101 protein-coding genes, 7 tRNA genes and 1 pseudogene are annotated in these 115343 nt (G+C 52.0%); 60 read left to right on the forward strand and 49 right to left on the reverse strand.

Annotated features, from left to right (window positions below; genetic code table 11):
* Window positions 1–186 precede the first annotated feature (186 nt).
* From ABD035_RS10710 to ABD035_RS10720, 3 genes and pseudogenes are all read left to right on the forward strand, one after another.
* Window positions 187–261 (forward strand) — tRNA-Arg (locus tag ABD035_RS10710).
* 159 nt (window positions 262–420) lie between these two features.
* A pseudogene (locus tag ABD035_RS10715) lies at window positions 421–578 on the forward strand (Arm DNA-binding domain-containing protein); the annotation flags it as partial.
* A 965-nt stretch (window positions 579–1543) separates the two neighbouring features.
* Window positions 1544–2995 carry a sugar porter family MFS transporter gene (locus tag ABD035_RS10720; RefSeq protein WP_343870062.1) on the forward strand — a complete coding sequence of 484 codons (1452 nt, stop codon included), beginning with the start codon at window positions 1544–1546 and terminating at the stop codon, window positions 2993–2995.
* 401 nt (window positions 2996–3396) lie between these two features.
* On the opposite strand, the gene ABD035_RS10725 is transcribed toward ABD035_RS10720, so the two are convergent.
* Window positions 3397–3828 carry an organic hydroperoxide resistance protein gene (locus ABD035_RS10725; RefSeq protein WP_343870064.1) on the reverse strand — a complete coding sequence of 144 codons (432 nt, stop codon included), beginning with the start codon at window positions 3826–3828 and terminating at the stop codon, window positions 3397–3399.
* 144 nt (window positions 3829–3972) lie between these two features.
* On the opposite strand from ABD035_RS10725, the gene ABD035_RS10730 reads away from it, so the two are divergent.
* The 6 genes from ABD035_RS10730 (at window position 3973) to ABD035_RS10755 (ending at window position 9033) form a co-directional block, all read left to right on the forward strand.
* Window positions 3973–4449, forward strand: a complete 477-nt coding sequence (locus ABD035_RS10730) for a MarR family winged helix-turn-helix transcriptional regulator (protein WP_343870066.1) — start codon at window positions 3973–3975, stop codon at window positions 4447–4449.
* Window positions 4450–4516: 67 nt separating this feature from the next.
* Window positions 4517–4648: a thioredoxin domain-containing protein gene (locus ABD035_RS10735; protein ID WP_256437070.1), complete on the forward strand. Its 132-nt coding sequence runs from the start codon at window positions 4517–4519 to the stop codon at window positions 4646–4648.
* A gap of 725 nt (window positions 4649–5373) precedes the next feature.
* Entirely contained in the window at window positions 5374–5523 is a 150-nt protein-coding gene (locus tag ABD035_RS10740; protein WP_212713372.1) for a DUF3289 family protein, read from the forward strand.
* Window positions 5524–6552: 1029 nt separating this feature from the next.
* Window positions 6553–7704 carry an MFS transporter gene (locus ABD035_RS10745; RefSeq protein WP_343870070.1) on the forward strand — a complete coding sequence of 384 codons (1152 nt, stop codon included), beginning with the start codon at window positions 6553–6555 and terminating at the stop codon, window positions 7702–7704.
* 285 nt (window positions 7705–7989) lie between these two features.
* Window positions 7990–8415, forward strand: a complete 426-nt coding sequence (locus ABD035_RS10750) for a VOC family protein (protein WP_343870072.1) — start codon at window positions 7990–7992, stop codon at window positions 8413–8415.
* A gap of 315 nt (window positions 8416–8730) precedes the next feature.
* The gene (locus ABD035_RS10755; RefSeq protein WP_343870075.1) at window positions 8731–9033 is read left to right on the forward strand and encodes a hypothetical protein; all 303 of its coding nucleotides are present in this window, start codon (window positions 8731–8733) and stop codon (window positions 9031–9033) included.
* A 126-nt stretch (window positions 9034–9159) separates the two neighbouring features.
* Here the strand turns inward: ABD035_RS10755 and cydC are convergent, their stop codons facing one another.
* The 4 genes from cydC to ABD035_RS10775 are packed head-to-tail and all read right to left on the reverse strand — an operon-like array spanning window position 9160 to window position 15067.
* Window positions 9160–10797 (reverse strand): thiol reductant ABC exporter subunit CydC, encoded by a 1638-nt coding sequence (gene cydC / locus ABD035_RS10760; RefSeq protein ID WP_212713363.1) that lies wholly within the window; start codon window positions 10795–10797, stop codon window positions 9160–9162.
* Window positions 10794–12554 (reverse strand): thiol reductant ABC exporter subunit CydD, encoded by a 1761-nt coding sequence (cydD, locus tag ABD035_RS10765; protein WP_343870078.1) that lies wholly within the window; start codon window positions 12552–12554, stop codon window positions 10794–10796. Before cydD ends, cydC begins: the two co-directional genes overlap by 4 nt.
* A 7-nt stretch (window positions 12555–12561) precedes the next feature.
* A complete protein-coding gene (locus tag ABD035_RS10770; RefSeq protein ID WP_343870080.1) occupies window positions 12562–13608 on the reverse strand; it encodes a cytochrome d ubiquinol oxidase subunit II in 1047 nt (348 codons plus the stop codon).
* A 16-nt stretch (window positions 13609–13624) separates the two neighbouring features.
* Window positions 13625–15067 (reverse strand): cytochrome ubiquinol oxidase subunit I, encoded by a 1443-nt coding sequence (locus ABD035_RS10775; protein ID WP_343870082.1) that lies wholly within the window; start codon window positions 15065–15067, stop codon window positions 13625–13627.
* A 1122-nt stretch (window positions 15068–16189) separates the two neighbouring features.
* Between ABD035_RS10775 and ABD035_RS10780 the strand changes: the two genes are divergently transcribed.
* A complete protein-coding gene (locus ABD035_RS10780) occupies window positions 16190–16405 on the forward strand; it encodes a hypothetical protein (RefSeq protein ID WP_343870084.1) in 216 nt (71 codons plus the stop codon).
* A 744-nt stretch (window positions 16406–17149) separates the two neighbouring features.
* Here ABD035_RS10780 and cho read toward each other — a convergent pair.
* Complete coding sequence (cho, locus tag ABD035_RS10785; protein WP_343870086.1) at window positions 17150–17992, reverse strand: excinuclease Cho; 843 nt, start codon at window positions 17990–17992, stop codon at window positions 17150–17152.
* A 179-nt stretch (window positions 17993–18171) separates the two neighbouring features.
* On the opposite strand from cho, the gene def reads away from it, so the two are divergent.
* Together def and ABD035_RS10795 are read left to right on the forward strand one after the other, a co-directional pair.
* On the forward strand, window positions 18172–18675 hold the full coding sequence (gene def, locus ABD035_RS10790; RefSeq protein WP_343870088.1) for a peptide deformylase: 504 nt from the start codon (window positions 18172–18174) through the stop codon (window positions 18673–18675).
* Window positions 18676–19322: 647 nt separating this feature from the next.
* Window positions 19323–19571, forward strand: a complete 249-nt coding sequence (locus tag ABD035_RS10795) for a DUF2534 family protein (RefSeq protein WP_212713357.1) — start codon at window positions 19323–19325, stop codon at window positions 19569–19571.
* Window positions 19572–19596: 25 nt separating this feature from the next.
* Here the strand turns inward: ABD035_RS10795 and ABD035_RS10800 are convergent, their stop codons facing one another.
* Window positions 19597–20469: a helix-turn-helix transcriptional regulator gene (locus ABD035_RS10800; RefSeq protein ID WP_343870091.1), complete on the reverse strand. Its 873-nt coding sequence runs from the start codon at window positions 20467–20469 to the stop codon at window positions 19597–19599.
* A 190-nt stretch (window positions 20470–20659) separates the two neighbouring features.
* Here ABD035_RS10800 and ABD035_RS10805 point away from each other — a divergent pair, with 190 nt between their 5' ends.
* Together ABD035_RS10805 and ABD035_RS10810 are read left to right on the forward strand one after the other, a co-directional pair.
* Complete coding sequence (locus ABD035_RS10805) at window positions 20660–21559, forward strand: DMT family transporter (protein WP_343870094.1); 900 nt, start codon at window positions 20660–20662, stop codon at window positions 21557–21559.
* Window positions 21560–21725: 166 nt separating this feature from the next.
* Entirely contained in the window at window positions 21726–22940 is a 1215-nt protein-coding gene (locus ABD035_RS10810; protein WP_343870096.1) for an L-lactate MFS transporter, read from the forward strand.
* 1115 nt (window positions 22941–24055) lie between these two features.
* Here ABD035_RS10810 and ABD035_RS10815 read toward each other — a convergent pair.
* On the reverse strand, window positions 24056–24859 hold the full coding sequence (locus ABD035_RS10815; RefSeq protein ID WP_343870098.1) for a hypothetical protein: 804 nt from the start codon (window positions 24857–24859) through the stop codon (window positions 24056–24058).
* Window positions 24856–25326, reverse strand: a complete 471-nt coding sequence (locus ABD035_RS10820) for a universal stress protein (protein WP_212713352.1) — start codon at window positions 25324–25326, stop codon at window positions 24856–24858. Before ABD035_RS10820 ends, ABD035_RS10815 begins: the two co-directional genes overlap by 4 nt.
* Before the next feature lie 441 nt (window positions 25327–25767).
* Between ABD035_RS10820 and ABD035_RS10825 the strand changes: the two genes are divergently transcribed.
* Complete coding sequence (locus tag ABD035_RS10825) at window positions 25768–27486, forward strand: LytS/YhcK type 5TM receptor domain-containing protein (protein ID WP_343870103.1); 1719 nt, start codon at window positions 25768–25770, stop codon at window positions 27484–27486.
* Window positions 27483–28214, forward strand: a complete 732-nt coding sequence (locus ABD035_RS10830; protein WP_343870106.1) for a LytR/AlgR family response regulator transcription factor — start codon at window positions 27483–27485, stop codon at window positions 28212–28214. The genes ABD035_RS10825 and ABD035_RS10830 overlap by 4 nt, the downstream gene beginning before the upstream one ends.
* A gap of 49 nt (window positions 28215–28263) precedes the next feature.
* On the opposite strand, the gene glk is transcribed toward ABD035_RS10830, so the two are convergent.
* The gene (gene glk / locus ABD035_RS10835) at window positions 28264–29226 is read right to left on the reverse strand and encodes a glucokinase (protein WP_212713349.1); all 963 of its coding nucleotides are present in this window, start codon (window positions 29224–29226) and stop codon (window positions 28264–28266) included.
* Window positions 29227–29501: 275 nt separating this feature from the next.
* Window positions 29502–30740 carry an Nramp family divalent metal transporter gene (locus ABD035_RS10840; protein WP_343870108.1) on the reverse strand — a complete coding sequence of 413 codons (1239 nt, stop codon included), beginning with the start codon at window positions 30738–30740 and terminating at the stop codon, window positions 29502–29504.
* 384 nt (window positions 30741–31124) lie between these two features.
* Here ABD035_RS10840 and ABD035_RS10845 point away from each other — a divergent pair, with 384 nt between their 5' ends.
* The gene (locus tag ABD035_RS10845; RefSeq protein WP_343870110.1) at window positions 31125–32312 is read left to right on the forward strand and encodes a NupC/NupG family nucleoside CNT transporter; all 1188 of its coding nucleotides are present in this window, start codon (window positions 31125–31127) and stop codon (window positions 32310–32312) included.
* A 46-nt stretch (window positions 32313–32358) separates the two neighbouring features.
* Here the strand turns inward: ABD035_RS10845 and ABD035_RS10850 are convergent, their stop codons facing one another.
* The 4 genes from ABD035_RS10850 to ABD035_RS10865 form a co-directional block, all read right to left on the reverse strand.
* Window positions 32359–33402, reverse strand: a complete 1044-nt coding sequence (locus ABD035_RS10850) for a glycosyltransferase family 9 protein (RefSeq protein ID WP_343870113.1) — start codon at window positions 33400–33402, stop codon at window positions 32359–32361.
* Window positions 33403–33725: 323 nt separating this feature from the next.
* Window positions 33726–34862, reverse strand: a complete 1137-nt coding sequence (locus tag ABD035_RS10855; protein WP_343870115.1) for an AI-2E family transporter — start codon at window positions 34860–34862, stop codon at window positions 33726–33728.
* Between the two features lie 1037 nt (window positions 34863–35899).
* Window positions 35900–35975 (reverse strand) — tRNA-Ala (locus ABD035_RS10860).
* Window positions 35976–36016: 41 nt separating this feature from the next.
* Window positions 36017–36092, reverse strand: a tRNA-Ala gene (locus ABD035_RS10865).
* 284 nt (window positions 36093–36376) lie between these two features.
* Here ABD035_RS10865 and ABD035_RS10870 point away from each other — a divergent pair.
* Entirely contained in the window at window positions 36377–36733 is a 357-nt protein-coding gene (locus ABD035_RS10870; RefSeq protein ID WP_212713344.1) for a YfeC-like transcriptional regulator, read from the forward strand.
* A 42-nt stretch (window positions 36734–36775) separates the two neighbouring features.
* Here ABD035_RS10870 and gltX read toward each other — a convergent pair whose 3' ends face one another.
* A complete protein-coding gene (gene gltX, locus ABD035_RS10875) occupies window positions 36776–38191 on the reverse strand; it encodes a glutamate--tRNA ligase (RefSeq protein ID WP_343870118.1) in 1416 nt (471 codons plus the stop codon).
* A 271-nt stretch (window positions 38192–38462) separates the two neighbouring features.
* On the opposite strand from gltX, the gene ABD035_RS10880 reads away from it, so the two are divergent.
* The 4 genes from ABD035_RS10880 to ABD035_RS10895 all read left to right on the forward strand — a co-directional run bounded on the left by ABD035_RS10880 (window position 38463) and on the right by ABD035_RS10895 (window position 38849).
* Window positions 38463–38538 (forward strand) — tRNA-Val (locus ABD035_RS10880).
* A 46-nt stretch (window positions 38539–38584) separates the two neighbouring features.
* A tRNA-Val gene (locus ABD035_RS10885) sits at window positions 38585–38660 on the forward strand.
* A gap of 34 nt (window positions 38661–38694) precedes the next feature.
* Window positions 38695–38770: transfer RNA gene (locus tag ABD035_RS10890), tRNA-Val, on the forward strand.
* 3 nt (window positions 38771–38773) lie between these two features.
* Window positions 38774–38849: transfer RNA gene (locus tag ABD035_RS10895), tRNA-Lys, on the forward strand.
* 398 nt (window positions 38850–39247) lie between these two features.
* Here ABD035_RS10895 and nadS read toward each other — a convergent pair.
* The 3 genes from nadS to ABD035_RS10910 form a co-directional block, all read right to left on the reverse strand.
* Window positions 39248–39532: a NadS family protein gene (gene nadS, locus ABD035_RS10900; RefSeq protein WP_212713342.1), complete on the reverse strand. Its 285-nt coding sequence runs from the start codon at window positions 39530–39532 to the stop codon at window positions 39248–39250.
* 1 nt (window position 39533) lies between these two features.
* The gene (locus ABD035_RS10905; protein WP_212713341.1) at window positions 39534–39866 is read right to left on the reverse strand and encodes a type II toxin-antitoxin system RelE/ParE family toxin; all 333 of its coding nucleotides are present in this window, start codon (window positions 39864–39866) and stop codon (window positions 39534–39536) included.
* Window positions 39867–40409: 543 nt separating this feature from the next.
* A complete protein-coding gene (locus tag ABD035_RS10910; RefSeq protein ID WP_343870122.1) occupies window positions 40410–41330 on the reverse strand; it encodes a LysR family transcriptional regulator in 921 nt (306 codons plus the stop codon).
* Window positions 41331–41421: 91 nt separating this feature from the next.
* On the opposite strand from ABD035_RS10910, the gene ABD035_RS10915 reads away from it, so the two are divergent.
* The 4 genes from ABD035_RS10915 to ABD035_RS10930 all read left to right on the forward strand — a co-directional run bounded on the left by ABD035_RS10915 (window position 41422) and on the right by ABD035_RS10930 (window position 46931).
* Window positions 41422–42429 carry a bile acid:sodium symporter family protein gene (locus ABD035_RS10915; RefSeq protein ID WP_343870313.1) on the forward strand — a complete coding sequence of 336 codons (1008 nt, stop codon included), beginning with the start codon at window positions 41422–41424 and terminating at the stop codon, window positions 42427–42429.
* A gap of 242 nt (window positions 42430–42671) precedes the next feature.
* Entirely contained in the window at window positions 42672–43814 is a 1143-nt protein-coding gene (locus ABD035_RS10920) for an HlyD family secretion protein (RefSeq protein ID WP_343870124.1), read from the forward strand.
* Window positions 43811–45382 carry a DHA2 family efflux MFS transporter permease subunit gene (locus tag ABD035_RS10925; RefSeq protein WP_343870126.1) on the forward strand — a complete coding sequence of 524 codons (1572 nt, stop codon included), beginning with the start codon at window positions 43811–43813 and terminating at the stop codon, window positions 45380–45382. The genes ABD035_RS10920 and ABD035_RS10925 overlap by 4 nt, the downstream gene beginning before the upstream one ends.
* Before the next feature lies 1 nt (window position 45383).
* Entirely contained in the window at window positions 45384–46931 is a 1548-nt protein-coding gene (locus tag ABD035_RS10930) for an efflux transporter outer membrane subunit (protein ID WP_249213501.1), read from the forward strand.
* A gap of 18 nt (window positions 46932–46949) precedes the next feature.
* Here the strand turns inward: ABD035_RS10930 and ABD035_RS10935 are convergent, their stop codons facing one another.
* The 3 genes from ABD035_RS10935 to zipA are packed head-to-tail and all read right to left on the reverse strand — an operon-like array spanning window position 46950 to window position 50319.
* Window positions 46950–47174 (reverse strand): DUF3820 family protein, encoded by a 225-nt coding sequence (locus tag ABD035_RS10935; RefSeq protein ID WP_212713455.1) that lies wholly within the window; start codon window positions 47172–47174, stop codon window positions 46950–46952.
* A 2-nt stretch (window positions 47175–47176) separates the two neighbouring features.
* Entirely contained in the window at window positions 47177–49195 is a 2019-nt protein-coding gene (gene ligA, locus ABD035_RS10940; RefSeq protein WP_343870129.1) for an NAD-dependent DNA ligase LigA, read from the reverse strand.
* A 59-nt stretch (window positions 49196–49254) separates the two neighbouring features.
* Window positions 49255–50319: a cell division protein ZipA gene (zipA, locus tag ABD035_RS10945; protein ID WP_343870131.1), complete on the reverse strand. Its 1065-nt coding sequence runs from the start codon at window positions 50317–50319 to the stop codon at window positions 49255–49257.
* A gap of 211 nt (window positions 50320–50530) precedes the next feature.
* Here zipA and cysZ point away from each other — a divergent pair, with 211 nt between their 5' ends.
* The 12 genes from cysZ to arnF all read left to right on the forward strand — a co-directional run bounded on the left by cysZ (window position 50531) and on the right by arnF (window position 64275).
* Window positions 50531–51322, forward strand: a complete 792-nt coding sequence (cysZ, locus tag ABD035_RS10950; protein WP_343870133.1) for a sulfate transporter CysZ — start codon at window positions 50531–50533, stop codon at window positions 51320–51322.
* A gap of 117 nt (window positions 51323–51439) precedes the next feature.
* Complete coding sequence (cysK, locus tag ABD035_RS10955; protein ID WP_212713334.1) at window positions 51440–52408, forward strand: cysteine synthase A; 969 nt, start codon at window positions 51440–51442, stop codon at window positions 52406–52408.
* A 388-nt stretch (window positions 52409–52796) separates the two neighbouring features.
* Window positions 52797–53054 carry a phosphocarrier protein Hpr gene (ptsH, locus tag ABD035_RS10960; RefSeq protein ID WP_025903583.1) on the forward strand — a complete coding sequence of 86 codons (258 nt, stop codon included), beginning with the start codon at window positions 52797–52799 and terminating at the stop codon, window positions 53052–53054.
* A 157-nt stretch (window positions 53055–53211) separates the two neighbouring features.
* Window positions 53212–54939 carry a phosphoenolpyruvate-protein phosphotransferase PtsI gene (gene ptsI / locus ABD035_RS10965; protein WP_343870138.1) on the forward strand — a complete coding sequence of 576 codons (1728 nt, stop codon included), beginning with the start codon at window positions 53212–53214 and terminating at the stop codon, window positions 54937–54939.
* A 42-nt stretch (window positions 54940–54981) separates the two neighbouring features.
* Window positions 54982–55485: a PTS glucose transporter subunit IIA gene (gene crr, locus ABD035_RS10970; RefSeq protein ID WP_343870140.1), complete on the forward strand. Its 504-nt coding sequence runs from the start codon at window positions 54982–54984 to the stop codon at window positions 55483–55485.
* A 1430-nt stretch (window positions 55486–56915) separates the two neighbouring features.
* Window positions 56916–58055, forward strand: a complete 1140-nt coding sequence (gene arnB, locus ABD035_RS10975) for a UDP-4-amino-4-deoxy-L-arabinose aminotransferase (RefSeq protein ID WP_343870142.1) — start codon at window positions 56916–56918, stop codon at window positions 58053–58055.
* 1 nt (window position 58056) lies between these two features.
* Window positions 58057–59037 carry an undecaprenyl-phosphate 4-deoxy-4-formamido-L-arabinose transferase gene (gene arnC, locus ABD035_RS10980; RefSeq protein WP_212713330.1) on the forward strand — a complete coding sequence of 327 codons (981 nt, stop codon included), beginning with the start codon at window positions 58057–58059 and terminating at the stop codon, window positions 59035–59037.
* Complete coding sequence (gene arnA / locus ABD035_RS10985; RefSeq protein WP_343870145.1) at window positions 59037–61019, forward strand: bifunctional UDP-4-amino-4-deoxy-L-arabinose formyltransferase/UDP-glucuronic acid oxidase ArnA; 1983 nt, start codon at window positions 59037–59039, stop codon at window positions 61017–61019. The genes arnC and arnA overlap by 1 nt, the downstream gene beginning before the upstream one ends.
* Window positions 61016–61909, forward strand: a complete 894-nt coding sequence (gene arnD, locus ABD035_RS10990) for a 4-deoxy-4-formamido-L-arabinose-phosphoundecaprenol deformylase (protein ID WP_212713328.1) — start codon at window positions 61016–61018, stop codon at window positions 61907–61909. Before arnA ends, arnD begins: the two co-directional genes overlap by 4 nt.
* Window positions 61910–61919: 10 nt before the next feature.
* Window positions 61920–63560, forward strand: a complete 1641-nt coding sequence (gene arnT / locus ABD035_RS10995; protein WP_343870315.1) for a lipid IV(A) 4-amino-4-deoxy-L-arabinosyltransferase — start codon at window positions 61920–61922, stop codon at window positions 63558–63560.
* Window positions 63557–63892 carry a 4-amino-4-deoxy-L-arabinose-phosphoundecaprenol flippase subunit ArnE gene (gene arnE, locus ABD035_RS11000; protein ID WP_212713327.1) on the forward strand — a complete coding sequence of 112 codons (336 nt, stop codon included), beginning with the start codon at window positions 63557–63559 and terminating at the stop codon, window positions 63890–63892. Before arnT ends, arnE begins: the two co-directional genes overlap by 4 nt.
* Window positions 63889–64275, forward strand: coding sequence for a 4-amino-4-deoxy-L-arabinose-phosphoundecaprenol flippase subunit ArnF (gene arnF, locus ABD035_RS11005; RefSeq protein ID WP_343870317.1), 387 nt, complete (start codon window positions 63889–63891; stop codon window positions 64273–64275). The genes arnE and arnF overlap by 4 nt, the downstream gene beginning before the upstream one ends.
* A 25-nt stretch (window positions 64276–64300) precedes the next feature.
* Here arnF and ABD035_RS11010 read toward each other — a convergent pair whose 3' ends face one another.
* The 11 genes from ABD035_RS11010 to ABD035_RS11060 all read right to left on the reverse strand — a co-directional run bounded on the left by ABD035_RS11010 (window position 64301) and on the right by ABD035_RS11060 (window position 74286).
* Window positions 64301–65737 carry an ATP-binding protein gene (locus tag ABD035_RS11010; protein ID WP_343870148.1) on the reverse strand — a complete coding sequence of 479 codons (1437 nt, stop codon included), beginning with the start codon at window positions 65735–65737 and terminating at the stop codon, window positions 64301–64303.
* A complete protein-coding gene (locus ABD035_RS11015; RefSeq protein ID WP_212713325.1) occupies window positions 65734–66414 on the reverse strand; it encodes a response regulator transcription factor in 681 nt (226 codons plus the stop codon). The genes ABD035_RS11010 and ABD035_RS11015 overlap by 4 nt, the downstream gene beginning before the upstream one ends.
* A gap of 112 nt (window positions 66415–66526) precedes the next feature.
* Entirely contained in the window at window positions 66527–67417 is an 891-nt protein-coding gene (cysM, locus tag ABD035_RS11020; RefSeq protein ID WP_343870151.1) for a cysteine synthase CysM, read from the reverse strand.
* A gap of 82 nt (window positions 67418–67499) precedes the next feature.
* Window positions 67500–68588, reverse strand: a complete 1089-nt coding sequence (cysA, locus tag ABD035_RS11025; RefSeq protein ID WP_343870153.1) for a sulfate/thiosulfate ABC transporter ATP-binding protein CysA — start codon at window positions 68586–68588, stop codon at window positions 67500–67502.
* A complete protein-coding gene (gene cysW / locus ABD035_RS11030) occupies window positions 68578–69453 on the reverse strand; it encodes a sulfate/thiosulfate ABC transporter permease CysW (RefSeq protein WP_343870155.1) in 876 nt (291 codons plus the stop codon). The genes cysA and cysW overlap by 11 nt, the downstream gene beginning before the upstream one ends.
* Window positions 69453–70286, reverse strand: a complete 834-nt coding sequence (gene cysT, locus ABD035_RS11035; protein WP_212713321.1) for a sulfate/thiosulfate ABC transporter permease CysT — start codon at window positions 70284–70286, stop codon at window positions 69453–69455. The genes cysW and cysT overlap by 1 nt, the downstream gene beginning before the upstream one ends.
* Window positions 70286–71299, reverse strand: coding sequence for a thiosulfate ABC transporter substrate-binding protein CysP (cysP, locus tag ABD035_RS11040; RefSeq protein WP_343870157.1), 1014 nt, complete (start codon window positions 71297–71299; stop codon window positions 70286–70288). Before cysP ends, cysT begins: the two co-directional genes overlap by 1 nt.
* Before the next feature lie 369 nt (window positions 71300–71668).
* On the reverse strand, window positions 71669–72568 hold the full coding sequence (locus ABD035_RS11045) for a Dyp-type peroxidase (RefSeq protein ID WP_343870159.1): 900 nt from the start codon (window positions 72566–72568) through the stop codon (window positions 71669–71671).
* A 118-nt stretch (window positions 72569–72686) separates the two neighbouring features.
* Window positions 72687–73298 (reverse strand): RpoE-regulated lipoprotein, encoded by a 612-nt coding sequence (locus ABD035_RS11050; RefSeq protein WP_212713318.1) that lies wholly within the window; start codon window positions 73296–73298, stop codon window positions 72687–72689.
* A gap of 63 nt (window positions 73299–73361) precedes the next feature.
* A complete protein-coding gene (locus tag ABD035_RS11055; protein ID WP_425579722.1) occupies window positions 73362–73760 on the reverse strand; it encodes a DUF2919 domain-containing protein in 399 nt (132 codons plus the stop codon).
* 100 nt (window positions 73761–73860) lie between these two features.
* Complete coding sequence (locus ABD035_RS11060) at window positions 73861–74286, reverse strand: GNAT family acetyltransferase (RefSeq protein WP_212713316.1); 426 nt, start codon at window positions 74284–74286, stop codon at window positions 73861–73863.
* 209 nt (window positions 74287–74495) lie between these two features.
* On the opposite strand from ABD035_RS11060, the gene amiA reads away from it, so the two are divergent.
* The 5 genes from amiA (at window position 74496) to ampH (ending at window position 80803) form a co-directional block, all read left to right on the forward strand.
* A complete protein-coding gene (amiA, locus tag ABD035_RS11065; RefSeq protein WP_212713315.1) occupies window positions 74496–75374 on the forward strand; it encodes an N-acetylmuramoyl-L-alanine amidase AmiA in 879 nt (292 codons plus the stop codon).
* A gap of 37 nt (window positions 75375–75411) precedes the next feature.
* Window positions 75412–76320 carry an oxygen-dependent coproporphyrinogen oxidase gene (hemF, locus tag ABD035_RS11070; protein ID WP_212713314.1) on the forward strand — a complete coding sequence of 303 codons (909 nt, stop codon included), beginning with the start codon at window positions 75412–75414 and terminating at the stop codon, window positions 76318–76320.
* A gap of 188 nt (window positions 76321–76508) precedes the next feature.
* On the forward strand, window positions 76509–77459 hold the full coding sequence (tal, locus tag ABD035_RS11075) for a transaldolase (protein ID WP_343870165.1): 951 nt from the start codon (window positions 76509–76511) through the stop codon (window positions 77457–77459).
* Between the two features lie 43 nt (window positions 77460–77502).
* Window positions 77503–79494 (forward strand): transketolase, encoded by a 1992-nt coding sequence (gene tkt / locus ABD035_RS11080; protein WP_343870167.1) that lies wholly within the window; start codon window positions 77503–77505, stop codon window positions 79492–79494.
* Window positions 79495–79660: 166 nt separating this feature from the next.
* A complete protein-coding gene (gene ampH, locus ABD035_RS11085; RefSeq protein WP_212713311.1) occupies window positions 79661–80803 on the forward strand; it encodes a D-alanyl-D-alanine-carboxypeptidase/endopeptidase AmpH in 1143 nt (380 codons plus the stop codon).
* On the opposite strand, the gene ABD035_RS11090 is transcribed toward ampH, so the two are convergent.
* Complete coding sequence (locus tag ABD035_RS11090) at window positions 80800–81837, reverse strand: DUF1176 domain-containing protein (protein ID WP_343870170.1); 1038 nt, start codon at window positions 81835–81837, stop codon at window positions 80800–80802. The two genes, ampH and ABD035_RS11090, sit on opposite strands and share 4 nt — an antisense overlap.
* A 209-nt stretch (window positions 81838–82046) precedes the next feature.
* Window positions 82047–83522, reverse strand: a complete 1476-nt coding sequence (ansP, locus tag ABD035_RS11095) for an L-asparagine permease (protein ID WP_343870172.1) — start codon at window positions 83520–83522, stop codon at window positions 82047–82049.
* A gap of 572 nt (window positions 83523–84094) precedes the next feature.
* Here ansP and ABD035_RS11100 point away from each other — a divergent pair.
* Genes ABD035_RS11100 through ABD035_RS11110 form a run of 3 tightly spaced genes read left to right on the forward strand, consistent with a single transcriptional unit; the run spans window position 84095 to window position 85813 of the window.
* Window positions 84095–84478, forward strand: a complete 384-nt coding sequence (locus ABD035_RS11100; RefSeq protein WP_343870174.1) for an ArsC family reductase — start codon at window positions 84095–84097, stop codon at window positions 84476–84478.
* Window positions 84478–85605: a succinyl-diaminopimelate desuccinylase gene (gene dapE, locus ABD035_RS11105; protein ID WP_343870176.1), complete on the forward strand. Its 1128-nt coding sequence runs from the start codon at window positions 84478–84480 to the stop codon at window positions 85603–85605. The genes ABD035_RS11100 and dapE overlap by 1 nt, the downstream gene beginning before the upstream one ends.
* Window positions 85606–85624: 19 nt before the next feature.
* Window positions 85625–85813 (forward strand): YpfN family protein, encoded by a 189-nt coding sequence (locus tag ABD035_RS11110; RefSeq protein WP_212713306.1) that lies wholly within the window; start codon window positions 85625–85627, stop codon window positions 85811–85813.
* Window positions 85814–86004: 191 nt separating this feature from the next.
* Here the strand turns inward: ABD035_RS11110 and ABD035_RS11115 are convergent, their stop codons facing one another.
* The 5 genes from ABD035_RS11115 to dapA all read right to left on the reverse strand — a co-directional run bounded on the left by ABD035_RS11115 (window position 86005) and on the right by dapA (window position 91859).
* Window positions 86005–88008: a tRNA(Met) cytidine acetyltransferase TmcA gene (locus ABD035_RS11115; protein WP_343870178.1), complete on the reverse strand. Its 2004-nt coding sequence runs from the start codon at window positions 88006–88008 to the stop codon at window positions 86005–86007.
* Window positions 88005–88895, reverse strand: a complete 891-nt coding sequence (gene ypfJ / locus ABD035_RS11120) for a KPN_02809 family neutral zinc metallopeptidase (RefSeq protein ID WP_343870180.1) — start codon at window positions 88893–88895, stop codon at window positions 88005–88007. The genes ABD035_RS11115 and ypfJ overlap by 4 nt, the downstream gene beginning before the upstream one ends.
* A 186-nt stretch (window positions 88896–89081) precedes the next feature.
* Window positions 89082–89795, reverse strand: a complete 714-nt coding sequence (purC, locus tag ABD035_RS11125) for a phosphoribosylaminoimidazolesuccinocarboxamide synthase (RefSeq protein ID WP_212713304.1) — start codon at window positions 89793–89795, stop codon at window positions 89082–89084.
* Between the two features lie 142 nt (window positions 89796–89937).
* Entirely contained in the window at window positions 89938–90966 is a 1029-nt protein-coding gene (gene bamC / locus ABD035_RS11130; RefSeq protein ID WP_212713303.1) for an outer membrane protein assembly factor BamC, read from the reverse strand.
* A 14-nt stretch (window positions 90967–90980) separates the two neighbouring features.
* Window positions 90981–91859, reverse strand: a complete 879-nt coding sequence (gene dapA / locus ABD035_RS11135) for a 4-hydroxy-tetrahydrodipicolinate synthase (protein WP_343870184.1) — start codon at window positions 91857–91859, stop codon at window positions 90981–90983.
* A gap of 143 nt (window positions 91860–92002) precedes the next feature.
* On the opposite strand from dapA, the gene ABD035_RS11140 reads away from it, so the two are divergent.
* From ABD035_RS11140 to arsC, 4 genes are all read left to right on the forward strand, one after another.
* The gene (locus ABD035_RS11140; RefSeq protein ID WP_212713301.1) at window positions 92003–92581 is read left to right on the forward strand and encodes a glycine cleavage system transcriptional repressor; all 579 of its coding nucleotides are present in this window, start codon (window positions 92003–92005) and stop codon (window positions 92579–92581) included.
* A 148-nt stretch (window positions 92582–92729) separates the two neighbouring features.
* Complete coding sequence (gene bcp / locus ABD035_RS11145) at window positions 92730–93194, forward strand: thioredoxin-dependent thiol peroxidase (protein WP_343870186.1); 465 nt, start codon at window positions 92730–92732, stop codon at window positions 93192–93194.
* Window positions 93195–93414: 220 nt separating this feature from the next.
* Window positions 93415–94893 (forward strand): beta-barrel assembly-enhancing protease, encoded by a 1479-nt coding sequence (gene bepA, locus ABD035_RS11150; protein ID WP_343870188.1) that lies wholly within the window; start codon window positions 93415–93417, stop codon window positions 94891–94893.
* Between the two features lie 6 nt (window positions 94894–94899).
* Window positions 94900–95256 (forward strand): arsenate reductase (glutaredoxin), encoded by a 357-nt coding sequence (gene arsC / locus ABD035_RS11155; protein ID WP_343870191.1) that lies wholly within the window; start codon window positions 94900–94902, stop codon window positions 95254–95256.
* Here arsC and hda read toward each other — a convergent pair.
* The 4 genes from hda to upp form a co-directional block, all read right to left on the reverse strand.
* Window positions 95253–95954: a DnaA inactivator Hda gene (gene hda, locus ABD035_RS11160; RefSeq protein ID WP_212713451.1), complete on the reverse strand. Its 702-nt coding sequence runs from the start codon at window positions 95952–95954 to the stop codon at window positions 95253–95255. The genes arsC and hda overlap by 4 nt on opposite strands.
* Before the next feature lie 104 nt (window positions 95955–96058).
* Window positions 96059–97330 (reverse strand): uracil permease, encoded by a 1272-nt coding sequence (gene uraA, locus ABD035_RS11165; RefSeq protein WP_212713450.1) that lies wholly within the window; start codon window positions 97328–97330, stop codon window positions 96059–96061.
* Entirely contained in the window at window positions 97327–97467 is a 141-nt protein-coding gene (locus tag ABD035_RS11170; protein WP_343870195.1) for a hypothetical protein, read from the reverse strand. Before ABD035_RS11170 ends, uraA begins: the two co-directional genes overlap by 4 nt.
* 76 nt (window positions 97468–97543) lie before the next feature.
* Window positions 97544–98170, reverse strand: coding sequence for a uracil phosphoribosyltransferase (upp, locus tag ABD035_RS11175; RefSeq protein WP_212713298.1), 627 nt, complete (start codon window positions 98168–98170; stop codon window positions 97544–97546).
* Window positions 98171–98411: 241 nt separating this feature from the next.
* Here upp and purM point away from each other — a divergent pair, with 241 nt between their 5' ends.
* From purM to ABD035_RS11205, 6 genes are all read left to right on the forward strand, one after another.
* On the forward strand, window positions 98412–99452 hold the full coding sequence (purM, locus tag ABD035_RS11180) for a phosphoribosylformylglycinamidine cyclo-ligase (RefSeq protein ID WP_343870197.1): 1041 nt from the start codon (window positions 98412–98414) through the stop codon (window positions 99450–99452).
* Window positions 99452–100102: a phosphoribosylglycinamide formyltransferase gene (purN, locus tag ABD035_RS11185; RefSeq protein WP_343870199.1), complete on the forward strand. Its 651-nt coding sequence runs from the start codon at window positions 99452–99454 to the stop codon at window positions 100100–100102. The genes purM and purN overlap by 1 nt, the downstream gene beginning before the upstream one ends.
* A 162-nt stretch (window positions 100103–100264) precedes the next feature.
* Window positions 100265–102325 carry a polyphosphate kinase 1 gene (ppk1, locus tag ABD035_RS11190; RefSeq protein ID WP_212713295.1) on the forward strand — a complete coding sequence of 687 codons (2061 nt, stop codon included), beginning with the start codon at window positions 100265–100267 and terminating at the stop codon, window positions 102323–102325.
* A gap of 5 nt (window positions 102326–102330) precedes the next feature.
* Window positions 102331–103857, forward strand: coding sequence for an exopolyphosphatase (ppx, locus tag ABD035_RS11195; protein WP_343870201.1), 1527 nt, complete (start codon window positions 102331–102333; stop codon window positions 103855–103857).
* Between the two features lie 14 nt (window positions 103858–103871).
* Complete coding sequence (gene tehB, locus ABD035_RS11200) at window positions 103872–104495, forward strand: tellurite resistance methyltransferase TehB (protein ID WP_343870203.1); 624 nt, start codon at window positions 103872–103874, stop codon at window positions 104493–104495.
* Window positions 104496–104662: 167 nt separating this feature from the next.
* Window positions 104663–106096, forward strand: a complete 1434-nt coding sequence (locus ABD035_RS11205) for a magnesium transporter (RefSeq protein WP_343870205.1) — start codon at window positions 104663–104665, stop codon at window positions 106094–106096.
* Window positions 106097–106137: 41 nt separating this feature from the next.
* On the opposite strand, the gene ABD035_RS11210 is transcribed toward ABD035_RS11205, so the two are convergent.
* Window positions 106138–108576, reverse strand: coding sequence for a glucose/quinate/shikimate family membrane-bound PQQ-dependent dehydrogenase (locus ABD035_RS11210; RefSeq protein WP_343870320.1), 2439 nt, complete (start codon window positions 108574–108576; stop codon window positions 106138–106140).
* Between the two features lie 231 nt (window positions 108577–108807).
* On the opposite strand from ABD035_RS11210, the gene ABD035_RS11215 reads away from it, so the two are divergent.
* Complete coding sequence (locus ABD035_RS11215) at window positions 108808–109164, forward strand: hypothetical protein (RefSeq protein WP_343870207.1); 357 nt, start codon at window positions 108808–108810, stop codon at window positions 109162–109164.
* Window positions 109165–109444: 280 nt separating this feature from the next.
* On the opposite strand, the gene ABD035_RS11220 is transcribed toward ABD035_RS11215, so the two are convergent.
* Window positions 109445–110464: an FUSC family protein gene (locus tag ABD035_RS11220; protein WP_343870210.1), complete on the reverse strand. Its 1020-nt coding sequence runs from the start codon at window positions 110462–110464 to the stop codon at window positions 109445–109447.
* A 392-nt stretch (window positions 110465–110856) separates the two neighbouring features.
* Here ABD035_RS11220 and ycgZ point away from each other — a divergent pair, with 392 nt between their 5' ends.
* The 3 genes from ycgZ to ABD035_RS11235 all read left to right on the forward strand — a co-directional run bounded on the left by ycgZ (window position 110857) and on the right by ABD035_RS11235 (window position 111842).
* On the forward strand, window positions 110857–111090 hold the full coding sequence (gene ycgZ / locus ABD035_RS11225) for a regulatory protein YcgZ (RefSeq protein WP_212713289.1): 234 nt from the start codon (window positions 110857–110859) through the stop codon (window positions 111088–111090).
* Between the two features lie 107 nt (window positions 111091–111197).
* A complete protein-coding gene (locus tag ABD035_RS11230; protein ID WP_343870213.1) occupies window positions 111198–111461 on the forward strand; it encodes a hypothetical protein in 264 nt (87 codons plus the stop codon).
* Window positions 111462–111587: 126 nt separating this feature from the next.
* The gene (locus ABD035_RS11235) at window positions 111588–111842 is read left to right on the forward strand and encodes a biofilm development regulator YmgB/AriR family protein (RefSeq protein ID WP_343870216.1); all 255 of its coding nucleotides are present in this window, start codon (window positions 111588–111590) and stop codon (window positions 111840–111842) included.
* A 629-nt stretch (window positions 111843–112471) separates the two neighbouring features.
* Here ABD035_RS11235 and ABD035_RS11240 read toward each other — a convergent pair.
* From ABD035_RS11240 to ABD035_RS11250, 3 genes are all read right to left on the reverse strand, one after another.
* A complete protein-coding gene (locus tag ABD035_RS11240) occupies window positions 112472–112804 on the reverse strand; it encodes a putative T6SS immunity periplasmic lipoprotein (protein WP_343870218.1) in 333 nt (110 codons plus the stop codon).
* A gap of 881 nt (window positions 112805–113685) precedes the next feature.
* Window positions 113686–114015, reverse strand: coding sequence for an FAD-dependent monooxygenase (locus ABD035_RS11245; protein WP_343870220.1), 330 nt, complete (start codon window positions 114013–114015; stop codon window positions 113686–113688).
* Window positions 114016–114514: 499 nt separating this feature from the next.
* Window positions 114515–115165, reverse strand: a complete 651-nt coding sequence (locus ABD035_RS11250; RefSeq protein WP_343870222.1) for a hypothetical protein — start codon at window positions 115163–115165, stop codon at window positions 114515–114517.
* Window positions 115166–115343 lie beyond the last annotated feature (178 nt).

The raw sequence follows: 115343 nt of genomic DNA on the forward strand, positions 1-115343 counted from the left end.
GATGTACACAGGGATTTTTTTCATTATGTACTCAATCTGTACGCAATGGCAAATGAACAAAACGGAACCAATGCGGAACAACCAGAAACAAAGTGAGTACATTGACATCGGAAGTGCTTGATGAAACATGAGGAATTACGGTAGTATCGGAACACTCAGGAACAACCTGAAACACTAACGCGCAAAGTCTCCTTAGTTAAATGGATATAACGAGCCCCTCCTAAGGGCTAGTTGCAGGTTCGATTCCTGCAGGGGACACCAGTCATCAGTTCGCCACCCTCCGTTATAGTTCGCACTCCCCTCATAAATCAGTACTCATCAAAAACAACTGTTCGCTATAGTTCGTCAAAGTTCGTTGACAGCAGCAATCTAAAGCGGGAAAAAAACGGGTAAACATTTTTACCCACCGGAATTTTACCCATGCTCACCGTCAAACAGATCGATGCCGCCAAGCCAAAAGAGGAGTATTACCGGCTCCAGACCCGGGCGGCTTGTATCTGTTCGTGCCTCCGACCGGCAAAAAGGTCTGGCGACTCCGGTATCGTCACTCAGGAAAAGAGAAGACTCTGGTCATCGGCCCCTAACCTACCCCGGAACACCGGTTACACTCCTTTTCAGTAAATCCCCTGCTATCCTTTGTCTTCTCCCGGACACAGACGCGACCTGTCACGTGGCAGTCTTTACATCTGGCCCGGGCGTTGCCGCAGAATGTGACCATGATGCAAAAGTGCAAGTTGCGAATGTTTGCACCACTTTTCGCTTAATCCTGGTTTCAAAACTGCGTAAGGGTGCCACCTTGTCGCAGTGCTTATCCGTATTCTGTCAGTCACTGAATTGCCTTCCGTTTATCGTTCTTACTCAGATCCATTTCGCCGCTGAAAGCTGTGAATCCGGGTGAAGAGCAACTCTTAAACGAACTCATACCGATTCAGTCTTCCCCGGGGGAAAATCCAAAACGAAACATAAAGCAGAGAGCAACAGTGAGCAGGACCGGCACCGTTGAAGTTAGCGCACCTAATCAGGCGCATCATTCGGTGGAAAGCACCGCGCCTTAAAAATGAGGTTGTGATATCCACCCGATTATGGGGTGTATAATAGTCATTTTGAGGTTACCCCTGTCTTTACTTCCGTGTGCTTGCCGTGTCATGGCTGTCGCTGAACGCGTAACCCTTCTCTTCCGACCCTGAAAGTCTTTCCACCTGCCATTCATCCTTAATGACTGACTTCCTGCGGATATCCTCCTGAACCTGAAACTGCTGGCAAAGCGTGTCATTCGCCAGTCAGAGCAAACTGTCTTAGTAACAGTAAACTGCAGTACGCAGTGTCGAAGGCATCCTCAGGTGGGGATCCGCGCCATTTGGGAATCTTTACGCTGCAGAAATATCTGAAAGCGCTTCCATAAAACAAATTTATTAACCTGCCTAATTATTAGTATGTAATTATTAATGTGAGCCAGGTCTCATACCTGTGTCTGAGCGGCAAATGTATCAACCATTCGGTCGCCATCATGGCGTGGCAGTTTCCAGAACCAGGGATGAATAAAATGAAACACTCTCCACAAGCCGCTTCTGATGAAAGCGGTTCCAACAAGTTTACTGTGCAGCAACGCTTATTTTTTGTAGTACTGGTTGCGACGATGGGCGCACTGGCTTATGGCTATGATACAGGCATTATTTCCGGCGCATTACCTTACATGACCTTACCGGCAGACAGGGGCGGACTCAATCTGACCCCGTTTACCGAAGGATTAATCACCTCTTCACTGACCTTCGGTTCTGCTGTCGGAGCCTTTATCAGCGGATATGTTTCTGATCGATTCGGGCGCCGCATTACTCTGCGAAGCCTGGCACTGTTGTTTGTTGCCGGAGCATTGGGTACGACTCTGGCACCGAATATTGAAATAATGGTCGCCATGAGATTCATTCTTGGGATCGCTGTAGGCGGGGGATCCTCTACCGTCCCGGTATTTATCGCTGAAATCGCCGGCCCCAAGCGCCGGGCCCCGTTGGTCAGCCGCAATGAGCTGATGATTGTGTCAGGGCAGTTGCTGGCATATGTGGTGAGTGCTGCGATGAGCCTGCTGCTGCATGACGGAAGTATGTGGCGGTATATGCTGGCGTTAGCGATGATCCCAGGCGTAATGCTGTTTATCGGTACTTTCTTTGTGCCCGCCTCTCCTCACTGGATGGTTTCGGAAGGTCGCTTCAAAGAAGCACTGCGTATTATGCGAAAATTGCGTGAAAACCCTCGCGAAATAAAAAAAGAAATGGCTGAGATGCGACAGAATGCGCAGCAGGCCCGACAAGGCCCCGCGCCCCGTGAATTACTTAAAGAGAAATGGGTAATACGCTTATTACTGGTGGGTTTCGGTATGGGGATCGTGCTGCAGTTTACGGGGGTGAATGCCTTTATGTACTATACGCCGATTATACTGAAGAGTACCGGGCTGGGAACCAGTGCGGCTATCGCCGCGACCATTGGTAATGGTATTGTATCGGTGATTGCCACCTTTGCCGGTATTAAGGCTATCGGCCATTTTGGTCGTCGCCCGATTCTGCTGACCGGACTGACTATTGTGATCACTATGCAGCTCATGCTCGGTGCTGTCCTGGTGTTTATGCCTCATAACCTGACCCAGAGCCTGCTGGCATTGGCCTGTATTCTGGTTTTCCTGTTCTTTATGCAAATGTGTATTTCACCGGTCTACTGGTTACTCATGTCTGAACTGTTCCCGATGCAGTTACGTGGCGTTCTGACAGGGTCTGCCGTTTCATTTCAATGGGTCTGTAATGCGATTGTCGCGTTCGTCTTTCCCCCATTATTGTCGCTGGTCGGGAACAGTGCATTCTTCATTTTTGCGGCGATTAATGTGGGATCGTTTATCTTCGTCGCTTTGGCGTTACCGGAAACCCGCGGTAAGTCTCTGGAAGAGATCGAAGCGCACGTACGTGAGCACTTTGGTGAAAGTATTAAAACCACATCTGTAGCAGAGTAGTGGATATCAATCCGGACGTTATGTCCGGATAGTCCCGTGCCCGGTTCGCCGATACGCACCACGGGGGTGATAGCAAATGGCGCAATCGCACGCACTGGCGACACAATGCTTTCTGCTGAGTGGGGGCCATGCCCACTGTCGATAAATAATCAGTCAGACTCACTGGTTGCCAGTATTTCAGCAACATCTGCGGAAGGAAGTTCAAGTGCAACCCCTGATTGCAGCTTGCCGGCTTACACATTATTTTTCAAAAAGTCTTTACCATTGCCATGGTTTGATGATTCCGGTAAAGGTGCCTCCATGCAGCCAATATCAGGCAGGACTCTCCTGCCTGCCTTTCAGGCCTGATTCATGATAAATACAGTAAGCCGCACCCTGATCAGGTGATGTCCGGCGTGTCGTCAGATATCAAAGGTATCCACCAGACTGACGTGCAGACGAACATTGATGTTGCCCCGGGTGGCATCAGAGTAAGGGCACACGTCATGTCCCCTTTTCACCAGCTCAATTGCGGCAGATTTATCCAGACCACGGACTTCCACATCCAGATCAATATCCAGAGCAAAACCACCGTCATTTTTCTGGCCAATGCCTACCGCACAGGAGGTTTTGGTCGCTACACCTTGCAGCTTTTGCTGCTGGATAATGTGGATCAGCGCATTATCAAAACAGGCCGCATACCCCATGGCAAAAAGTTGTTCCGGGTTAGCCCCCTTTTTTCCGTTGTCATTGTTAAAACTGACCAGGTCCAGCCCAAAAGAACCATCATCTAAAGCAACGTGACCATCACGCCCACCGACGGATGTTGCGCGGGTTTTGTAAAAAATTTTCATATCAGGACTCCTTCGTGAGCATCAAACTAAATCGCATACGATTAAATATGAAGATAATAATAACCCAAAGGCATTACCGGTCAATCCATTTTGAAAGATAAATCGCATGCGATATAATGGGTGAAACCTTTGCAGGAATATGCGATGACGGATAACACCCATACAGCCCTGCCGATGCAGGATGAATTTCCAAAACTGGAAGATTTTCTCTGCTTTTCCACCTATTCGGCTAACCTCGCCTTTGGTAAGGCTTATAGTCCTTACCTGTCAGAACTGGGCTTAACCTATACCCAATGGATTACCCTGCTGGCATTGGGTGAGGAGGACGGACAGACTGTGAATCAGCTGGGGACAAAATTGTTCCTGGCCTCAAGCACACTCACGCCGCTGTTAAAAAATCTTGAAAAACAAGGCATCGTTCAGCGAAAACGTTCGACAAAAGATGAACGTAAGGTGCAGATTTTACTCACTGATAAGGGGCGGGAGTTGCGTAACGCCAGTCAGCGCTGCCTGGATGTTTTTTATTCCCTGGGCCTGACACCGGAAGAAACCCGGGTACTGCAAAAGGCCATGTCGCGGATACGCGATAATTTACTGAATTCACGACAGGAAAACGGCTGATCTTTAATCTTGCCAGGGTCTTCAGATGTCATTTGAAACAGAGCCCCTTTCTGACAGGAGTCTCTGCATGTTAACAGTGCATCATCCGGGAGTTTCCACGTCAGAACGTATCGTATGGCGATGCGGGGAACTCAATATTCCTTATACGCTGGTGAAATATCCCCGTGATCCTGCGACCGGGCGGGCACCTGAAGCCTGAAGCCTGAAGCCTGAGGCATGACCTCCCTATCATACCGTACCCGTGCTCACCGATGGCAAAATCACGCCGGGCGAGTCCGGGGCGATTATTCAGTACATTCCCGCACGCTACAGGAAAACCGGCGTGTCCCACCGGTCGCCGATGCGGAGTTTACAGACTACCTTTACCGGTTCCATTTTTCGGTGCATCGCAGGTTGCATGGCCGGAATGGCATTTTCGACGGTTCCGGGAAACGAAAATTATCCTGTGTGGGCGGTATTCAGCGACCGGACTGTACGCGCATTCGACACAATTTAGGAAAGGTTACAGCATCACCCTTATTTTGCGGGTAATAAGTTCACTGCCGCAGATATTATGATGTTATTCCCATGAACTACTCTACGGACCTTTATAGCTCGCGATATTTCAGGCTATCCGCCTCTGAAAGCCTGTCTTCAACACATCAGTGAACGAGTGGCCTGGAAAAAGGCAAAACAGGTCGCGGATCCGGACGTACACTTTAAACCGGACCCGTCGTGATGCGCAGGTGTGATATTCCCGAAAGCCTGAAAGAGGCTACATTATATTTTTGACGATGGGCTGAAAGCGTAAGGGATCCACTATGCACCAGCCCGGAATCTGAAAAAAATGACGGGAAGATAATGCAGGATTTACACTCTCGCCAGTCACCGCGTATTATTCCCTGTGAATACCTCAATGGACTATTACACAAGGAATGTATACCAATGGCTGCACTACAGTTTCCCGACACTCTATTCAAAACCCAAAAATGGATGGACGACTACGGCGCGAGTGATATGCACTGCGGTGATCTGACCGAAGCACAGTTGAAATCGCAATATCGACTGAACTACATCTCTGTATTCGGGTTTTAGCCGGATAAAAAAAAGTATACTCTTTAGGGTCCTGCAACTGACTGAACAGGATTGATGAGACCAGCACAATGCAGAAATTCTACTTCCGGATCCTGGCTGGCCGTTATCCGGCATTTGTAAAAAGGATCGCTTTCCGACTCGCCTTATGGGATGCCTACCGGCGTAAACGCTGATCTTTCGCAGTGATAAGCTCCTGAACTTTTATTCAGTGACGAAGCTTGCCAGTAACTAATGACAAAATGGGCGGCACCAAAATCCCCCCTCCCGTGAAGACCGGAACTGTAGAATGAGAAACCAGACTCGTAGACTCACCTGCCGGGAAACAGAGTAATCCCTGCCAGCTGACGGGCAGAGATGTCAGGACCATCTTTAGAAACAGATGAGAATAGAAATCTCTGCACACATCCATAACAGGTGCTTTCATCAACCCGGCCGTTTTTTCCGCATCTTTTTCCTGACAGACCTGTAGCATTTCCCGATGTTCCCTATCTGCTTCAATCAGTACGTCCGCTACCGACAGGTATAATCTCAGATAACATTCTATTTTATCGTGGATAGAGCGGGTCATATCTATAATTAATGGCTGTTTATCGTTCTCATGGAATGCGTCATTAATTTCTCCAGGCTAAATTCAGGTGAGCGTTAAAATAACACAAGGTATTTCTTATTTTAATCTTAACTCAGAAATTATCGGATTCTATCTTTCAACCTGAAATGATTTTATTATTACCGGGCATCATAAAATATACTGATATGTATCTCCTGATAATTATATTTTCAACACTCGTCATGAAACACCGTTAGCTACTGATATCGTTGAGTTTTTTCCTCTTTAAATGCAGTAAATTAACCAATAACGTCAGGGGTTCGGATGAATGACTCATTCCCGGATGAAGTCGCGTTTTTTTATTGGTCCTGATTTTGAAAATTCCGGGATAATGAGACTTGAGACAAAAATATTGTTATCGATAAGTTCAGCCTATATTATGCGCTTTACTTCGTGAATCTTATCTTTTTTGTGGAGAAGTCATGGCTGACACTCTGGTTGCCAATAATATTAATTCCATCGGTAAAAGGATTTCGACCCGCGCAGCATTTTTCATCGCAGGGTTTGCCATGGGTGCCTGGGCACCGCTTGTGCCTTATGCTCAGCACCGGCTGGATCTTGACTCTGCCTTACTGGGGTTGCTGCTGCTTTGTCTGGGGTGTGGCTCACTGATCACCATGATTTTTTCAGGAAAACTGGCCGGAAAGTTCGGATGCAGAACGATGATCCTTATCGGTGTCGCCAGTATTTGTCTTTCACTTCCTTTGCTGGCAACCGTCAGTACGTTATCCCTGATGGTTCCTTCCTTGTTGCTGTTTGGTGCCGGAGTCGGCCTCACCGATGTCACCGTCAATATTCAGGGAGCGCTGGTTGAGCAAAAATCCGATAAACCCCTGATGTCCGGGTTCCACGGATTATTCAGCGTAGGGGGAATTGCCGGTTCCGCAGGGGGGAGTCTGATTTTAAGTTCAGGGTTTTCGCCACTGCAGTTTTCATTGATTTCTATCCTGCTGATTTTGGTAATCATCATAAGTACCGCTAAAGAACTGTTGCCCTTCGCCTCTCACGAAGAACAAAACAATTCACGTTTGAAGGTTAATCTGCGCCTGATCGTTATCGCGGTGATGTGTATGATCTGTTTTCTCGCTGAAGGCTCGATGCTCGACTGGGGCGGGATCTGGCTGACGGCTCACCGGCACGTACAACTGGAACATGCCGGCTGGGGTTATGCCGTCTTCGGCACTGCCATGGCCATCATGCGTTTATCCGGGGACGTCATCGTCAACGCTCTGGGCCGGCAAAAAGTACTGATACTGAGCGGCGTATTTGCGATGGCCGGTTTTGCCATTGCCGTTTTCATCCCCGGATGGGTATTTTCGTTGCTTGGTTTTGCATTGATTGGTACCGGCGCGGCGAACGTTGCCCCTGTATTGACCACGCTGGCGGGAAAAGAGACCATTATGCCTTCCAATATGTCGGTTGCCTTTGTTTCCACTGTCGGTTACCTCGGCATCCTGATGGGGCCGGCACTTATCGGTTTTATGGCCAATATGACCAGCCTGCAGGTCGCCTTTCTCTGTATGTCTGCCTCGATGCTGTTTATTATCGGCGGTGCGTTCAGGCTCAGATTTTAACACTGGGCGGTATCCCTGCCAGCCATACCGTTCTGAGCGCAGAGAAATTCCTGAACAGAACAAGCGCAGTGATCGATCCGCTAAGCGGCGTAACGGTATTGCATCTCAACGCTTTCTGCCGCTGAAGCGGAATCTGTCCGGAATGTACGGAGATAGAAGAGTGGCAGGCTTCGTCAGGGGCTGGAGTCTTAATGTGAACGTCAGTGCGATCGGGGATCCGGAGGGATTGTTTTTCAGCAACCGTTAAGTGAAGCTCATTACTGATGACATCAGGGATGTAAAGCGGTGAAGATAACGAAGATCGACCACGTGCATGTATACGTTGAAAATATCGCGCTGGCAGAAGAATGGTACAAAGACGTCCTCGATTTTACCCGGGATGAATCGCTTTATTTCTGGTTTGAGCAGGGAGGACCATTGGTGATCAGCAATAACGATGTATCTCTTTCCCTCTTTCCCCGAAAACATCAGTCTCCCGGTCATACGATTGCTTTCGCTGTAGAAGCATCGGTATTTACGGAGTTGATACCCCCCCTTCGCCAGAAGGATATTCCTTTTACCCTATGCGACCATGATGTCTCTGTCTCGCTCTATCTGTGTGATCTCAGTGAGAACAGTATCGAATTCACCTGTTATGACTATGCTGAAGCAAAACTGACTCTGCAAACGCTTGCCTCACCCGATCACGACAGCGTGTCCACGGCGTATTGATGAAAATAGCCGGCAAACCCTGCCTGGTAAACATCATCGGCGGCAGGGTGATCCGCGAGGATTTACGATACGCCGGTGGATCAAAAGTGATCTGGATGATTTCAGATTAAATAAGGCTGGAAGCGCTGCAATATCTTCATTAAGCCTCTGGCGCATTTTATAAGGAGTGGCGCCGGAAGCCGGAAAGATAGTGCTGTACGACCTCAGGTTTGGAGCTGAGAGAATACTTCCACATAAAAAACGATACCTTACTCAATCAGATATCCAGCTCCCGGGGGCAGCCCGTTTTTTGGGGGGTTCGATGCCGCGGCTCAGATGCAAGGTATGATCGGGGTCAGCCGTAATCCTTCGGAAAAGTCAAAGCTGTGGGGAAGGTATGTCCGTGAACAGGCAAGAGGATCAGGGCGGTCAGGCAGCCTGACGGAAGCAGCGCCGCAGGCAACCACGGCAGTGAAAGTCTTAAAACTCTCAGTACTGACTACCCATACGGCCACTTATTCACTTTACCGTACTGACAGATTCAATGAATGGGCAATCGACAAGGATGCCTTATGTATTGATGACGCATTTTATGACGAAGACCTGATGCGAAAAGACCTGATCCGGGGGCCCCGCTGAGGAGGCTATGCCCGATTGGCGGATAACACCAGAGACCAGGAAAATAAAACAGGAAGGCCGGTATCGTCGAGAGGAAGAAAAAAGCCTGCACGGATAACCGGTTATCCGTGCAGGCCTTATCAGCGATTATTCCAGTATCAGTCGGCTGTCCGCCAGTACCAGTGGCTGAATCTGATGGGTTACCAGTAAAGTCGTTTTCCCCTTCACCAGCGTTTTCAGAGAGTTCAGTACCAGTCCGGTATTGGTCGCATCCAGTCCTTCTGTCGGCTCATCTAACAGGATGACAGGTGCCTGAGACAGGAATGCCCGGGCGATAGCAATTCTGCGCGCCTGGCCACCTGACAGCCTTGCCCCCAGCTCACCGACCAGAGTGTCCAGGCCGTGCGGAAACGCCCTGATTTCCTCTTCCAGCGATGCTTTCGCCAGTGCCTGCCATAACGCATCGTCATCGGCATCCGGAGCCACCAGACGCAGGTTGTCACGGATCGAGGCATTAAACAGATACGTTTTTTGCCCTACGACCGAAATTACCTGGCGCAGCACTTCATCAGACAACGTTCTGACCTCGTGGCCGCCAATGGTCACACTGCCTTCACACTCCCAGAAACCCTGAATCAGGTTAAGGATAGTCGTCTTACCGGCGCCGCTCGGCCCGAGCAGAGCAAGGCAATGCCCTTCAGACACAGAAAAACTCAGTGAATCCAGTACCGCAGGTTTGCCGGCCCCGTAACGCATCGTAACGCCGGAAAATGCCAGATCAAAGTGCTCAGGAGTAACACTGGTCTCCGGTAACGTAATGGCCGGTTTGAGTTCTGCCATCGAAAAAATACGACGTGCCGCTTCACGAGTCACTCCCAGCGCCGCAAACGCTGCAGGCAACGCAGCTACCGCTTCGGTACTGGCGAGCACAGCAAACACCAGCATGACAAAGTCATTACCGGCAATCTTCCCGGCTTGCACGGCACTTAACAGAAACAGAAAGGTGCAGAACATGCCCAGCTGACCTGCCAGCGCAGATAACGCACTGCCTAACGCACTGATCCAGGCCTGATGACGCTGCGCCGAGATCAGTTGCTGTGAGAGATCAGACAGATGACGGGTCTGACGACGAACCGCCCCCGCAACCTGTAATTCCCCCAGACCACGGATAAGATCCGTCGAGGCCACCTGCAACGATGCCCGTAAACCGGCCACGTCATTACCGCTTTTTTTGGTGCCTGCGGCCACAGCCACCGGTATCACTACCCCGGCCAGCAGCAGCATAACGACATCAATACCCGCAACACCTGGCGAGAACCAGAACAGAACACACAGAATAGCGATCGAAGAGATTAACCCTGCAATCGCTGGTGCCAGGATACGCAGATAGAAGTTATCCAGGCTATCGATATCTGCCCGCAGACGCGCAAGCAGGTCACCGTCACGGAAGTCCTGTAATCGTGCCGGAGCCAGTGGCTCCAGATGCTTATAGAACCAGACACGCAGTACAGACAGCAGGCGCAGTGTCGCATCATGGGTCACCAGACGTTCCAGGTAACGCGCAAACGTTCTCAGTACTGCCAGGCCACGGATAGCCGCTGCCGGTGTGAAAAACTCCAGCGTCAGCTTACCCACGCCTGCCAGTGCCATAGAGGCGATAAACCAGCCAGAGACTGACAGCAGAGTGACATTAGACAGGATAACCACAACAGACAGCGCAATCCCGACAGCCATACGCAATCGCCATGGTCGCGCCAGCTTTAACAAATGACGTAAGTCGTTCATTCTGTCGCTCCCTTTTGCAAGCGTTCCAGTTCAGCAAACACACCACCGCTTCGCGACAGGTCATCCGGATGACCGGACTCAATGACCCTGCCCTGAGCCAGTACCAATACCCGGTCTGCCATCGCCGCCACCGAGGTATCATGGGTGATCACCAGCCGGGCGGATTCCGGTAATGCCGTAACCAATGAGGCCATCATCTGCTGCGCTGTGTTACTGTCCAGCGCCGCTGTCGGCTCATCCAGAATCAATACCGGCGGAGCCGTCAGTACGGCACGCGCCATGGCCACACGCTGGATCTGTCCACCGGACAACCCCTGCCCCCCGTCACCCACCTGAGTCATATACCCTTCAGGCAGACGCTCGATGAAGGCTGCCGCCTGGGCCAGAGCCGCAGCTGCCTGCATTTGCTCAACGCTGGCCTCGGGATGTGCCAGGCAGATATTGTCCGCAATGGTCCCGGCAAACAGTGTCGGTCGCTGAGGTAACCAGCCAATCTGCTTTTGCCAGTCCCGGAGGTCAAGTTCAGACAGCTCGTGACCGTCCAGCAGGATTTTACCGGAGGCCGGGCTGATAAATCTCAGCAGTAACCGCGCCAGTGTCGTTTTACCGGCACCGCTGGACCCGACAATCGCCAGCGTTTCACCGCGGCGCAGCGTAAAGGAGATATCGTCTATTCCGCCGCCTTCCGGGTGATGGTAACCTAGCCCCTCCACATGGATTTCCTGTGGAGACTGTTCAGGTAATGGTTTTCCCTGCGGTTGTTCAGGCTGCTCTGCATTAAGAATGTCCAGCAGGCCTTCAGTGGCACCGATGGCATCCATACGCGCATGATAATGCGCACCGAGGTCACGTAGCGGACGGAAAAATTCCGGGGCCAGCAGCAGAGCAAACAAGCCTGGCAGAAACGCCAGATCACCGTAATAAAGACGAAAGCCTACATACACCGCTACCATCGCCGTACTGATCGTTGCAAAGAACTCCAGCACCAGAGAAGACAGAAATGCGACACGCAGCACTTTCATCGTTGTCTGACGATAATTATCAGAGATCACTTCAATGATCTTCGCTTGTCTGCGGGCGGCATTAGCCTGGCGTAAAGTTGTCAGGCCGGCAATCACATCAAAGAAATGGGCACTCATCAGACTCAGCTTACGCCATTGTCTGAGGTTCATTTTCTCTGCACCTTTCCCCACCAGAATCATAAACAGGGGGACCAGCGGCGCCGTAAACAGCATAATAAGCCCGGAAATCCAGTCGGCCGGGAATAAGGCGACCAGGATAGCCAGAGGGACAACACCGATGATGATTTTCTGAGGGAGGAAGGCGGAAAAATACGTTTCGATAGCTTCAACACTTTCGCCCAGCGTGCTGGCAATGCTGCCGGTCCGCTGCTGCTGGCTCCATGAGGGACCCAGTGCTGAAATTCGTTCAAGTAACGTCGCGCGTAATGTCTGACGGATACGGGCGGCGCTTTCAAAAGCAAAGCCCTGACGCAGCATGTCCAGCCCTGCGCGTAGGATCATGACGAGAGGTAACAACCAAATCGCCGGGAACAGGTCGGCTAATCCTTTGCCGCCAATGACAACCTTATCTATCAGCCATGCTAACAGCCAGCACTGGGCAATCATCATGATGGCACTGAGCGTGGCCATAGTGACAGACAAGGCAAAGAGCGCACCAGCCTGGCGGCGCTGACCCGAGAGCCAACGTTCCGCCAGGCGAGCTGCCGCTCCGCTAAGGGGGGGGCGAGACGACATAGTGTGATTAGTGTCCGTAGCCAACCAGTTTAGAGATACGGCCGCGGAATACCCAAATCTGATACCAGTTATACATCAGCATGACCGGTACGAACCCACCCATGGTCAGGGTGAAGGTGATCAGGGAAACCTGCGGGGTGGCTCCACTCCAGATAGTCCAGGTGCCTGGCACAATCCACGGGAACATGGTAATCAGCATACCAAAACCCAGGATCAGTGCAGCGGCGTTGAACCACAGGATTGCCGCAAAATCTTTATCTTTCAGGGTATCACGACGTACCATTTCGATGCAGATCAGTGCCAGCAGGGCAAAGATACCCCAAATCCAGAAGTGCGGACCAAACCATTTCGCACGTGCCCAGTCGAAGTTTGCTGCGCTCCAGATCCAGGTAATAACCACGGCGATAATCGCTAACCAGAAAACCACGGCCGTCCAGCGTGCAGCAATCTGACGCAGGGGTTCGGTTTTCTCAAAACGTGCACGGACAAACAGAACACCCGAGAACGTCATGGCGATACAGGAAGCAATACCGGTCCAGACAGAGAATGGGGTAATAAAGCTGAACGCCCCACCCGCATAGTGCGGTACACCCTGAGCAGGCGTATCCAGTGCAAAACCTTGCAGTACCGCACCGACACAAATACCACCAAAGAACGTTACTGTCAGGCTGGCAACACCGAATACACCGTCAGAGAAACGCTGCCAGAACGGGGACGCCAGGTGACGGAACTCCAGGGCCACCGCACGGGACATAATGCCCCACAGGACCAGAGCCATAGGTACCATCAGGTAACTGAACGCAGAGCCGTAAACGAACGGGAAAGTACCAAACATGATACCGCCCGCGACAATCAGCCAGGTCTCGTTAGCATCCCAGGTTCCGGCCATCGCTGCCATGATAGCGCCGCGCTCATCGTGATCTCTCACAAACAGAGAGAAGATCCCGGCACCGAGGTCTGCGCCATCAAGCGCGATGTATAATAGTACGCTGACGCCAAAGGCCAGCCACCAGGCAATTATCAAAAAATGCTGAGTATGATTAAGCATATCCATGATTTTCTTCTCCGTATCAAACCGGTCTTATGTATTCGGGATGGTCAGCATGCTCGCCTTCAGGCAGGTCAAGCTGCCCAAGGTGTTCATGACCTTCACCCGGGATGTTGCTGGTTAAATCAGGACCCTGGCGAACCACTTTCGCGAGGAACCAGATAGTACCGACAACGACCGCTGATTCGAAGATGGCAAAGCCAATCAGCCAGAAGATAGCCAGACCGGTGGTCATAGCACTCATTCCGTCTTCTGTACGCATCAGTCCGTAAACAATCCACGGCTGACGACCGATTTCACGTGTCCACCAGCCTGCGATAACCGCAAGATAAGGCAGAACCACCATCGCCACAGAAATCATCAGGAACAGCTTATTATCTGACGCTTTTTCCGCCGTCAGACGACGACGAGCCATCAGCCATACGCCCCACAGGCTAACCAGCAGGAGTGCACCACCCGCAGCTGCCATGATACGGAAGGTATAGAACGGGATGACAACCGGTGGCTGCTCATCTTTCGGGAAGCTGTTCAGTCCGCGTACCGGGCCATTCCAGGTTTTAGTTTCGATAAGGCTCAGTGCATGAGGGATAGAAATCGACCATGCCAGGCCTGTACCTTCTTTATTTGGCCAGCCGATGATGTTCCAGGCATTGTTAACATTGCCTTGCGCATCATAAGCATCATACTGACCTTCCATCGCTGCCAGCGCTGCAGGTTTGTTCTCGAGGGTATTTTCACCCAGAACATCCCCCATATACACCTGTGCTGCCGCGACAACTGCCAGCGCGACCAGACCATATTTAAACGGTTTCAGGAAGATATCCACATGACGGCGCTTCAGTACGAAGAAGGCACAGACTGAGACCACGAAAGTCAGCGACAGTTCAAAGCTCGCCAGCAGCATGTGCGGGAAAGCAGAACGGACGTTGGTATTAAACAGTGCCGCAATCCAGTCAGTGACCTCGAAGATACCATTTTTGTAGACAACACCGGTTGGCGTCTGCATCCAGGAGTTTGCGACCAGGATCCACATTGCCGACAGTGTTGAAGACAGCGCGACGTTAAAGGTTGCAAACAGGTGCATACCGCGACTGATTTTGCCCCAGCCAAAGATCATCAGACCGATGAATCCGGCTTCATACATAAAGGCTGTAATGGTTTCATACCCTAAGACCTGGCCGAAGAACGGACCGGCGGCCTGAGAGAAGCGACCATAAAGGATACCGAAAGCCATCTCCATCGTAACCCCGGTAGCAACACCCGCGCCGAAGTTGACAATGAACAGCTTTTCAAAAAAACGTGTTATGCGGTACCACTTATCATCTTTTTTCCTGACCCAAATCAGTTCAGAAATGAACAGAAGCAGAGCCAGACCAATGGTGAGCGGTGGATAAATTATATGAATTGATGAGATTAACGCGAAGTCGATACGCGTAATCAGCGATGTGAGATCATTACTTAACATGACTATCTTCTTTTGTATTAAGTGACCGTAGTAGCCCGCGACACCCACGAGCCAATTCCCTTACCAGGCAGGTAAAATGATAAGAGCAGAGACAGGGAGAAGTAGAATCAGGTGTCGCACCATCCTTTCCTCTAAACGCCAGAGCACTCCGATAGCACATTCCCCTGCAAAAAACAAAAACCACAGGATAAAACTTGCCCGACCGCCCTTATCTTGACAAACAGGGACGTAAACAATTCTTGCAACGAAGCGTTTACAGGCGAAGCTTATTGGATAAGCGCTATGCGGTACCCGACTATAAACAAATTACTGAACTGACTGACGCTGAATTTGCTTATAAGAGATGTACCCAGATTTTAGAGACGCATATATTGTCATAAGAGCACAATAACTGGTTCTGTGTAGTCCGAATGAGGCCCAGTATATTCCTCCACACCCGGATGTTGTCAAGAAAAATGTGGGAAAAACGACTTTTTGTTGCGGAGTGTATTATATTCATTCACAACCAAAAAAATTATTCCCCATTCAATGAACCAATTGTAACCAAAAGAAAATCAGCCCGTGATCTCTGAAGGAGAAAACAACTCACCCCGCCGGGTTCAGATATAATTTAAATATCAGAAATAAGATTTTACCCATTTAAATCATAAATTTAAAAACACAAGCTGCGAGAGGGCTCAGAAGAGAATTACCGCAAATAAAATTACGCTATCCTGAAAGAAATATTAATTGCCTATATTTATAATCACGTCTAGTTAATATAGTCATAGCCACCCGACGTAAATAAAGGCCATTTAATTTACTTTTAAATATACACAAATAAAACCTGAGGCTATATTTTATAACCAATATAACCTAATTATAACAACATGGTAATTGAGAATAAGAATCTTTCTTATTTAATACCATACATTTTGTTTTCAGGGATAGCAAACTTTACTGGCAGGCCAAAAGACACTCTGGTTTGACGATCCCGCAGAACCGGCGGATGCCGTCCGCCGCCTTTGGGTCATTACGGCACCCGGCAAAATAACCACCGGAAGCCGTCGATTGGTGGTCTGCGGCAAGGGCTCGCCCCCTCCCCTATTGGGATCGGAGTGGAGGTCACGAGGTCATTCGTCAATGCCGGGCAGGCAAAGTGATTATGCCCGGTTATCACGCTGTGCCTGTGCCTGTGCCTGTGCCTGTGCCTGTGCCTGTGCCTGTGCCTGTGCCTGTGCCTGTGCCTGTGCCTGTGCCTGTGCCTGTGCCTGTGCCTGTGCCTGTGCCTGTGCCTGTGCCTGTGCCTGTGCCTGTGAGCAGAGTTATATAGCCGCACAGACGGAGTGTGTCCCTTAGCCATCGATGATAGCCCTGCCGCGGAAGGTGATGCCGTAGACTCACGGGCACTGCAGACACATGGCTGCAGTGCAGGACAACCGGCAGCGCGGAGCGAAATCAGGAACTCCGGTCTCCGGTAAACCGCCAGTCCTCCCGACAGCGGCACAACCATCGCCAGGCCCTGCGGGTGACGAAGGGCCTGTCACAGCGCCTGGCCCTGCGGGTGACGAAGGGCCTGTCACAGCGCCTGGCCCTCTCTGTCGTGAAATGGCCGGCTTCCCTCTCCCGGGGGGTCTGACGAACATATCGGCAGGCACCGCCCCCTGGCCCCTCAATTCAGATGCGTCCGTGCTTCGGTTCCCGCGCGATAATGTCTGTGCGACAAATGAAAAAACGGCCACGTTATCCGCCGGAAATAAAGATAATCTCCCGTTTTTCTGAACGCCATATCCACCCGGAAAACCGGGTAGCCGGTATTTTCTTTTTTAGCAAGAAACACGATAAAATAAAAAAATCCTGCCGGAAAACGACCTCACCATTTATTTCGCGGAAAGCGGAATAACTATTACCGGATAAGCCGCACCCTGAAAACCGCTCCCGGAACCGCCGGTGACTGGCAGGATGACGCCCTTTGCCCGCCCGCCAGAACATCGCCTCCGGTCGCCACCGCACCGGTGAGGCGTGACCCGGGATCACTGGTGCCCGGTGGCAGATCCCGCAGTTCTGTCTCCTCCGGCTCCCGGGTAAAGCCGGTGCCCCTGCTCAGGAGAGCGGGATAATGCCGTAATTACCGGATAACAGAGGCTTACACAGGATTTTATAACTGTCGATATCATACCCGCCGGAGACCTGCGTCAGATCTCTCGCCTGCTCAAGGGTCTCTGCTTCTCCGAGCCATGCCCAATGGTCAATCACATGATATCTATCGCCTTCCTGCAACGCTACCCGGCCAGGCCACGGCCAGCAGACGACTTTAAGGGTCTGTAATGCTTCCAGTAATTGAGCATTATGCGCTTCGGTAGTGATAACGCCGCAGCAGGCACCGGAACATTTACGTAATGCATGGCGGAAACAGGCGCGGCCGGCGGAAATTTTTTCAATCCCCAGCAGTCCATAACAAAGCTGATGGCGATCGGCGATCTCCTTCAGCGCTTCCTGAGCGCTATAACGATTCCTGAATAATCCGTAGATATTTTCACTGTAGCCAATCTCCTGCTGGGTGAGGGAAACCACGCTGATCCCCGCCTCATCCATTTTCAAGGTATGCAACTGCCTGAGCTTCCTCAATCTTTTATTAAATAATGGCTTAAGCTGCTTAATCAATTGTGCCTCGAGCAGGAGCGCCCCTATCTCTCCGGATGTCTGCTGATAGCGGATATAGCGGGTCTGACGCAGCAGTTTCGCCTCATCAGGGTTACGTAAATGTGACAACAGGCGTGAACGGAGATTGACACTCTTGCCAATGTAAAGTGGCATCGTGTCGCTTTCACCATAAAAAAAATAGACACCGGTGACGGCAGGAACACTTTCTATATTCTCGCGCAGTGCCACCGGGTAGATAAACGGCACTTTTTCAGGCTGCCAGTGATAACTTTTGGCTCTCATTACGTCAGTATTACCTCTCTTTGAGTGACGTTATTTTAGCCGTTGCGCGGTGTTTCTGTACAATATCTTTTATACATCAGCCCCGTCCCCCGGTTTGCTGCAGTAAATCCGGACTTTTCCCTGGCCAGTGATCCGGCTATGCTGTTGAAACACGATGAATTCTCAACAACGGACACATTATGGACACCACGATCTTTTCCATTGTCCAGCCTGAAATGCAGCAACCCTGCCAGCCGGTGACACAGTTTGATGAACAGCTGGCCCGGGATATCGCAACGCTGCATGAGGCCATGAAAACCCACCAGGAATCGGCACTGGCAGCCATTCAATTGGGTATACCGAAACAAATCGTCGCGATTGATATCACCGATGAACAGACTCGCCGTCAGCAATTTGTGCTGATCAATCCGGTAATTGTCGGATACTCAGAGGATACTGCCCTCTTCAAAGAACAATGTCCTTCGTTGCCCGATGAAACGATAGAGACTACCCGTGCCGTAGCGGTGAAGGTGAAATATCAGGATCCGCAGGGCCGGCATCAGCAACTGGAAGCCAAAGGTTATCTGGCCGTTTTTCTGCAGCATACCCTCGACCATCTCCATGGACGCTCTCCCGCCAGTTATCTGTCCCCTTTAAAAAAACAACGGGTGCTCACCCGTCTGAAAAAGCAGCTGAAAAAATAGTCTGCGCTACAGGCTGCCTGCTGAGGGCACGATGCGGCAGCCGGCAATACTGTCGCGTAATTATGCGCGACAGACTGAGGCTTTATCCCCTTCCGGAAATGTCCGGCGGATCCGTTTCTGACCAGCCGCTCGTTTTACCAAAAAGTATTTCTGCGTTTAAACACGCTCAGATTCACGGACTTTTTCGCCGCAGTCAGAAATTCACTTCGTTTGATCGCCTACCGGCAAAGACACAAAATAATATTAATATCATTAATATTATTTTTAAATAACTCCCCCGGAGTTGAATTCCGGTTCACCGCTGGGAGAACTGCACGGCGCTTATTACGCTATATTCTGTAGCCATATTTAAGCCTGATAATAATTCTTATTATAAATACATTAGTGATTTTTCACCGTGAGCAGGGAATTACCCCATCGCCGCCAGGCATTAAAGTTAACCTTTTGTTAAATAAAAACAGGCGCTATGATAGTGGTCTGGCTGAGGTTCCGGCACAGTTCAGTGCCGGTTAGCTGCTGGCGACAAGTGTTAACCGCCAATCCGCAGCAGATCACGGACTCCGGTGACATAAACAGGTACCGTTTGATGAATACTGTCAGTATTCATGGGCATTCCGGGTCGCCGGACTGAACGAGGTAACGGAGAGATGTTAAACAAAAAAAGGCGTCATTTTTTATATGCGGTTATTACCGTTGCGGTGATCACCGCCTGTGTAATGAGCAGAGCGATAATCGGGGGCGTATTTGATGAGTATCATCTGCCACTGAACGAATGGCCTGCGGAACTTATCCTGACCCAGTGCATGATGATAGTCATTTATACTGCCGTGTTTACAGGAATTTTTTCGGTTCCTCTCTGGTATTTCTTCCTGGGTGAAAGCGACGCCCGTCACTGACCGCCCTGCCCTGAGTCCGGCACCGCTATCGGTGCCGGTCCTGACGGTATACTGAAGGGCTCATTCCGGACCAGCGGCGAAAACGGTGGCTGAAATGGCTCAGTGAATTAAACCCGCAGCTTACCGCGATATCTGTCAGTGGTATGCCCTGATATCTGAGCAACTCAGCCGCCTTTGCCATGCGTTTTTCCATCACATACTGATGTGGCGGCCGTCCGGTGCTTTGGCGAAACATCCTTGAAAAGTGGTATTCACTTAACGCAGCCTCCCCGGCCAGCGTGGACAACGTCAGCGAATCGCTGAGATGATGCTCAATAAATTCACACACCCGTCTGAGCGTGGCCGGTGCCAGGCCGCCCCGGACCACCGGCAAAGCCCAGTTAACCCGACTGTACTGCTGTACCAGACAGGTCAGCAGTAACGTACTGGCCGTGCTCAGTAACAGGTGGTTCGCCGGTTGCTGCCAGTCATAATTCAGCAGAAACTGCCGGTAAAGCTGAGTGATTTTTCCATCATCCGCAAAGATTTTTTCATCGGGTACGACATCAGACGGGCTGCGATCCCAGATTTTTTCTGCCAGTACGGATAAATGCTCCTCCGTACAATAGAGATGCACAAATGAGAGGCGGGCACGGACATCCCAGACCGAACCACTGCCGGCAGGCATCAGACAAAAACGATCCGGCCCGCCCCCGTTACGCCATCCGTGGGGCGTTTTATGCCAGGTGTCATAACCATCCGCAATATACAGACTCAGCGTGTGGTGGTTGCTCTGGTGGTGAACTCTGTCACACTGGTTAAACCACGAAGCCAGCTGAACCCCGCTGTCCAGTGCAACGCTGTCGAGCAGCCTGGCTTTATGGCGTTGCAGAATTTCCATCGTCTGATAATCAGGCATCTTCTCTCCGCCTTTTCCGGCTGTCAGACGCACAGTGTATTCTGCCGCTGTCCCCGTGCGCCACTAATACCTCACCCGGCACACATAAAAGCGCAGAAATACGCAAACCGGCAGCAGACTGGTACAAATGGTCGCTCTCTGTTTTGTGAATACTGAGGGCAGGAAGAAAAACACTGGCCGGAGGTTAATAATGACAATACTGCTCTATTTCGCTGTAGTTCTGATCTGGGGAACCACCTGGATTGCTATCTTTGTGCAGGAACATAATGCTGCAATTCCGGTCACGGTGGCTGTGTTCTGGCGTTTTGCGCTGGCGTCGGTGGTTTTATTGCTGGTACTGAAACTCAGCGGGCGGCTGAAGTCGTTGTCCCGGCAGACACATCTCTATTGTCTCCTTCAGGGATGTACGATTTTCGGGATAAATTTCGTCTGCTTTTATCACGCTGCCCAGTGGATCAATAGCGGTCTGGAATCCGTTATCTTTTCGATGGCGGTTTGCTATAACGCGGTTAACAGCTGGATTTTCTTCCGGCAGAAACCGCCCGCCCGCTTTTGGCCGGCCGTTGTGATCGGCATCGGGGGTATTGTCATCTTATTCTGGCCGCAGTTATCAGAAAACCACGTCTCACCGCAACTGCTGGCCGGCATCGGCTTATCGGCACTCGGTACACTTGGCTTTTCGCTGGGCAATATGATCAGTGTTCGCCACCAACGGCAGCAGCAGGATACACTGACCACAACCGGTTATGCCATGCTCTATGGCGCGTTAGTGATGGCGTTACTGAGCCTGGTGATGGGATATTCACTCGTTCCTCCGGGGAATATCCGCTGGCTGGGCGCGGTCTGTTACCTGGCCATTATCGGTTCCGTCTGCGGGTTCGGCGCTTACTTTATTTTACTGGGACGGATCGGTGCCGCTAAAGCCAGCTGGAGTACCCTGTTATTTCCTCTGGTTGCCCTGGCGTTTTCCGCAGAATATGAAGGTTTCGTCTGGGAACCCCATGCCATTATCGGGCTGGCAGCTATCTCCTGCGCTAACCTGTTAATGTTTATCCGCACTCCCCTGCGGCTTAACAACCACCGTTCATAACCCCTGGCAGCGGCCGGTTAACAGACAGGCCGCTGCCCATTACTCCGTTTATTCCCCCTCCCCTGCCATTCATTCCCTGAAAACTGCATTTCATGCCATTACCCACACACAAAAGCAGGGATTCATTATGCTCACCGCAGCAGATAACTTGCATGCGGAGCATGATATGAATACAAACTCACCTTTTTCACCCATGACCCGCTGGCTGACACTGGCCGGCACCATTATTACGCAGTTCGCCCTTGGCTCAGTCTATACCTGGAGCCTGTTTAATCAGCCCCTGTCAGAAAAACTTTCAGCCCCCATCAGTAAAGTTGCACTTTCTTTCGGCTTACTCAGTCTCGGACTGGCAATTGCCTCCTCTCTGGCCGGTAAACTGCAGGAGCGGTTCGGCGTGAAAAAAGTCACCGTCGGTGCCGGTGTGTTACTGGCGGTCGGTTTTTTCCTGACTTCCAACGCCTCATCATTGCCGATGCTGTATCTCAGTGCCGGAGTACTGGTCGGACTGGCCGATGGGGCCGGTTATCTGATGACATTGTCAAACTGCGTGAAATGGTTCCCGGAACGTAAGGGCGTTATCTCTGCCTGTGCTATTGGGGCATACGGTCTGGGCAGTCTGGGCTTTAAATTTATCTGCAGCTATCTGCTGGTTCACCAGGGGCTTGAACATACCTTTATGCTGTGGGGTTGTATTGCGCTGGTGATGGTGGCTATCGGTGCATCACTGATGAAAGAGGCCCCACGCAGAGAAGCGCAGCCCGGTGCTGTTTCGGTATGTGATTTCTCTCTGGCGGAGTCGATGAAACAACCGCAGTACTGGATGCTGGCACTGATGTTTCTTACCGCCTGTATGAGCGGCTTATATGTCATCGGGGTGGCTAAAGATATCGGTCAGAGCATGGTTCACCTGCCTGCGCTGAGCGCAGCTAACGCGGTCACCGTGATCGCGGTAGCCAACCTGGGCGGGCGCCTGGTTCTGGGAGTCTTATCCGATAAACTGCCACGCATTCGTGTCATCTCTCTGGCGCAGATTATCTCTCTGGCAGGGATGAGCCTGTTAATGTTCACGTCACTGAATGAAACCACGTTTTTCATGGCGGTGGCCAGTATCGCATTCAGTTTCGGCGGAACCATCACCGTCTTCCCCTCTCTGGTCAGTGATTTTTTTGGCCTGAATAATCTGACTAAAAATTATGGTGTGATTTATCTGGGCTTCGGTATCGGCAGTATTCTCGGTTCGCTGGTCGCTTCGCTGTCAGGCGGATTCACCGTCACTTTCGCCCTGATTATGGTTCTGCTGACAGTATCGCTGGTGTTATCACTAACCATTCGCCAGCCGGGCGTACGTTTTGTCTCTACCGCTCCGGCCCTGAATTCCTGACTGCCCGTTTCACCGCAATCACTGTGCCTGCTCACTGTAGCAGGCCTCCTGATCCCCCCGTCTTCCTGAACTGCCCCCTTACCCTCATTCTATCCTTGCCTCTTTGTTTGCTTTTACGTTCACAGCCCCCGACAGGAAAATCAGCACAGACCGCTTCATCACTCCACAGCATTGCCGTGAGCGCAAACGGCCTGACGGAACCGGGGGGCTGAAGCGTATGGAGTCCGCTGCGGAGACCGGGAAATAATAGTTCACTTACCCTGCAGCTCAGCCCCGGGGCAGGATCATGGCGGACGTATTAACGGTCATGCACAGTAGCTGAGCCGGGTCACCGGCAATCAGGGCTTTGATCCGCACTTCATCGGGTCAATATCTGCTAAACAAAGCGTGGTGATCGGATGGCCCGGCAGCATATCACCGGCAATGAATACTTTGGTCCACACTTCATCGGGTCAGTGCCTGCTAAATAAAACGTGGAAGCCGGATGGTCCGGCGGCACATCACCGGCAATGAGGGCTTTGATCCGCACTTCATCGGGTCAATATCTGCTAAACAAAGCGTGGTGATCGGATGGCCCGGCGGCACATTACCGGCAATGAATGCTTAAGTAGCACTTAACCGGATCAGTATCTGCTAAACAAAGCGTGGAGGCCGGATGGCCCGGCAGCACATCACCGGCAATGAATACTTTGGTCCACACTTCATCGGGTCAGTGCCTGCTAAATAAAACGTGGAAGCCGGATGGTCCGGCGGCACATTACCGGCAATGAATGCTTAAGTAGCACTTAACCGGATCAGTGCCTGCGAAGCAAAGCGTGGAGGCCGGATGGCCCGGCGGCACATCACCGGCAATGAATACTTTGGTCCACACTTCATCAGGTCAGTGCCTGCTAAATAAAACGTGGAGGCCGGATGGTCCGGCGGCACATCACCGGCAATGAATACTTTAGTCCACACTTCATCGGGTCAGTGCCTGCGAAGCAAAGCGTGGTGATCGGATGGCCCGGCGGCACACAAGAGGCCGCCGGCGATCGACCCGCAGCACAGCAGGATGACCCCGCCCCAATGCAGGACGGAATACTCCCGGCATTGAGCCACCTCTCGGGTACTGCTGGTTATTCGGCACTAAGCACCATCATCCGTAACAGGTTTACCGACTGAACCGGGGGTAAGCTGAGAATGGTCTGGTAGAAGTCGATTGTCATATGACAAAGCGCCTGATGATTCGAGGAAGTATCTCCGGGTTCATTCAGTTGTCTGAGCTGATCCCCCCAGCGCGGATACAGCGTACTGACCACTTCTTTCAGGGTTTCGGTCGCCAGTGTTTTATTCAATGGTTTATCCGGCCCCTGACTGGTCAGCAGCAGTGCCTCCATCGCCTGAGCATCTTCCGTGTTCAACGCCGGCGGAAGCAATTGCATCAGATTAACCCCGCCCTCGACCTGGGGATAAAGGAAACGAAAACAGGCGTCGGATGAGAGGTTATCCAGCGTCTTCATTTCATCTACCGACATCGAGACATAATGGATCACCGCATCGTCACTGGCCCGGCCAATCCGCTGATTAATCACATCCACCAGCATACCGCGCAACTGCCCCAGCGCGACAGGCACACTATTACCTTCGCGCACTGAGCGTAAAAACGCCGGCTGAAGCATACGCCAGAGCCCGGGTTCCTGAACTTTCAGTATCCGGTAGCCCGGCAGAGAGGCCATCTCAGCCAGCGCCTGTTGTTCCTGTTTCCGGGCATCCCGTTCAGGTTTACAGGCATAAAACCAATAGAGATTTCCGGCAATGACCGGTAACACGGTCAGCAGAAGTCCGCCGGCCAGTGACAACCGGCTTTTCCTGACAACCAGTGTCCAGAAAAGCCCCGATATAATCAGACCAGCAATAGAAGGGATAAGGGTGTCAGTCATACTGAAGGCGAAGGCTCTCGTGATACATCGACTAATACCGGACAGTGTGCCCTTTCCAGGACCGCCGCGCTGACTGAACCTTTCAGAATACGGTTGAACGAAGAAAGATGACGCCGCCCCATGATAATCATTGATACATTGAGCCGGTCAGCCTGTTCAACAATCGTGGTGGCCGGGTCACCGCTGCAAATCATTCCGCGGGCAGGAATACCGGCCTCCGCAAACGGGTTAAGCGCATAGCGCACTATCTGTTCAGCGGAATTACGGGAGTCCAGCGCATCCATCGACAGCGCGTTTTTTTCAGCGGTATCAATTTCAATCGGCTGGCTACAGGCAGCATCATCCGGCGCCACACAACATAAAATAATCACCGACGCCTGATGTGCTTTGGCCTGTTCCAGAGTCACGTTAATCACTTTTTCTGCCATGGTAGCCTGACGATCAATCGCCATTAACAGTGTTTTCATTCTATCAAGCTCACTTTCAGTGAAAGGCGGTTACCCGTTGTCGCATCAGTATATTTTCAGAAAGACATCACGTCGTCTGCGGGTAACTCAGTTTAACGAGCAACTACTGTAGCCTGATTATCTATATTTGTCAGAGGATTGATGCCGTCCGGCGATGAAAAAGGTCCGGAATTGCCGATTACCGCATCCCGGAGTGTAAAAGGAATACTGCGCGGCAGAAACGGGCTTTTAATATATTTTCAATCCTGAAAAATTTGATGTGATGAGGTAAGCAGCTATTTCCCGGTACCGTCAGCCAGACTGGCGGGCCGCCGGCAGGTTAAAAAATTGATCAGAATACCCATTCAGGTGGAATAACCGGGCCCGGTACTGGTGCACAGGGTGAGTTTTTTCTATCATACGCCGCAATTCCTGTCGCATTCTGATCTAAGGCCAGCCCCGATGTTCCTGCACCTTGATAAGCTACTGGCAGTTTTTGATCGGGCAGCCCTGATGCTGATTTGCCTGTTTTTTCTGACCCGGGCCGCCCCTTTCCGCCAGTTACTGCAAAAAGATGACTACACGCCGGCAGAAAAACTGACCGTCATCGTTATTTTTTCGTTATTTGCGCTGTTCAGTACCTGGACCGGGATCAATGTTGATGGGTCACTGCTGAACGTACGTATCATTGCCGTGATGTCCGGCGGGATCCTGTTTGGTCCCTGGGTCGGCATTTCTACGGGGATCATTGCCGGACTGCATCGCTATCTGATCGATATGCACGGGGTCAGCTCAATTCCCTGCCTGATCACCAGTATTCTGGCTGGCGTGATTTCAGGAATGATTTATCAGCGAGTCGATAAATCCAGACGCTGGAGCGCCGGCATCCTCTGCGGGATGTTATGTGAATCCCTGACCATGCTGCTGATTGTGCTCTTCGCCCGCCCTGCCGCCCTGGGCATCGAGATAGTCAGTGAAATTGCACTGCCAATGATCCTCGGGTCGATGAGTATCGGTCTGATTGTTTTACTGGTGCAGAGCGTGGAAGGTGAAAAAGAAGCCCAGGCCGCCCGCCAGGCCAAGCTGGCACTCGATATTGCAAACAAAACACTGCCCCTGTTCCGTCAGGTGAACAGCGAATCGTTACGCCAGGTATGTGAAATTATCCGCCATGATATCAACGCAGATGCCGTTGCCCTGACCAACTGCCGGGAGATTCTGGCTTATGTCGGATACGGCGAGGAACACTACCAGACGGGAAATATCAGCCTGAGCCCGACCACCACCCTGGCTATTACCAGCGGGAAAATCATCATCCGCAATAATGATGAAGCTTACCGTACCCGGGACATCCACTCTATTCTGGTGATCCCGCTGCGGGAAAAAGGTACGGTCGCCGGCACATTAAAAATCTATTATCGCCGGGCCCATAAAATAACCGGCTCGCTGAAAGAGATGGCGGTCGGTCTGTCACAGATCATATCGACCCAGCTGGAAGTTTCGCGGGCCGAGCAATTACGCGAGATGGCGAATAAAGCTGAACTCCGTGCGTTGCAGAGTAAAATTAACCCGCACTTCCTGTTTAATGCACTGAATGCCATTTCTTCCTCTATCCGGATGAACCCGGATACCGCACGACAACTGGTGATCAATCTTTCCCGCTACCTGCGCTATAACCTGGAGCTGAGTGATGACGAAACCATTGATATCAAAAAAGAGCTGTATCAGGTGATGGATTACATCGCTATCGAACAGGCGCGTTTCGGCGATAAGCTCTCGGTGATTTACGATATTGATGAAGATATTGCCTGCAAAATTCCCAGCCTGTTAATTCAGCCGTTGGTGGAAAATGCCATTGTGCACGGTATACAGCGGAGCCAGGGAAAAGGTGTGGTCACCATTACGGTCAGAAAGACAGAAACCTGCGGGGATGTGCATATTTCGGTGCGCGATACCGGTGACGGGATCAGCGAAGACGTTATTCGTCGGGTAGCCGGTAATGAGATGCCCGGGAACAAGATAGGACTGCTGAATGTTCATCATCGCGTCCGGTTGCTGTACGGTGAAGGGCTGTGTATCCGCCGGCTTTCACCCGGCACCGAAATCTCCTTTACCGTAACTAAAGACGTCGCGGCTAAGCCTCCCGACCAACGACAGTTCAGTCCGGAGAATATTACGTGAAGGCCATAATTGTGGAAGATGAGTACCTGGCGCAACAGGAACTCCGCTGGATGATACAGCATCACAGTCATATCAGTATTGAGGGCTGCTTTACCGACGGTGTGGATGTCCTCAAATATCTGCAAAATCATCAGGTGGATGTGATCTTTCTCGATATCAATATCCCGTCGCTGGACGGCATGCTGCTGGCAAAAAATATCAGTATGTTCGCCGTGCGCCCGTTAATTGTGTTTATTACGGCCTGGAAAGAGCACGCCGTGGAAGCCTTCGAATTAGAAGCCTTTGATTACATTCTTAAGCCCTACCAGGAATCCCGTATCGTGACGATGCTGAATAAGCTGGAAAGCAACTGGCAGGCGCAGCAACACCCTGTGGCTCCCCGGGCGGCGGAAAAGATCCAGCAGACTATCAATCTGGTAAAGGATGACCGGATTATCGTGACCAATATCCACGATATCTGTTATGCGGAAGCCCATGAGAAGCTGACCATCGTCTATACCCGGCGAGATCAGTTTATTATGTCGATGAGTATCAGTGAGTTTTGCCAGCGGGTTCCGGAGAGTCAGTTCTTCCGCTGTCACCGCTCTTTCTGCGTCAACCTGAACCGGATCCGCGAAATTGAGCCCTGGTTTAATAATACCTATATCCTGAAACTCCATGAGCTGGAATTTCAGATCCCGGTCAGCCGCAGTAAAGTGAAAGCGTTTCGCCAGCTGATGAAGCTGTAACCGTCCGGTCAGTACCGGTGCGGTTACAGCGAACTATCACAGGGTGTAGTTACAGCACCACACCCAGATACTGACGCATATGCGCACCGGCACCTAACAGCCCCGGCTGATCGTGGGTGATCAGGTAGACAGGAATATCCTGAACATAGGCACGGAAACGCCCCTTATCTTCAAAGGCGGCACGGAAACCGGAGGCTTTAAAGAATTCCAGGAAACGCGGCACAATCCCCCCGGCAATGTAAACACCGCCAAAGGTGCCAAGCGTCAGCGCGAGGTTGCCACCGAAACGGCCCATGATGACACAGAACAGGGACAGCGCACGGCGGCAATCGGTACACTCTCCGGAAAGCGCGCGTTCAGTCACATCCTGAGGCTGTAATACCTCCGGTTCACGGTTATCTGAAATCACAATCGCACGGTAAATATTTACCAGCCCTTTCCCGGACAGTACACGTTCAGCAGAAACACGGCCACGTTCTGCACGCAGCACGCTCATGATCATATCTTCTTCTTCGGTGCCACAGGTAAAATCGACATGACCACCTTCGCCCGGAAGACTGACCCAGCGTTTATCCACATGCACCAGATGACTCACGCCCAGCCCGGTCCCGGCACCGTAGATGGCAATAGGTTTACCGTTAACCGGTTCATTGCCGCCAAACTGAATAACATCCTCATCACTCAGACACGGAATAGCCATTGAGACGGCGGTAAAATCGTTGATCACTTCCAGATGTTCCAGACCAAGATTTTGCTTCATCTCTTCGATGGAAAATGCCCAGTGATGATTAGTCATCTCGATCCAGTCATCTTTGACCGGACAGGCTATCGCAATACAGGCAGCCTGCACTTCCGGCTGTTCCGAAAGATAGTGACGGATGACATCCTCCAGGCTCTGAAAATCAGAGGTAGAGAAGGTTTTGGTCTGTGAGATGTTACCGTTACTCACCTCACACAATGCAAGGCGGGCGTTAGTTCCGCCGACATCGCCGACCAAGGCATAGTTTGTCATTCTTATGCTACTCCGCTTGGGGGTAATTGATGGTGAAGACGCAGTGGCGTCTTCAAATTATTTCTTCACCGGGAATTCCGGTGAAATCACATTATAATTTTTACAGTCATCTACCATACCTTGCAGAATACCCCATGCACATAGGTAAGATGCTGAATAATACCAAAGAAAACTTTTTACCCTTGACAGTCACACCTGCCACTCCGGGAGTAACCCCGCCCTTTCAGAAGGCGTTCCGCCATCCGGCTGAGTTCAGACCGGAGATTTGCAGATTACTACAATAGTCCCGGAACTTCACCTACCAACAACCCGAGGTTAAGCATTATCACCAGGACAACTATCACACCGCCGGTGATACGTATTTTTTTACTGTTCACCAGTTCACCCATCAGACGGGGATTACCGGTAAAGACCAGTAAAGGGATCAGGGCTAATGCGATGCCAAAACTCAGTAACACCTGGCTCAGGACCAGTACCCGGGTCGGATCCATGCCGGCAATAATAACGATAAAGGACGGCAACATCGTCACGACACGGCGTACCCATAACGGGATGGTAAAATGAATAAACCCCTGCATAACCACCTGGCCGGCCAGTGTCCCCACCACCGTAGATGACAGACCGGCAGTGACCAGACTCAGACCAAATACCAGGGCGGCCGCATTTCCCAGCAGCGGTTTCAGGGTCACATAGGCCTGATCCAGTTCCGTTATACCGGTATGCCCATTAAAATGGAATACAGCCGCGGCCGTGGCCATCATAGCCAGATTAACAAAACCGGCAATCGTCATCGCCACGGCGACATCCATTTTTGTCGAACTATAACGCTGACTGCGGTTACCGCCGGTATCCCGCTGTGTCAGTGCCGAGTGCAGATAAATTACATGCGGCATAATGGTGGCACCCAGTACCCCGGCCGCCAGATACAGGGCATCCGTTTCCGGTAATGCAGGCACCACCATACCGCGCAGTAAGCCTGCAGGATTCGGCTGAGAAAAGAATAATTCAATGACATAGGCCACGGCGACAAACAGCAGCATTCCGCCGATCACCCATTCCAGAGGCTTCTGTCCGCGATTCTGTAACATCAGGATCAGGAACGTCGCGATGCCGGTGACTACCGCCCCTTCCAGCAATGAAATGCCGAACAGCAGTTTGAACCCTAATGCTGCACCGATAAATTCCGCAAGGTCGGTCGCCATCGCGATTATTTCGGCCTGCACCCAGTAGAACCAGACGACAGGGCGGGGAAAACGGTCACGGATATGCTCAGCCAGGTTTTTTCCGGTGGCAATCCCCAGTTTCGCAGAAAGCAACTGGATAAGCATCGCCATAATATTTGCCCAGACAACCACCCACAGCAACTGATAGCCATAACTGGCACCGGCCTGAATGTTAGTTGCGAAGTTTCCGGGGTCGATATAACCAATCGCCGCAATGAACGCAGGCCCCATCAGCGCCAGTTTCACTTTTCTCTGTTTGTTATTACGTTCAGTAATCTGACTGTCTGGCATCTGGGTTCCCCGGAGCTATGGTTGACCCCCACTCTACCTGTAAAGCATCAGGGGCGTTAAATCGATAATAATTATTACATCAATAGACGGAGCTAAAAAGTATAGCACTGGCTATACTTCGAACCCTCACGTTACCCGATTAGCAAAATTTGAGCAAAGGATTTTGTGAACAGTTTCGCCGGAGGAGAATGAGAAATTAACAGAAAAACGACAGATTATTTAATAATCCGATACATTCCATACAAAAGCACACACTGTCTGCGTCGGTTATTCAGAAAAAACAGCGAGATCTTTTGCTTATATTGGGTTTTGGATCTCGTTTTTATGCGGCGTGTTACATAGAATACACCACAAAATATAACTCTCCTCAGAACCGGAGCCCGCATGGCACACATTTTTCACTTTATTCTGGCAATGGTGGTTGTCGCAGTCCTTGCTTTACTGGCAAGTAAAAACCGCAAACAAATTCGTATCCGCTACGTTATTCAGCTATTGGTTATCGAAGTTCTGCTGGCATGGTTTTTCCTGAATTCAGAAGCCGGTCTCGGTTTTGTCAGAGCGTTCGCAGGTTTCTTCGATACTCTGCTGAAATACGCCGCCGAGGGAACCAACTTCGTCTTTGGCGGAATGAATGACAAAGGCATGGCTTTCTTCTTCCTGAACGTCCTTTGCCCTATCGTTTTCATCTCCGCGCTGATCGGTATTCTTCAGCATTTCCGGGTGCTGCCATTGGTCATCCGCGCCATCGGTACGGTACTGTCCAAAATCAATGGTATGGGCAAACTGGAATCGTTCAACGCGGTCAGTTCATTGATCCTTGGGCAGTCTGAAAACTTTATCGCTTATAAAGATATCCTCGGGAAGATGTCCCATAACCGTATGTACACCATGGCTGCCACGGCGATGTCTACGGTTTCCATGTCTATCGTCGGTGCCTATATGACGATGCTGCAGCCTAAATATGTGGTCGCCGCCCTGATCCTTAACATGTTTAGTACCTTTATTGTGCTGTCGATTATCAACCCTTACAAAGTCGAACAGGAAGATGATCTGCAACTGAAAAGCACCCATGAAGGACAAAGTTTCTTCGAAATGCTGGGTGAATACATCATTGCGGGTTTCCGTGTCGCTATCATTGTGGCGGCCATGCTGATTGGTTTTATTGCGCTGATCTCTGCTATCAATGCGCTGTTTACCAGCATTTTCGGTATCAGCTTCCAGGGTGTCCTGGGTTACCTGTTCTACCCGTTTGCCTGGATCATTGGTGTACCTGCTGACGAAGCGCTGAAAGTAGGTAGTGTCATGGCGACCAAGCTGGTGTCGAACGAGTTTGTCGCCATGATGGACCTGCAGAAAATGGCCAGCCAGCTGACTCCCCGCTCCGAAGGGATCCTGTCTGTCTTCCTGGTCTCTTTTGCTAACTTCTCCTCTATCGGTATCGTCGCGGGCGCTATCCGCGGTCTGAATGAAGAGCAGGGGAACATTGTCTCCCGTTTTGGTCTGAAATTACTTTACGGTTCAACGCTGGTCAGCCTGTTATCCGCAGCGGTTGCCGGACTGGTTCTTGCCTGATCCGACACACAGACAAAAAACGGGGCCTTCACAGGCCCCGTTTTTTTTAACGCTCAGCCACCACCGTGGCCTGATCCGCAGCGACGACCCGTTGACGTAACTGCATGAAGTGCTTCACCACCACCTCCACTTCCAGCCGGGAAACATCCTGCCCGGGGGCCTCCAGGATTTCTGAAGGTACCTTCCAGGGGCCCCAGAACCAGGCATCACTGTTACCGAACAGGGCCACGGTCGGCACCTGCACTCCGGCGGCGACGTGCAATGCCCCGCCATCACTGGTCAGTATCTGCTGGCAAAGAGACATGCCGGCAATCAGTTCTCTCAGGTTACGTGTCTGTGCCGGGATCAACGCAATATCCGGGCAGGCCTCAATAATCTGCCGGGCCTTATCATCATCCCCCGGATGACTCTTATTGTCCGCCGCGCCGGGTGACCAGAACAGCAGGAACTGACAAGGCTGCTGCGAGGCAATCTCATGCATCAGACGAATAAATTTCTCTGCCGGCCAGCGCTGTTCCGGCTTACGGGAGCTTATCTGAATACCAAACACCGGAAGTTCTTCCGACAGCGGCAGACGTTCACGCATGGTCAGGATCTCTTCACGGGTAGGGTACAATTCCAGTCCGGCCGGCGGCTCAGTGACCCCAAGGGGAGCAGCAAGGCGGGAGAATAACTCAACAATATGACACTGCTCACCGGACAGAGTCACCGGGTCACTCACCTCCGGCGGGGTATCATTACCAATGGCTATGATGCGCTTCGCACCGGAGAGTTTGGCCCATTTCAGCGGCCGCTCAGACCACTCCCCGCGGGCAATAATGGCGACGTCATATCCGGTATTGCGTACATTCAGGTAGCTTTTAACCCGCTGTAAAAGGACAGAAAACAATGACTGCCCCGGCTGCCGGTGGTGTAATTTACTGTAGGGATGAACCTTCCCCACATGAGGATTATTTTCCAGAACCTTTTGATTATAGGTATTTACCAGCAGGTCAACCTTGCCCCCCAGAGTACGTGATAAGGAGGAGATAAGCGGCGTAGTCAGTATCAGATCGCCGATGTTATCCCTCTGAATAATCAGTATTTTCATCTTTTGGTCAACTTTTTTGTTTTATTTGTACGCTCAGGCGGCCAGGCGCCTGACACTGTTTTACAGGCTTATCATCATGTTCAGAATCATCAGTCCGACGGCCTGAGTCCAGGATCCGCAGGAGTCTCCCAGTACGTGGGGCCGGAGACCTTCCTGTACCGGCGATACTTCTGATAAGACCCTCTGATGTATAGAAGGTTGCAGCCACAAGGCAGAAAATATGACCGCACGCAGAGATGAAAAAACCCCTGAGCCAGGGGTTTTTAGTGACGACGCGCTTAAAAGTGCCGCGACCGGGCTGACAGACACGCTTTTATCAGTGATTAGTCGGCTTTATCCGCCGTCACCTGCTGCACTTTATGACTCTCCTGCCCTTCGGCAATAACATCATCATCGATTCTATCGGTATTGGACTGGTTGTCACGACCGGATAATAAATTCCAGCAGGCGATGAACAACGCAGCAATCAGCGGTCCGATAACAAACCCGTTAAGGCCGAACAATTCCATTCCGCCCAGGGTGGAGATCAGCACCAGATAATCCGGCATACGTGTTTCTTTACCCACCAGTAACGGACGAAGGATATTGTCCACCAGCCCGATCACGACGACAAAGAAAACCACGAGGAAGACACCTTTCCACAGCGGTCCGGCGGCGAGGAAATAGATAGCCACCGGAAGCCAGATAATGGCTGACCCGACGGCAGGCACCAGTGAAAGGAACGCCATTAATGCCCCCCACAGCACACTGCCTTCCACACCCAGGAACCAGAAAGCCAGCCCCCCCAGCGCGCCCTGCACAATTGCCACGACTACCGTTCCTTTTACCGTGGCTTTGGAAACGGCGGCCAGTTTAGTGAACAGGTGATGTTTTACATCACGGCTCAGAGGCAGGGCATCCAGTACCAGGCTAATCAGATAGGCACCATCCTTCAGGAAGAAGAACAGCAGGTATAACATAATGATAAAACCGACCGTAAAGCTGAAGGTTCCCTGCCCTATCACCAGCGCGCTGCTGGCCAGTGTATGGCTCCCCTGCATCGCCAGGCCGGAAATTCTTTGCTGAAGCTGATCGACATTGGTCAGGTGATAACGATTCAGAAATTCCTGCACGAAGCCAGGCAGATGTTGAACCACAGTGCTGATGGAGGTGGATAAAAAATGGTTGTTCTGCTGGAGATTGTTGTAGACCTCATTGCCTTCATAAGCCAGAGAGCTCATCACAACCACACACGGAATAAAGACGATCAGACAGATGATCAGTAACGTCAGTAATGCCGCCAGACCATTTTTATCGCCAAGCCACGCCCTGATCCGTGTTTTAAGCGGATAAAACAGCAGTGCAAGAATCACTCCCCAGAATATGGACGAGTAATATGACTTGAGTACCATGCAAAACGCCAGGGTACTCAGCAATAAGAGCAGCACAAAAAATCCTTCATTAATGCCTTTGATTCTCATTTTTTATTCTCATTATCTCTGAATAAGTTACTGTTAAATGTAGTGAATAAAGTACAGAAAGCAACTTCCCGGCAACAGGATGCAGAAGAAATAGCCATCATTGACCCGGTAGTCACAGGAAAAACAGTTTATTCACTCGCCGGAAGACGATCTCCCCTGCGCATTCTTCTGCAGTCCCCTTTCACCATGCCTGGCAGCAAAAACACAGAGGCGCTGATCCCGGTGAAGGCCACGAATGAGTTGACTTACTGAAAGATAACAGGAAATTCGGGGGCCTTTGCAGTGAGACGCCCGGACCTCAGGATGCCCCGGCTCTGTTTCACGCGTATCACTGCCAGTATTCCACTGGCCGGAAAACACACTGTTCGGCCATTCGCCCTGATACGTCCCCCGCAAATGGCCTAAGAGCGGTCGCACAAACACGTAAGCTACTCCCCTGCAACAACATACGTCTGTCGCGTTGCCGGTATCACTGTCATTCTTTAATACACTGCCGGGTTTCTCTGAGCATCCCGGAGGATCCGCCTCTCCGGCACGACGCCGATTGCCGGTCACCTGCTGGCGGCAACGTCCCTGAACTATACTAAGCGTGTTAGAGTTTCGTCGCGATACAGACAGCAGGGGCAGTAAAAAGTATTTATCTGCCGACGGCGACAGCTAATGACAAAGATAAAAAACCTGAAAATAAGGTTATACATCATCACGTTACTTTAAATGATAACAGGATAACTATTTCGACCTGAGACCTGAGACCTGAGACCTGAGACCTGAGACCTGAGACTTGAGACTTGAGACCTGAGACCTGAGACCTGAGACCTGAGACTTGAGACTTGAGACTTGAGACCTGAGACCTGAGACCTGAGACCTGAGACCTGAGACTTTGCAGGGATAATGACCGATAGCCGACGAATAACAGCCTAACACTTTATTTAATAAGGCGTTAATCGGGACAAACTGAGATCAGGAAAGCAGTGCTAACGATGATAATGCTGAAGAATGAGGCTGAAAGAAAAACAGATCGGACGAGAAGAAAGAAGTGGTGGAGATAAGCGGGATCGAACCGCTGACCTCTTGCATGCCATGCAAGCGCTCTCCCAGCTGAGCTATACCCCCACATCTGGAATATTTTCGGTGCGTTACTTCTGTTGAAGTAATGGTGGAGATAAGCGGGATCGAACCGCTGACCTCTTGCATGCCATGCAAGCGCTCTCCCAGCTGAGCTATACCCCCAGACCGAAAATTGTCAGGGCTGACCTGACGGACGGCATAATATGAAACCGGCGCATGAGTGTCAACGGCAAATTTCTGATCTGTGTGCAACTGCTGAAAAAGCCGCCAGATTCAGGGGGTAACCTCATCTGCAGCTCCTCAGGATCGCAGTCCCCGGGGAGTTAAGGAAAATAAAAAGTGAATCCGTCCATAGGGATGATGACGAAATCTTTTCTTTTTTCAAAGTACACGTTACCTTTCATTGTAAAATGACATCGTTACATCAACCAGGAAAGGAAAACAGTGTGAAAAAGGAATGGATGACTCCGGAAGAACTGGCGCTGGAAACAGGGTATAGCCGCCAGACGATCAATAAGTGGATCAAGCGTGAAGGCTGGACAACCCTGCCAAAACCTGGTGTACAGGGAGGCAAAGCCCGGCTGATACATATTGATGAAGAAGTGAAGACGTTTCTGGATTCCATCAGGCATGTGTCTGAACCGAAAGGCAACTATTTTGCCGAAAAAGATCCACTGGCGACCCTGCTGTTGAGCAGTATCAGTCAGATGACACGTCATGAAAAAGAACAGTTAAGCGGGTTGTTACTTCGTGAAGGGATCCGCGGAATGCTGCAACGACTGGATATCCCGGACGGGGAATAATAAAGACCGGAAACCCGTCGGTTTCCGGTACATTGACCGCGTTTACGCCTGTGCTTCGCGCTCTGCAATAAAGCCTAAGGCTTTATGAATACGGGCGATACTGCGTTGCTGGCCAATTGCCGCAACGGTCACATCCAGGCCCGGAGACTGCCCGGCACCGGTTACCGCGACACGTAATGGCATGCCCACTTTACCCATACCCACTTCCAGTTCATCGGCCGTAGACTGAATTGCCTGATGAACATTCTCAGCCGTCCAGTCAGTGATCGCTGCCAGTTTCTCAGCCACACATTCTAATGGCTGACGCGCAACCGGACGCAGGTGCTTTTTCGCAGCATCTGCATCGAAGGCATCAAAGTCTTCATAGAAATAACGGCAGCTTTCCGCCATTTCTTTCAGTGTCTTGCAACGGTCGCCCAGGAGTTTAACCAGTGCAGGCAATTCCGGCCCGACAGCGGTATCGATGTTCTGCTGTTCAATATGCCATTGCAGCTGGGTTGCCACATATTCTGCCGGCAGCGTATTAATATAGTGGTGGTTCAGCCACAACAGCTTTTCAGTATTGAAAGCACTGGCAGATTTACTGACAGCATCCAGACGGAACAGCTCGGTCATCTCAGCCACAGAGAAGATTTCCTGATCACCGTGCGCCCAGCCCATACGAACCAGATAGTTCAGTAACGCTTCCGGTAAAAAGCCATCATCTCGGTACTGCATCACACCCACGGCACCATGACGTTTGGACAGTTTTTTACCGTCATCTCCCAGAATCATAGAAACGTGTGCATACAGCGGCACCTGCGCACCGATCGCTTTCAGGATGTTGATCTGACGTGGGGTATTATTGATATGGTCTTCACCACGGATCACGTGGGTGATTTCCATATCCCAGTCATCGATCACCACACAGAAGTTATAGGTCGGTGAACCGTCGGTACGACGAATGATCAGATCATCCAGTTCCTGGTTACTGAATTCAATCGGACCACGGATCTGATCGTCAAAGATCACCGAACCTTCCTGCGGGTTACGGAAGCGAACCACACAAGGCTCATCATCACTGTGATGCTCATGGCTATCACGGCAACGTCCGTCATAACGAGGTTTTTCGCCATTTTCCATCTGCGTTTCACGCAGTGTCTCCAGGCGTTCTTTAGAGCAGTAGCACTTATAGGCGGTTCCGGCCTCCAGCATCTCATCGATGACCTGGTTATAGCGGTCAAAACGTTTCGTCTGGTAATAAGGACCTTCATCCCAGTCCAGGCTTAGCCAGTTCATACCATCCATAATGGCTTCGATGGCTTCCGGTGTGGAGCGTTCAAGATCGGTGTCTTCTATACGCAGAACGAACTCACCTTTATTGTGGCGGGCGTATAACCAGGAATAAAGAGCGGTGCGGGCTCCACCCACATGTAAGTAGCCGGTAGGACTTGGCGCAAAACGAGTCTTAATTTTCATTAAACATTGCCTTAGGACGCGGTTTTATCATCACTGACGACAAAAACCAGAAATAAATGCGGAATTCAGTGGATTCATTTTAACACCTGGCAGTGAATCCTCAATCATTGCTCGCCCTCTGAAACTGTTTAATCTGCGTTTTGCGATAAAAAAAACACCGTTTTGTTTAAAACCCCCGCAGGGTGGCTATTTTTAAAACGAACGAACATTTTATTCAGAAAAAGCGTTGACTCATATTCAACTATCCCTATAATGCGACTCCACACAGCGGGGGTGATTAGCTCAGTTGGTAGAGCACCTCCCTTACAAGGAGGGGGTCGGCGGTTCGAACCCGTCATCACCCACCACTACTCAGGTAGGTAACCCGCTGGAACAGGTAAATAATTTGAATTTGGGTGATTAGCTCAGTTGGTAGAGCACCTCCCTTACAAGGAGGGGGTCGGCGGTTCGAACCCGTCATCACCCACCAAATTCAAGATAAAGAAAACCCTGTAAATTATTTCGGGTGATTAGCTCAGTTGGTAGAGCACCTCCCTTACAAGGAGGGGGTCGGCGGTTCGAACCCGTCATCACCCACCAAACGGGTCGTTAGCTCAGTTGGTAGAGCAGTTGACTTTTAATCAATTGGTCGCAGGTTCGAATCCTGCACGACCCACCAATTCAGAAAAAAGCTCCCTCAGGGAGCTTTTTTCGTTTCTGCGCTCTGATAAGCCCGCTCACCGTCTGCGCAGTGTCAGCCAGCTTCCAAACGTATTTCCTGCCCGTATCAGCATCAGCATCAGCATCAGCATCAGCATCAGCATCAGCATCAGCATCAGCAGTAAAAATTATACGGCCCTGCTGACTCACTAAAATCACTCACTGTGCGCATTTTTTATCTGCCCCCTGCTCTCTGAGAACCGGATGATGGGATGAAGCTCTGCGCAGTGTCCGCCCGGTTTCGGAAAGTTTTCATCGCCGCCCGCCAGTGGGCCGGGCATTCTCTTTTCTGCCGGCATTAACGTGACACGTAAAGCACCGCTTCTGACGGGTTACCTGCCACTTTCCCCGTCATTTTTAGTGGGCTGCCAGCACCTTAAAGTACTGCGGGTCGTCCTGAAGGGTCGCCAGAACCTTTGCGGCCAGCCCGGTCGGGTTACGCCGCTTCTGCTCCCAGCTTTTCACCGTATCAAGACTGGTACCCAGCGCTGCCGCCAACTCGGCCTGCGAAACGTTCAGTTTCGCCCGGATAGCTTTAACATCCGCTACGTTATAACGGGTTACCCGTGCCGGTAACGCGTCACCCTTTTTGATGGCGACGGCTTCTTCGAGAGAGGTTTTCAGTTCGTTAAAAATGCTCATGCTATACCTCATCTTTAAGTTGTCGGGTCAGTTTTTTCAGCGCCGCTTTTTCTGCCGCGCTCAGACTGTCCTTAGTATTTTTCGGATAGGCCATCACCAGCCAGATAACCTCACAGGTCGCCAGAAAGTAAATGACTCTGGCACTGCCGCTTTTCCCCTGATGGCCGGTCGCCATTCTGACTTTTCTCAGTCCGCCGGTTCCCTGAATTAAATCCCCCTTTTCCGGGGATTCAATCAGTTCACACTGCAATGCTTTCAGCTCATCGTCCGTGGCAATCATTCGGATTTGCCGGGTAAAAAGCGACGTCTCAATAAATTCAATTGAATGATCCATAAAGGACTCCCTTCCAGGGTGACATTGTACTCCGTTATCTGTACTTTACCAGCCCGTTGTTAATACTCATCCCCGGGCACCGGCACGTCCGGTGACGTAGCATCTTTCGGCCAGAGTCCTGTCCTCCGGCTTAATATGCCAAGCGACCGGCCAGCCCGTTCAGGTAAATGACCGGTTCTGTTCAGCGGAGCACTCTCAGCGGCTGAGGTCTGATTCGCCCGCCGTGTCATTTTTTGCCAGGTCTGCACTCTACTAACACTACCTGATAAAGTTTACTGCGGTGTCTCTGAGTCACGCGGTAAGATCTGTGAGACGCTGAGTCAGCGATTTTCAGTCCCCGTATGGCATTACACCGATCCTGTGTAATGCCACGGAATTAACGACAGGTATCGGTGGCGGGTAATAACCCCTCAGATAGAGGGCACTAAGACCCCGGATGACAAAGCTTTCCTTTATTACTGCGACGACAGGTATCACCGGGAGCACAGATCCCCTGCCTGCTTTTATTCACGGGTTGTCGTCCCGCCCCCGGCACACATTCCCTTAGCTTTCAGGAATAAAATCCCGGTGGCTGCTCAGATAATCCGCCTGTTCACAGACCAGTTGCCAGATAGCTTCTGCCGCCGGACTCAGTGAACGGTTTTTTCGCCGGATAAGCATCAGTGTCCGGTGATACTCAGGGTAGATCCGCCTGACGGCCAGCTGGCTGCCGGAGGGCAGTGGTAATGCCAGCGCCGGCAGAATACTAATGCCGATCCCGGCTTCTGCCATCGGATAGAGTGTTACCGGATGCCCGACCTGTTGGATCACGCGGGGTGTTATGTTTTGTTCGCGGAAAATGTTATCAATCAGCGCCCGGCTACCGGAAGCATAATCCTGCAGCACCAGATCGCGATCACGGAGATCCCCCCAGCTGACCGCGGGAGCTGTACTCAATGGATCGTCTGTCCGGTATAGCAACAAAAAAGGATCATTCAAAATGGGCTGAATCTCGAATTCATCACTATTTAAGGGATCGATAACGATACCAAAGTCGACCGTGGCGTTCAGTACACTCTGCAGTACCGACTGCTGAACACTGTCCTGCAGCAACAGCCGTATCTCCGGATAGCACTGCCTTGCCTGTGCCAGGCAGGCGGGCATTAAACGCGCGGAAATCGTCTGACTGGCAGCCAGCCTGACCGTGCCGCTGCGCTGCCCCCCATAACGCCGTAGCTCCAGTAACGTCGTGTTCAGCTCCTCCAGTTGCACACCCAGCTTCGAGGCCAGTTGCTGACCGGCATGGGTCAGCCGGACTTCCCGGGTTGTCCGGTCCAGTAATTTGACACCAATCTCGGCCTCCAGCGCTTTGATACTATGGCTGACCGCAGACTGGCTCAGGCCTACTCCCTGCCCTGCCAGACTGAAACTGCCTTCGGTGGCGACAGCCACAAATACTTTCAACTGCCTGAGGGTATAATTCATGCATTACATTCATATATAGGTTCGATAAATTAATTTTATTTCTAAGCTGCATTACCGCACAATATTTTTTATTTCAGATCGGAAAATGACGATGGGATTTCTGCGCCTTGACCCGATGATGATAAAACTCATCATTACCGTATTACTTGCCACCTTTCTGCCAGCGAAAGGCGGTTTCGTGCCGTTTTTTGAATGGCTGACCACTGCCGCTATCGCTCTGCTGTTTTTTATGCACGGCGCCAAATTATCCCGGGAAAAAATCGTGGCCGGCAGCAGCCACTGGCGGCTCCATCTGTGGATCATGTTCAGTACCTTTATTATGTTCCCGATCCTTGGGTTGCTTTTTGCGTGGTGGCATCCGCTGCACATCTCTGATGATCTCTATAACGGATTCCTCTACCTCTGCATCCTGCCGGCGACCGTTCAGTCTTCCATCGCATTTACTTCGCTTGCCGGGGGCAATGTTGCGGCGGCGGTGTGCAGTGCCTCTGCCTCCAGTTTACTGGGGATTTTTGTTTCTCCGCTGCTGGTCGGGCTGGTCATGCATGTTCACAGTAATGTGCCGGGTAACGGGATGGAACAGATCGGAAAAATCATGCTGCAGTTGCTGGTGCCATTCCTGCTGGGACATTTTTCCCGTCGCTGGATTGGCAGCTGGGTAGAAAAACACCGTTCGCTGATTGGTAAAACGGATCAGACCTCGATTTTGCTGGTGGTCTACTCCGCGTTCAGTGAGGCCGTGGTCAACGGGATCTGGCACCAGGTGAGCCTCGCGACCATGTTATGGATCATCGTGGGCTGTCTGGGGCTGTTATCCGTCGTGCTGCTGATCAACGTGATTGCGGCCCGCGCGTTCGGATTTAATCGTCAGGACGAAATCACCATCCTGTTTTGTGGTTCAAAGAAAAGTCTGGCCAATGGCGTACCGATGGCAAACATCCTGTTTCCTGCCAGTACTATCGGTATCATTGTGTTACCGCTGATGATTTTCCATCAGGTTCAGCTGATGGCCTGTTCATTTATTGCCCGTCACTACCGAAAACTGGATGATAACGCCGCTCTGCAGGAGCAAATAACCGCCTCTTCATCCGGACAGTGATCCCTCCGCAGCGCAGCTACCATCAGGTTCTGCGCTGTATTACCCCCGTTCCCCCGCCTCCGGTACAGATATTTTCGGGTTTTCCCGCTATTGATTTTTCTGCCGACTCTGTCAATGATTAGTGCTGTGCTATTAAGACAAATCAGTCCGTTGAGTCAGTCCCACCACCTCAGTGATGATAATAAACTGAATTAAAAGCGTTTCAGGGCTTCACTTTTCACTTTTTAAAGGCAAAGGCAGATATGAACGAACAAACGCATGATGACAGCGCGGAAAAGAGCGCGGCCGCCTCTTCATCTCAGGATGATCAGCAAAAGAAAGAGAACTCACCGACTGATGACGAGCGCAAACGCCCCGGTAAAAAACCCCTGATCATCCTGGCGATTGTCGTGGTGGTCGTCATCATCGCAGCCGTTATCTACTGGCTGATGAACCGCGGCATCGAAACGACAGATGATGCATTTACCGACGGGAATGCGGTGACCATTTCTCCCCGGGTCTCCGGCTATGTGACACAGTTACTGGTGAAAGATAACCAGAAGGTTAATAAAGGGGATCTGCTGGCCGTTATTGATCCGCGGGATGCTATCGCTCAGCGTGATCAGGCTCAGGCACAACTGGCACTGGCCAATGCGCAGCTCCAACAGTCCGAAGCTCAGTTAGCCCTGGCTAAAGTTCAGTATCCGGCGCAGAAAGAACAGGCACTGGCAAGCCAGGCCAGAGCCAGAGCAGAACTGAACAATGCTACCGCTGCCTATCGCCGCCAGCACGGGGTTGATCCGAAAGCGACCTCGCAGACCAATATAGACAGTGCCACGGCCCAATGGCGCTCTGCCCAGGCAGAATATCAGAACGCCACAGCACAGGTTGATGTCGCCTCACAGGTCGCACTGCAGATCCGTCAGCAGGAAACCAATGTTGAAGCGCGCAGACAACAGGTGACACAGGCGCAAGCACAGCTGGAAACGGCCGAACTCAACCTCTCATATACCCGCGTGACCGCCCCCTATACCGGTTTTGTGACCAAACGTAATGTCGATCAGGGGAGCCTGGTCCAGGCAGGCAGCAGTATGTTTGCGCTGGTTTCGCCGGATATCTGGATCACCGCGAACTTTAAGGAATCCCAGCTGGAATCGATGAAACCTGGCGATCACGTCGATATCAGTGTCGATGCCTGGCCCGATTTGAAACTGCAGGGCCATGTCGACAGTATCCAGATGGGTTCCGGTTCACATTTCTCTGCATTCCCGGCGGAAAATGCCACGGGTAACTTCGTAAAAATCGTACAGCGAGTGCCGGTTAAGATAGTTATCGATAAAGGACTGGACCCGAACCATCCGCTACCCCTGGGCTTATCTGTCGAACCTGAGGTAACCATAAAATGAGTGGCGCCACAGAGTGGCGTCCGGCAGCTAACCCCTGGCTGGTCGCCTTAACGGTAACGCTGGCGGTGTTTATGGAGGTACTGGATACCACCATCGTCAATGTCGCCCTGCCCCATGTGGCGGGGTCGCTCTCATCCAGTTACGATGAATCCACCTGGGTACTGACGTCCTATTTAGTGGCTAACGGCATTGTCCTGCCTATTTCTGCCTTCCTTAGCCGGTATTTTGGCAGGAAACATTACTTTCTGCTGTGTATTGTGATGTTCACACTGTGTTCATTCCTGTGCGGAATGGCCACCGAGCTCTGGCAGCTGATTTTATTCCGTATCCTGCAGGGATTCTTCGGTGGTGGCTTACAGCCGGTTCAGCAGTCAGTCCTGCTGGACTACTTCAGTAAAAAAGACCGGGGTAAGGCCTTCGGTTTATCGTCGATAGCGATCATCGTCGCACCGGTCATCGGACCGACGCTCGGCGGATGGATCACCGATAACTTTAGCTGGCGCTGGATTTTCTTTATCAATATCCCGGTAGGGATTATGACCGCACTGGCCATTTACCAGTTGCTGGAAGATCCCCCGTGGGAGAAAAAAGCGGCAAAAGGCAGTCTCAGTATCGACTATATCGGTATCGGGCTCATCACTCTGGGACTGGGTTGCTTACAGGTTTTTCTCGATCGCGGAGAGGATGAAGACTGGTTTGCATCGCACTTTATTGTGCTGTTTGCCACGCTTGCGGTTATCGGGATCACCGGTGCCATTTACTGGCTGATGTATACCCGTAAGCCGGTGGTCGATATTCTGGTGATGAAGGATCGCAATTTCTGGGTCTCAGGTTTACTGATGGCGGGCATGGCTTTTATCCTTTATGGCAGTTCGGTGGTTATTCCGCAACTGGCACAGCAGGAGCTGGGTTACACCGCAACCCTGGCGGGCCTGGTACTAACGCCCGGGGCAATTTGTGTGATTCTGGCCATACCCGTGGTGCTGAAACTGATGCCCGTCGTGCAGACCCGCTACATTATTATGTTCGGTTTTGCTTCACTGGCACTTTCGTTCCTCTACTCAGCGATGCACCTGACGCCGGACCTCGATTTCACCTCCATGGTAATTATGCGTAGCCTGCAATCCATCGGTCTGGGATTCCTGTTTGTACCGTTAACTACCGTGGCGTTTATCTCGATTCCGCAAAAACTCAACGGGGACGCTTCGGCGCTGTTTACTATGTTCCGTAACGTGGCAGGCTCCATCGGGATTTCATTATCCACCGCAGCCATTACCGAGCGGGCACAAACCCGTTCCGCCTACCTCTCGTCCAATATGACGTCCCTGAACCAGCAATTTGATCAGGCGGTGTCGAAAATGACGCAGGCGATACAGAACTTTTCGAGCGCCGCCGGAGATGCAACCTCTCTGGCCACAGGGCAACTGTATAAACAGATGATCAGCCAGGCCCGTTTTCTTGCCTATGTGGATGTCTTTTCAGGCCTCTGTATTATCGGCCTGATCCTGTTACCGTTTTGTTTATTGCTGGCTCCGGTTAAAAGCGAAGGCAGTGCCGGAGGCCATTAAAATGAAGGAAATTACTATGCGCTCTGTCAGTTATCGCTTCAGTGCAATCGTTGTCAGTCTGTTACTGGCAGGATGCAGCGTGGGCCCTGATTTTCATGCCCCGGAAAATAAGTTACCCGCTAACTGGCACAATCTCGACTCGTCTCAGCAATCCCGTCCGGAAACTGCCGATACGTCTGCCAGCTGGTGGAAGAATTTTAATGACCCGCAACTGGATAGTCTGATCCAGCGGGCGATTGCCGGTAACCTGACATTACAACAGGCGATGCTGCGTATCGCCGGGGCCCGTGAACAGGTCAATGAGGCCACCGGCGGCTTTTTCCCGACGCTGAGTGCGCAGGCAAGCTATGCCCGCCAGCAGGTCGGTTTAAAAGGCCTGCTTAAATCACACGGTGTCTACGATAATCTGAACGAGGAAGGCAGTCAGCTGGTGAATTCGGCGACCGGCAGTGTGAACTTTTATCAGGGCGGATTTGATACCCGCTGGGAGCTGGACCTCTGGGGCAAAGTACGTCGCCAGCGGGAAATGGCGCAGGCCGAACAGTTGTCAGCTATTGAACAACGTAATGATGCGTTAGTGTCACTCGAAGCCGAGGTAGCGCGGACTTACCTGCAATTACGTGCTGCTCAGGCAATGACCCGTGTCACAGAAGAGCAGATCACCATTGCCCGTCAGACACAGCAACTGACGGAAAGTCAGATGCAGAACGGCCTGGCCCCGGCCACCGATCTGCAAAGTGCCACTGCACAGGTCACGTCCCTTGAAGCACAGTTGCCGCAATATCAGGCGCAAATCAGTCAGGCCATGAACGGACTGGCAGTTCTGCTGGGCAAAGCCCCGGGCACGTTGGATAACGAACTGATACAGGTGAAACCTTTACCTGCCCTGCCGGCGATGATTTCTGTCGGCGTCCCGGCAGAGCTCGCACGCCGGCGACCGGATATTCAGGAGGCGGAAGCCACACTGCATGCCCGCACCGCAGATATCGGAGTCTCGGTTGCGCAGCTTTTCCCGGATATCTCACTGACAGGCCAGCTGGGGGTCAGGAACACCGATGCCAGCTATCTTGACGACTGGAGCAGCCATTTTTATAGCATTGGTCCCGGCATCTCATTGCCTATCTTCCAGGGAGGGCAACTGGTGTCGCAGGTCAGACTCGCCAGGGCTTCTCAGGCAAGTGCGGCACTGGACTACAGAAATACTGTGCTGAGAGCATTGCAGGAAGTTGAAAACGGACTGGTAAGTTACCGGGCGGATCAGCAGCAACTGACATCGTTACAGGCCTCTGCAGATGCGCTGCAACAGGCATTTTCACTGGCCAGCGAAAGTTACTCAAAAGGTCTCAGTAGCTATATCAATGCCCTGGATGCACAACGGCAACTGGCTCAGACAAGGTTACAGTTGATCAGCGCCCGTGCACAGACCGCCACAGACCTGGTCGCATTATACAAAGCGCTGGGCGGAGGCTGGGAAAACTATCAGGCCGTATCACTGCCGGAGTATCCGGTATTCGGAGCGACCCCGAAAACCGGCGTTACCGCACAATAACCACAGCCCACAGGGTACTTAGTATCCTGTGGTTTTCCGTAGCGGATCCACCAATCCCTGTAATCCTTCTATCTTAATCGCCAGCGCCAGCTGCATTAGCTCACCGAGATGCCCCGCCGGAAAGACCTCTTTGCGGGCAAACCACAACAGATATTCTTCCGGCAGGTCTATCAGCACCCGCCCCTGATATTTTCCGAAAGGCATGCGGGTATTCGCCAGCGCAATAAGGTCCTGCTTGTTCAGAGTCAGTCTCCCAGCCAATCGATCATTTGCTGTTCATCAATGACCTGAATACCCAGTGCATTGGCTTTTTCCAGCTTGGATCCTGCCGCTTCACCGGCAATCAGCAGATCCGTTTTCTTCGACACACTGCCACTCACTTTCGCGCCCAGTGCGGTCAGCCGGTCTTTTGCTTCATCACGGGTCAGCTGACTTAATGATCCGGTCAGCACGACGGTTTTACCCGCAAACGGATTATCGTCCACCGGAGTGGTTCCGCGCCCGGGGGCCGGCCAGCGAATGCCGGTCTCTTCCACCAGCTGGCGGATCACTTCACGGTTACTCTCTTCATCCATAAAATGGCGGATATGGCTGGCCACCACCGGCCCCACATCCGGGACTTCCTTCAGAGCCTCCAGCGGCGCATCCATCAGTGGCGGCAATTCACCAAAGTGTAACGCCAGGCTCAGGGCCGTCGCTTCACCCACTTCGCGGATCCCCAATGCAAAAAGAAAACGGGGAAGCGTGGTCTCTTTGGATTTTTCCAGCGCATCAACAATATTTTGCGCCGAACGTGGGCCCATCCGATCAAGCCCGGTCAGTTTTCCTGCGGTCAGACGGAACAGATCGGCTGGCGTATGCACATATTCTTTTTCCACCAGCTGGTCGATGATCTTATCTCCCATCCCATCCACATCCATCGCTCTGCGCGAAACAAAATGCTTAAGGGCTTCCTTCCGCTGAGCGCCACAGATCAGCCCCCCCGTACAGCGGGTCACGGCTTCACCTTCGGTACGCTCCACATCAGAGCCACACACCGGACAGTGGGCAGGGAAGATGATTTCCTGTGTGACATCCGGACGCTCAGAGAGAACCACATTGACAATCTGCGGAATAACATCCCCGGCACGGCGGATAACGACGTTATCGCCGATGCGGATCCCCAGCCGTTCTATCTCATCAGCGTTATGCAGCGTGGCATTACTGACCATCACGCCGGCGACCTGTACCGGTTCAAGACGGGCGACCGGGGTAATCGCGCCTGTACGTCCGACCTGGAATTCCACATCACGCACCGTGGTGACCTGCTCCTGGGCCGGGAATTTAAAGGCAGTCGCCCAGCGCGGGGCCCTGGCGACAAATCCAAGCTGTTCCTGCAAGGCCAGTGAGTTAACTTTAATCACCACGCCGTCAATATCAAAGCCCAGTTCAGAGCGCTGTTCGCCGATACGGTGGTAGAACGCCAGTACGCTTTCCGGGGTATCACAGACGCGGACATGATTATTGACCGGTAATCCCCAGTGTTTCAGTTGCTGCAAACGTTGCCAGTGCGTATCCGCCAGTTCTCCCCCTTCAGAGACCCCGATACCGTAACAGCAGAAGGTCAGCGGACGCTTTTCGGTAATTCTTGGATCCAGCTGACGCAGGGAACCGGCAGCGGCATTTCGTGGGTTGGCGAAAACTTTTGCACCGCTTTTTCGTGCACTGTCATTCAGTTTTTCAAACCCTTTCTGGTTCATAAATACTTCACCACGCACTTCCAGCCGCGCCGGAATGCCGTCACCGGTTAAACGCAGAGGAATTGCACGGATGGTACGGACGTTCGCGGTGATATTTTCGCCGGTCGTCCCGTCACCCCGGGTAGCTGCCTGTACCAGCTCTCCCTGCTCGTATAACAGGCTGACGGCCAGGCCGTCCAGTTTCAGTTCGCAGCAGTATTCCACCGGAGCGGTACTCTTCAATCGCTCAGAAACACGCTTATTGAATGCCAGAAAACTCTGGTCATCGAAGACATTATCCAGAGACAGCATCGGCACTTCATGACGGATAGACTCAAAACCGGTCAGCGGGGCAGCCCCGACGCGCTGTGTCGGGGAATCGCGGGTGATCAGTTCAGGATGCTGTTCTTCAAGAGCTTTCAGCGCCTGCATCAGTTTATCGTATTCGGCATCAGGGATTTCCGGTGCATCCAGCACATGATAGAGATATTCGTGATGCCGCAACTGTGTGCGCAGCTGGTTGAGCTGTTGGCGGATGTTATTCATACAACCCCATAAGATAAAAAACCCCCGACTAGCGGGGGTTTATTGAGACAAATTAACGATTAAGCGATTTCAGTGACTTCCCGGATACGTGTTTTGTACACTTCCAGTTTCTGCGGAGTGATCATTCTGCGTTCATCATCAAGAACCACCGCCCCCACATCGTCAGCAATTCGCTGTGCAGACTGTAGCATCAGCTTGAAGTTCTGGTGTGCATCCCCGTAGGAAGGGACCATCATAAAAATGGAAACGCCAGGGGTGGTAAAGTCACCCATCTGTTCCGGGTCAAATGAACCGGGCTTCATCATATTCGCCAGGCTGAACAGTACCGGACCGCTGCCGGATGGGTTCAGATGCCGGTGGAAGATGTTCATTTCACCGAACTGGAAACCGGCCTGCAGAATAGCCTGCAATAAAGGCTCACCATTCAGCTCTCCGCCGGTATGCGCAGACACATGAAGCACCAGTACCGCTTCTTTAGCACCACCGGTGTTTTCCGCCGCGGGCGCGTCGGTATTTTCCGGAGCTGAAGGTTCAGCCTCAGCAGGGACACTTTCAGCAACCGGCTCTGCATCGACGTCAGCCTCATACGCGGCTTCAGCCTGAGGTGCGCGCATCTCATCACGTGGCACAGAATCACTCGCCGGAGCAGCCGTTTTCGGCGCAGTGGTTATGCCTGGCGCAGCATAGGCATTATCCGCCACCGATTCCGGACGCTCAGGGGTAATCTGTGGCTGATGAATGTCGGCTGTGATCTCCGGTTGCGTGGCTTCATAGTCTGTTCTGACATCCATCAACGGATCGGCTGAAGGCTCAGGCCGGTCACGCAGTGATTTCTTCAGCGCAGGCTTAGCCTCTGGCGCAGGCTTAGCCTCTGGCGCACGGGTAGCACGTTTCTCAGCCGGAGCAGGCTCCTCCTCATATTCACGGCTGGCGCGAAAATCAGAGACACTGTCCTCTTCCTCAAAGCTGAGATCATCATCGTTACGTTGTTTCAGACGTTTGTGCGGGCGATCGCGAAATACAGAAGACCGCTCCTTACGATTGGTCCACAGACCATGCAGGAGAAGTGCAACGATGGCAACCGCACCAACAACGATTAATATCAGACGCAAATCCTGCATCATTGTATTCTCTGTTGTTCCAATACTTTGCCTAAAAAAGGCACCTTTACCCTTAAATGTATTTGCAGGGCCGGACAAGTGCAAGTCTGCATAGTACTTTCTGACAAATAATATGCTATCCGTCGTGTAACTGCTGACTTTTTAGCCAATATTTACTTACCCGTCCGCTAAACAACGTTATGATATGCCTAAGTTACGTCAGGAGAATGATTAAATGCCGGAAGGAAAAACCAAAACAGCGATGAACGGTGTCGACTACTTTCGTCAGGGATGGCACCTGGCGATGCTGCCGGGCATCCGTCGATATGTCATCGCCCCGTTACTGGTCAATGTACTGCTAATGGGCTCTGCATTTATCTGGTTATTTAAACGACTGAATGTCTGGATTCCGGAATTACTCGGCCACATTCCGCACTGGTTGCAGTGGCTGAATTATCTCCTCTGGCCACTGGCTGTTCTCTCGCTGCTGCTTTTCTTTGGGTATTTTTTCTCGACCCTTGCCAACTGGATTGCCGCGCCGTTTTGCGGACTACTGGCAGAGCAACTGGAAAATAAACTCACCGGGCACCCTCTTCCGGAGATTGGCTGGGCAGGACTGATTAAGGATTTGCCCCGCATTATGTGGCGTGAGTGGCTTAAGCTAAAATATTATCTGCCGCGGGCTCTTCTGCTGTTGCTGGTACACTTTATCCCGGGTATCGGACAAACCCTCGCTCCGCTGCTCTGGTTTATCTTCGGCGCATGGATGATGGCGATTCAGTACTGTGATTATCCCTTTGATAACCATCGTGTGCCGTTCGTGACCATGCGCCAGGCCCTGGCCACCCACCGGAGTGCGCACTTACAATTTGGCGGGCTGGTCAGTGTGTTTACCCTGATCCCTGGGGTTAATCTGGTCATTATGCCTGTTGCCGTTTGCGGGGCGACCGCCATGTGGGTTGACCAGTACCGTGGCCTGTCAGCTACGCTGGCTGCACAGAGTCAGCGTGACGTGAAAAGCAGCTGAGTAAAGCGGCCTTTATTGCCCTCTGAAATAAGGATATACGATTTCTTTCCTTCACTGTCTCAAAAGAAAGCGTATTCTCATGTCGTGCTCCACATTTCAAAGAGTTAAGGACAAGCTATGAGTAAGATTTACGAAGATAATTCTTTAACCATTGGCCATACTCCGCTGGTCAGACTCAACCGCATTGGTAACGGGCGTATTCTGGCAAAGGTTGAATCGCGTAATCCAAGCTTTAGCGTTAAATGCCGTATCGGCGCCAATATGATTTGGGATGCGGAGAAACGCGGTATCCTGAAACCCGGGGTTGAACTGGTTGAACCCACCAGCGGCAATACCGGTATCGCTCTGGCTTATGTGGCAGCTGCCCGGGGCTATAAACTGACACTGACCATGCCGGAAACCATGTCTGTTGAGCGCCGTAAATTACTCAAGGCCCTGGGAGCTAATCTGGAGCTGACGCCAGGAGCTCAGGGGATGAAAGGCGCTATAGCTAAAGCCGAAGAAATCGTCGCCAGTAACCCGGCCAAATATGTCCTTCTGCAGCAATTCAGCAACCCAGCCAACCCGGCAATCCATGAAAAAACTACCGGTCCTGAAATCTGGGAAGACACCGACGGTGACGTGGATGTCTTTATTGCCGGCGTCGGGACCGGGGGAACACTGACCGGGGTCAGTCGTTACCTGAAAAACACCCGCGGTAAAAAATCACTGGTGAGTGTCGCGGTAGAACCGACAGATTCTCCGGTGATCGCGCAGGCACTGGCAGGCGAAGAAATTAAGCCCGGCCCGCATAAAATTCAGGGGATCGGTGCCGGCTTTATCCCGGAAAACCTGGATTTATCATTGGTTGACCGCGTAGTCGCGATTACCAACGAAGAAGCTATCTCCACCGCACGCCAGTTGATGGAATCTGAAGGCATCCTTGCCGGGATCTCCTCCGGTGCAGCTGTCGCCGCAGCACTGAAACTGCAACAGGAACCAGAGTTTGCCGATAAAAATATCGTTGTTATCCTGCCGTCTTCCGGAGAACGCTACCTGAGTACCGCATTATTTGCTGATCTGTTCACCGAAAAAGAACTTGGCTAATAATCAGTGGCTTACGCTGCCGGTTCCTCTGTCTGAAAAAAGCACCTGCGGGTGCTTTTTTTGTGTCCCCGATCTCATTTTTACCCTAAATCGTATTGCTTTTTGACATCAAGGTTTGTTATCAACGCTGATATTTATTTAGAAGCCCGAAATAAATAGTCATTGTTATGAAGCGGATCAAAACCAGCACAATTACCGATAGGGCATAATCCAAATTAACGGCATAATGATTCGGTCAGGTGTGCGGATTTACCGCAAACTATGAACAGGCGAAACCGGGTCTGCTAACTGACATTGCCCGTACAACCGGGCTTTGTCGCAGGAGTCCACAGGGACGTTTTCCGGCTCCGGTGCCAGAATTAACCTCTGATAACGTTGGGGAAATAAAATGTTTCAGCAAGAAGTTACTATCACAGCTCCTAACGGTTTACATACCCGTCCTGCAGCGCAGTTTGTCAAAGAAGCCAAGGCTTTTCAGTCCGAAATCACCGTTACCTCAAATGGTAAATCTGCCAGCGCAAAAAGTCTGTTCAAGTTGCAGACGCTTGGTCTGACGCAAGGGACGGTTATCACCCTCTCTGCCGAAGGCGAAGATGAGCAGCAAGCCGTTGAACATCTGGTCAGCCTGATGGCTGAACTTGAGTAGTGTTGTCATTCAACGGAAACAGTGTAGATTTATTGAAGATTATGCAACAGTCTTGATCGCGGACAACATGTCCGCGTTATTGCTTCCGTAGATTACACTGATTACGGAAAATGGCGTACCGTCATTCTTTTTGGCCATCGTACTTAAAGGTAAGGTTATGATTTCAGGCATTCTCGCATCACCCGGTATCGCTTTCGGTAAAGCTTTGCTGCTGAAAGAAGATGAGATCGTCATCAATCAGAAAAAAATTGCCGATGATCAGGTTGAATCAGAAGTTGCTCGTTTCCTTGAAGGCCGCAGTAAAGCCGCTACACAGCTGGAAGCCATTAAAATAAAGGCTGGCGAGACTTTCGGCCCGGAAAAAGAAGCGATCTTCGAAGGTCATATCATGCTGCTGGAAGATGAAGAGCTTGAGCAGGAAATTATTGACCTTATTAAGAAAGATCATCAGTCGGCCGATGCGGCTGTACAGGCGGTGATCGAAGATCAGGCCGGTGCGCTGGAAGAACTCGACGATGAGTATCTGAAAGAACGCGCTGCGGATGTGCGTGATATCGGTAAACGTCTGCTGCAAAATATTCTCGGCTTAACGATTGTCGATCTCAGCGCTATCAGTGACGAATCTATTCTGGTCGCCAAAGACCTGACGCCTTCAGAAACAGCACAGCTGAATCTGAAAAAAGTACTCGGTTTTATCACCGACCTGGGCGGCAGAACCTCACATACCTCTATTATGGCCCGCTCTCTCGAGTTACCGGCCATTGTAGGCACCGGCAATATCACCCGCGAAGTGAAAAACGGTGATTACCTGATCCTGGATGGCGTCAGTAACCAGGTGCACATCAACCCGACGGCAGAGACCATTGCCGAACTGCGCGATGTACAGGATCACTATCTCAGTGAAAAAGCCGAAATGGCTAAACTGAAAGATTTACCTGCCATTACTCTCGACGGTCATCAGGTGGAAGTCTGTGCCAACATCGGTACGGTGCGGGATGTGGCCGGGGCTGAGCGCAACGGCGCAGAAGGTGTCGGACTGTACCGTACCGAGTTCCTGTTTATGGACCGTGAATCTCTGCCTACCGAAGATGAACAATTTGCAGCCTATAAAGCCGTTGCGGAAGCGATGGGCTCACAAGCCGTGATTGTGCGTACCATGGATATCGGAGGTGACAAAGACCTCCCTTATATGAACCTGCCGAAAGAAGACAACCCATTCCTCGGCTGGCGCGCTATCCGTATTGCTATGGATCGTAAAGAGATACTGCATGCGCAGTTACGCGCTATTTTACGTGCGTCCGATTTTGGCAAACTGCGCATCATGTTCCCGATGATTATCTCGGTAGAAGAGGTCCGGTTCCTTAAAAACGAAATTGAACTGCTGAAAACACAATTACGTGACGAAGGTAAAAGTTTCGACGAAAATATAGAAATCGGAATTATGGTCGAAACACCGGCATCGGCTGTGATTGCACGCCATCTGGCGAAAGAAGTCGACTTTTTCAGTATCGGCACCAACGATCTGACCCAGTATACTCTGGCGGTAGATCGTGGTAATGATAGAATTTCTCACCTGTATAATCCGATGAGCCCTTCCGTTCTGGGCCTTATCAGGCAGGTTATCGATGCATCCCATGCTGAAGGTAAATGGACAGGGATGTGTGGTGAACTGGCCGGTGATGAACGTGCTACACTATTATTACTGGGAATGGGGCTGGACGAATTCAGTATGAGTGCCATTTCAATTCCACGTATCAAAAAAATTATTCGCAATACTAATTTTGAGGATGCGAAAGCATTAGCAGAACAGGCACTGGAACAGCCGACCGCGGACGATTTGATGACACTGGTTAACCAGTTCATCAAAGAAAAGACACTCTGCTAATCAGCCATACGCGGGCCCAAAATTACTGCTCAGGAGAAGATCATGGGATTGTTTTCTAAATTATTCGGCGAGAAGTCTGAGAGTACCTCCGGTACTATCGATATAGTCGCCCCGCTGTCCGGCGAAATTGTAAACATTGAAGATGTTCCTGATGTGGTGTTTGCTGAGAAAATTGTCGGTGACGGTGTGGCCATACGGCCGAACGGAAGCACAATTGTTGCCCCGGTAGATGGCACTATCGGTAAAATTTTTGAAACAAACCATGCTTTTTCTATCGAGTCCGATAACGGCATTGAACTGTTTGTCCACTTTGGTATCGACACTGTCGAGCTCAAAGGTGAAGGATTTACACGCATTGCTTCAGAAGGGCAGAAAGTCAAAAAAGGCGATATCGTGCTCGAATTCGATTTGCCTTTCCTCGAAGAAAAGGCCAAATCGACGCTGACGCCGGTCGTGATTTCCAATATGGATGAAATTCGTGAACTGGTTAAACTCACCGGTCAGGTCGTTGCCGGAGAAACACCGGTCATCCGTATCAGGAAGTAATTCTTCCGGATAAGCCAAAGACGTCAGTCAGGGAATACTCCCGGCTGGCGTTTTTTTTCGGCCTGAGATCTGTCTGCAAAGGTGCTTACAAACTCACACAACTTCGCTGACGGTTTGAAATATTCTTAATTACCAGAGTGTCCCTCCCCCCTGCCGGATAATATTCGCAATAATTAACTTTATGTTTTTAAAAACATTCACCAGTACCTGGCCGCTGACATCTCCGTAGAGTTTTTATCATTCAATGATATATCCTGACATATTTCTCCTGCTCCTCTGCTGACCCGAAAAAAAAAAAAAAAAAAAAAAAAAATAAAACTGTCACCTTCTGTACTTTGCATCTCACCTGTCGCACTGTTTTTCTTATATAATAATAAATTAAGTTATTCCTAATCAGCATCACCAGACTCAGAGACTTACTGCAGCGTATCAGGCACTGAGCTTTCAGGCTCAGAAAAATACGATACCGCCTTCACGCCAGATCAGCAAAGTCTCCCGCTCGTTAATATCATTGACGACGACTTCTCACGTCGTAATACACTCATCAGTCGTGCCATAATCTGTATTTTTCTTATTTCGCAGCGTGCTGGCATACCTTGAAGAAGACCGCCCCTCTCGGCGGGGCACACTGCCTGTACGTCAATCATCAACTGAAAGCGCATTTCCCGGCATACCGGACAATCTCGGCACAACCGGAGCCGGACATAGAACCCGGGCTTAGGGCTTAGGGCTTAGGGCTTAGGGCTTAGGGCTTAGGGCTTAGGGCTTAGGGCTTAGGGCTTAGGGCTTAGGGCTTAGGGCTTAGGGCTTAGGGCTTAGGGCTTAGGGCTTAGGGCTTAGGGCTTAGGCAGGAACGATACACTGGTGTCTGACACCGTCAAGTCCCCCCTGTGCAGAGAGTCATTTCCTGCCGGCGGCTGGTCACTCCCGGCTACCCTACGTTACTGGCTGTTCAGCGGACACAATGATGACGAAGTGTGAAAAATTATTTTTTCCTCTTCCTATACTGCAACTGTTTTTTTCAATATCCCTCAGGGGGGCTAGACGATTAATTAAAATATGCAAATCCGGAAAATGCCATTTTTCATTACTGGTTATCTTTCGTTTAATTTCGGGCGCGATTTTTTATAATTGTTTATGTTCCATTAAATATTCACCGATCAGACAACATTAAAAAAAATTAATAATCATGGCTTCGTAAAATAATTTAAATATTCTTCCTGTTCACCCGGAACTTTTCCTCTGTATAATTCTCTTAACCTGAGTAAAATACAGGGCACATCACCCTGTATTTCGTTGAATCATCATATATATCTGGTCAGGTACTATTCCTTTCAGGCTGCGTTATTCGCGCTATCCGCCATGCATGTTTTGCATAACGGAATACGTTTACCTGCTGACCAGCTTTTATTTTAATACCAGGAAATTTTATGACTGATTTTATTCCTTTTTCACGTCCCTCTCTGGATGAACAGGATCTTGATGCAATTCGTGAGGTGCTCCGGTCCGGGTGGATCACCACTGGTCCAAAAAATCAGGCGCTTGAAGCAGAGTTCAGCCAGCTTACGGGAACAAAGCATGCGATTGCCGTCAGTTCAGCAACCGGCGGAATGCATATCACACTGATGGCCGCGGGTGTGGGCCCGGGCGATGAGGTCATTACTCCGTCGCTGACCTGGGTGTCTACCGCGAATATGATTTCGTTACTGGGGGCAACGCCAGTGATGGCAGATATTGACCCTGATAACCTTATGGTGACAGCAGCCACCCTGGAAGCGGCCATCACCCCGCGGACCAAGGCAATTATTCCGGTACATTATGCCGGTGCGCCGGTAGATTCAGACGCCATCTATGAGGTGGCTCGCCGTCATAATCTGCTGGTTATCGAAGATGCTGCTCATGCTACCGGATGTTACTACAAGGGGCAGCACATCGGTCACCATGCCACAGCCATTTTCTCATTCCATGCCATTAAAAACGTAACCTGCGCGGAAGGCGGAATGATCGTTACCGACGATGATGAACTGGCCGCCCGCATACGGACACTGAAATTCCATGGCCTGGGCGTAGATGCCTTTGACAGGGAGACACTGGGCCGTAAGCCCCAGGCAGAAGTGATCACCCCCGGCTTTAAATATAACCTGACCGACATTCAGGCCGCGATTGCCCTGAATCAACTGAGTAAACTCCCGGCGATTAATAGCCGCAGGGCAGATATTGCAGCCCGTTATACCGAAGCCTTCGCCGATGCTCCCGTATTACCTCTGGCCCTGCCCGCCTGGCACCACCAGCACGCCTGGCATTTATTTGTGTTACGGATCGATGAGACACGTTGTGGTGTCAGCCGGGATCAGTTTATGCAGCAAATGAAAGACCGGAATATCGGAACCGGTATGCATTTCCGCGCGGTGCACACCCAGAAATATTACCGTGAAAAATTTCCGGACCTGCACTTACCGGCCACCGAATGGAACAGCGACCGTATTTGCTCCATTCCCCTGTTTCCGGACATGACCGATGGCGACTGTCATCGGGTGATTACCGCCATTAAAGAAATTACCAGGATGTAAGATGCGGACACCAACCCCTGTGAATAAAGTCTCTGTCGTTATTCCTGTATATAACGAGCAGGAGAGCCTGCCTGACCTGATTTCCCGGACCACGGCTGCCTGCCGGCAGCTGGACACCGATTATGAGATCCTGCTCATTGATGACGGCAGCAGTGATAACTCCGCACAACAGATTATTGATGCTGCGGAAGCGGTGGATAGCCATATCGTCGCCATCCTCCTGAACCGTAATTATGGCCAGCATTCCGCCATAATGGCAGGCTTCAGCTATGTCACCGGTGACCTGATTGTCACACTGGATGCAGATTTACAGAATCCGCCGGAAGAGATCCCGGCCCTGGTCGCGACCGCCCGGCAGGGCTATGACGTCGTCGGCACCGTACGGCAAAACCGTCAGGACAGCCCGTTCCGTAAGATTGCTTCAAGGATGATTAACCGGCTGATCCAGAGTACCACCGGTAAAGCGATGGGCGATTATGGCTGTATGCTGCGGGCATACCGGCGCCCTATCGTCGAGGCCATGCTGCATTGCCAGGAGCGCAGCACGTTTATCCCCATTCTGGCCAATACCTTCGCCCGTCATACCACCGAGATTCCGGTGCATCATGCGGAGCGTGAGCACGGCACATCGAAATACAGCTTTATGCGCCTGATAAACCTGATGTATGACCTGGTGACCTGTCTGACGACCACACCACTGCGAATGCTTAGTGTCGTCGGCGCGCTGATCGCCTGTGCCGGTTTTCTGTTCGCATTTCTGCTGGTCGTGTTGCGACTGATTTTCGGTGCCCACTGGGCCGCTGAAGGGGTTTTTACGCTATTCGCCGTGTTATTTATTTTTATCGGCGCGCAATTCATTGGCATGGGATTACTGGGTGAGTATATCGGCAGGATCTACAGCGATGTCCGTGCGCGCCCGCGTTATTTTGTTCAGCGTGTCGTTAATCACGCCGCTTCGTCAACTAATGAGGATAATTTATAATGAAAGCTGTCGTTTTTGCTTATCATGACATGGGATGTGTGGGCGTTGAGGCGCTGATTGAAGCCGGTTTCGATATTACTGCCATCTATACCCACCTGGACAATCCGTCAGAAAATCATTTCTACGGTTCTGTCGCACACCTGGCGGCAGAACATAACATTCCGGTATTTTCACCGGAGAACGTCAATCATCCGCTGTGGGTGGAACGGCTTCGCGAAAGTGCGCCGGACATTATCTTCTCTTTTTACTACCGGGACTTGCTGTCAGAAGATATCCTGAATCTCCCGCCGGCCGGTGCTTATAATCTGCATGGTTCTCTGCTGCCCCGTTACCGCGGACGCGCGCCTCTGAACTGGGTGCTGGTGAACGGCGAAACAGAGACCGGTGTTACCTTACATAAAATGGTGAAACGGGCGGATGCCGGAGAGATTGTATCTCAGCAAACGGTCCCTATTTCCGCCAGTGATGATGCACTGCGGTTACATAAAAAACTGACTCAGGCGGCCCGCGAACTGCTTCAGTCCACTCTGCCGGCGATAAAGCAAGGCAAGGTCACGCTGTCAGCCCAGGATGAACAGCGGGCGACTTATGTTGGCCGCAGAACCCCGGAAGACGGTCGCCTTGACTGGAATCAGCCCGCCACGGTATTGCATAACCTGGTGCGCGCCGTCAGTGAACCCTGGCCGGGCGCCTTCAGTTATGTCGGTAACACCAGGTTTATCGTCTGGAAATCCCGCGTACATACCGATGTCCCGGCAGCGACACCAGGCCAGGTATTGTCGGTTTCTCCGCTGATAGTTGCCTGTGGTGAGGGCGCACTGGAAATTGTGACCGGACAAACGGAACAAAGCGTCTATATGCAGGGCCGCGAACTCGTACGTCCCTTAGGCCTGACCGAAGGTTCAATTATCAGTACACAGCCGGTGGTCGCGCAGAAAAAACGCACCCGGGTGCTGATCCTCGGGGTCAACGGCTTTATCGGCAACCATCTGACCGAACGCCTGCTGCAGGATGACAATTATGAAGTCTTCGGCATGGATATCGGCTCGGATGCGGTCAGCCGTTTTCTTGGCAATGAGCTTTTTCATTTTGTCGAAGGTGATATTACGATCCATACCGAATGGATCGATTACCACATCAAAAAATGTGATGTCATCCTGCCTCTGGTGGCCATTGCCACACCGGTAGAATATACACGTAACCCTTTACGGGTATTTGAGCTGGATTTCGAAGAGAACCTCAAAATCATCCGTGGCTGTGTAAAATACAAAAAACGGATCATTTTCCCGTCCACTTCTGAAGTTTACGGCATGTGTACGGATGAAACGTTCGATGAAGACCGCTCTAACCTGGTGGTCGGGCCTATCAACAAACAACGCTGGATTTATTCGGTTTCAAAACAATTACTGGACCGGGTGATCTGGGCCTACGGCGAAAAAGAAGGACTCCGCTTCACGTTGTTCCGGCCATTTAACTGGATGGGGCCGCGCCTCGACAGCCTGAATTCTGCGAGGATCGGCAGTTCCCGGGCCATTACCCAACTGATCCTGAATCTGGTCGAAGGATCGCCGATCAAACTGGTGGATGGCGGCCGGCAGAAACGCTGTTTCACGGATATCGCCGACGGTATCGAGGCCCTGTTCCGTATTATCGAAAATAAACAGGGACAGTGTGATGGACAGATCATCAATATCGGTAACCCGGAGAATGAAGCCAGTATCCGTGAACTGGCCGAAATGCTTTACCGCTGTTTCGAGCGTCATCCACTCCGGCAGCACTTCCCGCCGTTTGCCGGTTATCGCGATATCGAAAGCAGTAGTTATTATGGTAAAGGGTACCAGGACGTCGAGCACAGAAAGCCTAATATCCGTAATGCTCAACGCTTGCTGAACTGGACCCCGTCCATCGGAATGGAGAAAACCATCGAAGAGACACTCGACTTCTTCCTTAATACGGTCATTCCCGCGGATCAGACCCGATGAAAAAAGTCGGCCTGCGCATTGATGTCGATACCTGGCGGGGAACCCGCCAGGGGGTTCCCGCGCTGCTGGACATGCTGGCGGCTGAAAATATCCGGGCTTCCTTTTTCTTTTCTGTCGGACCGGACAACATGGGGCGCCATCTTTGGCGCCTGATCAAACCGGCATTTTTACTGAAGATGCTTCGCTCGGGAGCCCCCTCCCTGTATGGCTGGGATATTTTACTGGCCGGAACGGCCTGGCCCGGCCGGCTGATCGGTGCCGGTAATGCGGAGATTATCCGCAGGGCCGCCGGTTTACATGAAACCGGGCTGCATGCCTGGGATCATCATGCCTGGCAAACCTGGGCCGGGGTCTGGAAAGCGAAGGATCTGACTGAACATATCCGCCGGGGGAAAGAGGCCCTGGAAGCCATTACCGGCACAGAGGTAACCTGTTCAGCGGTCGCCGGTTGGCGTGCCGACCAGCGGGTGGTGAAAGCCAAACAACCTTTCCGCTTTCGCTATAACAGTGATTGCCGGGGAACGGCCCCCTTCAGGCCAGTGCTGAATGACACCACCTCTGGTACGGTGCAGATACCGGTGACCCTGCCGACCTGGGATGAGGTCGTCGGGCGGAATATTCGTCCGCAAGCGTTTAATCGTTTTATCCTGGATGCCATGCATAAAGACGAAGGCACCCCTGTCTATACCATCCATGCCGAGGTCGAAGGCATTGCCTATCGCGACGACTTTTCACGCCTGCTGGCCGCCGCCCGCGATGAGGGGATCCGGTTTGTCCCGCTCAGTGAACTGCTTCCCGAAACTGATGCATCGCTGCCCGCCGGAAAGATAATGCGCGGACATGTGCCCGGCCGTGAAGGCTGGCTGGGCTGTCAGACACTTCAACGATAATGTGTATATGATGAAAGCCACTAAATACGGTGTATGCCTGCTACTGCTGTATGCTCTTTTTTATCTGTTCCCGCTGCAGACGCGCGCGCTCTGGCAGCCTGACGAATCGCGTTATGCCGAAATCAGCCGTGAGATGCTGGTAAATCATAACTGGGCGGATCCGCATTTTCTGGGACTGCGCTATTTTGAGAAGCCGGTGGCAGGATACTGGATAAACAATGTCAGCCAGATGATTTTTGGTCATAACAATTTCGCTGTCCGCTTCGGGGCGGTCTTCTCGGTCACGCTGTGTGCTTTACTGGCTGGCTGGCTGGCCTGGCTGATGTGGCGGGATAAGAAACTGGCCATTATCTCCGGCGGGATCTACCTGACCTGCCTGCTGGTGAATGGTATCGGCACCTATGCGGTGCTGGACCCGATGATAGCACTCTGTCTGACGGCATCGATGATCAGTTTCTGGCGGGCGACAACCGCAACCACCGGCACTGGCCGGGCGGCCTGGTATCTGGTGTTGGGGGTAACCTGTGGCCTGGGCATCATGACTAAGGGCTTTCTTGCTCTGGCCGTACCGGTGATCAGTATTATCCCCTGGGTTATCAGCACACGACGCTGGCGGGAAGTGGTGATATTCGGGCCACTGGCGGTACTGAGCTGCCTGCTGTTTACTCTGCCCTGGGCGCTGACTATCAATGCCAGAGAGCCTGACTTCTGGCACTATTTCTTCTGGGTTGAACATATTCAGCGTTTTGCCGAACCGGATGCTCAGCACAAGGCGCCTGTCTGGTACTACCTGCCTGTGCTGCTGAGCGGCTCACTGCCCTGGCTTGGCTATCTGCCAGCGGCGCTGAAAACCGGCTGGCAGGGACGTCATCAGCACCCGGGCACCGTTTACCTGCTCGGATGGGTCATCATGCCATTACTCTTTTTCAGCATCGCAAAAGGGAAATTACCGACCTATATCCTGCCCTGCTTTGCTCCGCTGGCCATTTTACTGGGTAAAACGGTGCTGAATGCGACCCGGCGTACCACTGCGGCGAATGGCTGGATCAATATCATTTTCGGTATCACCGGCATCCTTCTGTTAGTGGTGAGCTGGCGAATGCCCACACATCCGTTCTATAGCCCGCAGGAAGGCCACCGTTTACTACTGGCCTTCATTGTTTTTCTGAGCTGGAGCCTGTTTGGCGTACTGGCACTCATTCGCCAGGGAAAATTCCGTCTGGCAGCGGCGCTATGTCCGTTAGGTCTGGCTTTACTGGTCGGGTATACGATCCCCGCATCCGTCAGGGACAGTAAACAGCCGCAGGAGTTTCTGGAACGGATGACGACTCACCTGACAGCAACCCGCTACATTCTGTCCAACCGGGTGGGGATTGCCTCCGGGATCGCCTGGCACCTTAAACGTTCAGATATTGATTTGTATGACGAAAAAGGTGAACTTACCTATGGACTGAACTATGCCGATGGCAAGGGGCGGTTTATTTCCCGTGAGGCATTCCCGGCGTGGCTGGCCACACATCGCAATCAGGGGGTTTCGATGGTGCTGCAGACAAATAAAGGTGAAACGTTGTCCGGGATGGACCTTCCGCAGCCTGACTTTAGTGTCCAGCAGGGCCGCCTGCTGTATGTCGAATACGGCCCGCAACGATGACCCTGGTCGCACTGTTGTTCTCGAGCTTACTGAGCTGCCTGGGACAGTTATGCCAGAAACAGGCAGCCTCCGGAGCAACGGGGCGCCCCGGGCTGAACCATCTCTGTCTGTGGCTCGGCCTGGCCCTGCTTTGCCTTGGGTGTGCGATGCTGCTCTGGTTGCAGGTACTGCGCACCCTGCCGGTCGGGCTGGCCTACCCGATGCTCAGTCTGAATTTTATCTGGATAACACTGGCCGCGCGCTGGCTGTGGCATGAACCTGTCAGCCGGCGGCACTGGCTGGGGATTGCCTGTATTATCGGCGGTATTCTGTTACTTAGCCGGGGGATCTGATGGGATATTTCTGGGCATTATTGAGCGTCCTGCTGGTGAGCGGTGCACAGCCTGCCATGAAGGAAGCCATGACCGCACTCCCTGCGTCAGGGGAGCTGATATCACTGTTTGTTTTCCTGTGGCATCATCCGATGACCAGCGGATTACTGCTGGCAGGGCTGGTTGGCTATGCGTTGTCGATGGGATGCTGGTTTCTGGCCCTGAAACGGCTGGCGCTCAGTAAAGCTTATGCCTTACTGAGTCTGAGTTATATTCTGGTGTGGGGGATCGCCCTTGGACTGGGGTTACACGGGGAACATTTCTCAGTGTCTGCGCTGGCCGGTATCTTGCTGGTGATCACCGGGGTGATACTGGTCTGCCTGCCATCAAAACCGCCACGCTGAACAGGCAACATACACGCCGCCTGTATTACTCGCCGGCCACCCAGTGCGGCAGACGCAACATAATTTCCAGCCCGCCCAGACGGCGATTTTCTGCCCTGACCTCACCATGATGGGCCAGGATAATTTTACGTACAATCGCCAGTCCGAGACCGTAGCCTTTTCCGGATTGTGCCGACTGTACACGGACGAACGGGTCAAAGATGCTGGAGAGTTTATCCTGTTCCACCCCCGGCCCCTGGTCCCTGATATACAGCGTCAGCCATTCCGGTGCGGAAGATAACTGAATATCAATACACTGTCCTGCGGTGGAAAAACGCAATGCATTTCTCAGCACATTCTCAATACACCGGCGGATCATCTCTGCGTTCCCCTGCACCATATGATCAGCCCGGGTGTCATAACTGACATCGATTTTCACCTGCGGGATCTGCGCTTCAAACCGGGCATCCGCAACCACCACTTCCAGCAGACTGGTCAGATCAAAATATTGATCAACGTCCGGCGAGTCATGCTCTGCCCGCGATAAGGTCAGCAATTCACCGATCATTTTATCGAGCTTATGCGCTTCGTTATCGATCCTTTCCAGTGAATCTTCGACATTTTTCGGCGTCTGGCGGGCCAGTGCCGTTGCCAGTTGCAGCCTCGCCAGCGGTGTCCGCAACTCATGAGAGATATCGTGCAGCAACTCCTCTCTGGCTTTTACCAGAACATCCAGTCGCTCCACCATTGCATCAAAGTCACGCGCAACCGTCGAGAGTTCATCATGGCGCCGCTGCATTTTGTGATACAGCCTGACCGACAGATCACCGGTAGAAACCTGTCTGAACCCTTCACGGAACTGCAGCATCGGGCGGGTCAGGTTCCATGCCAGTAACAGGCTCATCATCAGTCCCATAGGAACAAACATGATCACCATTGGCATCGGAATGTGCAGGAACCGCTGGATGATCGAATGGTCGTAGGATTCCTGATGCCGGAAAGCACGGAGATTGAACCAGAGGTCATATACCACCCCTCGTGGTCCGGTCACCTGACGATAAATGTGTCCGGAGGACATATAAAGGGGTGAAGAGACCGTTTGCGAATCACTGCCAGGACGAGGTATCAGTGGCGGCGGCAGTCCCGGCGGCTCACCGGCCGACCGGCTTTTCGCCGGCATATCGGTAAGATTCAGTAACCGCGGGGGTTGTTGCGGGCTGATGCTGACCGTGAAGACCTGCTTCATATTCTCCGGCCACCCGGCAGTGAGGGTAGCAATCCCTTCCGGTCCGGCCGTCCTGAGCGTCGAAACCGCCGATTCCAGTTGCAGGTTCAGCATCCGCCGGGCTTCTTTCTGGCTCGGCGGTTCAAAGTTACCGAACATGCTGAATCCCAGCCACAGGAACTGACTGATAATCAGAAACACCAGCCAGAACAGCAGCAGCATTTTCCAGAACAACCGTCCCGGGTAACCGGTTTTCATCGTATCCGGTAACCGATGCTGCGGACAGTTTCGATGTTCACCTCGTCATCGGTCAGCTTACTCAGTTTCTGACGGATATTACTCACGTGGACATCGACACTGCGATCATAGGCTTCACGCTGTCGTCCCAGCGCTTTCTCTGATAGCTCATCTTTCGAAACTACCCGGTCGCTGGCCGCCATCAGCAGTTCGAGCAGATTAAACTCCGAAGCGGTCAGATCAAAGTTTTCACCCCGCCAGGCGGAAGTACGGGTAGAGGAATTCAGCGTCAGCTCCCCACAGGTGAGTAACTCTTTTTTCTCCGGGACTATCGGATGTTCGTCAATACGGCGCATCACCGAGCGTAACCGGGCCACCAGCTCACGGGGATAACAGGGTTTTGGCATATAATCATCCGCCCCCATCTCCAGACCGATAACCCGGTCAATATTATCGCCCTTCGCGGTCAGCATAATGACCGGTAATCGTCCCTGCTGACGGATCTGCCGCAGGACATCAATGCCGCTCATATCGGGTAACATAATATCCAGAATTACCGCATTGAACTGACCCGAAGCCGCCTGACTGATGGCCTCTTTGCCGGTCATCACCAGCACAGTCGCAAAGCCTTCACCTTCCAGATACTGACTCAGCATGGTGCCCAGCTCGTGATCATCATCAACCAGTAATATTTTCATGTCACACTCTCTGTCTCTGTATTCGTCGTATTCTGACCGGTTATTCCGCCGCTGACCGCAGGATTTACGCTATCCTTACCATTTTCCGCCGCAAAACCCGCGGCGTCTCTGCTCAGGAGAGTTCATAGATTCCGGTAGAAAGATAACGATCACCGCGATCGCAAATTATCGCCACTACCTTCGCCCCGGGGACATCTCCGGCAATTTTTAACGCCCCGGCCACTGCACCGCCGGAACTCATTCCGCAGAAAATACCCTCACGACGGGCCAGCTGGCGCATGGTCTCAGTGGCCAGTGCCTGTGACATATCGATTGTCCTGTCTATCCATTCCGCCCGGAAAATGCCCGGCCGGTAAGCCTCTGACCAGCGGCGGATCCCCGGGATTTGAGAATCTTCTTCCGGTTGTAATCCTATCACCTGCACCGCAGGATCCTGTTGTTTGAGGTAGCGTCCGACTCCGGTGATCGTCCCGGTCGTTCCCATACTGGACACAAAGTGCGTCAGTCTTCCCGCGGTTTGTTGCCAGATTTCGGGACCGGTGGTGCGGTAATGCGCCAGAGGGTTATCCGGATTATTAAACTGATCCAGCACCTTACCTTCGCCGTTGGCCGCCATCTGCATCGCCAGATCACGGGCGCCTTCAATTCCCCCCTGTTCACGGCTGACCAGGACCAGCGTTGCACCGTAAGCCTTCATTGCCGCCTGACGCTCGAGGCTCATATTATCCGGCATCAGTAAAACCATCCGGTAACCTTTCATCGCCGCAATCATCGCCAGAGCAATCCCGGTATTACCGCTGGTGGCCTCGATAAGCGTATCACCGGGGGAGATCTCCTGACGGAGCTCAGCCTGATGGATCATCGAATAGGCCGCCCGGTCTTTGACCGAGCCGGCAGGATTATTTCCTTCAAGCTTCACCCAGACCTCACTGCCATTATCTGGCACCAGGCGCTGTAAGCGAATCAGGGGAGTATTACCGATAGTGCTTTCCAGAGTTATCACAGCGTGTTACCTGCACAGAGAAACGAAAACAGCCTGGTCGCGATGAGCGCCAGGCTGTTTTACAGACAATGAATTGAAAATATCAGGCGCTTTTCGCAAAGGCAATAGGTTGTAACCTCTGCTCTCCCTGATAGACACGCGCATTCTGAACACCGATATACAGTGTCTGACCGCGCACCGGAGGCGCAGAGGTGGCTTCACTCACCAGAGTCAGCAGTTCGCCTGTCCAGCCCAGCGGTTCGGCAATGATTTGCCAGTAATGGCCGCGCGGGCTGACTTCCAGGATCTTAACGGCCAGTGGCGTAACGTCAGAATACTCATGGCGGATTGCCGCTTCCCAGGGACGGAGAAACAGAGCCACATCGCCTTCAATACCGGTCACGCCATTCAGTGGCCAGGACTGCCCGGCGACCTGCAATACTCCCCCCGTGACATGGCCATCAAAGCGGTTCACTTCACCGAGGAATTCAAGCACAAACCGGGATTCAGGATGCTGCCACACCTGCTCCGGCGTCCCGGTCTGTTCAATATTCCCCTGGCTCATCACCACAATCCGATCCGCCACTTCCATCGCCTCTTCCTGATCATGGGTCACAAATACGCTGGTGAACTGTAACTCTTCATGTAACTGACGCAACCAGCGACGCAACTCTTTGCGCACCCGGGCATCCAGGGCACCGAAGGGTTCATCCAGTAACAGAATCTGCGGATCGACCGCCAGCGCGCGGGCCAGTGCAACACGCTGTTTCTGGCCCCCGGACAGCTGGGCCGGATAGCGGTTGGCCAGATGCGAGAGCTGCACCATTTCCAGCAACTTGCTGACTTTTTTCCGGATGTCGGCCGCCGAAGGGCGCTCGCGGCGGGGTAATACGGTCAGCCCGAACGCAATATTGTCAGAGACCGTCATATGCCGGAACAGCGCATAGTGCTGAAACATAAACCCCACATGACGATCCCGCGCATGCAGGTGACTCACATCGCGGCCGTGAAACGAAATGGCTCCGCTATTCTGGTGCTCCAGGCCTGCAATAATACGTAACAGCGTCGTCTTACCGGACCCGGACGGCCCCAGCAGCGCCACCATTTCACCGGAGGCAATATCCAGCGACACATCGTTCAGTACCGATGTTTTGCCAAAAGATTTATTAATCTTCTCAATATTAATGCTCATAATTGTCGTCCTGTTGCTGGCGCCGGTGCTGACGTTCCAGTCGCCATTGCAGTGCGCTTTTCAGAAAAAGTGTAACGATAGCCATTAATGCCAGTAACGCGGCCGCCGTGAAGGCACCCACGGTATTGTAATCCTGATGGAGTAATTCCACCTGCAGAGGCAGAGTATAGGTTTCACCCCGTATCGAGCCGGAAACCACCGACACGGCGCCGAATTCCCCCAAAGCGCGGGCATTGGTCAGCACCAGACCATACAGCAGCGCCCAGCGGATATTCGGTAACGTTACCCGGAAGAACATCTGCCAGCCATTCGCGCCCAGTAAGACTGCGGCTTCATCTTCCTGATTCCCCTGGCTTAACATGACGGGGACCAGCTCACGGATAACAAACGGACAACTGATAAAGATACTGACCAGCACCATGCCGGGCCATGCAAACATGATCTGAATATTATGGGCATCCAGCCAGTGTCCTGCGGGGCCATTAATCCCCCAGAACAGCAGATACAACAGCCCCACCACGACCGGCGACATGGCAAACGGAATGTCATACAACGTCAGTAGTAGCTGACGGCCCGGGAAATTAAAGCGGCTCACCAGCCAGGCCAGTAACGTCCCGAACACCAGATTTACCGGCACGGTGATCAGTGCAATCATCACGGAAAGCCAGATAGCGTGCAGCATATCCGGGTCCGACAGATTATGCAGTGAAGCCAGAATACCTTTTCCCAGCGCCTCCCAGAAAATGGAGATCAGCGGGATCACCAGGATCAGCACAGACAACAGCACACCCGCGGTGATCAGCAGATATTTCCCCCACGGGAGGGACTTTTTAAAGGCGACAGGCCCTGTGGTGACATCACGCATCAGTGACCTCCGATACGACGGCCATAACGGCTCTGCAACACGTTAATGGCAAAAAGTAACAGTAAAGAGGCCGCCATAATGACGGAGGCAATCGCGCTGGACGCCGGGAAGTCAAACTCCTGCTGACGGATAAAAATCATCAGCGAAATGACTTCGGTTTTCCAGGCGATATTCCCGGCGATAAAGATCACTGCGCCGAACTCTCCCAGGCTGCGGGTAAAAGAGAGCGCAGTGCCTGCCATCAGAGCCGGTGCCACCTCCGGCAGGATCACCCGTAAAAACGTCTGCCAGGGCCTCGCCCCCAGTGTTTCAGCCGCTTCCTCATATTCCGGCCCAAGCTCTTCCAGTACGGGCTGCACCGTGCGGATAACAAACGGCAGGCTGGTGAAGGCCATCGCCACAGAAATCCCAAGCCAGGTATAGGCGACTTTGATGCCATGCTCAGCCAGCCAGTGACCGTACCAGCCGGACGGAGCCAGTAACCCCGCCAGGGTCAGGCCTGCCACCGCCGTGGGTAATGCGAAAGGCAGATCCATCAGACCATCCAGAAACGTTCTGCCGGGAAACCGATAGCGGGTTAAAACCCAGGCCATCAGCATGCCAAAAAAAGCATTGAATATCGCTGCCACGGCCGCCGACTGCAGTGTCACTTTATAAGCCACCACCAGCTCCGGGTCGGTGATCACATGCCAGTACTCTGACCAGGTCATTTTTGATAACTGAATGAGTAAAGCACTCATCGGTAATAACAGGATCAGACAGGTAAAAAACAAGCTGGTCCCTAAACTTAATCCAAATCCCGGTAATACCCGCTTTTGACGCTTTAGTATCATTACTTATGTCCTGCTGACTGCAATTGATCAAACTCTCCGCCGGTAGCGAATTGTGTTTTCATCACCTGCTCCCAGCCACCAAACTGATCCTCAACACGAAACAGGGTGACATCAGGGAAACGGGCTTTATTCTGCGACATTAACTGCGGGTTATGGACCCGGTAGTAAAATCCGGTCAGGACTTTCTGAGCCGCCGGACTGTACAGAAAATTGAGATACGCCTTTGCGGCCGCGGTATTCCCCTGCTCAGACACATTTTTATCGATCCAGGTCACGGGAAACTCCGCCAGAATATTGGTCCGTGGCACAATCACTTCATAACCGGCGTCCGGGTATTGCTGACGAATAGTATTGATTTCGGATTCAAAACTTATCAGCACATCCCCGATGCCATGCCCGGCAAAGGTGGTGGTGGCACCGCGTCCGCCGGTATCCAGGACCGCCACATTACCGATAAACCGGGTCATAAACGCCCGGGTCTTCGCCGGATCGTTACCGTCTGCTTTTTCGGCCGCCCCGAGAGCAGCCAGCCAGGTGTAGCGCCCGTTACCGGAGGTTTTAGGATTCGGGAAGATAAGACTCACCCCGGGCTTCGTTAAATCCGCCCAGCTGTGAATATGTTTCGGGTTCCCTTTGCGGACTAAAAAAGCCATGGTGGAGTAGAAAGGCGAGCTGCTATCCGGCAAACGCTGTTGCCAGTCCGCCGGGATCAGATGGCCCTTATCATGCAGGATCTGCACATCGGGGACCTGATTATAGGTCACGACATCCGCACGTAATCCCTGCAGGATTGCCAGCGCCTGGCGGGAAGAGCCACCATGTGACTGACGAATCGTCAGAGGGTCATCCGGATGAGCCTGATCCCACTGTTTTTCAAACAACGGGTTCAGGGCGCTGAATAACTCCCGGGAGACATCATAGGAACTGTTCAGCAGAGTCGTCGCCTGAACCGTACTGACGAAGGCCAGCGACAACAACGCTGCACCTGTCCATTTTTTTCCTGAGAGATTCATTAACTTACCCCTGAGTACCCACGCGACACCCGATAGCCGCAGTGAGTCAGTGTATTTATTTCTCAGGGGAAAGCTGTAGCAGTTTTATATACTTTTTATTGCTTTCAAAGTCTAAAATTGCATAAGGATTGCCGGAGGATGGCAAACAGCGCAGAATGCGCCCCGCCCGCCCGGGCGCCTGTCAACCCCGACTGGCAGGGCTGAATGTCAGGTCAGCGGACCGGAGCCTGCCCCGGCACATCCGGCTGTACTGGCGGTGCTTACGATAAGGCCAGACGGTTTAGTGCCAGTCCGGAGATATGTGGCAGGCGAAGGCTGAGGCCAGCGATCGCCATGCATCAGCATAAGACCGCCACCTCGGCAGAGATATCAGAGTGCGTCCAGCTGGGACAGCGACGGGGCGTAATAATAGCTGCCGGTCACCGGTTTGGAAAAACGCAGTATGCCGTCAAACTTACCATCGGTCTCGCCGAACATACTGAGCAACTGCTGTTCAATATTGTGCAGTCGCGCGCAGTAGGCAATAAAATACAGCCCATGAACGCCACTGACGCTGCCATAAGGCAGGCTCTGGCGTAAAATTTTCAGGCCTTTCCCCGCTTCTTTCAGATCCACGCGACTGACATGTGATGTGACAGGACGTTCATCGGCAGGCAGTTCTTCGCTGGTCTCTTTGGTACGCCCGATAATGGCTTGCTGGCGGTCTACCGGTAATTTATTCCACTGCCCGAGATTGTGCTGCCAGCGCTGAGTGAAAACATAGCTGCCGCCTGCATCTTCGCCATCTTCGATAATGGCGACCTGGCGGCGGTCGTCCCCGTGCGGGTTCTCTGTACCATCCACAAAACCACTGAGATCACGATCTTCGACCCAACGGAACCCCTGCGTTTCCTCGTTGTTCTCCAGCAGACCCGCAAAAATTTCACAGGCCATCAGACCGAGAGAAAAGTTAACATCGTGACGCAGGGAGTGGATATGGATCAGCAGATCACGCTGGGTGGCGGGTGCCATCCCTTTCCCGAGCGGGGTAAAGTCTTTCAGTTCCGGGGCAGAGGTGGCCGAGGGTTGCAGATCACGCCATAATCCCGGTCCGAAGGCAATCACCGAACTGAGTTGCGCATCAGGAAACTTTTGCTGTAATTCATGCTGCCGGGCGAGAAATTGCCGGATTTTAGGCCCTGCTTGCGTCAGGTCTCCGCGGACGCCGGCTTCAAGCCAGATAGCCGCACGGCAATGTTCCGGCAAAATGCCGCTCTGAAAATGTGTCACGTTATGCTCTCCGGTATCACTCAACAGGATATATTTCTGGTTTATGATACCGGAAAAACGAAATAATAACCTGTGACAGAACAGGGATATTCCCGGTCCCCCTGTTCTATGTCACCGGTTACTGTTGCCAGATAATTTTGGTCAGGGTCCAGTTTTTCAGCGTCTCATCGGCCGGCATAATGCCTTCCGGCCCGTGCCCTTCCCCCTGATAGAGGTACTGGATATTTCCGGCCACCGGCGAACGGCACTGCACACTGTTACCGTTATCCGCTGACTGACAGTGACCGAAAGCTTTACTGTAAAGCGCTGAGAACGGGCTGCCGATATGTACGCCATCTGCCGTCACGACGGACGGGTCAGTCACGGTAATCCGGGAAATGGTACTTTGCCCCTGAATATCCAGCATGACCTGTCCCTGCTTCAGCGCCTGCCAGAAAGTGACAATATTTCCGTTTTCGGTGCGCATCCCCTGTCGCAACTGATAGTCGCTGCCCAGTGCCTGATGGATCTCAGACTCATTCATTGGCGTCAGGCTATTAAGTCCGCCCACGCCCTGATCTGTCACTTTAACCGGACTGCTAAACCAGTGCCACGGGAGTGCCGATGACCAGGAATAGGTCAGCGGGTTCCACCAGTGGACGGTACTCTCCGTCGCTGTACTCTGGCCGGAACCGGCACATCCGCCAAGTAGCATGGCACTGGTCAGCAGCGCGGTTTTTAACAATTTCATGGCAGTTTCTGTTCCTTACGCATTAAGCTAATGTCTGATTGGAGTCATAAATCAGCAGAAAGTTTATTTGCCGGCCATATTCTCCGTCCGGAAGCAGTCGCGCAGGCGGCGATCAGCCAGCAGCCAGAGGGCCGATAGCAGATCAAAGATCAGTAAAATCAACGGGACCGGTGATTGTTGCAATAACGTATAACTGAACTGCTGAAGTTGCCAGACGGCGGTGAATACAGCTGCGGCGACTAAGGCCCAGCGCCAGGCCGCCCACAGGCGGGGGAATTGCTGGCGGCGACCGGACAGTAAAAACGCCACCGCCGCCACCAGGCCAAACGCCAGCCCGGGATAGAACCCCTGTTGGTCAGGATAAAACAGCGTCAGGAGTGCATTGCCCTGTTGGCGGGACGCACCGGCGAATACCAGCACTATCCAGGTTCTCGCCTGTAAAATCAGGACCAGCCAGAACATAAGAGGCAAGCGAAGCTGGCCTTTGCTGTCATAGTGATCAGGTGAATAATGAATCAATGGTAATCTGTGGCCTCACTCCGTGCCTGCGGGGACAGGCAGATCAATATTCCCTGTCTTCAATCAGTCGTTTACCCAGTAATACCGAGTCAACCGTTTCGTATTCCAGTTTTTCGTAAAACCCGAGAACCACATCATTCTCTTCACGAACCATCAGATTGATCTTTGGACAGCCTCTGGCGACCAGTTTTTTCTCCAGCCGGGTCATCATGGCATTTGCAAAACCACGACCGCGATAGTCCGGATCCACCCCCAGATAATAGACAGAGCCGCGATGACCGTCATACCCCCCCATCACCGTGGCAACAATTTCACCGCCTAACACGGCAACCAGGAATAAATCAGGATCATGGCTCATTTTACGCTCGATATCCATTTCCGGATCATTCCATGGGCGTAATAAATCACAACGCTCCCATAGCGTAATAACTTCGTCAAAATCTTCCTGGCGAAATACCCGTATTTCCATCGCCGATGCCCCTTTTACATTACAGATATCCGCTGATTATGGCGTTTTCCGCCCTCACTGCAAGCCTGAAGCATGAAACAAAGCCGAAAATTCTGATATTTGTAAAGAACAGAACTGCAATACTCGGTAAAAGGCTGAAATATTTGCTTTGTCGCAAAAGCAGGGTTGTTACGATATAACACAATGGTATTAACTAAATAATTACCAGAATGGAACTGCAGATGAAAAAATTGTCCCCGATGAAACAACTGGTGAACCGCCGCCAGCTACTCTTTTCCGGTCTGGCATTGGCAGTACTGTCACCCAGGGCGGTGCTGGCAAAAGAGCCAGATCTCAGAGCGCAGGCAGCCCATACGCCGCAGCCCCATAAGCCTGCCAAAAACGGTAAGTTTATTGTCATGCTGGACCCGGGTCATGGCGGGATCGACTCCGGTGCCGTCGGTGAAGAAGGCTCCATGGAAAAACACGTGGTGCTGGAAATTGCCGGTAACGTCCGTCAGATGCTGAACAATCATCCCTATATTGAAGCGCGGTTGACCCGTGACAGCGACCACTTTATCCCGCTGTATCAGCGTGTGGAAATCGCCAGTCAGCACGGTGCCGACTTGTTTATGTCCATTCATGCTGACGGCTATACCAGCCCGGATGCTCATGGTGCCTCGGTCTTCGCCCTCTCTAACCGGGGAGCCACCAGTGCCATGGCCCGCTATCTTTCAGATCGCGAAAACTCTGCCGATAAAGTCGCCGGACTCAAAGTCGAGGAAAAAGACCACTATCTGCAGCAGATCCTGTTTGACCTGGTACAGACCAACACCATAAAAAACAGCCTGACGCTGGGGAAACATGTTATTGAACGTATCCGTCCGGTGCATCACCTGCACAGCCAGGTCACCGAACAGGCCGCGTTTGCCGTGCTGAAATCACCGTCAATTCCTTCGGTTCTGGTGGAAACCTCGTTTATTACCAACCCGTCAGAAGAGAAATTGCTGGGGACGACGGCCTTCCGGCGTAAAATTGCCGGGGCAATCACTGAAGGGATCGTGAATTATTATAATGAGTCAGTGGTCCACAATCGCCGGGTAAGTTAGGTATAATCCCCGGAAACCCCTCAACGAATAAAGTGATATGAGCGCTCCCGACAAGAATCAGGTCAAAAACTTCCTGCTGTCATTGCAGGACAATATCTGTCAGCAACTGGCTGATGCTGATGGTAAAACAGGTTTCAGCGAAGATGTCTGGCAGCGGGAAGGCGGTGGTGGCGGACGTTCACGCGTGTTGCGTGAAGGGGCGGTTTTCGAGCAGGCGGGCGTTAATTTTTCTCATGTCTCCGGAAATAACCTGCCGGCCTCGGCCACAGCCCACCGGCCTGAACTGGCGGGCCGCAGTTTTGAAGCGATGGGCGTTTCGCTGGTCATCCATCCGCACAGCCCGTATATACCGACCAGCCATGCCAATGTCCGCTTTTTTATTGCAGAAAAACCCGGTGCTGACCCTATCTGGTGGTTTGGCGGGGGCTTTGATCTGACGCCTTATTACGGTTTTACAGAAGATGCCGTGCACTGGCATCAGACCGCTCGGAATATTTGTCAGCCGTTTGGTGAAGACGTCTATCCCCGGTATAAAAAGTGGTGTGATGACTACTTCTATCTGCGCCACCGTGATGAACAGCGCGGTATCGGTGGATTGTTCTTTGATGACCTGAACAGCCCGGATTTTGACCACTGCTTCTCATTTATGCAGGCGGTCGGGCTTGGCTTCACAGAAGCTTATCTGCCGATCGTCGAACGTCGTAAGTCTCTGGGCTGGGGTGAGCGTGAACGCCAGTTCCAGTTATACCGGCGCGGACGTTATGTGGAATTTAATCTGGTCTGGGACCGCGGTACCCTGTTCGGTTTACAGACCGGAGGCCGGACCGAATCTATCCTGATGTCAATGCCGCCGCAGGTACGCTGGGAGTATAACTACCAGCCGGAAGCAGGCAGCCCTGAAGCCGAATTGTATGAAAAATTCTTACCGGTAAACGACTGGATCTGATCCCCACCCTTATTCTGAAGGGAGAGCGTCCCTGCTCTCCCGCTTCCCCGTTTTTTAGTCTCCCCTGTTGCTACTATCGGAGAAAACGTATTTTCTTCCCGAAAAAACTCCGGCACAGTGTTAAATTACTGTTACGGTTGATTCCGTTTGCCACGGAAACCCGCTTCTGAAGAGACGAGAACCGGATTATGCATCCGCTTGACGCATTAAAAGAATTTACGACTGTGGTCACCGACAGTGACGATATTCACGCTGTGCTTGCGTATCAGCCCCATGACGCCACCCTCACGCCCTCGCTGATACTGAATGCGGCCACCTTACCCGACTACCAGCCACTGATCGCAGAGGCGATTCAGTATGCCAGTCTGCAAGGCGGAAACCGGGAAACCCGTATCATCAACGCCAGTGACCGGTTGGCAGTCAATTCCGGTGTCGAAATCCTGAAACATATTCCTGGAGGGGTATCTGCCGGGATCGATCCACGCCTCTCCTTTAACCGTGGATTGTGCGTCTCGCGCGCCGAAAAGCTGGTTAAAATGTACGAAGAACAGGGCATTGACCGTTCCCGGTTGCTGATTACGCTGGCTGCGACCTGGGAGGGAATTAAAGCGGCTGAAACGCTGGAACAGAACGGTATCCGGTGCAACCTGACGCTGCTGTTCTCGTTCGCTCAGGCCCGGGCCTGCGCTGAAGCCGGTGTCTGTCTGATCTCAGCGCCCGTCGGACCTGTCTGCGACTGGTATCAGAGCCGTTATCCTGATTCATCTTATGTTGCAGAAAATGACCCTGGTGTGAAATCAGTCAGAGCGATTTACGACTATTATAAGAAACATCGCTATATGACGATCGTGATGGCTACCGGCTTCCGTCAACCGGAACAGGTGCTTGCACTGGCCGGCTGCGACCGGTTGGCAGTGTCACCGGAATTACTTCGGGCACTGAAGGACTCAGAATCCACCATTGAACGTCAACTTATTCCTTCGACTGAAGCGTTCCATCAGCCAGCCCCGCTCGCCGAAGATGAATTTCGCTGGCTGCATAATCAGGAGGCTATGGCTGTGGAAAAACTGGCTGAAGGGATACGTCAGCTCGCTATCGACCAGCAAAAACTGGAAGACATGCTGGCAGCCCGGCTATAGTTTTTATATTCATTAACTTTTTATTAACCGATTGGAATGTACTATGCCTTCTCATAACGCACTCGCGAATGCTATTCGTGCCCTCAGTATGGATGCCGTACAACAAGCCAAATCCGGTCACCCGGGCGCCCCGATGGGCATGGCGGATATTGCCGAAGTGTTATGGCGTGATTTCCTGAATCATAACCCGCAGAACCCGTCCTGGGCCGATCGGGACCGCTTTGTGCTGTCTAACGGCCACGGTTCGATGCTGATTTACAGCCTGCTGCACCTCACCGGGTATGATCTGCCGATTCAGGAACTGAAAAACTTCCGCCAGCTGCACTCCCGTACCCCGGGTCACCCGGAATACGGTTACACCCCGGGCGTGGAAACCACCACCGGGCCGCTGGGCCAGGGCATTGCCAATGCCGTCGGTTTTGCCATTGCTGAGCGCACGCTGGCTGCCCAGTTTAACCGTCCGGGCCACGATATCGTCGACCACTACACCTATGCATTTATGGGTGATGGCTGCATGATGGAAGGGATCTCTCACGAAGCCTGTTCGCTGGCCGGTACCCTGAAACTGGGTAAACTGATCGCGTTCTATGACGATAACGGGATCTCCATCGATGGTCATACCGATGGCTGGTTTACCGACGATACCGGTATGCGTTTCGAAGCCTATAACTGGCATGTGATCCGCGGTATCGATGGTCACGACCATGACGCTATCCGCCGCGCGGTGGAAGAAGCACGCAGTGTGACCGACAAACCGTCACTGCTGATTTGCAAAACGGTCATCGGTTTCGGTTCGCCGAACAAAGCCGGCACCCACGATTCTCACGGCGCCCCGCTGGGTGACGAGGAAATCGCACTGACCCGTAAACAGCTGGACTGGAACTACGCACCGTTTGAAATCCCTGACGATATTTATGCGGCCTGGGATGCCAAAAACGCCGGTACTGAGAAAGAGCAGGCGTGGGATAAGAAATTTGCTGCTTATCAGCAGGCTTTCCCGGCGCTGGCTGAGGAATTCATCCGTCGTACCACGGATAAACTGCCGGAAAACTGGCAGGAAGAGTCACAGAAATACATCGAACAGCTGCAGGTAAACCCGGCGAACATCGCCAGCCGTAAAGCCTCACAGAATGCCATTGAAGCGTTCGGTAAACTGCTGCCGGAATATCTGGGCGGTTCAGCCGACCTGGCACCGAGCAACCTGACCATGTGGTCCGGCTCTAAACCGATCAACGAAGATGCCGCCGGTAACTATATCCATTACGGTGTGCGCGAGTTCGGTATGACCGCGGTGGCGAACGGTATCGCGCTGCATGGCGGCTTCCTGCCTTATACCGCAACTTTCCTGATGTTTGTGGAATATGCGCGTAACGCAACCCGTATGGCAGCCCTGATGAAAATCCGTCAGGTGCTGGTCTACACCCATGACTCTATCGGTCTGGGGGAAGACGGCCCGACTCACCAGCCGGTCGAGCAGCTGGCCAGCCTGCGCACCACCCCGAACATGAGTACCTGGCGTCCGGGTGACCAGGTGGAATCGGCGGTGGCATGGAAATACGCTATCGAACGTCAGGACGGCCCGACCGCGCTGATCTTCTCCCGCCAGAACCTGCCACAGCAGCCACGCAGCGCGGAGCAGCTGGCGAACGTCGCCCGCGGCGGCTATGTACTGAAGGACTGTGACGGTCAGCCGGAACTGATCCTGATTGCGACCGGTTCAGAAGTCTCTCTGGCCGTGGCGGCCGCAGAGCAGCTGAGCGGCCAGGGCCGTAAGGTCCGGGTCGTTTCAATGCCGTCAACGGATACCTTCGATAAGCAGGATGCGGCGTATCGTGAATCGGTACTGCCGGCGGCGGTCACCGCCCGTGTGGCTATCGAGGCAGCTATCGCTGACTTCTGGTACAAGTATACCGGCCTGAACGGTGCGATTGTCGGTATGACCAGCTTCGGCGAGTCAGCCCCGGCAGATCTGCTGTTTAAAGAGTTCGGCTTCACCGTGGAGAACGTGGTGGCGAAAGCTAACGCTCTGTTGTAATCCCTCCGCTCCCTCTTTTCGTAACGAAAAGAGGGAGATTTTTAAAAAGCGTAACGATTCTCATATCAGGATACATAAAATCCCTGATTATTCTCTTTCCGCCAGCGTTAAACCCATTACACTATCCCTTTCCCGTTATCCACTGATTTTCCACGGACATTATCGATTGAAAAAGCATGCATCACTTTTGCTGGCGCTGGCTGGCTCACTTTATTCATTCTGTAGCCAGGCACAGGTCACCCCGTCACCGGAACTGACATCTCAGATTACCGACCGTTATGCGGATCAGATTTTCAAGGGTACCCGGGCCGCCGGTATGGCGATCATGGTTATCGATGGCAACGAGCGGGTCTTTACCGGTCTGGGAGAAACCCGGCCGGGAAGCCGTATCCATCCGGGGAAAGATTCAGTGGTGAGGATAGCGTCGCTGAGTAAACTGATGACCACCGATGTACTGGTCCATCTCGCCGAATCCGGCCGGGTTCACTTTAATGATCCCCTGAGCCGCTATGCACCAAAGGGTGCCGTCGTCCCGACGTGGCATGGTAACAGTATCCGGTTAATCAACCTGGCGACCCACAGTGCCGGCCTGCCCCGTGAAATGCCTGGCGGTAGAGCGAACCGTCCGGTCTTTGTCTGGCCGGTGCACAATCAGCGCTGGTCCTGGCTTGCCCATGCCAGACTCAAATACTCGCCAGGGACTGAAGTCTCCTACTCCAACCTTGGCTTTGACTTCCTGGCTGATGCCCTGTCGCGAGCCGCCGGTCAGCCTTATCCTCAGTTGCTTCGTACACTGGTCACCCGGCCGCTGGGTATGAAAGACACCACTTTTACACCGTCACCGGACCAGTGTGAAAGGCTGATGATCCCGGAAGAGAATGCCAGCCCGTGTGATAACACCCTGGCCGCCATCGGTAGCGGTGGGGTCTATTCCACCCCTGAGGATATGGGCCGCTGGATGCAGCAGTTCCTGAGCGCCACCGGGCATCCGCGTTCACCGTTAGCACCTGACCTGCAAAAAATGATTTATCCGCGTTCTTCTCTGTTGCGTGTTAACGGGATGGATGTCGCCGGCCGGGCCGATGCTATCGGCATGGGATGGCTGCATATGCCTGCGGACGGTGAGAGACCCGCACTGCTGGAAAAAACCGGCGGAGGTGGCGGCTTTATGACTTATATCGCCATGTCACCTGAACATAATGTGGGGGTCTTTATTGTGGTCGCCCGCACCGGTGCCAGCCATTTTATGCCGATGAGTAATGGCGTCAACGAACTGATCACCGCACTGGTCAGTAATCACCGCCCTTAGGTTCCGGCGTCTGCGGGCAGGGTTCTGTCCGCAGACGGTGATGACCATAATACCGGCCAGTCACTGGCGGTATGCCAGTGGTCACAGCCACTTTCACTGCTGAATTTCTCCAGCACAAACTGTTGACCATCGTAACGCCAGTGGCTGGCCGTTCCGCAATCCCCCAACGCCCTTCCCCATAATAACGTCGTCAGTTCACGGGTTTGTGGATCATAACGGACATTCGTCAGGTCGAACCCTTGCGGATAAGTAAACGGCAGACGGAAGACCTGGCGCCGGGCAATAAACGGTGCCTGACGGCTGATTCGGTAAGCCTGGTAGAAGGTATTGTACGCTGCACTTTCACAGCTGATCAGCATCAGGGCTTGTGAATTACTCAGGGCCGCCAGCTTGATCTGCCGGAATACCGGGGCCAGCGGACAACTGTTCACATCTATCTGCGAAATTGCGTAATCTACAAAATCCCTGATCTCGGAAGCCGTCAGTGGCGTGACCGGTGCCGGCTGACCGCCGCCCACCGTCAGAATCGGGGGCGTTTCCGGTCCGGAGGATGCAGGCTGTACCGCCGACTGGATTCTGTCGGCCTCTGCCAGTACCGCCCCCAGAGCCGTCAGGGATATCCCGCCCCCGCCGGGCTGACCGGCGGTCAGGCGGTTACCGTGCACCAGCGCCGACAGTATCTGCTGTGCGGCCTCAGGATTATCGATCAGTAACGCGTGGCTGCTCTCCTGTGCCGGGACCGGCGTCAGCGGCTGGTTATCTATCTTAAGTCGTTGTGTCAGCGGGGTCTCTGTCGCGGGTAGCGCTGCGTGCGGATGCAGTTCAACATGCAGCCAGCTGACCGGCGCCCGGGAAGCTGTCCGGTAGAAGCTGATAATTAACCCGCCATCGCTGTTCAGATTCCGTCCCTGACAGGCAGAAAAATTATCACAGGTTAACTCCCATCCGGAAATAATTGTCTGGACCGGTTGTGCCGCGTGGCTGGCCCCCGCCGGGAGCAATAACGATAACAAAAGAATTTTATATAGTTGCATAACACTTTACCGGGGAAGGCGCCGGACAGGATCTCCGGTACAGACGAACTAAACAGGAATCATCCGGAATGCCCTGGTCTGCCTCAATAAGAATCTTCGGACTCTTGTTGATTAATCGGCTCTGCGGTAAGTTTCAGGATTGGCTGACCTGCCACGGCTAAAAAAAAACCTGCCGGCGGCAGGTTTTTCATCTTATGCATTACCGGAAATCAAAGCTTATCCAGCGGCACGCTCCCGGCATGATCATGTTGCTGTGCAGCAATCGCATTAACGCGTTTGCGCACGCCAAACCAGCCGGCAGCCAGTATGATCATAATCAGCGGGATAGAGGCGATAGTATAAGTCCCGTTAGGGTAGTCGAAAGCCATCAGAACCAGCACACTGAACAGGAACAGTAAGGTCAGCCAGGAGGTGAACGGAGCCCCCGGCAACTTGAAGCTGATATCTTCCGCTTTCCCTTCTTTAATCGCCTTACGTAGTTTCAGCTGGCATAACACGATAAAGCCCCAGGAAGAGATGATCCCCAGTGATGCCACATTAAGAACGATTTCGAATACCTGAGAAGGCACCAGATAGTTGAGCAGTACCCCGAAAATATAGACCCCGATAGTCACCAGAATACCTGCATAAGGGACCTGCTGACGGTTCATCCGCGACATAAACTTCGGTGCCGACCCGCCCATCGACATTGAGCGCAGAATACGGCCGGTCGAATAGAGGCCGGAATTCAGGCTGGACAGCGCGGCACTCAGTACCACAATGTTCATAATGCTGCCAATATACGGGATACCCAGTTTAGAGAAGAATGTCACAAACGGACTTTCACCGGACTGATAGGCATTCCAGGGCAGTAACAGGACCAGCAGGACTACAGAACCTACATAAAACAGGCCGATACGCCAGATAACACTGTTGATCGCTTTCGGCACCATGATTTTCGGGTTTTTACATTCACCGGCCGCAGTCCCCACCAGCTCAATAGAGGCAAAAGCAAATACCACGCCCTGCACCAGCACCAGTGCCGCTAACAGTCCATGCGGGAATAAGCCCCCGTTATCGGTGATCAGATGGAAACCAGGCTGACTGCCCGCCAGAGGTTTGCCGCTGCCGAGAAAAACCACACCGACGATCAGGAACACCACGATAGCAATGACTTTAATCAGCGCAAACCAGAACTCCATTTCGGCGAACCACTTCACCCCGACCATATTCATGGTACCGACGACCGCTAAGGCCCCCAGCGCAATGACCCATTGCGGGACGTCACCGAATGCACCCCAGTAATGCATATACAACGCCACGGCAGTAATATCGACAATACCGGTCATTGCCCAGTTAACAAAATACATCCAGCCGGCAACGTAGGAGGCCTTTTCGCCCATAAATTCACGGGCGTAAGAGACAAAACTCCCGCTCGACGGGCGATGCAGCACCAGTTCACCCAGTGCACGGAGAATGAAAAAGGAAAAAATACCACAGACCAGGTAGACCAGAGCCAGTGCCGGACCGGCTGCCTGTAAACGGGCCCCGGCGCCCAGAAATAATCCGGTACCGATCGCACCACCAATAGCAATCATCTGTACCTGTCGGTTACCCATCTCTTTCCGGTAACCGGCATCGTGCGAATTAAGCCATTTACGCTTTGCCACTCGTAACTCTTCGGCTGTTTTTTTTGTATGTTTCATAGTTATCCTGTTTGTCCTGACCATCTGCCACACAACAGTAATCGTTTGCGTTTTGGATATTGCGAACGGAGTACAACATCCCACGCAACGTCATAAAATTCTGTCATAAGAAAAAAATGGGGCGTCGCATCCTACCCGTTAAATACATCCTCCGTAAAGACCCGTTATTCGTCGGGGATCACAGTCTGTCGTTACCCTGTGGGCAAAAGTAATATAATTTAATGTTATGTCGGGTGTTTTGTATCAAAAAAACCGTATTTCAGCGCCTGTCGTTGAAAAATGTAAGACAATGTTCTGTCACCCCTTTCCCCTGGCCCGCGACGGGACGGTGAGATACCCGGGGCATATCCACAACAGAACAAAACCATAGGATCCGCAACCGGACTCCCGACGTAGCGTTTTATCTGCCGAAAATGGCCTTCCCCCCGCGCCAGTCAAGGCCAACGGCATGACAGCAGGGTAGATTAAACGGCGCCGATACGGCATTATCACAGGCATAGATGATAAATGGTTTATCAGACCAGTCCTCTGGTGTGGCTGGCAGCACTTTTAATAACAGGTTGTTCCCCTGAATGATAAATAATGAAACCACTCCCTGCCTGACCCTGTATGGAATTAAGAACTGCGACACCATGCGTAAAGCACGTCGCTTTCTTGAAGAACAGGGCGTTGCTTTCCGCTTCCATGATTACCGTGCTGACGGAATCGACAGCCGTCGCATATCGGCATTTGTTGACACACTGGGCTATGAAACGCTGCTGAATAAGCGCGGTACCACCTGGCGAAACCTCCCTGAAGAACTCCGTGACACCGTTCAGGATAATGCCAGCGCTGTCAGGGTGATGCTGGAACATCCGGCCGTGATTAAACGTCCGCTGTTATGTGCAGCCAACGGTCACCTGCTCGCCGGTTTTTCACCTTCCACTTACCTGACGTTTATTCAGGAGAATGTATAATGTTTTGCCCCGTTATTGAGCTTGCACAGCAACTGATCCGTTGTCCTTCGGTAAGTCCTGAGGATGCCGGGTGTCAGTCGCTGTTAACCGACCGTCTGAAAGCGATCGGTTTCCGGATTGAACCGATGAATTTTGGAGATACCAAAAACTTCTGGGCGACCCGGGGCGAAGGCGAAACACTGGCCTTTGCAGGCCATACCGATGTCGTCCCGCCGGGAGAGGCCCGCCACTGGTTAAACCCGCCTTTTGAACCGACGATCCGCGACGGTATGTTGTTTGGTCGTGGCGCGGCCGATATGAAAGGGTCACTGGCGGCCATGGTGGTGGCTGCGGAGCGCTTTGTCACCATGACCCCGAACCATCGTGGTCGCCTGGCCTTCCTGATCACGTCTGATGAAGAGGCGAGCGGAATAAACGGTACCGTCAAAGTGGTTGATGCTCTGATGGCGCGCCGGGAGCGCATGGACTACTGCCTGGTCGGTGAACCCTCCAGTACCGAAGTGGTCGGGGATGTGGTTAAAAATGGCCGTCGGGGATCCATTACCGCGAATCTGACGGTACATGGTGTGCAGGGCCACGTGGCTTATCCGCACCTTGCCGATAACCCGGTACACCGCGCATTGCCGGCACTGACTGAGCTGGCGGCCACCCGCTGGGATGAAGGTAATGAGTTCTTCCCCCCCACCAGCATGCAGATTGCCAATATTCAGGCCGGTACCGGCAGTAATAACGTGATCCCGGGCGATCTTTTTGTGCAGTTCAACTTCCGTTTCAGTACGGAACTGACCGATACCATGATCCGTGAACAGGTGGAGTCCCTGCTGACACGCCATCAGCTCCGGTACACCCTGGAATGGAATCTTTCCGGGCAGCCTTTCCTTACTCCGAAAGGTAAACTGGTGGATGCGGTAGTAAACGCAGTTCAGCACTATAATGAAATCAGGCCACAACTGCTGACTAACGGCGGTACCTCTGACGGACGTTTTATCGCACGGATGGGAACGCAGGTCGTGGAACTGGGGCCGGTCAATGCCACCATCCATAAAATTAATGAATGTGTGAAAGCATCTGATCTGCAAACACTCAGCCGGATGTACCAGAGGATCATGGACCAGCTGATTGCCTGATGACTGAAGGAGTCACGTCATGGAATGGTTAAAAGAGTATTGGTGGGTTTTAATTATTGTGTTTATGGTCGGCATTCTGATGAATGTGTATAAAGATCTGAAACGCGTCGATACGAAGAAATATCTGGATAATAAACCTGAACTCCCGCCACATCGTGATTTCAACGATAAGTGGGACGACGACGACGACTGGCCAAAGAAAAAATAATCAGACCTCACACGGATATCCTCTGCGGATATCCGTGTTCCTCCCCTTCCGGCTCTGTTTTTTCATCCGGCCCCACATCCTCCCTGCCGGATAATGACATCATCAGCCCTGCTGCGGGGCCGTCTTATCTCCACAGATTGCCCTTTGCGCCGGAGGATCGCCGATATCGTCTGAGCAGCTTGCTCCGCGGATCAGACGTTTTGCAGTGCCCGCAGCCGACTGGCCCACTGACTGACCACGGACGGATGACGTGCGGACAATGCCTGAGCGACTTCTTCACGCAGCAGACGCAGCCACGCCTTTCTGCCCCCCGCCGCTACGACCGACTGCTGCTCGCAGATAGCGCCCTCCTCAGCCGACAGCGCAGATAAACAGAGAAAAGATAGCGGCAGGTTGGCCTGTAAGCGCATCAGTGCCGGGAAAGCCGATTCAAACGGCCGCCTTCCCCAGGCGAACGCCGCCAGCTCACGCCAGTCTTCATCATTCAGTGCCGTATCGCTGTCTTCTTCAGCGACAGGTAAATCCGGATCTGACAACCCGCGCTGCCGCATATATCCCCCGTCACGGGATAATCGCCGCTCAGCGGCGGCGGCTAATTGTTCTGCTGCCACCGTCCGCGGAAGGATAGCCATGGCCGCATAACAGCCACTACTGGCTTCACGCTGGGTCCCCAGTCTGACCAGACGAAACCCGCATGACCGCCAGAAATGCCATAGCTCAGGGGTATAACCGAAACTGACCGACAGATAATCATAGCCTTCTGCCGCGGTAATCGCTGCCATCACCAGTGCCCGGCCTCTCCCCTGACGCCGCACCTGCGGGTGAACGGCAATACGACTGATGCGCAGAGAATGCATGCAGGCCGCCTGAGGGAAACCGGCATGGGCGGCCAGAGACTGTGCCACCAGATTCCCTTTCGGACGGCGAAATCCGGCCCACACCGCCTCACTGAGCGGCAATGAGAGCCCGCCTTCCTCCAGTAACCACAAGGCCCCCCGCAACCCGGTGTTCGCTTCATCGACCAGCAAAGTCATGCCGGGAGCATCCATCATTCGCCGTAAATCCAGCGGTGAGGTCCGGTAATGGGCTGCCGTCAGCAGGCGGTACACGTCCTGTGCTTTCGCGGGTTCCTCTGACCAGACCGCTGGCGGCAGACGCCGGATGCCGGTGCCCCGGCCGGCCGGGGGGGCGGTGCTATCGTCAAACAGAAACAGCGCATCAATAAAACGTTCCAGAGGATCCCCGGCCGCCCAGCGCAGCGGTTCAGAAAGAGTGTACTGAGCTACCTCCGGTAATCCGGCGCAAAACTTCAGCAGAAAACCGCGGCCTGTGCCTTCATAGCCCTGCACCGTGGTACAGAGCAGCACACGCCTGAAGCGGCTGACCATCTGTTGCAACACGGGGGCGGGGATGGCCGCGGCTTCATCGACAATCAGCCAGCCCTCTCCCGTCTTCCCCGCAGCAATCAGCGCATCCGGGGCCATAAACTGAAAATGTTGCCCGGCAAAGTGCTGTAAGACTTCGGTAGAAACTTTGGCGGGTGCAGAGATCAGTGCCCCCGGGTTATCCCGGGCCAGCATGCCGGCCAGCGCAGATTTCCCGCGTCCCCGGGGGGCAGTGACGACCGCCACGCCCTGCTGCATGGCCTGTAGCCGGTGAAGTAACACTGCCTGCTGCGCGGGGGCGCGGCATTGCCATGTCTGATGACCGGTGATCGGCGCTACTCTGGCGGGCTGATACTGTTCCAGGTAACTGACGTCCGGGGACGAGGCGAGCACCGATTGCAGATGCCGCATAAACCCGGGGACGGCAATCGCCTCCGCGGTATCGGCCCAGCGCAGGCTGTCCTGATCCTGCCAGTGCTCCCACCTCTCACGGGCCGGCAGCAGCAGGAGCATCCAGCTACCGGCCAGTAAGGTTCCGGCCACGGTCGCCAGCGCTTCCGCATGAAAACCGGATCGGGCATCAAAAATGGCATGAAGAAACTCGCGGCCCAGACATTGCCTGACCGCTGAGGGGGGTATACAGGGGGAAAGCGTCTGTGTATCGGTACTGACGGTCAGCCAGTCCCCCGCCAGATTCTGCCGGAGTCTCTGCGCTGACTGACTGACCCAGCCGTCCTCCCCACTGATAATACAAAGGCGGCGAACCCCGGTTCGCCGCATCTGTTCACATTCAAAAAGCAGTGCTGTCATTGAGCCGCAAAGGTGTTGCACTGAGCCGGGTCTCCGCTGTCAAAACCACGTTTGAACCAGCTGTAGCGCTGTTGTGATGTTCCGTGGGTGAAGCTGTCCGGCACGACACGTCCCTGGCTCTGCTGTTGAAGCTTATCATCACCAATCGCCTCTGCGGCATTCAGCGCCTCCTGCAGATCACCGGTGTCCAGTACATTCTGTTGCTGCATGTAATGCCCCCACACCCCGGCAAAGCAATCGGCCTGTAATTCCAGCTTCACAGATAAGCGGTTTGCTTCCGCCTTGCTGCCTTGCTGCTGCTGTTGTCTGACCTTTTCTTCAATCCCTAACAATTTCTGAACGTGGTGACCGACTTCATGGGCGATCACATAGCCGTCAGCAAAGTCCCCCCCGGCCCCCAGCTTATTTTTCAGCTCATCATAAAAGGAGAGATCGATATAAACGGTCTGATCCGCCGGGCAATAAAAAGGCCCCATCACTGACTGTCCGGTACCGCAGCCGGTGGTGGTATGTCCCCGGTACATCACCAGCTTAGGATCCACATAATGGCGGCCCATTTTCTGGAACATCTGCCCCCAGACATCTTCTGTGGAGGCGAGGATCACCGAGGTAAACTTCGCCGCCTGGTCATCCGCCGCCGTATGAGGCTGTGGTTTCCCGGTGGTCTGTGAAGAGGTGGACACCTGGCTCTGAGAGTTTCCGCCGCCGAGCAACGGCGTCAGGTCATAGCCATAATAGCCGGCCACCACCACCACAATCAGTATCACAATACCGCTTTTCCCCCGCGGAATACGAATGCCTCCGCCCCCTGTCCCGCTGCTGTCAGCAGAGGACTGATCACGTCTGTCCTCTACGTTGTCACTTTCCCGACGCCCTTGCCAACGCATCTGTTACCTCTGTTATTTTTTATTACAATAGACTGATTTTAGTGGCTGAACGGAAAGATAACCAGTACCGGAAGATAACGCAAAGACAGGCGGGAGATAAACGGCCGGCAGGATATGCCAAAAACAAAAACGCCGGTGGCACCAGACAGTGCCCTACCGGCGTTTCAGTACGAGGTTCTGCGGAAATTAATCGAGCGGTACACCCAGGCGGTGAGCCACTTCTTCATAAGCTTCCACAACACCGCCCAGGCTCTGACGGAAACGGTCTTTATCCATTTTAGCCATGGTCGATTTATCCCACAGGCGTGCGCCGTCCGGAGAAAATTCATCCCCCAGCACGACTTCACCGCGGAACAGACCAAATTCCAGTTTGAAGTCCACCAGTATCAGCCCGGCGTCATCAAACAACTGGCTCAGTACCGTGTTTGCCTGCAGCGTCAGTTCACGCATCCGCGCCAGATGCTGCTGGCTGACCCAGCCAAAGGTTTCGCAATAAGATTCATTGATCATCGGGTCATGATGAGCATCGTCTTTCAGGAAAAGATCAAACAGCGGCGGATTCAGGGGGATACCCTCTTCCACACCCAGTCTTTTCACCAGAGAACCGGCAGCACGGTTACGTACCACACACTCTACCGGCACCATATCGAGTTTTTTCACCAGGGCTTCGGTGTCAGAAAGCAATCTTTCCATCTGAGTCGGAATGCCGGCCTGTTGCAGCTTTTGCATAATAAAATAGTTAAACTTGTTGTTAACCATTCCTTTGCGGTCAAACTGCTCGATTCTTGCCCCGTCTCCTGCTGATGTATCATTGCGGAATTCCAGTATCAGTAAGTCAGGATTCTCAGTACTGAACACTGTTTTAGCTTTGCCGCGATACAACTCAGCTTGCTTTTGCATCTTATTAACTCCAAACATGAAAGAACTTACGCACGGTTGCTGATTTTATCGGAATCTTCACGCCACGCAATCGTTTACCTTGCGGAATACTACTATGCCAAAACAAAAATAAAAAGGCCGGAGAAGCTCCGGCCTTCCGGACTTATTTGTTTAACGCGGCCTGTAACACCGGAACCAGCGCATCATTCTGCGACTGGGTCAGCACATGCCCTTTCGGGTCGATGAACTGCAGGCTACTCCGGTTATCCAAATCGCCTAACTGCAATTTGTAATCCCCGTTCACCAGGCCCGGGTCTTTCGCCCCCAGAGCATCCCAGGTACTGCTACCCGGTGCGCTGTAACTCACTTTCAGGCTACCTTCAGAACGGTCTTTATCGGACACTTTCATACCCACACGTAACAATGCTGCAGGTAAGCGTTCCCAGGCCGTATTGAACGGCGCACGAATAATCAGATCCGGCAACCCGGTATCATCCGCACCGCTTTGCACATCAATGCTGCCGGTCACATTACCGGCGGCATTGGCACGCGCCGTCGCGACAGCATTCAGTCCGGTCGTCAGTGTATTCAGCAGTTGGGTGTTATAACGCTGAATTTCTTCGGCACTAGTGACAGTCCCGCCCTTTTGCTGCAGATCCAGCGAACGAACGGTGATCACCGTCTGGTAGCTTTGCTTCTGTACCGCTATCTGGTAGCGGCCACGGTACTGATGGTCTTCATCCGGACGATTCCAGTTGATCCATTCCGTGGTTAATTGCTGAGTCGCGTCATCACGTTGTGCAATGCCGTATTTCTGTGCCTGCAGAATACCCACGACCTGGTCCCAGATATCCGATTGCGGATTTTCAATGATAAGCAATGCGCTGTTACCGGAAAGCTGTGTCCGGCTGCCATTCAGCAGTGCCAGCGGTTGGGCTGGCGGACGAATATCCAGCTGCTTGCCGGTAGCCCCTTTCATGGTGCCCGCCGGTACCTGATACTGGCTATTCTGCAGCGGTAAAATCATACCTGAAGGGGTATTGAGATCCTGCAGTCCTGCCGCTTTCAGGTAATCCTGGTTGCCATTGATTTCCCGTTTGTAATGCTGATCATGAGAACAGGCGGTCAGTAATAACACCACTGACAAACCGGCAACTTTGGCGACTGCCGAACTCTTAACTGAATAAGCCATCGAAACTCCCTAAATTATCGCAGACCGGCTTCACGCATTGCCCCGGCGATGACAGGTTCTGCTTTTGCAGTTAACGGCGTCATCGGCAAGCGTAAAGTGTCTTTCGCGATCAATCCCAGCTGCCTGGCTGCCCACTTAACGGGGATAGGATTGGGTTCACAAAATAACGTGTGATGTAAAGCCATCAGACGTTGATTCAGGTGCCGGGCTTCAGCAAAATTTCCTTGCTGAGCAAGCGTACATACTTCTGCCATTTCACGGGCAGCAATATTCGCTGTGACAGAAATGACACCCGAGCCACCCAGTTGCATAAAGTCTAATGCACTGGCGTCATCGCCGCTCAGCAGAATAAACTTCTCATCAACCAGCTCTTGGATCTGACTCACACGTGATAAGTTCCCTGTCGCCTCTTTAATTCCGATAATATTTTTAATTTCGGCTAAGCGGGCAACGGTATCGGGTAACATGTCGCACCCGGTACGGGACGGCACATTATACAGCATTTGTGGTAAATCGGTGCTTTCGGCGATCGCTTTGAAATGCTGGTACATCCCTTCCTGCGTCGGACGGTTGTAATAAGGGACGACGGTCAGGCACCCCACCACTCCGCTGTTTTCAAAATGACGGGTCAGTGCAATACCTTCGGCAGTCGCGTTGGTGCCGGTGCCGGCAATGACAGGAATACGTCCGTCTGCCAGTTCGACCGTGGCTTTTACGACGTCCACATGCTCTTCATGGCTGAGTGTCGCCGACTCTCCCGTCGTACCGACGGACACGATGGCAGACGTTCCGCTATCAACATGATAATCAATGAGTTTTTTCAGACTTTCCCGACAAAGATGGCCGTTATCGTCCATCGGCGTGATTAGCGCAACAATACTTCCGGTAAACATTAGCGATCCCCTCAACCAACAATTAGTTCATGGTACGGTTTACCTCAGGTGAAAAGCAAGCAAGCCAGACGCTTCATGTGCTTGTCAGCAGTTTTTTTTATGTTTACCTTAGGGTTATTAGTAAAAGAACAGGAAAGCCTACTTTGTCGCCATCACAACAACACCATTTGGTCATTACCGCGTTGGGTGCTGACCGGCCGGGGATAGTGAACACCATCACCCGCCATGTCAGCCGCTGCGGTTGCAATATCGATGACAGCCGACTGGCTCTGTTAGGGGACGAGTTCACCTTTATTATGCTGTTGTCCGGGTGCTGGGACGCTATCGGCCGGATCGAGTCCACGCTGCCGATGAAAGGGGCAGAACTCGAACTGCTGATCGTGATGAAAAGGACAGAAGTTGAGGCTCATCCGCCAAGGCCGGAAACCGTTCGGATTGAAGTCGAAGTGGCCGACTCGCCCAGTATCATCGAACGCTTTACCGACCTGATGGATAAACACCGGATGAATATTGCCGAACTGGTCTCGCGTACTCACCCGGTCAGCGCAGGGCAGTCCCCGACCCTGTATATTCAGATGACCGCACACAGCACCGGTCAGAATGAACGTCATATTTTTGAACAGGCGTTTCATCAGCTCTGTACAGAACTGCACGCGCAGGGCAGTATACGGCTGTTTAGCATACTCGACAGTGACGCGTCAGAAACATTTCCCGGCCGGTGAAGGCACCTGCCCGGAAGTTACCCTTCTCAGGGAAAAATTGCGCATTTTACGCACTTGTGCCACAGCCAGTTTTTTCCGAAGGTAAGGTTAGCAGATATCTTAATACCCACGGGCGGATAGAGCCCAGAGATAAGTTCGGAGAGTTGTGATGAATCCACTGAAAGCCGGTGATAAAGCACCTTTGTTCAGCTTGCCTGATCAGGATGGGGAACAGGTTAATTTGACCGACTTCCAGGGTGAGCGGGTACTTATATACTTTTACCCTAAAGCGATGACCCCGGGATGTACGGTACAGGCCTGTGGCTTACGGGATAATATGGCAGCCCTGAATAGCGCCGGAGTACAGGTGCTGGGGATCAGCACCGATAAACCGGAGAAGCTGTCCCGTTTTGCAGAGAAAGAGTTACTGAACTTCACCCTGTTGTCCGACGAAGACCACCAGGTCTGTGAGCAGTTCGGAATTTGGGGTGAGAAGAAATTTATGGGTAAAACCTATGACGGTATTCATCGGACCAGTTTTCTGATTGCGGCTGACGGTACGGTGGAAAAAGTCTTTGATGATTTTAAAACCTCCAATCATCACGACATTATCCTGAGTTACCTGCAGTCCTGATCCCCCGGTGTGATACCGCTGTCGGGGTTATCCGCCGGTATCACACCCTCTCAGGACGGCGCTCACGCCTCTGCCGTCACTCTGTTATACTTCAGCGTATAACGACCCCCTCTGACACCGTTCGCCATCCACGCAGATTCAGATATGAGCCGTTGCGAAACCGGCGAACCTGCCTCAGTATCAGGGTCATTGTTCCACTGCTGACGAACAGGGACGGAGAATGACGTTCTCGTTAAAAAACACGCTGGCAACGCTGATATTACTGACGTCTGCCGGAGGGGGGATCACGGCTGTCTCTGCCGCCGATGTGGCGGATACCCTGCCGGATATCGGGACTACCGCCGGCTCCACACTGTCGATTAGTGAAGAGCTGCAGATGGGTGACTTTTACGTGCGTGAATTACGCCAAAGTGCACCGCTGATCAATGACCCGCTGCTGGACAGTTACATCAACACCCTGGGCCAGCGCCTGGTGGCCCATGCTTATTCGGTCAAAACCCCCTTTCACTTTTACCTGATTCAGAATGATGAGCTGAATGCGTTTGCCTTCTTCGGCGGTAATGTGGTGCTGCATTCTGCCCTGTTTCGCTATACCGATAACGAAAGCGAACTGGCCTCGGTTATGGCCCATGAGATTTCGCACGTAACCCAGCGTCACCTCGCCCGGGCAATGGAAGAACAGAAACGTAGTGCGCCTCTCACCTGGGTCGGCGCCCTGGGCTCCATTCTGCTGGCCATGGCCAATCCGCAGGTCGGGATGGCGGCACTGACCGGTACCCTGGCCGGTACACAGCAGGGGATCATCAGCTTTACTCAGCAAAACGAAAAAGAAGCCGATCGTATCGGTATTCAGGTACTGGATCGTGCCGGCTTTGACCCGCAGGCGATGCCGGATTTTATGCAAAAACTGGCCGATTTATCCCGGTATGATTCAAAACCCCCGGAGATCCTGCTGACTCACCCGCTGCCGGACAGCCGGCTGGCCGATGCACGGAATCGTGCCAATCAGATGCCCGCCGTCGTGGTGCATTCGTCTCAGGATTTCTTCTTCGCCAGGGTGCGAATTATGGGAATGTATGGCACGACGGAGGGGCAACCTAACGGGCTGCTGGACGATATTCTCGACCAGTATGCGAAAGGTAATCAGCGTCAGCAACTGGCCGCCCGGTACGGTAAAGCGGTATTATTCCTGCAGGCCAAGAAATTCCGTGATGCCGAAAATATCATTCAACCGCTGTTACAACAGCATCCGGATAATCTGTGGTTTCTGGATATCATGAGCGACATCGACATCGGTCTGAAACAGCCAGCGGCGGCGGTGAAGTTACTGACGTCGGTGAGCAGCCCGTTGCAGAAAAACCCAGTGATTCAGCTGAATCTGGCGAATGCCCGTCTGGAAGCCGGCCAGCCCGGCGAGGCCCGCACCCTGCTGAATCGCTATACCTGGAGTTATCCGGATGACCCTAACGGCTGGGATCTCCTCACGCAGGCAAATGCTGCATTGGGCGACAGTGACGAGGTGTTATTTGCTCAGGCTCAGGGGCTGGCACTGAACGGACAACTGGAACAGGCGATCCGTGCTCTGACCAGTGCCAGTGCACAGGTCCCCGTTGGCAGCCTGAAACAGGCGCGTTATGATGCCCGTATCGATCAGTTGCGTCAGTTACAGCAACGTTTCCGCCAGTATCAGAAAGGTTAATGTCCTATGACTATCCAGATTTATCACAATCCCCGCTGTTCCAAAAGCAGAGAAACCCTCAGCCTGCTGAGGCAACACGGGATCGATCCGGAAATTATTCTTTACCTTGAATCCCCGCCATCCCCGGCGACGCTGAAACAGCTGCTGGTGGCCGCGGGATTCAGTGATCCTCGCCAGCTGATGCGGCGTAATGAGGAAATCTATAAAACACTGGAGCTGGCCGATAACACATTGACGGAGGATGAATTACTGGCGGCGATGGCCAGCCATCCGAAACTGATAGAACGGCCGTTAGTGGTAAACGGTGACCGGGCCCGGCTGGGCCGGCCTCCTGAGCAGGTTATTGAAATCCTCGATTGCTAAAGACTGAGGGTTTCTTTCACGAAAGGGATCGTCAGTTTACGCTGGGCGGTGATCGAGGCATGATCCAGCCTGTCCAGCGTTTCAAACAAGGTACGCATCTCTCTGTCGAGCCGCTTAAGCAGAAAACGACCGACATCTTCCGGCAACTCGAACCCTCTCAACCCTGCCCGTAACTGCATGGCCTGTAATTTTTCATCGTCGGACAGAGGCTGCAAACGGTAGATCTGCCCCCAGTCAAGACGGGATGCCAGGTCAGCGAGTTTCAGGTTCAGCTGTCTTGGCGGTCGATCGCCGGTGATCAGTAAGCGGGTTTTACCGGTTTCCAGGATCCGGTTATAGAGATCGAAGATAGCCATCTCCCAGTCTTCATCCCCGGCAATACATTCGATATTATCGATGCACACCAGCGCCAGATGTTCCATCCCTTCCAGAACTTCCGGAACAAACCAGGTCCGTTTATCAAGCGGCACATAGCCTACCGCTTCATCCCGTGAGGATATCTCGGCACAGGCGGCATGCAGTAAATGGCTCCTTCCCCCGCCCTCACGTGACCAGAAATAGAGATAGCCGCCATGTTGCTGTGTTAACGCTCCTTTGAGCGCAGCGAGTAGCGACGAATTGGCCCCGGGCCAGAAACTGGCAAAGGTTTCATCGTCAGGCAGGTAAAGTGGCAATGACAATTGCGCCGGCGTGTTCAGGTGCACCTCAGCATAAATGGCAAAAAACGCGCTCAGTCTATCACAACTTTCCCGCGGAGATGAATCGGACAACCCGCCAGGCTGTCCGATGAGGGATCCGCGGATCATCCCCTGCCGGCAGCGTCATCCTTTTCCGGGCGCAGCACACCGATCAGATGGAAAATCACACTCAGGATCACCCCGACAATCGTTGCCAGCGCCATCCCTTTCAGTTCAACGGCACCCACCTGAATTTTCGCACCGCTGACCCCGATGATCAGGATGATAGCGGTCAGCATCAGATTTTTTGCGTTGCTGTAATCCACTTTAGCATCGATCAGTACACGGATACCGGAGGCCGCAATAACGCCGTACAGTAGCAGCGACACACCGCCCATCACCGGGACCGGAATCGCCTGAATCAATGCCGCGAGTTTACCGACACAGGACAGGCAGATAGCAATAATCGCAGCCCCGCCAATCACCCAGGTACTGTAGACCCGGGTAATCGCCATCACACCGATATTCTCGCCGTAAGTGGTATTGGGTGTGGAACCGAAAAAGCCGGAGATGATCGTTGACAGGCCGTTGGCGAACATGGAACGGTGCAGGCCCGGATCCTTTATCAGATCACGTTTTACAATATTTGCCGTCACCACCAGATGACCGACATGTTCGGCAATCACCACCAGTGCCGCCGGCAGAACCGTCAGCATTGCCGCCCATTCGAAGCGCGGCCTGTAGAATGTCGGTAATGCCAGCCAGGGGGCTTGTTCGACCACCGACCAGTTGACCATCCCCAGGCAGGAAGCCAGCACATAACCGGCGACGACGCCAATCAGGATCGGGATTATCGCCAGGAAGCCCCGGAACAGAATGGATCCGAACACCGTGACACCGAGGGTGACCAGTGAGACCAGTACCGTTTTATTATCCATCAGCGCACCGTTCGCCGGTAATAACCCGGCCATCCCGGCCGCAACACTGGCCAGCTCTAAACCGATGATGGCGATAATGGCCCCCATGGCTGCCGGAGGAAACATCACATTCAGCCAGCCGGTGCCGGCTTTTTTGACAATGAATGCCACCAGACAAAACAGGACCCCGCACAGAATAAAGCCGCCCAACGCCAGGTCATATCCCTGAGGTAACAACAGTAATACGGGGGAAATAAACGCAAAACTGGACCCGAGATACGCCGGAATTTTGCCTTTACAGATAAACAGATACAGTAAAGTGCCCAGGCCATTGAAAAGCAGAATGGTCGCCGGATTAACGTGAAACAGTATCGGTACCAGAACCGTCGCCCCGAACATTGCAAACAGATGCTGCAGGCTTAACGGGATAGTTTGCAGCAAAGGTGGTCTTTCATTCACTTCTATCGTACGCCGTGTCATTCCTTCATCCCCTTCATTTTTATTTTTACCGGACATAAAAAAACCGACATCACGTCGGTCAGAACAAACAGAATAGTGCCGGTCTCTTCCGGCGAAAAAAAAGTGCGGTCACTGCGGGCCAGAAAAGCCGCGGTCATCAGGCCCTGCCTGCATCCGCGGCTTCCGGCGGAGGAAAACAGTCTCCTGCCCCTGCCCCTGCCCCGCATTCCGGGCTTACTTAGTCCCGAAAATTTTATCGCCCGCATCACCGAGCCCCGGAATAATGTATCCGTGCTCATTCAATCCCTGATCGACCGACGCGGTATACAGCTCGACATCCGGATGCGCTTTTTCCAGTGCTGCTATCCCTTCCGGGGCCGCGACCAGCACCAGAACTTTGATGGATTCACAGCCAGACTGTTTCAGCAGGTCAATGGTGGCAATCATCGATCCCCCGGTTGCCAGCATCGGATCGACCACCAGCGCCATACGTTCTTCTATATTGGAGACCAGCTTCTGGAAGTAAGGCACCGGCTCCAGGGTTTTTTCATCGCGATAAACCCCGACCACACTGATCCTGGCGCTCGGAACATGTTCCAGCACACCGTCCATCATGCCCAGCCCTGCCCGCAGGATCGGAACCACGGTAATTTTTTTACCCTTGATCTGATCAATTTCTACCGGACCATTCCAGCCTTCAATCGTCACGGTTTCTGTTTCCAGATCAGCCGTCGCTTCATACGTCAGCAAGCTTGCGACTTCAGAGGCTAATTCACGAAAGCGCTTAGTACTGACATCGTGTTCACGCATCAGGCCTAGTTTATGTCTGACCAGGGGGTGTCTGACTTCCACGATCTTCATTATTCTTCTCCCGGAAAGTGTTGAGCTAAAAAAAATCGTCGGATTATAGCGCTTTTTACGGATGGCCGATACTGACTTAACGCAAATCTGAGGCGCAGACTTTCCGGAAAAACAGAATCAGACACCGGGGGTATGCTCAGTGAAGAGAGGTGAACAACAGACTCGCAAACGTTTGCCTGCACTGCTAGAATACCCACGCTCTATTTAAACCACCAACCGCAATTCGCGTGGGGAATCTGCAGTGACCGACAAAACCACTCTCAGTTATAAAGATGCCGGTGTTGATATTGATGCCGGTAATGCTCTGGTTGACCGTATTAAAGGGGTTGTGAAAAAAACCCGCCGCCCGGAAGTGATGGGAGGCCTCGGAGGCTTTGGTGCACTTTGTGCCTTACCACAAAAATACCGCGAACCGGTGCTGGTTTCAGGTACCGACGGTGTGGGAACAAAATTGCGCCTGGCGATGGACCTGAAACGCCATGATCACATTGGTGTTGACCTGGTGGCCATGTGTGTCAACGATCTGGTGGTACAGGGTGCTGAGCCCTTATTTTTCCTGGATTACTACGCGACCGGCAAACTGGATGTCGATACCGCTGCCGCCGTGATCACCGGGATCGCCGAAGGTTGTTCGCAGTCCGGATGTGCACTCGTCGGCGGTGAAACGGCTGAAATGCCAGGCATGTACCACGGTGAAGACTACGATGTCGCGGGTTTCTGTGTCGGGGTGGTGGAAAAATCAGAAATCATTGATGGCAGTAAAGTCAGTGAAGGGGATGTGTTACTGGCCCTGGGCTCAAGCGGCCCGCACTCAAACGGATATTCTCTGGTCCGTAAAATTCTGGAAGTGAGCCAGACCGACCCGACCGTGAAACAACTGGAAGGCAAATCTCTGGCCGATCACCTGCTGGAACCGACCCGTATTTACGTCAAAAATATCCTTAGCCTGATTGAGCAGGTGGATGTGCATGCGATAGCCCACCTGACCGGTGGCGGCTTCTGGGAAAATATCCCGCGTGTCCTGCCGGAAAACACCTGTGCGGTCATCGATGAGTCCAGCTGGCAGTGGCCGGCCGTATTTAACTGGTTACAGCAGGCAGGGAATGTCAGCCGCCATGAAATGTATCGCACCTTTAACTGTGGTGTCGGTATGGTCATTGCGCTGAGCCCGGAGAACGCCGATAAGGCGCTGCAATTATTGCAGGATGCCGGAGAAAAAGCGTGGAAGATCGGGGTAATTTCAGCCGCGGAACCTTCTGCAGAGCAGGTCATTATCAAGTGATGAAAAAGCTGGTTATCCTGATTTCAGGCACCGGCAGTAACCTGCAGGCGATTCTGCATGCCTGCAGGTCAGGTCAACTGGCGGCTGAAATTACCGCAGTCGTCAGTAACAAAGCCAGCGCAGGGGGCCTTGACTATGCCCGTGAGGCCGGTATCCCTGCCCTGTCACTCGACCCGGCCGCGTTTTCTGATCGTCAGCAATTTGACCGTCAGCTGATGGCGGCAATTGACAACTTTCATCCGGATCTGGTCGTCCTGGCCGGATATATGCGTATTTTAAGTCCGGAATTCGTTGCCCGTTATACCGGACGGATGCTTAATATCCATCCTTCTCTCCTGCCGGCGTATCCCGGGTTACATACTCATCGCCAGGTGCTGGAAAACGGGGACCGTGAACATGGGTCTTCCGTGCATTTCGTCACCGAGGAACTGGATGGCGGACCGGTTATCCTGCAATCGAGGATCCCGGTTTTCCCTGGTGAAACAGAGCAACAGTTACAGGCCAGAGTCAAAGCCGAAGAACACTCGCTTTATCCGCAGGCTATCCGCTGGTTCCTTGAGGGGCGGCTGGCGCTGCGTAATCATCAGGCCTGGCTGGATAATATCCCTCTCCCGCCCGGCGGCTACTCTCCGGAACACGCTGTTCGTTAATCTCTCTGCGCTGCCTTCCGGCAGCGTTATTCTTTTCATCTGCCGGCAAACCGCTGACCGCCCCGAAGGAAACTGACCAGTATTGGACATTTCTGCCATATTCTCGCCATAATGTTACGAGACACTGGGACCGGAGTTCTGTCAGAGTGATACGGAGTGGTAATGGGTCAGGAAAAACTGTACATAGAGAAAGAACTAAGCTGGTTATCTTTTAACGAGAGGGTGCTGCAGGAAGCGGCGGATAAACTGAATCCGTTAATTGAACGTATGCGCTTTCTGGGGATTTATTCCAGCAATCTGGATGAATTTTATAAAGTCCGCTTTGCTGATCTGAAACGCCGTATTCTGATTGGTGAGGAACAAGGTTCCGTCACCGTGCCGCGTCATTTGCTGAAAAAAATACAGCAACGGGTTGTCAAAGCCGATCAGGAATTTGACCATCTGTATAATGAATTACTGCTGGAAATGGCCCGCAACCAGATTTTCCTGATCAATGAACGGCAGCTTTCACCGAATCAGCAAATCTGGCTACGGAATTATTTCCGCCAGCATCTGCGCCCGCATGTCACCCCTATCCTGATCAACAGCGATACCGATCTCACTCAGTTTCTGAAAGATGACTATACCTATCTGGCGGTGGAACTGATCCGTGGCAGCCGTAAACGCTATGCACTGCTGGAGATCCCGTCAGATAAAGTGCCGCGCTTCATCAATCTGCCGGCCGAACCGCCGCGCAGACGAAAACCCATGATCCTGCTGGATAATATTCTTCGTTACTGCCTGAACGAAATCTTTAAAGGCTTCTTTGACTACGACGAACTGAATGCCTATTCCATGAAGATGACGCGTGATGCGGAGTATGATCTGGTGACCGAAATGGAATCCAGCCTGCTTGAGCTGATGTCATCCAGCCTGAAACAGCGTCTGACGGCCGAGCCGGTACGTTTTGTCTATCAGCGTGATATGCCGGCTGAAATGGTGGAGCTGCTGTGTGAAAAACTCTCTGTCTCGAACCAGGACTCTATTCTGGCGGGCGGTCGTTATCACAATTTCAAAGATTTTATCCAGTTCCCGAATGTCGGCCAGCGCAATCTGGAAAACAAGCCATTGCCGCCGATTCGTCATCAGGGGTTTAACGGGTTCCGTAATGGTTTTGATGCGGTGCGCGCACGGGACATTCTGTTGTATTACCCCTATCACACGTTTGAGCACGTGCTGGAGTTCCTGCGTCAGGCCTCTTTTGACCCGGCCGTACTCTCAATCAAAATTAATATTTATCGTGTCGCCAAAAATTCACGGATCATGGAGGCCATGATCCATGCGGCGCACAACGGTAAAAAAGTGACGGTTGTGGTCGAACTACAGGCGCGTTTTGATGAAGCCGCCAATATTCATTGGGCAAAACGCCTGACAGAGGCCGGGGTGCATGTCATTTTTTCTGCGCCGGGCTTAAAAATTCACGCCAAACTGTTCCTGATTTCCCGCCGTGAGGGCGAAGAAGTTGTCCGTTATGCGCATATCGGTACCGGTAACTTTAACGAAAAGACAGCACGCCTATATACGGATTACTCGCTGTTAACCTCAGATGCCCGGATCACGAATGAAGTCAGGCGGGTATTCAACTTTATAGAAAACCCTTACCGCCCGGTCTCTTTCGATTACCTGATGGTATCGCCGCAAAACTCACGGCGTATGCTGTATAAACTGGTCGACCAGGAAATCGCCAACGCACAGGCAGGTAAGCCGGCAGGCATCACCCTGAAGATCAATAACCTGGTGGACAAAGGTCTGGTAGACCGCCTGTACGCCGCCTCCGGGGCCGGGGTTAAAGTGAATTTGCTGGTGCGCGGAATGTGTTCGCTGATCCCGGATTTACCCGGTATCAGTACCAATATCCGGGTGATCAGTATCGTGGATCGCTATCTTGAGCATGATCGGGTGTATATTTTTGAGAACGACGGCGATAAAAAAGTCTATCTCTCGTCGGCTGACTGGATGACGCGTAATATCGATTACCGTATCGAGGTGGCCGTTATTATTCTTGACCCGCAAATTAAACAACGCATTCTTGATATTATCGGTATTCTGTTCAGTGATACCGTGAAGGCAAGGATCATCGATAAAGAGCTGAGTAATCAATATGTGCCCAGAGGTAACCGCCGTAAAGTCCGCGGACAACTGGCCATTTACGACTACATCAAAAATCTGGAACAACCTGAATAATATTTATGCCAAAAACAGATAAAAAAATCGCAAAGCCTCAGGAATTCGCGGCGATTGACCTCGGCTCTAACAGCTTTCATATGGTGATCGCCCGGGTGGTCGATGGTGCCTTACAGGTGCTCAGTCGTCTGAAACAACGGGTCCATCTGGCCGATGCTATCGATAGCGATAATCGCCTGAGTGAAGAAGGAATTGACCGCGGCCTGTCCTGCCTGGCTTTATTTGCCGAGCGGCTGCAGGGGTTCGACCCTGCCAATGTTTCCATTGTCGGGACACATACCCTGCGGGTGGTCACCAATGCGGAAGAGTTTTTACGGCGCGCCGCAGAAGTGATCCCCTACCCGATTGAAATCATTGCCGGTAACGAAGAAGCCCGGTTGATTTTCATGGGGGTTGAACACACCCAACCGGAAAAAGGCCGCAAACTGGTGATCGATATCGGTGGCGGTTCTACGGAGCTGGTCATCGGCGAGGACTTCGAACCGCAACTGGTGGAAAGCCGTCGTATGGGGTGCGTCAGTTTCTCTAATATCTACTTCCCGGGAGGCGTCATCTCTGCCGATAATTTCCGGCGGGCCCGTCTGGCTGCGGTACAGAAGCTGGAAACCCTGTCATGGCAATTCCGGCTGCATGGCTGGAAATATGCCCTGGGGGCGTCCGGTACCATCAAAGCGGCTTGTGAAGTGCTCACCGCGCTGGGAGAAAAAGAGAAAACGCTCACTCCGGAAGGGCTGGACCGTCTTTACGATGAAGTGATCCGGTTTAAGTCTTTTGATGCCCTGAGTCTGCCCGGACTTTCTGAAGAGCGAAAAGCCGTCTTTGTTCCCGGGCTTGCCATTCTGCGTGGGGTCTTTGATTCTCTCGGCATTCGGGAACTGTTGTTTTCTGACGGTGCGCTGCGTGAAGGTGTGCTCTATGAAATGGAAGGCCGGTTCCGCCATCAGGATATCCGTACCCGAACGGCACAGAGCCTGGCGAATCATTACGCCATTGATAATGAACAAGCCGCCCGTGTGCTGGCCACCGTACAACATTTACATCTTCAGTGGGCGGAGCAAAACCCTAAGCTTGCTAACCCGCAGCTGACCGCGTTACTGCAGTGGGCCGCTATGCTGCATGAAGTCGGGTTATCCATTAACCACAGCGGTATGCAGCGCCATTCATCTTATATTCTGCAAAACTCCAATATGCCGGGCTTCAGCCAGTCCCAGCAGTTATTACTGGCAACGCTGGTCCGTTATCACCGCAAAGGGATTAAGCCGGATGAGTTTCCCCGCTTTCTCTCCTTCAAGAAAAAGCAGTATTTACCGCTTATTTTCATCCTGCGGCTGGCGGCCCTGCTCAGTAACCAGAGACAGGCGACAACCCGTCCTGAATCGCTGGATTTGACAACCGATGATGGTCACTGGACGCTGACCTTTCCGAAAGGCTTTTTCGACCAGAATACCCTGGTTCAGCTGGACCTGGAGCGGGAACAGAGCTACTGGAAAGAGGTTACCGGCTGGCAACTGAAGCTGGCTGAAGAAGAATAAACGAAGGAATCCCCATGGACGAAAAATCTGCCAGTGCCGGTCGTTTCGCTGACGATTATTTTGCAGAGAAGTACCAGCTTACTCTGCCACACTCTGAACTCTGTGCCGCACTCCCGCATCTTTCTGCGGGACGTGCCCTGGATATCGGCTGTGGCCGCGGCCGGAACATGCTTTATCTGAACAGCCACGGGTTTGATGTGACCGGCTGGGACAATAATCCCGCCAGTCTGGCGCATCTGCAGCAGATTATTGACCAGGAACAACTGATCGGGATTGACTGCCACCCGGTGGATTTAAATCAGCATCGCTTTAATGGCAGCTATCAGCTGGTCATGTCGACGGTAGTCATGATGTTTCTGCAACCGCAGACTATCCCCCGCCTGATTGCCGATATGCAGGCAGCCACGGCAAAAGAGGGATTTAATCTGATTGTCTCGGCCATGGATACGGCGGATACGCCCTGCCCGCTGGACTTCCCGTTTACGTTCAAATCCGGTGAACTCAGCCACTACTACCGTAACTGGCATATCCTGAAATACAACGAACATCACGGCGAACTGCATAAACGGGATGCCACAGGTCAGCGAATCCGCATGCGGTTTGCCACCCTGCTGGCACAGAAAACGTCTATCAAGTAACCCCGGCCTGCCACCTGTCCGCCGCAAACGGCTGACAGGTGCGCCGTTGACTTCCCTCGTTCCCCGCTGCGCCAGTCCATTGAATACCCTTTCCCCTCTGCCGCCTGAGCGATTTTCACCGTAAAGGCTACAATTGTTACTTCTGATTTATGAACAAAGGATGTTTTATGTCCGCATTACATGCCCAGACATTGCAGCAAAAACGCCACCTGATCATCAGTACCTTACTGAATGAGCCTTCTCTCATTTCGGCACTGCTGAAAGGTGTTTCTGATAATCCCCGTTTAGCTGCTGATGCTCATCTGAGCGCAAAATGCCAGTTACTGGAGGCCGCATGCCGCGATCTGCATGCGGCGGATATGGCCGATATCCTGGAATCATTACCGGAAGATGCCCGCCAGGCTCTCTGGCAACTGGTGCCGGTGGAACGTCGGGGACAAATTCTGGTTGAGGCGGCAGACAATATCCGTAAAAGCCTGACCGATGGAATGAGCGATAAAGCGCTGTTACGGGCCATTGAACCACTGGATCTTGATGATCAGGCCTGGCTGGCCCGTTTTTTATCCCGGGATCTGACCGGACGCCTGTTAACCACCCTGAAACCGCGTCAGCGTGCCGACCTGTTAAACATCATCAGAAACGATGTCGACGGTGTGGCCCGGGTGATGGACTTTAATTTTATTACCGTCCGCGGGGATATCCGTCTCGGGGTCGTCCAGCGCTTTTTACGGCGCAAAGGAAAAATCCCGGCAGGAACCGATAAGCTATTTGTCACCGATGATAAAAACACCCTGCTGGGTGAACTGATGCTGACCGATATTTTACTCCATAACCCGGAACAGCAGGTCAGTGAAGTTATGAACAGAGACCCGGTCACGTTTCAGCTGGAAGATAAAGGGGAGGATGCCGCCAGTGCGTTTGAGCGTTATAACCTGATATCTGCAGCAGTCACCGGTGCCGGACAGCAGTTAATCGGTCGTATTGCTATCGAAGATATTATCGACCTGGTAAATCAGAAAAACGAAAACAATATTCGTAATATGGGGGGCGTCAGTCAGGAAGAAGATGTGTTTGCGCCGGTCACTAAAGCCGTACGTAACCGTTGTGCCTGGCTGGCACTGAACTTATGTACCGCCTTTGTGGCATCCCGCGTGATTGGTCTGTTTGAAAATACCATCGCTCATCTGGTGGCACTGGCAACGCTGATGCCGATTGTCGCCGGTATCGGAGGAAACACAGGCAACCAGACCATTACCATGATAGTCAGGGCGCTGGCACTGCGTCAGGTCGAGCCGGGGAACTTTTCCTTTCTGTTTTTGCGTGAATTAGGGGTCGCCCTGATCAATGGGATTTTATGGGGCGGGATGATGGGGGGGATCACCTGGCTGATGTACCATGACCTGGCGATGGGCGGCGTTATGATGCTGGCCATGATCCTGAATTTACTGCTGGCAGCCTTTATGGGCGTGATGATCCCGCTGATTATGACCAAACTGAAGCGCGACCCGGCGGTCGGGTCCAGTGTACTGATCACGGCAATGACCGATACCGGCGGCTTTTTTATTTTCCTGGGACTGGCAACACTCTTTCTGCTGCATTAAAAAAAAGCCCCCGCTGTGCGGGGGCTCATAGCTGACGTCAGTTACTTACCGTCAAGAGAATACGCGATGACGTAATCTCCGCGATCAGGTGACTGACGCGCCCCGCTGGCCGTGATAAGAATATATTGTCGGCCGGTTTTCGGAGAAATATAACTCATCGGTCCCCCCTGGCTGCCGACCGGTAAGCGGGCTTTCCATACTTCTTTCCCGGTCGAACTGTCAAATGCTCTCAGGTAGTAATCCTGAGTACCTGCGATAAACACCAGCTCGCCTTGTGTGGCCAGAGTACCACCCAGGGTAGGCATACCGATCGGCATTTTCATCTTCATTTTAATACCGAAAGGACCGGTATCCTGTACCGTCCCTACCGGGACCTGCCAGACGATTTTCCGCGTATTCATATCGATAGCACTCAGCGTACCGAATGGCGGCGCCTGACAAGGAATTCCCAGCGGAGACATAAAGCGGTTCTTATTCACCGAATAAGGGGCCCCTTTCATCGGCACCGCGCCCATCCCGGTATTCACGGCCTCCCCGCCGGTATTCACCCCGGTTTGTGCTTTCGGATCCGCTTTAATCAGCTGTTGCCATAAGCCCAGACGCATATCATTCACGAAGATATAGTGATTGACCGGGTCGGTAGAAATACTGCCCCAGTTCATCCCCCCCAGTGATCCCGGGAAGCTCAGTGAAACATCCGTCCCGGGGGCGGTGTACAGCCCGTTATAGCGCATTGATTTGAAACTGATACGACAGACCAGCTGATCAAACGGCGTGGCCCCCCACATATCTGATTCTTTCAGTGTCTGTGCGCCAATCTGTGGCATTCCGACCGAACGTGGTTGCGTATAGCTGTACTGTTCACCCGGGATCCCACCTCCTTTCACACTGACATTTTCAACTTTAGTCAGCGGCTGACCGGTCAGGCGATCCAGCACATAAATCTGCCCCGCCTTGGTACCGACCACCACGGCCGGTTTTTCGATACCCTCACTGGTTTTAAAATTAATCAGGCCAGGTTGCATGGGAATATCAAAGTCCCACAGATCATTGTGGACGGTCTGATAGACCCATTTTTCTTTACCTGTGGTCGCATCTACCGCCAGAATGGACGCACCGTATTTATGATCCAGTGGAGTACGGTTTGCCCCCCAGATATCCACCGAGGAACTGCCCATCGGCATAAAGACGGTGTTCATCGACGGATCATAGGACATCGGTGCCCAGGAGTTCGGGGTACTGCGCGCGTAATGTTCACCCGCTTTCAGCACCGCATTCGGATGATTATTTCCGGTATCGAATGCCCAGCGTAACTGACCGGTGACCACGTCATAACCGCGGATCACGCCGCCCGGCATATCGGTACTGACGTTATCGGAAACTCGTCCGCCCACCACAACCGTCGTGCCTGCCAGTGTCGGTGCTGAAGTCAGCACATACTGCGGGTCCGGTGCATGGCCCATGCCTTCCAGCAGGTTAACCGTCCCTTTGTTACCGAAGTCCTGACAGAACTGGCCGTTATCGGCATTCAGAGCAATCAGGCGGTCATCGATGGTATTCATCAGAATACGACGCTGACATCCACCGGCATCCACCGCGGCTACCGGTGCCGGCGGAACACTGCCCGGAACGGTTGGCTGAGGAACCGGCTGTGTGGCATCAAAATAGGCCAGACCACGGCAACGCATCCATACGGAAGATTTTGCGTTGATTTCGGCTTTCCAGATCTGCTTGCCGCTATCGGCATCAACGGCAATCACGTTATTGTGCGGAGTACACAGGAAGACTTTATCCCCGACCTGCAGAGGGGTTTGCTGGTCTTCCGCACCGTTGCCATCCGGGCTCAGCGGCGTATCGCCGGTGTGGAAGGTCCAGGCCGGTTTAAGTTCAGAAATGTTATTACGGTTGATTTGATCCAGCGCGACAAAGCGGCTGCCACCCGGCGTATTGCCGTAGTTTTCCCAGTTTTTCTGCATCTCATTTTTAGCCACCGGGATAAGGGGTCTCTCCTGCCCTGAAAATTCCACCGGGTCATGAGGAACAAACATGCCGGCAAAGGCCGCAATAAACGCGGCAATGGCAAGCGCCCCCGGTACATAGGCCCATTTCCAGGCAGAAGAACGGTTTTCATAATGACGTAACGAAGGCAGCAGGAAAAATGCCAGAATCGCCAGGCCACCGGGGAACATCAGACGGGAGATTAATGGCCAGAAATTTAAGCCTGCATCAGCGATAGCCCAGACGAGCGTGCCCAGCATCGTCAGCAGATAAAGTGCTGCACCTGACGAGCGCAGACGAAGAAGGAGTACCCCGCTGATCAGCATAAACACACCGGAAATCAGGAAATACCCGCTTCCCCCCAGGCTAACGAGCCTGACGCCGCCAATAATAAAAAACAGGGCCGTCGCGATCAGCAAAAGGCCGAGAATCAAGCTCCCCAGCCTTAACCAAAGTGGTCTCTCTTTTGATAATAATTTCATCATGTAACCCCTGAAAAGAAATAGCCCCGGGAGTATATATTTAAAAACACAAAACAAACATAAATAAAACAAATGAAAAACAAAACCACAAAACAATTACAAACAGAGAACAGGTCGCTGAAAAATCGTCTCTGCCAGGCTGTCTGACCGACAGACAGCGTCGCGATTTAATCTTCAGAGATACTATTGTGTTATGATCTTGTGATGTATTTTTCAGGAAATTATCATCTTATGAAATCATCACTCCGCGCCCGCCGCCGCAATTTACTGCTGTTATGCGTTCTCCTGATCATCATCGCAGGGTGGTTCTGGCCTAAAAAAGTTTCCCCGGAATCCTACAGTTATTACAGTTCTCTGCTCTGTCTGATCGTCGGCAACCCGCAAAATACCCCGAACGGGAATTTACCCACGGTAATGAAAAAGACGGTGGCACAGTCGGATTCAGATTACGCACTCACTAAAACAAAATATGACGATGCTGCTGCCGATGCCGTCATAAAACACTGGAAAACACTGAGCAGCGAACAGCAGCAACAGGCAAGGCAGGACAGCACTGTCTGCCGTCAGTTAATGCATTCCGGTAACTAAAACACGATCAATGCTGAATTATTCCACCCGTTAGCCTATCCCGGCAGCCAGTGACGGGAGCTGCCTGCGGGGCCGAAGAGAAGTGGCGGAGGTAAGGGTCTGGCGGACGGGTTAACGCGGGATCACAGGTTACAGACCACGGAAACCCGCCCGGCTGAACTCATACCATAAAGTGAGCGGTTTATATCCGTTGGCTATTCAGGCCGGAGTCCGGCACTTCACCGGACTCAGGCCGGTAAGTTTCAGTGTTATTCTCCCGCGGTAATTTTACGCCGTAAGGTCAAACCTCACGGTGCGTTACCCACCGGGTGATCAGGAATGCGGCAATGGCAAAAAAACCGCCCACCAGAGTTGCTTCAACCCGGTGTTCAGCAATACCGGTTTCCGGTGCGGTAAAACTGGAAATCATAAACACTACCGTCATAGTGATAAATGCACTATACAGCCAGTAACACTTAGATATCAGTGAATAAGATAAGGTGAAAGAGATAAACCCTGTCACCATAAATGCGGTGACAAGAAACCACGGGTGCTGAAAATAGGTAATCAATAACGCTGCGGTAACGCCCCCCAGTAACGTTCCTGTCACACGGCTCCGGGCACGGCCAAAAGTATCCTGGTAATTATTACGTAAACACAGCAACAGTGTCATACCTGCCCAGTAGCCATTCGGCATGTGAAAGAACCGTACCGTACTCATTACCGCACACATCGCCATCACGCCGGTCAACACGGACCATTGCAAATGTAATTTATGCCGGTAAAGAAAGGCGTTATGTTTGAGGAATGTCAGCCACGCGCGCGGGTTAAGGTTTTTCAACCTGAATGAGGTATGCTGGTAGACAATAGCCAGGAAAAACATTTGTATCATGCCACCCAGCCCTATCATAGCGGCCCTTCCCAGGTCCTGAGTTGCATTATCTGAATAATAGCCTGAGATAAGATATGCAATAGCCCACTGCTGTATCATCCACCAGGCACTGCTATCGATGTTGGCTATCATCACATACAGACCGGTATAAAATAGTGCACCTGCAATATAGAGCGGTACCACATTCCCTGCCATACTCCCCATCCAGGCCGATAACATCAGGCCTAATGTCGTGATAAGCATCATCACAAAGGTAGATCCGCCCCAGGACTTATTTGCACCGAATGCAAGGGTCATCGCACCGCTCGCGGCAATGCTCGCCGCCGGAACGTGCCCTGAGAGTAAGCCCGTAACAGAGATGGCTATCATGACCGGGAGGCAAAACAACCCCAGCCGGATGTCATGTTTGATTTGATCAGACAGGTTCATAGAGTTAAATATTCCTTTCAGAATCATGATGATTCGGCTGATAATTATGAGGTAACATAGATACCTGTCAATGGAAGCAATCCTTCGTAGCTCCTGTAAAATCCTCACGATTTTTAGTTAAATTCTATTGTAATTCAATTGGTTGATTAAAAAAACTTTCTCTCCCTTATCCTCGTTCACCTCTGCGGAGAAGAGTCTAAGAATGATCATTTTTTACTCAAGGCGTATAGGGTAATGAAAAATAATTGTTATAAAAATAGCATTTTTTGACAAAACTAAAAACTGTACAAGATTATATTTGCTGTACAAGTTAATCGGAACTGTACAACTTTGCGGGTGAACAACACAGGCAAACAAGCAGGTTCGGCGATGAACGACTAAAGGGGCATACCATGCGTCAGAATGTAATCAGTCCGGGTAGTGCAGGTGAAATCATCAATTATTTCAACGGATCGGCAGAGTTTTCACAGCAGGAAACGCTGGGCCAGATCGTGTTAGAGATCCTTAGCGAAGGTAAAAATATCAACCGTAAAGCTCTGTGCGGCGCATTACTCGCCCGTATTGACCATGCGGCGACCGAAGATGAAGGGCAACATTATCAGAAGCTAATTGGATTACTGATGTAATTACTCAGGTTCCGGAGACGGGTAAATTATGAATGAATTATTTTGTTCATTCTTAGTTGTCTGAAAGATAAACTTTATTCCCGAAAAGGATATTCAGAATATCAGCGATGCGAAAATACTCACAGGAAAAATTAACTGAAATCGTCCTCGGCGAAGCAGTCATGTCTTTACTGGAAGTAAATGCGCCGTTGAATGGTTCTGCTTTAGCTCGCCGTATCAGGCAAATGATAACAGTGGAAGTTAATCCTGAGCGTAGTCACGCACTCTGCTGCGCGCTGGCAGAGGTGAAAGCCAGCCTCTCTTCAGCGAGAGAAGCTGAGCCGAAGACTACATCAGCTATTCCGGCTTCAAAAGATATACAAAAACATTAGTTCCGGTATTCGCTTTTATCACTAAAGACTGATGACAGGTATGGAGCCTGGCTCTGACCTGCATCGTAAACTTTACGGCTGAATACATTTTTCAGCCTCTGGTCAATTAACCTAATGGATAATAACGTGCAACAGACTACTCATGAAGCAGAGATTACTCGTCACTTTCGTAATGCAGGCGATAAATTAACCGCAGAAACGGAAGTTCTCGACGCTGTTATCGCAGATATCGTGATGCATGGCAGAAAAGTGACGAATAAAGCTATTATCCTTTACCTGATCGCCGAGCTTGAAAATACCTCTGATCCTGTTCAGCTGGATGTTTTACGCGGTGCCCTTGAAATTATCGTCGCGAAAACACCGGATGATAAAAACATCTGAGTCATAGCGCTCAAAGATTAGGATTACGGTAACAGAAAAATAAAAAGGCTGCCTGTTGAATATCTATTCAACTCAGGTGGCCTTGTTATTGCCTATCGTAATGCCTTGCGGAAAAATCGCGTTCAAAACGCCTTCTCACATGACCTTTCTTCAGCGGTTAAGTTAACCTCCGAAAGATTACGGCACTCATCTACCTGTCTATTAAATTGACTGGTCAGGATTGATTTCGCCTGTAAATTCCATTATGGATCCCCTGCCCCCTAAAATATATACCTCAACGAGGATTTTTCGGGAGATTTCATTTTCACATTATCATTAATAATGACTGTCATTATTAAATTAGCGAGTGAATTTTTAATACTGATCATTCACCTGTTCACTCTCTTTACTCTCTTTACTCTCTTTACTCTCTTTACTAAACAGGCATTGTCTGTAAACGATTTAAAAAAACCGAATATCTTCCCAGATTATAGAGTTATGCGCTGATTTAACTTACCCACTCGTGCGGAAACTTTCAGAATGAATTTTCACTCGCTTACCTCTGTATTACATTTTGATCTTATCTTCTTTCCGTACTTATATCTTTCATATTTATTTACACGGGGCTTATTTTATTACCTTCTGATTTTTTAGATCACCCTTCTCATTGATACTAAAATCAACGCGATATTTAATCCCGTTAATGATATAAAGAAGATTATAATCTGCAGTTTTTTAAGATCAGCAACAATGCAGGTGTCAGGGAATTCCCTGTCAATATTATCCTCATAAGCTAACGGGTTTTGATACTGATCAGCTGAATAACTCAGTGAATAATAACTCAGATGATCACCCGGTGAGGAACGAATACATAGGTGTTGATCCACAATACGTACCTCTCCTGGGTGACGAAAGACCAGCCTGTCACCCGGACCACAACCGGTTATGATAAACATCACCAGGAAATAGCTATATTTTTTCATTACGGAAACCTCCGGAGAATAATTTTATATTTTTCCAACAAAAATGTGTCAGATTCTTTTCTGTTTTTTCCCGCTATAGCTAATAATATTATGACACTTCCCGTACAGTGAATTAATTAGCAACCAGTAGCCGGCAACGATACTTGCCTGCTGCACCATAGAATATCGGGATAACAGCCCCTGATTCAGATCATATTCGTAACTTACTCCCCATGAGATCAACCCCCTTATCCTGACATTCATTCCCCGCTGATGCTGCCGGACATGCATCATTTAATGTAAAAATAAATGCTTTAAATCAATCGTCTCACGTGAGTAATCATCGCGATAGATATGCGTTTCGAACCACATTTCTCCATCGGGAGTTATTGCTGTGCTGTATTATCTTCCTGCAATCCGAATGGCAGATAACTCCCATGATGTACCCATACACGGTGGTATTGAATACTATGGCCAAAAATCTCCTTCGCCAAACGTATCTCGCCCGGTGTTAGTAACCGTAATCCGTTACGTTTTAACATTATTCTCTCCGCCTGATACAATTTTAAATTACATTAATCCTTAACGCTGATAGTGGCAAAGTTCTTCACCCGAATCCATGAAGCAGACCTCATAATAATAAAAACAGTAATTTACTGATATTAACTCAGTATCTGAAACATTCTTATCATTAACTGTTAATTAATAAGCCTCTGGTTTTACTATGACGGCTAATCACCCTCTCTCTAAAATATTTTTATGATGTGACAGGTAAGTTACTCATCAGAAAAACCATAAACAGGATCCTTATTTCCTTTTGTGCCCGGTTAAAATAACAATTTTGCTGCTCTCCAAACTATTGTATCGTCGGGCCAAAACGGTATCACTGGCCCCGGGCCTTATCAGGCCAGCGACGTCAGCCCTTGCATCCAGAAACGACTGAGTTCACTTGCGGAAATATGGGTGGCAGGTAACAGGGGTTCTGGTTGTGCGGAAGATTCAGTAAAAAACTTACCCGCGAGTTCTCTTCCCACCCTTTGGGCCGCTGAGGTCTTAAGGTTCCTCTGTTGATAAAATCTTTGCAGCGCGGTTTCCGGTTCATCCTCCGTCTTCAGTATCAGAGAAAGATGCCATGCATCTTCCAGCGCCTGACAGGCCCCCTGACCGGAAGTGGGTAATGAGGCATGGGCTGCATCGCCGATAATTACTGATAAATCATCCCTTCCCCACAACCTCTGTCATATTTTTCCACCCGTAATCAGAACCCGCCAGACAAAGAAAAAGCCCTCTGTGATAAGGGCTTAGACGTATTCCATGTTTTAACATGGAGGTTACTGTCGACACTCACTTATTTTCAGCTTCGGGAGAATGATGATTAGCGACTAAAAATCTGCCCGCCGGTCGGCTCCGGACAAGGAAAGGTTACGGGTAGGTTCTGAAGCAAAGTGGCTAAGGCCGGAACAGAAGTACTATACGCTGAATGTCCTGCCGGATGTATCCCGTATCAGTGTCCGGCAGGAATTCGACCGAAGGGTCAGATAGCAGAAGATAGCGTATTTCCGCCGGGACAGTCTGAATCTTCGCAGCTAACCTTAGCCACAGGCCTGTCACTGCACATATGCCGGTATTGTCAGATCCTGATACCTTAGCTTATGCCGGAATTTTTATCTGAAACAGGTGTATTCCTTCCTCCACCTACCTGCAGATGACGAAAACTTTCACTACAACTGTCTAGACCCCATAGTCCACGTGTTTATTTTCTATATCGGAGTAGCTGGGACGTTGTTTTACATAAGCAGGAAAATGGGCAACGAAATTAAATCCGGTCTGTAAATTTTTCCACAACATATCCAGACAATAAAAGATCTTAACTATGTCACCAACCTCGTCACCGATAACCCGCGTATTCTGTAATCCCGTCACTGAATCAAAAAACACGGCCATGAGCCGGCTGGCGAACTCCCTTTTGACGATATAACCGGATGCCGTCTGAGAATTTATCACCCGATAAAAACCTGCCTTTTTATCTATGATACTGACAGGAATGGCCTGATTATGTGATAAAAGGAAAACATCCCATCGATCAGCAATACACAGCGCTTTGTTCAGGTCTGCTAAAAAATCATCTTTATTGATAATCTCAAAGTCATCTTCAAACACCAGCAGATATGGACATACTGACTCAGATAAATATCTGGCGATAAGGTTAGCATGGCTCAGACTTGCCCCAAGCTCACCAAACTCAGGCTTATAATAAGCTTTAAAGAATGAGTCATCATCTGCCGTTATGCCTGAGAGTGAAAGCTCCGCCAGACATTCAGCCTTACGATCATACCGATGCTCAAGGTTAATAATTTTCAATAACACATCACCGCCAGACATCTCACCTCCACAGGATTGAACAGAATGCCGACAGTATTTCACTGATGGTTCATAGTCTATCTGATGAAAAGAGCGTGCTTTATGCTCCGTCGGCTTCCCCGGCAAAGCTGTAATCACTGTTTTACCTGCAAAACACATGGCCCTGTGATCGGGGAGTGCCTTTAAAAACAGTAAAGCT

This window comes from Tatumella terrea (assembly GCF_039523755.1).
In the GTDB taxonomy this organism is placed as follows: Bacteria; Pseudomonadota; Gammaproteobacteria; order Enterobacterales; family Enterobacteriaceae; genus Tatumella; species Tatumella terrea.

Excerpts from the sequence above, each read along its gene's own strand:
- ppk1 (WP_212713295.1), top strand. The coding sequence starts at position 100,265 with ATGGGTCAGGAAAAACTGTACATAGAGAAAGAACTAAGCTGGTTATCT.
- ansP (WP_343870172.1), bottom strand. The coding sequence starts at position 83,522 with ATGAAACATACAAAAAAAACAGCCGAAGAGTTACGAGTGGCAAAGCGT.
- uraA (WP_212713450.1), bottom strand. The coding sequence starts at position 97,330 with ATGACACGGCGTACGATAGAAGTGAATGAAAGACCACCTTTGCTGCAA.
- ABD035_RS10810 (WP_343870096.1), top strand. The coding sequence starts at position 21,726 with ATGAATACAAACTCACCTTTTTCACCCATGACCCGCTGGCTGACACTG.
- bepA (WP_343870188.1), top strand. The coding sequence starts at position 93,415 with ATGACGTTCTCGTTAAAAAACACGCTGGCAACGCTGATATTACTGACG.
- glk (WP_212713349.1), bottom strand. The coding sequence starts at position 29,226 with ATGACAAACTATGCCTTGGTCGGCGATGTCGGCGGAACTAACGCCCGC.
- ABD035_RS10915 (WP_343870313.1), top strand. The coding sequence starts at position 41,422 with ATGGGATTTCTGCGCCTTGACCCGATGATGATAAAACTCATCATTACC.
- ABD035_RS10735 (WP_256437070.1), top strand. The coding sequence starts at position 4,517 with ATGTTAACAGTGCATCATCCGGGAGTTTCCACGTCAGAACGTATCGTA.
- upp (WP_212713298.1), bottom strand. The coding sequence starts at position 98,170 with ATGAAGATCGTGGAAGTCAGACACCCCCTGGTCAGACATAAACTAGGC.
- bcp (WP_343870186.1), top strand. The coding sequence starts at position 92,730 with ATGAATCCACTGAAAGCCGGTGATAAAGCACCTTTGTTCAGCTTGCCT.
- ABD035_RS10730 (WP_343870066.1), top strand. The coding sequence starts at position 3,973 with ATGACGGATAACACCCATACAGCCCTGCCGATGCAGGATGAATTTCCA.
- ABD035_RS10805 (WP_343870094.1), top strand. The coding sequence starts at position 20,660 with ATGACAATACTGCTCTATTTCGCTGTAGTTCTGATCTGGGGAACCACC.
- ABD035_RS11210 (WP_343870320.1), bottom strand. The coding sequence starts at position 108,576 with ATGAAATTATTATCAAAAGAGAGACCACTTTGGTTAAGGCTGGGGAGC.
- ABD035_RS10925 (WP_343870126.1), top strand. The coding sequence starts at position 43,811 with ATGAGTGGCGCCACAGAGTGGCGTCCGGCAGCTAACCCCTGGCTGGTC.
- cysT (WP_212713321.1), bottom strand. The coding sequence starts at position 70,286 with ATGATACTAAAGCGTCAAAAGCGGGTATTACCGGGATTTGGATTAAGT.
- ptsI (WP_343870138.1), top strand. The coding sequence starts at position 53,212 with ATGATTTCAGGCATTCTCGCATCACCCGGTATCGCTTTCGGTAAAGCT.
- arnC (WP_212713330.1), top strand. The coding sequence starts at position 58,057 with ATGCGGACACCAACCCCTGTGAATAAAGTCTCTGTCGTTATTCCTGTA.
- ABD035_RS11230 (WP_343870213.1), top strand. The coding sequence starts at position 111,198 with ATGCGAAAATACTCACAGGAAAAATTAACTGAAATCGTCCTCGGCGAA.
- ABD035_RS10930 (WP_249213501.1), top strand. The coding sequence starts at position 45,384 with ATGAAGGAAATTACTATGCGCTCTGTCAGTTATCGCTTCAGTGCAATC.
- ligA (WP_343870129.1), bottom strand. The coding sequence starts at position 49,195 with ATGAATAACATCCGCCAACAGCTCAACCAGCTGCGCACACAGTTGCGG.
- ABD035_RS10725 (WP_343870064.1), bottom strand. The coding sequence starts at position 3,828 with ATGAAAATTTTTTACAAAACCCGCGCAACATCCGTCGGTGGGCGTGAT.
- ABD035_RS11110 (WP_212713306.1), top strand. The coding sequence starts at position 85,625 with ATGGAATGGTTAAAAGAGTATTGGTGGGTTTTAATTATTGTGTTTATG.
- dapA (WP_343870184.1), bottom strand. The coding sequence starts at position 91,859 with ATGTTTACCGGAAGTATTGTTGCGCTAATCACGCCGATGGACGATAAC.
- cysA (WP_343870153.1), bottom strand. The coding sequence starts at position 68,588 with ATGAGCATTAATATTGAGAAGATTAATAAATCTTTTGGCAAAACATCG.
- ABD035_RS11050 (WP_212713318.1), bottom strand. The coding sequence starts at position 73,298 with ATGAAATTGTTAAAAACCGCGCTGCTGACCAGTGCCATGCTACTTGGC.
- purN (WP_343870199.1), top strand. The coding sequence starts at position 99,452 with ATGAAAAAGCTGGTTATCCTGATTTCAGGCACCGGCAGTAACCTGCAG.
- ABD035_RS11215 (WP_343870207.1), top strand. The coding sequence starts at position 108,808 with ATGAAATCATCACTCCGCGCCCGCCGCCGCAATTTACTGCTGTTATGC.
- cydD (WP_343870078.1), bottom strand. The coding sequence starts at position 12,554 with ATGTCGTCTCGCCCCCCCCTTAGCGGAGCGGCAGCTCGCCTGGCGGAA.
- ABD035_RS10770 (WP_343870080.1), bottom strand. The coding sequence starts at position 13,608 with ATGGATATGCTTAATCATACTCAGCATTTTTTGATAATTGCCTGGTGG.
- arnT (WP_343870315.1), top strand. The coding sequence starts at position 61,920 with ATGAAAGCCACTAAATACGGTGTATGCCTGCTACTGCTGTATGCTCTT.
- ABD035_RS10845 (WP_343870110.1), top strand. The coding sequence starts at position 31,125 with ATGGCACACATTTTTCACTTTATTCTGGCAATGGTGGTTGTCGCAGTC.
- tehB (WP_343870203.1), top strand. The coding sequence starts at position 103,872 with ATGGACGAAAAATCTGCCAGTGCCGGTCGTTTCGCTGACGATTATTTT.
- ABD035_RS11060 (WP_212713316.1), bottom strand. The coding sequence starts at position 74,286 with ATGGAAATACGGGTATTTCGCCAGGAAGATTTTGACGAAGTTATTACG.
- tkt (WP_343870167.1), top strand. The coding sequence starts at position 77,503 with ATGCCTTCTCATAACGCACTCGCGAATGCTATTCGTGCCCTCAGTATG.
- ABD035_RS10740 (WP_212713372.1), top strand. The coding sequence starts at position 5,374 with ATGGCTGCACTACAGTTTCCCGACACTCTATTCAAAACCCAAAAATGG.
- purC (WP_212713304.1), bottom strand. The coding sequence starts at position 89,795 with ATGCAAAAGCAAGCTGAGTTGTATCGCGGCAAAGCTAAAACAGTGTTC.
- arsC (WP_343870191.1), top strand. The coding sequence starts at position 94,900 with ATGACTATCCAGATTTATCACAATCCCCGCTGTTCCAAAAGCAGAGAA.
- def (WP_343870088.1), top strand. The coding sequence starts at position 18,172 with ATGGACACCACGATCTTTTCCATTGTCCAGCCTGAAATGCAGCAACCC.
- ABD035_RS11220 (WP_343870210.1), bottom strand. The coding sequence starts at position 110,464 with ATGAACCTGTCTGATCAAATCAAACATGACATCCGGCTGGGGTTGTTT.
- arnD (WP_212713328.1), top strand. The coding sequence starts at position 61,016 with ATGAAAAAAGTCGGCCTGCGCATTGATGTCGATACCTGGCGGGGAACC.
- ABD035_RS11100 (WP_343870174.1), top strand. The coding sequence starts at position 84,095 with ATGATAAATAATGAAACCACTCCCTGCCTGACCCTGTATGGAATTAAG.
- ABD035_RS11090 (WP_343870170.1), bottom strand. The coding sequence starts at position 81,837 with ATGCAACTATATAAAATTCTTTTGTTATCGTTATTGCTCCCGGCGGGG.
- ABD035_RS11015 (WP_212713325.1), bottom strand. The coding sequence starts at position 66,414 with ATGAAAATATTACTGGTTGATGATGATCACGAGCTGGGCACCATGCTG.
- nadS (WP_212713342.1), bottom strand. The coding sequence starts at position 39,532 with ATGAGCATTTTTAACGAACTGAAAACCTCTCTCGAAGAAGCCGTCGCC.
- ppx (WP_343870201.1), top strand. The coding sequence starts at position 102,331 with ATGCCAAAAACAGATAAAAAAATCGCAAAGCCTCAGGAATTCGCGGCG.
- cysW (WP_343870155.1), bottom strand. The coding sequence starts at position 69,453 with ATGCGTGATGTCACCACAGGGCCTGTCGCCTTTAAAAAGTCCCTCCCG.
- ABD035_RS10905 (WP_212713341.1), bottom strand. The coding sequence starts at position 39,866 with ATGGATCATTCAATTGAATTTATTGAGACGTCGCTTTTTACCCGGCAA.
- amiA (WP_212713315.1), top strand. The coding sequence starts at position 74,496 with ATGGAACTGCAGATGAAAAAATTGTCCCCGATGAAACAACTGGTGAAC.
- ABD035_RS11240 (WP_343870218.1), bottom strand. The coding sequence starts at position 112,804 with ATGAAAAAATATAGCTATTTCCTGGTGATGTTTATCATAACCGGTTGT.
- ABD035_RS10775 (WP_343870082.1), bottom strand. The coding sequence starts at position 15,067 with ATGTTAAGTAATGATCTCACATCGCTGATTACGCGTATCGACTTCGCG.
- ypfJ (WP_343870180.1), bottom strand. The coding sequence starts at position 88,895 with ATGCGTTGGCAAGGGCGTCGGGAAAGTGACAACGTAGAGGACAGACGT.
- ABD035_RS10800 (WP_343870091.1), bottom strand. The coding sequence starts at position 20,469 with ATGCCTGATTATCAGACGATGGAAATTCTGCAACGCCATAAAGCCAGG.
- ABD035_RS10795 (WP_212713357.1), top strand. The coding sequence starts at position 19,323 with ATGTTAAACAAAAAAAGGCGTCATTTTTTATATGCGGTTATTACCGTT.
- ABD035_RS10720 (WP_343870062.1), top strand. The coding sequence starts at position 1,544 with ATGAAACACTCTCCACAAGCCGCTTCTGATGAAAGCGGTTCCAACAAG.
- cysK (WP_212713334.1), top strand. The coding sequence starts at position 51,440 with ATGAGTAAGATTTACGAAGATAATTCTTTAACCATTGGCCATACTCCG.
- ABD035_RS11205 (WP_343870205.1), top strand. The coding sequence starts at position 104,663 with ATGTCCGCATTACATGCCCAGACATTGCAGCAAAAACGCCACCTGATC.
- ABD035_RS10745 (WP_343870070.1), top strand. The coding sequence starts at position 6,553 with ATGGCTGACACTCTGGTTGCCAATAATATTAATTCCATCGGTAAAAGG.
- ABD035_RS11010 (WP_343870148.1), bottom strand. The coding sequence starts at position 65,737 with ATGAAAACCGGTTACCCGGGACGGTTGTTCTGGAAAATGCTGCTGCTG.
- tal (WP_343870165.1), top strand. The coding sequence starts at position 76,509 with ATGCATCCGCTTGACGCATTAAAAGAATTTACGACTGTGGTCACCGAC.
- ycgZ (WP_212713289.1), top strand. The coding sequence starts at position 110,857 with ATGCGTCAGAATGTAATCAGTCCGGGTAGTGCAGGTGAAATCATCAAT.
- crr (WP_343870140.1), top strand. The coding sequence starts at position 54,982 with ATGGGATTGTTTTCTAAATTATTCGGCGAGAAGTCTGAGAGTACCTCC.
- cysP (WP_343870157.1), bottom strand. The coding sequence starts at position 71,299 with ATGAATCTCTCAGGAAAAAAATGGACAGGTGCAGCGTTGTTGTCGCTG.
- zipA (WP_343870131.1), bottom strand. The coding sequence starts at position 50,319 with ATGATGCAGGATTTGCGTCTGATATTAATCGTTGTTGGTGCGGTTGCC.
- ABD035_RS10825 (WP_343870103.1), top strand. The coding sequence starts at position 25,768 with ATGTTCCTGCACCTTGATAAGCTACTGGCAGTTTTTGATCGGGCAGCC.
- hemF (WP_212713314.1), top strand. The coding sequence starts at position 75,412 with ATGAGCGCTCCCGACAAGAATCAGGTCAAAAACTTCCTGCTGTCATTG.
- ABD035_RS10815 (WP_343870098.1), bottom strand. The coding sequence starts at position 24,859 with ATGACTGACACCCTTATCCCTTCTATTGCTGGTCTGATTATATCGGGG.
- ABD035_RS10920 (WP_343870124.1), top strand. The coding sequence starts at position 42,672 with ATGAACGAACAAACGCATGATGACAGCGCGGAAAAGAGCGCGGCCGCC.
- bamC (WP_212713303.1), bottom strand. The coding sequence starts at position 90,966 with ATGGCTTATTCAGTTAAGAGTTCGGCAGTCGCCAAAGTTGCCGGTTTG.
- ABD035_RS11115 (WP_343870178.1), bottom strand. The coding sequence starts at position 88,008 with ATGACAGCACTGCTTTTTGAATGTGAACAGATGCGGCGAACCGGGGTT.
- ABD035_RS10755 (WP_343870075.1), top strand. The coding sequence starts at position 8,731 with ATGCAAGGTATGATCGGGGTCAGCCGTAATCCTTCGGAAAAGTCAAAG.
- cho (WP_343870086.1), bottom strand. The coding sequence starts at position 17,992 with ATGAGAGCCAAAAGTTATCACTGGCAGCCTGAAAAAGTGCCGTTTATC.
- ABD035_RS11170 (WP_343870195.1), bottom strand. The coding sequence starts at position 97,467 with ATGACCGCGGCTTTTCTGGCCCGCAGTGACCGCACTTTTTTTTCGCCG.
- cysZ (WP_343870133.1), top strand. The coding sequence starts at position 50,531 with ATGCCGGAAGGAAAAACCAAAACAGCGATGAACGGTGTCGACTACTTT.
- ABD035_RS10780 (WP_343870084.1), top strand. The coding sequence starts at position 16,190 with ATGCCGGGCAGGCAAAGTGATTATGCCCGGTTATCACGCTGTGCCTGT.
- ABD035_RS11055 (WP_425579722.1), bottom strand. The coding sequence starts at position 73,760 with ATGTTCTGGCTGGTCCTGATTTTACAGGCGAGAACCTGGATAGTGCTG.
- arnA (WP_343870145.1), top strand. The coding sequence starts at position 59,037 with ATGAAAGCTGTCGTTTTTGCTTATCATGACATGGGATGTGTGGGCGTT.
- ABD035_RS10820 (WP_212713352.1), bottom strand. The coding sequence starts at position 25,326 with ATGAAAACACTGTTAATGGCGATTGATCGTCAGGCTACCATGGCAGAA.
- ptsH (WP_025903583.1), top strand. The coding sequence starts at position 52,797 with ATGTTTCAGCAAGAAGTTACTATCACAGCTCCTAACGGTTTACATACC.
- ABD035_RS10855 (WP_343870115.1), bottom strand. The coding sequence starts at position 34,862 with ATGAGAATCAAAGGCATTAATGAAGGATTTTTTGTGCTGCTCTTATTG.
- ABD035_RS10840 (WP_343870108.1), bottom strand. The coding sequence starts at position 30,740 with ATGCCAGACAGTCAGATTACTGAACGTAATAACAAACAGAGAAAAGTG.
- cydC (WP_212713363.1), bottom strand. The coding sequence starts at position 10,797 with ATGAACGACTTACGTCATTTGTTAAAGCTGGCGCGACCATGGCGATTG.
- ABD035_RS10910 (WP_343870122.1), bottom strand. The coding sequence starts at position 41,330 with ATGAATTATACCCTCAGGCAGTTGAAAGTATTTGTGGCTGTCGCCACC.
- gltX (WP_343870118.1), bottom strand. The coding sequence starts at position 38,191 with ATGAAAATTAAGACTCGTTTTGCGCCAAGTCCTACCGGCTACTTACAT.
- dapE (WP_343870176.1), top strand. The coding sequence starts at position 84,478 with ATGTTTTGCCCCGTTATTGAGCTTGCACAGCAACTGATCCGTTGTCCT.
- arnE (WP_212713327.1), top strand. The coding sequence starts at position 63,557 with ATGACCCTGGTCGCACTGTTGTTCTCGAGCTTACTGAGCTGCCTGGGA.
- arnB (WP_343870142.1), top strand. The coding sequence starts at position 56,916 with ATGACTGATTTTATTCCTTTTTCACGTCCCTCTCTGGATGAACAGGAT.
- ABD035_RS11250 (WP_343870222.1), bottom strand. The coding sequence starts at position 115,165 with ATGTCTGGCGGTGATGTGTTATTGAAAATTATTAACCTTGAGCATCGG.
- ABD035_RS10850 (WP_343870113.1), bottom strand. The coding sequence starts at position 33,402 with ATGAAAATACTGATTATTCAGAGGGATAACATCGGCGATCTGATACTG.